The organism is Sphingomonas sp. S2M10 (assembly GCF_012650175.1).
Classification (GTDB): domain Bacteria; phylum Pseudomonadota; class Alphaproteobacteria; order Sphingomonadales; family Sphingomonadaceae; genus Sphingomonas.
Map to the genome: position 1 here is coordinate 1 of NZ_JAAILI010000014.1, position 106768 is coordinate 106768.

The 106768-nt window shown below is 67.0% G+C and carries 129 protein-coding genes, 1 tRNA gene and 2 riboswitches (1 of these 132 cut by a window edge); of the genes, 55 read left to right on the plus strand and 75 right to left on the minus strand.

The window, feature by feature from the left end:
- Positions 1-131: 131 nt before the first annotated feature.
- From gcvH to S2M10_RS04740, 3 genes are all read right to left on the minus strand, one after another.
- A complete protein-coding gene (gene gcvH / locus S2M10_RS04730; RefSeq protein WP_121074511.1) occupies positions 132-503 on the minus strand; it encodes a glycine cleavage system protein GcvH in 372 nt (123 codons plus the stop codon).
- Between the two features lies 1 nt (position 504).
- Positions 505-1665, minus strand: a complete 1161-nt coding sequence (gcvT, locus tag S2M10_RS04735; protein WP_168845129.1) for a glycine cleavage system aminomethyltransferase GcvT — start codon at positions 1663-1665, stop codon at positions 505-507.
- A 167-nt stretch (positions 1666-1832) separates the two neighbouring features.
- Positions 1833-1923, minus strand: a riboswitch (glycine riboswitch).
- A gap of 249 nt (positions 1924-2172) precedes the next feature.
- Positions 2173-2811, minus strand: coding sequence for a hypothetical protein (locus S2M10_RS04740; RefSeq protein WP_168845130.1), 639 nt, complete (start codon positions 2809-2811; stop codon positions 2173-2175).
- 122 nt (positions 2812-2933) lie between these two features.
- Between S2M10_RS04740 and ispH the strand changes: the two genes are divergently transcribed.
- Genes ispH through S2M10_RS04760 form a run of 4 tightly spaced genes read left to right on the plus strand, consistent with a single transcriptional unit; the run spans position 2934 to position 5783 of the window.
- On the plus strand, positions 2934-3887 hold the full coding sequence (ispH, locus tag S2M10_RS04745; protein WP_168845131.1) for a 4-hydroxy-3-methylbut-2-enyl diphosphate reductase: 954 nt from the start codon (positions 2934-2936) through the stop codon (positions 3885-3887).
- Positions 3888-4844, plus strand: coding sequence for a homoserine kinase (thrB, locus tag S2M10_RS04750; RefSeq protein ID WP_168845132.1), 957 nt, complete (start codon positions 3888-3890; stop codon positions 4842-4844).
- Positions 4841-5287 (plus strand): ribonuclease HI, encoded by a 447-nt coding sequence (gene rnhA / locus S2M10_RS04755; RefSeq protein WP_168845133.1) that lies wholly within the window; start codon positions 4841-4843, stop codon positions 5285-5287. The genes thrB and rnhA overlap by 4 nt, the downstream gene beginning before the upstream one ends.
- A 28-nt stretch (positions 5288-5315) precedes the next feature.
- Positions 5316-5783, plus strand: coding sequence for a VOC family protein (locus S2M10_RS04760; protein WP_168845134.1), 468 nt, complete (start codon positions 5316-5318; stop codon positions 5781-5783).
- Between the two features lie 160 nt (positions 5784-5943).
- On the opposite strand, the gene S2M10_RS04765 is transcribed toward S2M10_RS04760, so the two are convergent.
- Genes S2M10_RS04765 through S2M10_RS04775 form a run of 3 tightly spaced genes read right to left on the minus strand, consistent with a single transcriptional unit; the run spans position 5944 to position 8194 of the window.
- Positions 5944-6594, minus strand: coding sequence for a CoA transferase subunit B (locus S2M10_RS04765; RefSeq protein WP_168845135.1), 651 nt, complete (start codon positions 6592-6594; stop codon positions 5944-5946).
- Positions 6594-7490, minus strand: coding sequence for an HAD family acid phosphatase (locus tag S2M10_RS04770; RefSeq protein WP_168845136.1), 897 nt, complete (start codon positions 7488-7490; stop codon positions 6594-6596). The genes S2M10_RS04765 and S2M10_RS04770 overlap by 1 nt, the downstream gene beginning before the upstream one ends.
- Positions 7487-8194, minus strand: a complete 708-nt coding sequence (locus S2M10_RS04775) for a CoA transferase subunit A (protein ID WP_168845137.1) — start codon at positions 8192-8194, stop codon at positions 7487-7489. The genes S2M10_RS04770 and S2M10_RS04775 overlap by 4 nt, the downstream gene beginning before the upstream one ends.
- A 239-nt stretch (positions 8195-8433) precedes the next feature.
- On the opposite strand from S2M10_RS04775, the gene S2M10_RS04780 reads away from it, so the two are divergent.
- Complete coding sequence (locus S2M10_RS04780) at positions 8434-8964, plus strand: porin family protein (protein WP_168845138.1); 531 nt, start codon at positions 8434-8436, stop codon at positions 8962-8964.
- A 105-nt stretch (positions 8965-9069) separates the two neighbouring features.
- Here S2M10_RS04780 and S2M10_RS04785 read toward each other — a convergent pair whose 3' ends face one another.
- Positions 9070-9807, minus strand: coding sequence for a glutathione S-transferase family protein (locus S2M10_RS04785; protein ID WP_211090875.1), 738 nt, complete (start codon positions 9805-9807; stop codon positions 9070-9072).
- A gap of 46 nt (positions 9808-9853) precedes the next feature.
- Between S2M10_RS04785 and S2M10_RS04790 the strand changes: the two genes are divergently transcribed.
- Both S2M10_RS04790 and S2M10_RS04795 read left to right on the plus strand, forming a co-directional pair.
- Positions 9854-11509, plus strand: a complete 1656-nt coding sequence (locus S2M10_RS04790) for a thiamine pyrophosphate-binding protein (protein ID WP_168845139.1) — start codon at positions 9854-9856, stop codon at positions 11507-11509.
- A gap of 43 nt (positions 11510-11552) precedes the next feature.
- Positions 11553-11810, plus strand: a complete 258-nt coding sequence (locus tag S2M10_RS04795) for a hypothetical protein (RefSeq protein WP_168845140.1) — start codon at positions 11553-11555, stop codon at positions 11808-11810.
- A gap of 191 nt (positions 11811-12001) precedes the next feature.
- Here S2M10_RS04795 and S2M10_RS04800 read toward each other — a convergent pair whose 3' ends face one another.
- The 3 genes from S2M10_RS04800 to thiS all read right to left on the minus strand — a co-directional run bounded on the left by S2M10_RS04800 (position 12002) and on the right by thiS (position 14035).
- Positions 12002-12172 carry a CsbD family protein gene (locus S2M10_RS04800; protein ID WP_168845141.1) on the minus strand — a complete coding sequence of 57 codons (171 nt, stop codon included), beginning with the start codon at positions 12170-12172 and terminating at the stop codon, positions 12002-12004.
- A gap of 67 nt (positions 12173-12239) precedes the next feature.
- Positions 12240-13031, minus strand: a complete 792-nt coding sequence (locus S2M10_RS04805; protein ID WP_168845142.1) for an alpha/beta hydrolase — start codon at positions 13029-13031, stop codon at positions 12240-12242.
- Complete coding sequence (gene thiS / locus S2M10_RS04810) at positions 13031-14035, minus strand: sulfur carrier protein ThiS (protein ID WP_168845143.1); 1005 nt, start codon at positions 14033-14035, stop codon at positions 13031-13033. The genes S2M10_RS04805 and thiS overlap by 1 nt, the downstream gene beginning before the upstream one ends.
- A gap of 80 nt (positions 14036-14115) precedes the next feature.
- Between thiS and aroQ the strand changes: the two genes are divergently transcribed.
- From aroQ to arsC, 4 genes are read left to right on the plus strand one after another with little or no spacing between them, the layout of a single operon-like run.
- Entirely contained in the window at positions 14116-14550 is a 435-nt protein-coding gene (gene aroQ, locus S2M10_RS04815) for a type II 3-dehydroquinate dehydratase (protein WP_168845144.1), read from the plus strand.
- 44 nt (positions 14551-14594) lie between these two features.
- Positions 14595-15077: an acetyl-CoA carboxylase biotin carboxyl carrier protein gene (gene accB, locus S2M10_RS04820; protein WP_168845145.1), complete on the plus strand. Its 483-nt coding sequence runs from the start codon at positions 14595-14597 to the stop codon at positions 15075-15077.
- Positions 15078-15087: 10 nt separating this feature from the next.
- A complete protein-coding gene (gene accC, locus S2M10_RS04825) occupies positions 15088-16452 on the plus strand; it encodes an acetyl-CoA carboxylase biotin carboxylase subunit (RefSeq protein WP_168845146.1) in 1365 nt (454 codons plus the stop codon).
- Positions 16449-16790, plus strand: coding sequence for an arsenate reductase (glutaredoxin) (gene arsC / locus S2M10_RS04830; protein WP_168845147.1), 342 nt, complete (start codon positions 16449-16451; stop codon positions 16788-16790). The genes accC and arsC overlap by 4 nt, the downstream gene beginning before the upstream one ends.
- 142 nt (positions 16791-16932) lie before the next feature.
- Here arsC and S2M10_RS04835 read toward each other — a convergent pair whose 3' ends face one another.
- Positions 16933-17781: an NAD(P)H-binding protein gene (locus S2M10_RS04835; RefSeq protein WP_168845148.1), complete on the minus strand. Its 849-nt coding sequence runs from the start codon at positions 17779-17781 to the stop codon at positions 16933-16935.
- An 89-nt stretch (positions 17782-17870) separates the two neighbouring features.
- On the opposite strand from S2M10_RS04835, the gene S2M10_RS04840 reads away from it, so the two are divergent.
- From S2M10_RS04840 to S2M10_RS04850, 3 genes are all read left to right on the plus strand, one after another.
- Entirely contained in the window at positions 17871-18263 is a 393-nt protein-coding gene (locus S2M10_RS04840) for a helix-turn-helix domain-containing protein (RefSeq protein ID WP_168845149.1), read from the plus strand.
- Positions 18264-18489: 226 nt separating this feature from the next.
- Positions 18490-18840: a CidA/LrgA family protein gene (locus S2M10_RS04845; protein WP_168845150.1), complete on the plus strand. Its 351-nt coding sequence runs from the start codon at positions 18490-18492 to the stop codon at positions 18838-18840.
- Entirely contained in the window at positions 18837-19538 is a 702-nt protein-coding gene (locus S2M10_RS04850; RefSeq protein WP_168845151.1) for an LrgB family protein, read from the plus strand. The genes S2M10_RS04845 and S2M10_RS04850 overlap by 4 nt, the downstream gene beginning before the upstream one ends.
- Position 19539: 1 nt before the next feature.
- Here S2M10_RS04850 and S2M10_RS04855 read toward each other — a convergent pair whose 3' ends face one another.
- Positions 19540-19911: a PAS domain-containing protein gene (locus tag S2M10_RS04855; protein ID WP_168845152.1), complete on the minus strand. Its 372-nt coding sequence runs from the start codon at positions 19909-19911 to the stop codon at positions 19540-19542.
- 104 nt (positions 19912-20015) lie between these two features.
- Here S2M10_RS04855 and purL point away from each other — a divergent pair, with 104 nt between their 5' ends.
- Both purL and S2M10_RS04865 read left to right on the plus strand, forming a co-directional pair.
- Positions 20016-22250, plus strand: a complete 2235-nt coding sequence (gene purL, locus S2M10_RS04860; RefSeq protein ID WP_168845153.1) for a phosphoribosylformylglycinamidine synthase subunit PurL — start codon at positions 20016-20018, stop codon at positions 22248-22250.
- A 284-nt stretch (positions 22251-22534) separates the two neighbouring features.
- Positions 22535-24109 (plus strand): PAS domain-containing sensor histidine kinase, encoded by a 1575-nt coding sequence (locus S2M10_RS04865; RefSeq protein WP_168845154.1) that lies wholly within the window; start codon positions 22535-22537, stop codon positions 24107-24109.
- Between the two features lie 7 nt (positions 24110-24116).
- Here S2M10_RS04865 and S2M10_RS04870 read toward each other — a convergent pair whose 3' ends face one another.
- The 3 genes from S2M10_RS04870 to S2M10_RS04880 all read right to left on the minus strand — a co-directional run bounded on the left by S2M10_RS04870 (position 24117) and on the right by S2M10_RS04880 (position 26828).
- Complete coding sequence (locus S2M10_RS04870; protein WP_168845155.1) at positions 24117-24488, minus strand: response regulator; 372 nt, start codon at positions 24486-24488, stop codon at positions 24117-24119.
- A 90-nt stretch (positions 24489-24578) separates the two neighbouring features.
- A complete protein-coding gene (locus tag S2M10_RS04875) occupies positions 24579-25229 on the minus strand; it encodes a response regulator (RefSeq protein ID WP_168845156.1) in 651 nt (216 codons plus the stop codon).
- A gap of 192 nt (positions 25230-25421) precedes the next feature.
- The gene (locus tag S2M10_RS04880) at positions 25422-26828 is read right to left on the minus strand and encodes a hypothetical protein (protein ID WP_168845157.1); all 1407 of its coding nucleotides are present in this window, start codon (positions 26826-26828) and stop codon (positions 25422-25424) included.
- 227 nt (positions 26829-27055) lie between these two features.
- Here S2M10_RS04880 and S2M10_RS22380 point away from each other — a divergent pair, with 227 nt between their 5' ends.
- From S2M10_RS22380 to S2M10_RS23075, 4 genes are all read left to right on the plus strand, one after another.
- Positions 27056-27514: a hypothetical protein gene (locus tag S2M10_RS22380; protein ID WP_211090876.1), complete on the plus strand. Its 459-nt coding sequence runs from the start codon at positions 27056-27058 to the stop codon at positions 27512-27514.
- Between the two features lie 154 nt (positions 27515-27668).
- Positions 27669-29747 (plus strand): transferrin-binding protein-like solute binding protein, encoded by a 2079-nt coding sequence (locus S2M10_RS04885; protein ID WP_211090877.1) that lies wholly within the window; start codon positions 27669-27671, stop codon positions 29745-29747.
- A complete protein-coding gene (locus S2M10_RS04890) occupies positions 29744-31057 on the plus strand; it encodes a surface lipoprotein assembly modifier (protein WP_168845159.1) in 1314 nt (437 codons plus the stop codon). The genes S2M10_RS04885 and S2M10_RS04890 overlap by 4 nt, the downstream gene beginning before the upstream one ends.
- A 117-nt stretch (positions 31058-31174) precedes the next feature.
- Positions 31175-32566, plus strand: coding sequence for a globin-coupled sensor protein (locus S2M10_RS23075; protein WP_168845160.1), 1392 nt, complete (start codon positions 31175-31177; stop codon positions 32564-32566).
- Between the two features lie 112 nt (positions 32567-32678).
- Here the strand turns inward: S2M10_RS23075 and S2M10_RS04900 are convergent, their stop codons facing one another.
- Positions 32679-32909 (minus strand): hypothetical protein, encoded by a 231-nt coding sequence (locus S2M10_RS04900; protein ID WP_168845161.1) that lies wholly within the window; start codon positions 32907-32909, stop codon positions 32679-32681.
- A gap of 335 nt (positions 32910-33244) precedes the next feature.
- On the opposite strand from S2M10_RS04900, the gene uvrA reads away from it, so the two are divergent.
- The gene (gene uvrA, locus S2M10_RS04905) at positions 33245-36337 is read left to right on the plus strand and encodes an excinuclease ABC subunit UvrA (RefSeq protein WP_168845162.1); all 3093 of its coding nucleotides are present in this window, start codon (positions 33245-33247) and stop codon (positions 36335-36337) included.
- Between the two features lie 141 nt (positions 36338-36478).
- On the opposite strand, the gene S2M10_RS04910 is transcribed toward uvrA, so the two are convergent.
- Positions 36479-37906, minus strand: a complete 1428-nt coding sequence (locus tag S2M10_RS04910) for an AAA family ATPase (RefSeq protein WP_168845163.1) — start codon at positions 37904-37906, stop codon at positions 36479-36481.
- Positions 37907-38281: 375 nt separating this feature from the next.
- Between S2M10_RS04910 and S2M10_RS04915 the strand changes: the two genes are divergently transcribed.
- Positions 38282-38677, plus strand: a complete 396-nt coding sequence (locus tag S2M10_RS04915; protein WP_211090878.1) for a cupin domain-containing protein — start codon at positions 38282-38284, stop codon at positions 38675-38677.
- 39 nt (positions 38678-38716) lie between these two features.
- On the opposite strand, the gene S2M10_RS04920 is transcribed toward S2M10_RS04915, so the two are convergent.
- From S2M10_RS04920 to S2M10_RS04940, 5 genes are all read right to left on the minus strand, one after another.
- On the minus strand, positions 38717-38914 hold the full coding sequence (locus tag S2M10_RS04920) for a hypothetical protein (RefSeq protein WP_168845164.1): 198 nt from the start codon (positions 38912-38914) through the stop codon (positions 38717-38719).
- An 83-nt stretch (positions 38915-38997) separates the two neighbouring features.
- Positions 38998-39210, minus strand: a complete 213-nt coding sequence (locus S2M10_RS04925; protein ID WP_010544313.1) for a cold-shock protein — start codon at positions 39208-39210, stop codon at positions 38998-39000.
- Positions 39211-39441: 231 nt separating this feature from the next.
- Complete coding sequence (gene grpE / locus S2M10_RS04930) at positions 39442-39999, minus strand: nucleotide exchange factor GrpE (protein ID WP_168845165.1); 558 nt, start codon at positions 39997-39999, stop codon at positions 39442-39444.
- 15 nt (positions 40000-40014) lie between these two features.
- The gene (gene hrcA, locus S2M10_RS04935) at positions 40015-41058 is read right to left on the minus strand and encodes a heat-inducible transcriptional repressor HrcA (protein ID WP_168845166.1); all 1044 of its coding nucleotides are present in this window, start codon (positions 41056-41058) and stop codon (positions 40015-40017) included.
- A 35-nt stretch (positions 41059-41093) separates the two neighbouring features.
- Entirely contained in the window at positions 41094-41495 is a 402-nt protein-coding gene (locus S2M10_RS04940; protein ID WP_247650652.1) for a DUF6438 domain-containing protein, read from the minus strand.
- Positions 41496-41753: 258 nt separating this feature from the next.
- Here S2M10_RS04940 and rph point away from each other — a divergent pair, with 258 nt between their 5' ends.
- The 3 genes from rph (at position 41754) to S2M10_RS04955 (ending at position 43731) form a co-directional block, all read left to right on the plus strand.
- Positions 41754-42467, plus strand: coding sequence for a ribonuclease PH (gene rph, locus S2M10_RS04945; RefSeq protein ID WP_168845168.1), 714 nt, complete (start codon positions 41754-41756; stop codon positions 42465-42467).
- Entirely contained in the window at positions 42464-43135 is a 672-nt protein-coding gene (gene rdgB / locus S2M10_RS04950) for an RdgB/HAM1 family non-canonical purine NTP pyrophosphatase (protein ID WP_168845169.1), read from the plus strand. Before rph ends, rdgB begins: the two co-directional genes overlap by 4 nt.
- A gap of 110 nt (positions 43136-43245) precedes the next feature.
- Positions 43246-43731 (plus strand): transcriptional regulator, encoded by a 486-nt coding sequence (locus tag S2M10_RS04955; protein ID WP_168845170.1) that lies wholly within the window; start codon positions 43246-43248, stop codon positions 43729-43731.
- Here the strand turns inward: S2M10_RS04955 and S2M10_RS04960 are convergent.
- Positions 43694-43927, minus strand: a complete 234-nt coding sequence (locus tag S2M10_RS04960) for a hypothetical protein (RefSeq protein ID WP_168845171.1) — start codon at positions 43925-43927, stop codon at positions 43694-43696. The two genes, S2M10_RS04955 and S2M10_RS04960, sit on opposite strands and share 38 nt — an antisense overlap.
- A 123-nt stretch (positions 43928-44050) precedes the next feature.
- Between S2M10_RS04960 and S2M10_RS04965 the strand changes: the two genes are divergently transcribed.
- Positions 44051-44251 carry a hypothetical protein gene (locus S2M10_RS04965; RefSeq protein WP_168845172.1) on the plus strand — a complete coding sequence of 67 codons (201 nt, stop codon included), beginning with the start codon at positions 44051-44053 and terminating at the stop codon, positions 44249-44251.
- Positions 44252-44325: 74 nt separating this feature from the next.
- On the opposite strand, the gene S2M10_RS04970 is transcribed toward S2M10_RS04965, so the two are convergent.
- Positions 44326-44412, minus strand: a tRNA-Tyr gene (locus S2M10_RS04970).
- 123 nt (positions 44413-44535) lie between these two features.
- Between S2M10_RS04970 and S2M10_RS04975 the strand changes: the two genes are divergently transcribed.
- Positions 44536-46140 carry a M20/M25/M40 family metallo-hydrolase gene (locus S2M10_RS04975; RefSeq protein ID WP_168845173.1) on the plus strand — a complete coding sequence of 535 codons (1605 nt, stop codon included), beginning with the start codon at positions 44536-44538 and terminating at the stop codon, positions 46138-46140.
- On the plus strand, positions 46140-46886 hold the full coding sequence (rlmB, locus tag S2M10_RS04980) for a 23S rRNA (guanosine(2251)-2'-O)-methyltransferase RlmB (protein ID WP_168845174.1): 747 nt from the start codon (positions 46140-46142) through the stop codon (positions 46884-46886). Before S2M10_RS04975 ends, rlmB begins: the two co-directional genes overlap by 1 nt.
- A 71-nt stretch (positions 46887-46957) precedes the next feature.
- On the opposite strand, the gene S2M10_RS04985 is transcribed toward rlmB, so the two are convergent.
- The 4 genes from S2M10_RS04985 to S2M10_RS05000 all read right to left on the minus strand — a co-directional run bounded on the left by S2M10_RS04985 (position 46958) and on the right by S2M10_RS05000 (position 48955).
- Positions 46958-47383 (minus strand): OsmC family protein, encoded by a 426-nt coding sequence (locus S2M10_RS04985; protein ID WP_168845175.1) that lies wholly within the window; start codon positions 47381-47383, stop codon positions 46958-46960.
- Positions 47384-47435: 52 nt separating this feature from the next.
- Positions 47436-47846, minus strand: coding sequence for a glycine zipper 2TM domain-containing protein (locus tag S2M10_RS04990; RefSeq protein ID WP_168845176.1), 411 nt, complete (start codon positions 47844-47846; stop codon positions 47436-47438).
- Positions 47847-47933: 87 nt separating this feature from the next.
- Complete coding sequence (locus S2M10_RS04995) at positions 47934-48425, minus strand: hypothetical protein (RefSeq protein ID WP_168845177.1); 492 nt, start codon at positions 48423-48425, stop codon at positions 47934-47936.
- 68 nt (positions 48426-48493) lie between these two features.
- Positions 48494-48955, minus strand: coding sequence for a hypothetical protein (locus S2M10_RS05000; protein WP_168845178.1), 462 nt, complete (start codon positions 48953-48955; stop codon positions 48494-48496).
- 175 nt (positions 48956-49130) lie between these two features.
- Between S2M10_RS05000 and S2M10_RS05005 the strand changes: the two genes are divergently transcribed.
- Together S2M10_RS05005 and S2M10_RS05010 are read left to right on the plus strand one after the other, a co-directional pair.
- The gene (locus S2M10_RS05005) at positions 49131-51878 is read left to right on the plus strand and encodes a [protein-PII] uridylyltransferase (RefSeq protein WP_168845179.1); all 2748 of its coding nucleotides are present in this window, start codon (positions 49131-49133) and stop codon (positions 51876-51878) included.
- Between the two features lie 14 nt (positions 51879-51892).
- Complete coding sequence (locus S2M10_RS05010) at positions 51893-52276, plus strand: VOC family protein (RefSeq protein WP_168845180.1); 384 nt, start codon at positions 51893-51895, stop codon at positions 52274-52276.
- A 154-nt stretch (positions 52277-52430) separates the two neighbouring features.
- Here the strand turns inward: S2M10_RS05010 and S2M10_RS05015 are convergent, their stop codons facing one another.
- Entirely contained in the window at positions 52431-52952 is a 522-nt protein-coding gene (locus tag S2M10_RS05015) for a vgr related protein (RefSeq protein ID WP_247650653.1), read from the minus strand.
- 264 nt (positions 52953-53216) lie between these two features.
- Here S2M10_RS05015 and S2M10_RS05020 point away from each other — a divergent pair, with 264 nt between their 5' ends.
- Entirely contained in the window at positions 53217-53606 is a 390-nt protein-coding gene (locus tag S2M10_RS05020; protein WP_211090880.1) for a hypothetical protein, read from the plus strand.
- A gap of 60 nt (positions 53607-53666) precedes the next feature.
- Here S2M10_RS05020 and S2M10_RS05025 read toward each other — a convergent pair whose 3' ends face one another.
- The 34 genes from S2M10_RS05025 to rpsL form a co-directional block, all read right to left on the minus strand.
- A complete protein-coding gene (locus tag S2M10_RS05025; protein WP_168845182.1) occupies positions 53667-55823 on the minus strand; it encodes a prolyl oligopeptidase family serine peptidase in 2157 nt (718 codons plus the stop codon).
- Positions 55824-55873: 50 nt separating this feature from the next.
- A complete protein-coding gene (locus S2M10_RS22925; protein ID WP_282098026.1) occupies positions 55874-56002 on the minus strand; it encodes a hypothetical protein in 129 nt (42 codons plus the stop codon).
- 206 nt (positions 56003-56208) lie between these two features.
- Positions 56209-56631, minus strand: a complete 423-nt coding sequence (gene rplQ / locus S2M10_RS05030; RefSeq protein ID WP_019368405.1) for a 50S ribosomal protein L17 — start codon at positions 56629-56631, stop codon at positions 56209-56211.
- 221 nt (positions 56632-56852) lie between these two features.
- Positions 56853-57920 (minus strand): DNA-directed RNA polymerase subunit alpha, encoded by a 1068-nt coding sequence (locus tag S2M10_RS05035; protein ID WP_168845183.1) that lies wholly within the window; start codon positions 57918-57920, stop codon positions 56853-56855.
- A 99-nt stretch (positions 57921-58019) separates the two neighbouring features.
- The gene (rpsK, locus tag S2M10_RS05040; protein ID WP_019368402.1) at positions 58020-58409 is read right to left on the minus strand and encodes a 30S ribosomal protein S11; all 390 of its coding nucleotides are present in this window, start codon (positions 58407-58409) and stop codon (positions 58020-58022) included.
- Between the two features lie 79 nt (positions 58410-58488).
- Positions 58489-58857, minus strand: a complete 369-nt coding sequence (gene rpsM / locus S2M10_RS05045) for a 30S ribosomal protein S13 (protein WP_010545744.1) — start codon at positions 58855-58857, stop codon at positions 58489-58491.
- Between the two features lie 866 nt (positions 58858-59723).
- Positions 59724-60377 (minus strand): adenylate kinase, encoded by a 654-nt coding sequence (locus S2M10_RS05050; RefSeq protein WP_168845184.1) that lies wholly within the window; start codon positions 60375-60377, stop codon positions 59724-59726.
- Positions 60378-60407: 30 nt separating this feature from the next.
- Complete coding sequence (gene secY, locus S2M10_RS05055) at positions 60408-61772, minus strand: preprotein translocase subunit SecY (protein WP_168845185.1); 1365 nt, start codon at positions 61770-61772, stop codon at positions 60408-60410.
- A gap of 218 nt (positions 61773-61990) precedes the next feature.
- Positions 61991-62521 (minus strand): 50S ribosomal protein L15, encoded by a 531-nt coding sequence (gene rplO, locus S2M10_RS05060; RefSeq protein WP_168845186.1) that lies wholly within the window; start codon positions 62519-62521, stop codon positions 61991-61993.
- A 157-nt stretch (positions 62522-62678) separates the two neighbouring features.
- Positions 62679-63104, minus strand: a complete 426-nt coding sequence (locus S2M10_RS05065) for an ACT domain-containing protein (RefSeq protein WP_168845187.1) — start codon at positions 63102-63104, stop codon at positions 62679-62681.
- A 221-nt stretch (positions 63105-63325) separates the two neighbouring features.
- Entirely contained in the window at positions 63326-63505 is a 180-nt protein-coding gene (rpmD, locus tag S2M10_RS05070; RefSeq protein WP_019369689.1) for a 50S ribosomal protein L30, read from the minus strand.
- 6 nt (positions 63506-63511) lie between these two features.
- Positions 63512-64228 (minus strand): 30S ribosomal protein S5, encoded by a 717-nt coding sequence (rpsE, locus tag S2M10_RS05075; protein ID WP_168845188.1) that lies wholly within the window; start codon positions 64226-64228, stop codon positions 63512-63514.
- A 2-nt stretch (positions 64229-64230) separates the two neighbouring features.
- Positions 64231-64590 (minus strand): 50S ribosomal protein L18, encoded by a 360-nt coding sequence (gene rplR / locus S2M10_RS05080; RefSeq protein WP_026009165.1) that lies wholly within the window; start codon positions 64588-64590, stop codon positions 64231-64233.
- Positions 64590-65123 (minus strand): 50S ribosomal protein L6, encoded by a 534-nt coding sequence (gene rplF, locus S2M10_RS05085; protein WP_010545735.1) that lies wholly within the window; start codon positions 65121-65123, stop codon positions 64590-64592. Before rplF ends, rplR begins: the two co-directional genes overlap by 1 nt.
- Entirely contained in the window at positions 65123-65518 is a 396-nt protein-coding gene (gene rpsH / locus S2M10_RS05090; RefSeq protein ID WP_010545734.1) for a 30S ribosomal protein S8, read from the minus strand. Before rpsH ends, rplF begins: the two co-directional genes overlap by 1 nt.
- 12 nt (positions 65519-65530) lie before the next feature.
- Positions 65531-65836, minus strand: a complete 306-nt coding sequence (rpsN, locus tag S2M10_RS05095) for a 30S ribosomal protein S14 (protein ID WP_010545733.1) — start codon at positions 65834-65836, stop codon at positions 65531-65533.
- Between the two features lie 19 nt (positions 65837-65855).
- Entirely contained in the window at positions 65856-66437 is a 582-nt protein-coding gene (gene rplE, locus S2M10_RS05100; RefSeq protein ID WP_010545732.1) for a 50S ribosomal protein L5, read from the minus strand.
- Positions 66430-66747, minus strand: coding sequence for a 50S ribosomal protein L24 (rplX, locus tag S2M10_RS05105; protein ID WP_121074316.1), 318 nt, complete (start codon positions 66745-66747; stop codon positions 66430-66432). The genes rplE and rplX overlap by 8 nt, the downstream gene beginning before the upstream one ends.
- Entirely contained in the window at positions 66747-67115 is a 369-nt protein-coding gene (rplN, locus tag S2M10_RS05110; protein ID WP_010545730.1) for a 50S ribosomal protein L14, read from the minus strand. Before rplN ends, rplX begins: the two co-directional genes overlap by 1 nt.
- A 142-nt stretch (positions 67116-67257) precedes the next feature.
- Positions 67258-67524 carry a 30S ribosomal protein S17 gene (gene rpsQ / locus S2M10_RS05115; RefSeq protein WP_010545729.1) on the minus strand — a complete coding sequence of 89 codons (267 nt, stop codon included), beginning with the start codon at positions 67522-67524 and terminating at the stop codon, positions 67258-67260.
- 13 nt (positions 67525-67537) lie between these two features.
- Positions 67538-67741 (minus strand): 50S ribosomal protein L29, encoded by a 204-nt coding sequence (gene rpmC / locus S2M10_RS05120; RefSeq protein ID WP_010545728.1) that lies wholly within the window; start codon positions 67739-67741, stop codon positions 67538-67540.
- Between the two features lie 5 nt (positions 67742-67746).
- A complete protein-coding gene (gene rplP / locus S2M10_RS05125) occupies positions 67747-68178 on the minus strand; it encodes a 50S ribosomal protein L16 (protein ID WP_010545727.1) in 432 nt (143 codons plus the stop codon).
- Between the two features lie 16 nt (positions 68179-68194).
- Complete coding sequence (gene rpsC, locus S2M10_RS05130; RefSeq protein ID WP_010545726.1) at positions 68195-68905, minus strand: 30S ribosomal protein S3; 711 nt, start codon at positions 68903-68905, stop codon at positions 68195-68197.
- On the minus strand, positions 68905-69282 hold the full coding sequence (gene rplV / locus S2M10_RS05135; protein WP_010545725.1) for a 50S ribosomal protein L22: 378 nt from the start codon (positions 69280-69282) through the stop codon (positions 68905-68907). Before rplV ends, rpsC begins: the two co-directional genes overlap by 1 nt.
- Positions 69282-69560: a 30S ribosomal protein S19 gene (rpsS, locus tag S2M10_RS05140; RefSeq protein ID WP_010545724.1), complete on the minus strand. Its 279-nt coding sequence runs from the start codon at positions 69558-69560 to the stop codon at positions 69282-69284. The genes rplV and rpsS overlap by 1 nt, the downstream gene beginning before the upstream one ends.
- 3 nt (positions 69561-69563) lie before the next feature.
- Positions 69564-70415, minus strand: a complete 852-nt coding sequence (gene rplB / locus S2M10_RS05145) for a 50S ribosomal protein L2 (RefSeq protein ID WP_010545723.1) — start codon at positions 70413-70415, stop codon at positions 69564-69566.
- A gap of 4 nt (positions 70416-70419) precedes the next feature.
- Positions 70420-70731, minus strand: coding sequence for a 50S ribosomal protein L23 (locus S2M10_RS05150; protein WP_010545722.1), 312 nt, complete (start codon positions 70729-70731; stop codon positions 70420-70422).
- Positions 70724-71350: a 50S ribosomal protein L4 gene (gene rplD, locus S2M10_RS05155; RefSeq protein ID WP_168845189.1), complete on the minus strand. Its 627-nt coding sequence runs from the start codon at positions 71348-71350 to the stop codon at positions 70724-70726. Before rplD ends, S2M10_RS05150 begins: the two co-directional genes overlap by 8 nt.
- Positions 71351-72100 carry a 50S ribosomal protein L3 gene (gene rplC, locus S2M10_RS05160; protein ID WP_010545720.1) on the minus strand — a complete coding sequence of 250 codons (750 nt, stop codon included), beginning with the start codon at positions 72098-72100 and terminating at the stop codon, positions 71351-71353.
- Between the two features lie 365 nt (positions 72101-72465).
- Complete coding sequence (gene rpsJ / locus S2M10_RS05165) at positions 72466-72777, minus strand: 30S ribosomal protein S10 (protein ID WP_010545719.1); 312 nt, start codon at positions 72775-72777, stop codon at positions 72466-72468.
- Positions 72778-73046: 269 nt separating this feature from the next.
- The gene (tuf, locus tag S2M10_RS05170) at positions 73047-74240 is read right to left on the minus strand and encodes an elongation factor Tu (RefSeq protein ID WP_064313341.1); all 1194 of its coding nucleotides are present in this window, start codon (positions 74238-74240) and stop codon (positions 73047-73049) included.
- 80 nt (positions 74241-74320) lie between these two features.
- Positions 74321-76417, minus strand: coding sequence for an elongation factor G (gene fusA, locus S2M10_RS05175; RefSeq protein WP_168845190.1), 2097 nt, complete (start codon positions 76415-76417; stop codon positions 74321-74323).
- Positions 76418-76483: 66 nt separating this feature from the next.
- On the minus strand, positions 76484-76954 hold the full coding sequence (rpsG, locus tag S2M10_RS05180; RefSeq protein ID WP_168845191.1) for a 30S ribosomal protein S7: 471 nt from the start codon (positions 76952-76954) through the stop codon (positions 76484-76486).
- A gap of 62 nt (positions 76955-77016) precedes the next feature.
- Positions 77017-77388 (minus strand): 30S ribosomal protein S12, encoded by a 372-nt coding sequence (rpsL, locus tag S2M10_RS05185; protein WP_010545715.1) that lies wholly within the window; start codon positions 77386-77388, stop codon positions 77017-77019.
- A 298-nt stretch (positions 77389-77686) separates the two neighbouring features.
- Between rpsL and S2M10_RS05190 the strand changes: the two genes are divergently transcribed.
- Positions 77687-78127, plus strand: a complete 441-nt coding sequence (locus S2M10_RS05190) for a polymer-forming cytoskeletal protein (protein WP_168845192.1) — start codon at positions 77687-77689, stop codon at positions 78125-78127.
- A gap of 20 nt (positions 78128-78147) precedes the next feature.
- On the opposite strand, the gene S2M10_RS05195 is transcribed toward S2M10_RS05190, so the two are convergent.
- Positions 78148-78762 carry a DUF4142 domain-containing protein gene (locus tag S2M10_RS05195; protein ID WP_168845193.1) on the minus strand — a complete coding sequence of 205 codons (615 nt, stop codon included), beginning with the start codon at positions 78760-78762 and terminating at the stop codon, positions 78148-78150.
- A 263-nt stretch (positions 78763-79025) separates the two neighbouring features.
- On the opposite strand from S2M10_RS05195, the gene S2M10_RS05200 reads away from it, so the two are divergent.
- The 4 genes from S2M10_RS05200 to S2M10_RS05215 all read left to right on the plus strand — a co-directional run bounded on the left by S2M10_RS05200 (position 79026) and on the right by S2M10_RS05215 (position 83165).
- Positions 79026-79220, plus strand: a complete 195-nt coding sequence (locus tag S2M10_RS05200) for a hypothetical protein (protein ID WP_168845194.1) — start codon at positions 79026-79028, stop codon at positions 79218-79220.
- Between the two features lie 37 nt (positions 79221-79257).
- The gene (locus S2M10_RS05205) at positions 79258-80145 is read left to right on the plus strand and encodes a bestrophin family ion channel (RefSeq protein ID WP_168845195.1); all 888 of its coding nucleotides are present in this window, start codon (positions 79258-79260) and stop codon (positions 80143-80145) included.
- A gap of 46 nt (positions 80146-80191) precedes the next feature.
- Positions 80192-80390: riboswitch (cobalamin riboswitch) on the plus strand.
- Between the two features lie 100 nt (positions 80391-80490).
- A complete protein-coding gene (locus tag S2M10_RS05210; protein ID WP_168845196.1) occupies positions 80491-82341 on the plus strand; it encodes a TonB-dependent receptor in 1851 nt (616 codons plus the stop codon).
- Positions 82338-83165, plus strand: a complete 828-nt coding sequence (locus S2M10_RS05215) for an ABC transporter substrate-binding protein (RefSeq protein ID WP_168845197.1) — start codon at positions 82338-82340, stop codon at positions 83163-83165. The genes S2M10_RS05210 and S2M10_RS05215 overlap by 4 nt, the downstream gene beginning before the upstream one ends.
- Positions 83166-83171: 6 nt before the next feature.
- Here the strand turns inward: S2M10_RS05215 and S2M10_RS05220 are convergent, their stop codons facing one another.
- Together S2M10_RS05220 and S2M10_RS05225 are read right to left on the minus strand one after the other, a co-directional pair.
- Positions 83172-83573, minus strand: coding sequence for a low affinity iron permease family protein (locus tag S2M10_RS05220; RefSeq protein WP_168845198.1), 402 nt, complete (start codon positions 83571-83573; stop codon positions 83172-83174).
- A gap of 435 nt (positions 83574-84008) precedes the next feature.
- Positions 84009-84437, minus strand: a complete 429-nt coding sequence (locus tag S2M10_RS05225; protein WP_168845199.1) for a cupin domain-containing protein — start codon at positions 84435-84437, stop codon at positions 84009-84011.
- 100 nt (positions 84438-84537) lie between these two features.
- Between S2M10_RS05225 and S2M10_RS05230 the strand changes: the two genes are divergently transcribed.
- The 4 genes from S2M10_RS05230 to S2M10_RS05245 all read left to right on the plus strand — a co-directional run bounded on the left by S2M10_RS05230 (position 84538) and on the right by S2M10_RS05245 (position 86931).
- Positions 84538-84906, plus strand: coding sequence for a glycine zipper 2TM domain-containing protein (locus S2M10_RS05230; protein ID WP_168845200.1), 369 nt, complete (start codon positions 84538-84540; stop codon positions 84904-84906).
- Positions 84907-84948: 42 nt separating this feature from the next.
- Complete coding sequence (locus tag S2M10_RS05235; RefSeq protein ID WP_168845201.1) at positions 84949-86127, plus strand: glycosyltransferase; 1179 nt, start codon at positions 84949-84951, stop codon at positions 86125-86127.
- A 49-nt stretch (positions 86128-86176) separates the two neighbouring features.
- The gene (locus S2M10_RS05240) at positions 86177-86329 is read left to right on the plus strand and encodes a hypothetical protein (RefSeq protein ID WP_168845202.1); all 153 of its coding nucleotides are present in this window, start codon (positions 86177-86179) and stop codon (positions 86327-86329) included.
- 77 nt (positions 86330-86406) lie between these two features.
- Positions 86407-86931: a hypothetical protein gene (locus S2M10_RS05245; protein ID WP_168845203.1), complete on the plus strand. Its 525-nt coding sequence runs from the start codon at positions 86407-86409 to the stop codon at positions 86929-86931.
- A 219-nt stretch (positions 86932-87150) separates the two neighbouring features.
- On the opposite strand, the gene S2M10_RS05250 is transcribed toward S2M10_RS05245, so the two are convergent.
- From S2M10_RS05250 to S2M10_RS05260, 3 genes are all read right to left on the minus strand, one after another.
- The gene (locus S2M10_RS05250; protein WP_168845204.1) at positions 87151-87489 is read right to left on the minus strand and encodes a hypothetical protein; all 339 of its coding nucleotides are present in this window, start codon (positions 87487-87489) and stop codon (positions 87151-87153) included.
- Between the two features lie 132 nt (positions 87490-87621).
- On the minus strand, positions 87622-89283 hold the full coding sequence (recN, locus tag S2M10_RS05255) for a DNA repair protein RecN (protein ID WP_168845205.1): 1662 nt from the start codon (positions 89281-89283) through the stop codon (positions 87622-87624).
- Positions 89284-89326: 43 nt separating this feature from the next.
- A complete protein-coding gene (locus tag S2M10_RS05260) occupies positions 89327-90151 on the minus strand; it encodes an outer membrane protein assembly factor BamD (protein ID WP_168845206.1) in 825 nt (274 codons plus the stop codon).
- A gap of 124 nt (positions 90152-90275) precedes the next feature.
- On the opposite strand from S2M10_RS05260, the gene S2M10_RS05265 reads away from it, so the two are divergent.
- Together S2M10_RS05265 and S2M10_RS05270 are read left to right on the plus strand one after the other, a co-directional pair.
- Positions 90276-91118, plus strand: coding sequence for a class I mannose-6-phosphate isomerase (locus tag S2M10_RS05265; RefSeq protein WP_168845207.1), 843 nt, complete (start codon positions 90276-90278; stop codon positions 91116-91118).
- Positions 91119-91201: 83 nt separating this feature from the next.
- Positions 91202-91738, plus strand: a complete 537-nt coding sequence (locus tag S2M10_RS05270; protein ID WP_168845208.1) for a glycine zipper 2TM domain-containing protein — start codon at positions 91202-91204, stop codon at positions 91736-91738.
- Positions 91739-91793: 55 nt separating this feature from the next.
- On the opposite strand, the gene S2M10_RS05275 is transcribed toward S2M10_RS05270, so the two are convergent.
- On the minus strand, positions 91794-92021 hold the full coding sequence (locus tag S2M10_RS05275; protein WP_168845209.1) for a hypothetical protein: 228 nt from the start codon (positions 92019-92021) through the stop codon (positions 91794-91796).
- A 138-nt stretch (positions 92022-92159) separates the two neighbouring features.
- Between S2M10_RS05275 and S2M10_RS05280 the strand changes: the two genes are divergently transcribed.
- The 6 genes from S2M10_RS05280 to S2M10_RS05305 all read left to right on the plus strand — a co-directional run bounded on the left by S2M10_RS05280 (position 92160) and on the right by S2M10_RS05305 (position 95983).
- Entirely contained in the window at positions 92160-92741 is a 582-nt protein-coding gene (locus S2M10_RS05280) for a hypothetical protein (protein ID WP_168845210.1), read from the plus strand.
- A gap of 49 nt (positions 92742-92790) precedes the next feature.
- Positions 92791-93171 (plus strand): fluoride efflux transporter CrcB, encoded by a 381-nt coding sequence (gene crcB, locus S2M10_RS05285; RefSeq protein WP_168845211.1) that lies wholly within the window; start codon positions 92791-92793, stop codon positions 93169-93171.
- Entirely contained in the window at positions 93168-94271 is a 1104-nt protein-coding gene (locus S2M10_RS05290) for an RluA family pseudouridine synthase (protein ID WP_168845212.1), read from the plus strand. The genes crcB and S2M10_RS05290 overlap by 4 nt, the downstream gene beginning before the upstream one ends.
- A 160-nt stretch (positions 94272-94431) precedes the next feature.
- Positions 94432-95091: an HAD-IA family hydrolase gene (locus tag S2M10_RS05295; protein ID WP_168845213.1), complete on the plus strand. Its 660-nt coding sequence runs from the start codon at positions 94432-94434 to the stop codon at positions 95089-95091.
- A complete protein-coding gene (locus S2M10_RS05300; protein ID WP_168845214.1) occupies positions 95088-95309 on the plus strand; it encodes a hypothetical protein in 222 nt (73 codons plus the stop codon). The genes S2M10_RS05295 and S2M10_RS05300 overlap by 4 nt, the downstream gene beginning before the upstream one ends.
- Positions 95306-95983: an ATP12 family protein gene (locus S2M10_RS05305; protein WP_168845215.1), complete on the plus strand. Its 678-nt coding sequence runs from the start codon at positions 95306-95308 to the stop codon at positions 95981-95983. The genes S2M10_RS05300 and S2M10_RS05305 overlap by 4 nt, the downstream gene beginning before the upstream one ends.
- 6 nt (positions 95984-95989) lie before the next feature.
- On the opposite strand, the gene gmk is transcribed toward S2M10_RS05305, so the two are convergent.
- The 3 genes from gmk to fumC are packed head-to-tail and all read right to left on the minus strand — an operon-like array spanning position 95990 to position 98398.
- Positions 95990-96676: a guanylate kinase gene (gene gmk, locus S2M10_RS05310; protein WP_168845216.1), complete on the minus strand. Its 687-nt coding sequence runs from the start codon at positions 96674-96676 to the stop codon at positions 95990-95992.
- A 56-nt stretch (positions 96677-96732) separates the two neighbouring features.
- Complete coding sequence (locus S2M10_RS05315) at positions 96733-96951, minus strand: hypothetical protein (RefSeq protein ID WP_168845217.1); 219 nt, start codon at positions 96949-96951, stop codon at positions 96733-96735.
- Positions 96952-97006: 55 nt separating this feature from the next.
- Positions 97007-98398 (minus strand): class II fumarate hydratase, encoded by a 1392-nt coding sequence (gene fumC, locus S2M10_RS05320; RefSeq protein ID WP_168845218.1) that lies wholly within the window; start codon positions 98396-98398, stop codon positions 97007-97009.
- Positions 98399-98555: 157 nt separating this feature from the next.
- Here fumC and S2M10_RS05325 point away from each other — a divergent pair, with 157 nt between their 5' ends.
- The gene (locus S2M10_RS05325; RefSeq protein ID WP_168845219.1) at positions 98556-98981 is read left to right on the plus strand and encodes a hypothetical protein; all 426 of its coding nucleotides are present in this window, start codon (positions 98556-98558) and stop codon (positions 98979-98981) included.
- Positions 98981-99721 carry a TorF family putative porin gene (locus S2M10_RS05330; RefSeq protein ID WP_168845220.1) on the plus strand — a complete coding sequence of 247 codons (741 nt, stop codon included), beginning with the start codon at positions 98981-98983 and terminating at the stop codon, positions 99719-99721. The genes S2M10_RS05325 and S2M10_RS05330 overlap by 1 nt, the downstream gene beginning before the upstream one ends.
- 71 nt (positions 99722-99792) lie before the next feature.
- Here S2M10_RS05330 and S2M10_RS05335 read toward each other — a convergent pair whose 3' ends face one another.
- Complete coding sequence (locus S2M10_RS05335; RefSeq protein WP_168845221.1) at positions 99793-100230, minus strand: copper chaperone PCu(A)C; 438 nt, start codon at positions 100228-100230, stop codon at positions 99793-99795.
- Between the two features lie 177 nt (positions 100231-100407).
- Between S2M10_RS05335 and dnaK the strand changes: the two genes are divergently transcribed.
- The 5 genes from dnaK (at position 100408) to S2M10_RS05360 (ending at position 105862) form a co-directional block, all read left to right on the plus strand.
- Entirely contained in the window at positions 100408-102333 is a 1926-nt protein-coding gene (gene dnaK / locus S2M10_RS05340) for a molecular chaperone DnaK (protein WP_168845222.1), read from the plus strand.
- Positions 102334-102447: 114 nt separating this feature from the next.
- Positions 102448-103566, plus strand: a complete 1119-nt coding sequence (gene dnaJ, locus S2M10_RS05345) for a molecular chaperone DnaJ (protein ID WP_168845223.1) — start codon at positions 102448-102450, stop codon at positions 103564-103566.
- A gap of 166 nt (positions 103567-103732) precedes the next feature.
- Positions 103733-104401, plus strand: coding sequence for a spermidine synthase (locus S2M10_RS05350; protein WP_168845224.1), 669 nt, complete (start codon positions 103733-103735; stop codon positions 104399-104401).
- A 286-nt stretch (positions 104402-104687) separates the two neighbouring features.
- Positions 104688-105239 carry a PEPxxWA-CTERM sorting domain-containing protein gene (locus tag S2M10_RS05355; RefSeq protein WP_168845225.1) on the plus strand — a complete coding sequence of 184 codons (552 nt, stop codon included), beginning with the start codon at positions 104688-104690 and terminating at the stop codon, positions 105237-105239.
- Between the two features lie 245 nt (positions 105240-105484).
- A complete protein-coding gene (locus S2M10_RS05360) occupies positions 105485-105862 on the plus strand; it encodes a PRC-barrel domain-containing protein (protein ID WP_168845226.1) in 378 nt (125 codons plus the stop codon).
- A gap of 191 nt (positions 105863-106053) precedes the next feature.
- On the opposite strand, the gene S2M10_RS05365 is transcribed toward S2M10_RS05360, so the two are convergent.
- Positions 106054-106768, minus strand: the 3' portion of a protein-coding gene (locus S2M10_RS05365; protein WP_168845227.1) for a GNAT family N-acetyltransferase. The gene runs 170 nt beyond the window's last position; 715 of the gene's 885 nt are visible here — the last part of the coding sequence; the start codon falls outside the window, past its right edge — the gene reads right to left on this strand; it ends in the stop codon at positions 106054-106056.

Below are 106768 nucleotides of genomic sequence, written 5' to 3' on the forward strand. Positions count from 1 at the left end.
GGTTGGGGGTGGGGCAGGCGGCGGCGGGGGCTCGATGCTTCCGGCGGCGCCTTTACGCTTCGAGGTCGGGACGCTCGCTTCGCTCGCGCCCCACCCCAACCCCCCCCTGAAGGGGAGGGGCTAGTATGTGCTTACAGCTTCTCGACGAACGCCTGGTACTTGGCCTCGTTCATCAGGCCTTCCAGCTCGCTCTCGTCGCTGAGCGTCATCTTGAAGAACCAGCCTTCGCCTTCCGGATCCTCGTTCACCAGCGCGGGGTTCTCGGCGAGGTCGGCATTGCCCTCGACGACGGTGCCCGACACCGGCGCGTACACGTCCGACGCCGCCTTGACGCTCTCGACGACGGCGGCATCGTCGCCCTTGCTCAGTTCCTTGCCCTCGTCGGGCACTTCGACGAACACGATGTCGCCGAGCTGGCTCTGCGCATATTCGGTGATGCCGACCGTCGCGACGTCGCCGTCGACTTCGATCCATTCATGGTCTTCGGTAAAATAACGGCTCATGTCACGCTCCCTTTCGGACATAGCGGTGGGGGACGAAGGGCAGTGCCACAACCTCCGCGGAATGCTGCTTGCCCCGCTGGACAAGCGTAATCTTGGTGCCGGCCGCTGCAAGTGCGGCAGGTACGTACGCCATCGCGATCGGCTTCTGGACGCTCGGCGCGAACCCGCCCGAGGTGACCTTGCCCACTTCGGCACCCGATGCATCGACCACCGCCGCGCCCTCGCGCACCGGCTGGCGGCCCTCGACGATCAGGCCGACGCGCTTCGTAGCACTGCCCTGCTCGCGCTCGGCGAGGATGCGATCGGCACCGGCAAAGCCGCCTTCCTCGCGGCGGCGCTTCGAAAGCGCGAAGCCGAGATCGGCGGCAACCGGCGTGGTCTCGAGATCGAGGTCATGGCCGTAGAGCGGCAGGCCGGCTTCGAGGCGCAGCGAATCGCGCGCACCCAGGCCGATCGGCTTGACCTCGGGCTGCGCGGTCAGCGCATCGGCGAACGCCTCTGCCGCTTCGCCCGGCAGCGAAATCTCGAACCCGTCCTCGCCGGTATAGCCCGAGCGGCTCACCCAGAGCGGATTGCCGTTCCACTCGAACGCGGCGGCGGTCATGAACACAAGCTTCTCGACACCCGGCAGAACGCGGGCGAGCGCGGTGACCGCCTCGGGGCCCTGCAGCGCCAGCAGCGCCTGGTCCTCTAGGTGGTTAATCGTCACTTCGTCGGGCAGGAATTCGCGGAACACGCCGAGATCGTCCCATTTGGTCGCGCCGTTGACGACCATGTAGATCGTGCCGCCGTCGATCTCGAAGGCGTTGTCGGCGGGCAGGCGGGTCATCATCAGGTCGTCATGGATGCCGCCCTCTTCGCTGAGCAGCAGCGAATAGCGCATCCGGCCCTCGGCGAGACCCTTCACGTCGCCCGGCAGCAGCTTTTCAAGGCCCGCGTCGAAGTCGACGCCCGAGAAGAGCAGCTGGCCCATATGGCTGACGTCGAACAGCCCGGCATGCTCGCGCGTCCAGAGATGCTCGGCCATGATGCCTTCATACTGGACAGGCATCGCATAGCCCGCGAACGGCACCATCCGGCCGCCACGCGCGCGGTGCCAGGCGTCGAGCGGCAGCGTATCGATCGGCAGGTCGGTGGCGGTGTCGTCGGCGGCTTCGCTCATCGGGGCACTCCGGGCATCAGGGTTTCAACGGCGCGCGCTGGCCCAAGGCCACCGCAACACCATCGCCCCCTCTGTCACGGAACCTGAGAGCTTTCGCACGGGCTTGGGCCCGGCTTACCCCTTCGGTGGAGCCCAGCCTCGGCGGCCGGCTCGCTTTCCAGAGTGTCGTGGCCTGCGCGGTCCTCGGTGCCTGAGAGATTCCGGGGCGGTTGCTCCTTCGGCGATCCGGCGAACCGGATTCTCTCCCGCGCATGCCCATGCCGGTTGCCCGCCATCGACGCCGCGAGCCTTGGCGGGGGAGCTTGCCCGAGTCAATCGGGATAAAGGGTAAAATCAGGCCACGCGTGCTCCCCTCCCGCCTGCGGGAGGGGCTGGGGGTGGGCCCCCGCCATCCACGAGCACAGCCGCGGGAGGACACCGAACCCCGCCGTCTGCGCCACCACCGCCAGGAGGAAAGCGAGCGCCCACCCCCTGCCCCCTCCCGCACGCGGGAGGGGGTTCAAAAGGTTACCGCGTGGCGTTGTACTTGAGCTGGTCGTCGGTCAGCTGGAAGCCCACCAGCGCCTCGAACGTCGCCGACAGCACCGCGCGGCGCACCGAGGGATCGCTCAGCGGATCGGTCGCGGCCGATTCCTCGCCGGCCTTGCGCTTGGCAGTCAGGCGGCGGCGGACCTCATCGGGCAGCGTCGCAGCGGCGTGCGAGACGCTGCTGGTGGCGGTGCCCACCGCGCTGGCCCGGAGCTGGCCCGCCTCGAAGTGCAGCGTCACATTGGACACCCGCTTCGCCTCGACATTCGTCCCGCCGCGCACCACCGTCAGGAAATAGGGCAGCACCACGTCGCGCGCAGGGCCGGCATCGCGGCGGCGGGCGAGCACGTCGAACTTGATGTCGGTCACCACCTGTGCGCCGGCATCGTTGCAGTTTGCCTGAATGTTGGTGATCGTCGCCACCACGTCGATCGCGCTTGCCTCGCGGCTCGTCGCCGGGTCGAACAGCGTCACGTCGCCGGTGCCTGCGGGAATAGCCACCGTCGGGCAGGCGGTGCGCACCGCGCTGATGCCACCTTCGGTAATTTCGCCGGTACGGCTGCATCCGCCGGCGGCGAGCAGGATCAGGGCGGGAACGGTGAACTTCGCGACAGACAAGGGAGGGCAACCTTTCGAACCGAACAGCCGCCCCCCATCTGCGACGAGACGGGGACCGGAACGGCGGGCACCATAGGAACCGCCTTCCGCCCGCGCAAGCAATCGCGTAGAGGCTCCACCCGATGGCACACACCGAAAAGCGTCCCCTGGAGCTGCTGATCGCAGCCCCCCGCGGCTTCTGCGCCGGCGTCGACCGCGCGATCCGCATCGTCGAACTCGCGATCGAGAAATATGGCGCGCCGGTCTATGTCCGGCACGAGATCGTCCACAACAAGTTCGTGGTCGAAAATCTGCGCGCCAAGGGCGCCGTGTTCGTCGAGACGCTGGACCATGTGCCGGACGGCGTTCCGGTCGTCTTCTCCGCCCACGGCGTACCCAAGGCGGTGCCGCACAAGGCCGAGCAGCGCGGCCTCTCCTATCTCGACGCCACCTGCCCGCTGGTTTCCAAGGTCCATCGCCAGGCCGAGCGGCATGTTGCCGCGGGGCGCCACATCCTGTTCGTCGGCCATGCCGGCCACCCGGAGGTTGTCGGCACCTTCGGCCAGGTGCCGCCGGGTGCGATGACGCTGGTCGAGACCGAAGCCGATGCCGAATCGGTGGCCGTGCCCGATCCGGACAATCTCGCCTTCCTCACCCAGACGACGCTGTCGGTGGACGATACCGCGGCGGTGCTCGGCATCCTCAAGCGCCGCTTCCCGACGATGCTGGCGCCGGGCGCGGACGACATCTGCTACGCCACCTCGAACCGCCAGGGCGCGGTGAAGGCGATCGCCGAGCAGGCCGAGCTGGTGCTGGTGATCGGCGCGCCGAATTCGTCCAACTCGCTGCGGCTGGTGGAAGTCGCCAAGCGCGGCGGCGCCCGCGCGGTGCTGATCCAGCGCGCCGCCGAGATCGACTTCGCCTGGTTTGACGGCGTGGCGAAGGTCGGCATCAGCGCCGGCGCCTCGGCCCCCGAAATCCTGGTGCGCGAAGTGGTCGACCAGCTCGGCACCCGCTTCGCGATCACCGAACGCGAAGTCGAGACGGTGGAAGAGAGCGTGGTGTTCAAGCTGCCGCGCGGGCTCGAGGCGGCGTAAATGGCCGTCTACACGCAGGTTTCGGCCGAGGCGCTGTCCGCGTTTCTCGAGCGCTTCGACGTCGGCGAACTGGTTTCCGCCAAGGGCATCGCCGAGGGAGTGGAGAACAGCAACTATCTGGTCGACACGAGCAAGAGCCGCTTCATCCTGACGCTGTACGAAAAGCGCGTCGACCAGGGCGACCTGCCCTATTTCATGGCGCTGCTCGATCACTGCGCCGATCGCGGGCTGCCGGTGCCCCCGGCGGTGCCCGATCGCGACGGCACGCTGATCCACACGCTGGAGGGCCGCCCGGCCTGCCTGATCCAGTTCCTGTCGGGCGTCTCGGTCTCGCACCCGACGCCGGCGCAGGCGCGCGCGGCGGCGGAAGCGATGGGCCGAATGCACAAGGCGGTCGCCGATTTCCCGCAGGATCGCCCCAACTCGATGGGCGTCGACACCTGGCGCCCGCTGTTCGAGCGCTGCGGCACCAGCCTCAACGACATTGCGCCCGGGCTGTACGACGAGCTCGGCCAGGCGCTGGACCGCGTGACCAGGGCATGGCCGCGCGAAGGTTTCGATGCCTGCGCGATCCATGCCGATCTGTTCCCGGACAATGTGCTGATGCTCGGCAACCGGGTGACCGGGCTGATCGACTTCTACTTCGCCTGCACCGATCTGCGGCTCTACGATCTCGCGGTGATGCACACCGCCTGGGCGTTCGATGCGACGGGGGAGCGGTTCGATCCCTATGTCTCCGAGGCGCTGCTCGCCGGCTATGAGACGAGCTACACGCTGAGCGAGAAGGAGCGCGCGATCCTGCCGCTGCTCGCGACCGGCGCGTGCATCCGCTTCACCCTGTCGCGCGCCTGGGACTGGCTCAACACCCCCGCCGACGCGCTGGTGACGCGCAAGGATCCGATGGCCTTCTGGCGCCGCTCGCATGCCTATGCCTCGGCGCTGGCGGCGCGCGCATGACCGCCGAGCTCCAGCATGTCGAGATCGCCACCGACGGCGCGTGCAAGGGCAATCCGGGCCCGGGCGGCTGGGGCGCGCTGCTGCGGATGGGCGATGTCGAGAAGGAACTGTCCGGCGGCGAGGCGCACACCACCAACAACCGCATGGAGCTGATGGCGGCGATCGAGGGGCTGAAGGCGCTCAAGCGGCCCTGCCGGGTGACGCTCTCCACCGACAGCCGCTATGTGATGGACGGCCTGACCAAGTGGATCCATGGCTGGATGAAGAATGGCTGGCGCACGGCGGACAAGAAGCCGGTCAAGAATGCCGATCTCTGGCAGGAACTCCTCGCCGCCGCCAAGCCCCATCGGGTCGAGTGGAAATGGGTGAAGGGCCATGCCGGCCACCCGGACAACGAGCGCGCCGACAAGCTGGCCAGCGATGCGGCGGTGGCGGCGCGGTAGGAGCCGACCAACTTCTGGAGGGGTGACGATGCGCGCGTATGGATTTCTGCTGGCCCTTGTCGCCCCGCTGGCGGCCGCTCCGGCGACGGCCCAAACGACGCCCGTCGCGCCGGCGCAGGCCGAGCATGTCGCCATCCAGGCCGCGGACATCGATCGCAGCGCGGCCTTCTACCATGAAGCTTTCGGGCTGCGGATCATCCCGACCCCGCTCCAGAACCGGCGCTGGCTCGATCTCGGCCACGGCATGGCGCTGCACATCCTCGACGGCCGCACCGCGCCCAAGCCGTCCAACCGCGACGAGCATCTCGCGCTGCATGTCGACGATCTCGCGACAGTGACGGCATGGCTCGACGCGCACCACCTCGTCTGGACCAACTTCACCGGCGAGCCGCACCGGATGCAGTTGCGCTTCGACGGCGTACGCCAGATCTATGTGCAGGATCCCGACGGCTACTGGCTGGAGGTAGGGGACAGCCGGGGGCAGGCGGCGCGCTGATCGGTCTCGGGGGGATCGTCACCCAGCGGGATCACCCGCTCCGTCGCAGGATTCAATCGACAGTTCCAGCAGGCACGGCGAGGCGCCAAAACCGATCCTCCCCCTCCGACCCGCTGGCGCGGGCCACGCCCCCCTGGCGGGGGAGGCTATTCTCAGCCCCTCACGCCGTCGCCAGCGCGACCTCGTACTGCGCCGTGGTCTTCGCCGCGACTTCCTCCGCGGTCACCCCCGGCGCGAGTTCGACCAGCCGGAACGGCGCGCTGTGGTCCGCGCGCGAAAACACCGCGAGGTCGGTGATGATCATGTCGACCACATTCTTCCCCGTCAGCGGCAGCGTGCAGTCCGGGATGAACTTGGGGCTGCCGTCCTTGGCGGTGTGCTCCATTACCACGATGATCTTCTTGACGCCGGCGACCAGGTCCATCGCGCCGCCCATGCCCTTGATCATCTTGCCCGGGATCATCCAGTTGGCGATGTCGCCGCCCTGGCTGACTTCCATCGCGCCGAGCACGGTCAGGTCGATATGCCCGCCGCGGATCATCGCGAAGCTGTCCGCCGAGCTGAAATAGACCGAGCTGGGCAGCTCGCTGATCGTCTGCTTGCCGGCGTTGATCAGGTCGGGGTCCTCGTCGCCCTCCAGCGGGAACGGGCCGATGCCGAGCATGCCGTTCTCGGACTGGAGCGTCACCTCCACCCCCGCCGGGATATGGTTCGCCACCAGCGTCGGGATGCCGATGCCCAGATTGACGTAGAAGCCGTCGCGCAGTTCCTTCGCGGCACGCGCCGCCATGTCGTCGCGGGTCCAGGCCATCAGTGCTTCTCCTGCGGATCCGTCCAGCGCATCGCCGGCGGGAAGGTTTGGTCAACAGTGGAACCGAGCCCGGTTCCATAGACGGGGTTGGGCAGCACGAACCAGCCGCGCCCCCACATCGAACCGATCACGGGACTTGCCGCGCCCGCGCGCCGCTCCGGCGGGGTGAGGCCCGCGAACAGATCGGTGAAGTCGCCGAGCTGGTCGCCGCCCATCGCCACCACGCACCAGCGCTCGGCGATGACGTTGCGGCGGGCGTCCTTGCCCGACTCGCCGTCGACATCGCCCTTGAGGAACAGCGTCTCGCCGTGCTTCGCGGGGCCGAGCCCGGCAAAGGTCAGCGCGGCCTCGGTCTGCGCGGCGTTGGCGGCGGCGCGGTTGGTGTTGAAGATCACCGTCACGCCCATCGCGCGCAGCGCGCGCACCGCCTCGACCGCGCCGGGAACGGCCGCGACCTGCATCGCGCCGGTCTTTTCCCAGCGATCCCAGCGCGCGGCATCATAGGCACCGCCGCGCCGCGCATCATCGGCCTCATAGCCGAGGTTGAGCAGCATCGTCTCATCGACATCGAACACCGCCGCCGCCGGCTTGTCGCCGCAGGGCCGGAAGCGCGGGGTGGCAAGGGTCGAATCCGGCGTCAGCACCACCGCATTGCGCGGATGCGGCCCCCTGGGATCGTCCTTGGCCATGCGCGCGCGGACCTGGTCGACTAGCGCGTTGTACGCTTGCGCGCTCAGCGCCGCCGCCTCGCCCGAGCCATAGAGAAACTGCATCCCCGCCGGCACGTCGCCCGGGGCGGCGGCAGTCGGCGCGGGCGGCGCCTGCACGACGCGCGAGTTGGCAACGCAGCCTGAGAGCGCCAGCCCGACCGCCAGCAGCAGCCCGCGTCGGATCATGCCGCCTCGCGCGGACGGACGGTGCGGAACTCGATCTTCTTGTCGTAGGGCGCGCCGACGATCATCCGCTTCACATAGATGCCCGGCAGATGGATCTGGTCGGGGTCCAGCGCCCCTACCGGCACCACTTCCTCCACCTCGGCGATGCAGAGATGGCTCGCGGTCGCCATCGGCTGGTTGAAGTTGCGTGCGGTCTTGCGGAAGATCAGGTTGCCCGCCTCATCGGCCTTCCAGCCCTTGATGATCGAGATATCGGCACGGATGCCGCGTTCGAGGATATATTCCTCGCCGTCGAACATCTTCACTTCCTTGCCCTCGGCCACCTTCGTGCCGACGCCGGTCTTGGTGTAGAAGCCGGGAATGCCCGCGCCGCCGGCCCGGCAGCGCTCGGCCAGCGTGCCTTGCGGGCAGAATTCCACCTCCAGCTCGCCCGAGAGATATTGCCGCTCGAACTCCTTGTTCTCGCCGACGTAAGAAGAGATCATCTTCTTCACCTGACGGCTGCGCAGCAGCTTGCCCAGGCCCTCATTGTCGATGCCGGCATTGTTGGAGGCGATGGTGAGATCCTTGACCCCCGCGGCCTGGATCGCGTCGATCAGCCGCTCCGGAATGCCGCACAGGCCGAAACCGCCCGCGCAGATCATCATCCCGTCGAACAGCAGCCCTTCCAGCGCTGCACTCGCGTTGGGGTAGAGCTTGTCCATCGACGATTCCTCCAGATGTTTGCGGCGGCGGTACTACCGGCGGGGCGGCCCGGTCAAGCGAACCTGAACCGGCTTTCAACTTGGTCGACCTTCCCCTGCGGCGAGGCCGACTGTTGCACGATCGCAACACAAGACCATGTAATGCATTTGTCATATTGCACCTGCGAACCAAGTGCCTACCTAGACGGCCTGGATGGCCATCCGGATATAACAAGTAACAAGTCCAAAGGTATCGAATCATGCGTATTTTCGCAGCGACGGCGCTCGCCCTGATGGCCTCCGCAACCCCCGCCCTGGCGCAGGACGCCACCTTCCAGGGGCCGCGCATCGAAGCGGTCGGCGGCTGGGACAACATCAAGTCGGATGGCATCAGCGCGTCGGGCTTCGTCTATGGCGGCGCAGCCGGCTATGACCTTCAGCGCGGCAACCTGGTTGTCGGCGTTGACGGTGAGATCACCGGCACCACCACCAAGAAGACCTTCGACCTCGTCACCCTGAAGGGTGGTCGCGATCTCTATGCCGGCGCGCGCATCGGCTATGTCGTCGCCCCCGCCACTCTGCTGTACGGCAAGGTCGGCTATGACAACAGCCGCGTGATCGCCCGCTCGGGCAACCTGCGCGACGCCGAGAATCTGGACGGCATCCGTCTGGGCGCGGGCGTGGAGCGCAGCTTCGGTCACTATTACGGCAAGGTCGAGTATCGCTACACCAACGCCTCGCAGGACGTGGTGCGCCACCAGGTGCTGGCCGGCATCGGCTACCGCTTCTGAGCGAAGGACGGCGGCGAGGCGCAGTCCCGCGCCTCGCTTCCCCGCAGGCCCCGCATCGGCGACGATGCGGGGCTTTTGCGTGCCGCCCCGGCCGCGCCGCCGGCATCAGCCGCTGAGCACCCGCGCCTGGGGCACGCTGCCGCCATAGCTTTCCGCCGCGATCCGGAAGCCGGCGGCACGCAGCGCCTCGGCCCGGTCGCGCGTACTGGTGGTGAAGATGATCTGCTCCTGACGGATGGTGTCGGCGAACGCCGGCTCGGCCTCGACACGGGCGATCCAGGCGGCGGTGCGCGGCCAGCGGGCGGCATCCACCGTGAACCCGGCCAGCAGCGCATTGCGGAAGAAGGCGGCAATGGTGATGTCGGCAAGCATCATCGTGCCGAACAGAAAACCGTCTTCCGGCGCCTGCACCTCGATCCAGTTGAGCGCATCGGGCAGATCGGTTTCGCGCACGCGCGCGAGCGCCGCCGCATCGGGTTCGCGCTTGTACACGCGCGGCGCCATGATCGTCGCGAAGAACAATCGCCAGATCACCACGTCGCCGAGGCGACTATCGGCATATTCCTCGATCCAGCGCGCACGCGCGCGATCGGCTGGCCGCGCCGGCAGCAGCGCGGGGCCCGGATAGGCTTCATCCAGATATTCGCAGATCACGGTCGAGTCGTTGAGCACCAGATCCCCGTCGATCAGCACCGGGACGCGGCGCAGCGGGCTGATCCGGGTGAAGGCTTCATTGCCGTAGAACGGCACGATGGGATCCACTTCATGCTCCAGGCCCTTCATCGCCAACGCGACCAGGACCTTGCGGACATAAGGCGACACGGGGCTACCGACGACCAGCATGCCGGAGGGGATATCGCGATGCGTCCGCCCGGTCTAGGCTTGCCAGATGACCGCGAAACGTACCGGGGGCCGGATCCTCGTCGACAATCTGGTGGCACAGGGCTGCGACCGCATCTTCCACGTCCCGGGCGAGAGCTTCCTCGCCGTGCTCGACGCGCTGCATGACGAGCCGAGCATCGATCTCGTCACCTGCCGCCAGGAAGGCGGGGCGGCGTTCATGGCGTGCGCCGATGGCGCGATGACCGGGCGGCCGGGGGTGTGCTTCGTCACCCGCGGGCCGGGCGCGACCAATGCCAGCATCGGCGTGCATGTCGCGATGCAGGATTCGCAGCCGATGCTGCTGTTCATCGGCGACGTCGATCGCGGCATGCGCGACCGCGAGGGGTTCCAGGAAGTCGACCTGCCCGCGATGTTCGCACCGCTCGCCAAATGGGCGACGCGGATCGAGGACGCACGCCGCATCCCCGAATATGTCGCCCGCGCCTGGAACGTCGCCACTTCGGGCCGACCGGGCCCGGTGGTGATCGCGCTGCCCGAGGACATGCTGCTCGATGCGGTCGAGGCGGTCGACCGCCCGGCCATCGCCGAGCCTATCCAGGCCGCCGACGCCTTCGACCTCGACCAGCTCTACGATCTGCTCCGCGACGCCGAGCGCCCGATCGCGATCGTCGGCGGGGGCGGCTGGGATTCGGACACGGCGGAGGATTTCGCCCGCTTCGCCGAGTCGATCGACCTGCCGGTCGCCTGCGCCTTCCGCCGGCAGGACGCGATCGACAATGGCTCGCCGGTCTGGGCGGGCAATCTCGGATATGGGCCCAACCCCAAACTGGTCGCGCGGATCAAGGCGGCGGACCTGCTGCTGGTGGTCGGCGCGCGGCTCGGCGAGGCGACGACCGACGGCTACAGCCTGATCACCCCCGAGCATCCCGGGCAGACGCTGGTCCATGTCCATCCGGACCCGAACGAGTTCCACCGCGTCTACCGCGTCGATCTGCCGATCTGCGCGCGGCCGTTCGAGTTCGCGGTCGCCGCCTCGGCCACGGCGGAAGCGGCCAACCTGCCCCGCTTCGACGGCGCCGCCGCCCATGCCGAATGGCTCGAATGGTCGACGCCCAAGCCGCGCGCGGGCGTGGCGCTCGATCTCGGCCCCTGCGTCGCGGCAATGCGCGAGCAGCTGCCGGCGGACACCATCATCTGCAACGGCGCGGGCAATTTCTCGGGCTGGTGGCACCGCTACTGGCCCTACACCGCCCAGCCGAGCCAGCTCGCCCCCACGGCGGGCGCGATGGGCTATGGCGTGCCCGCCGCCGTCGCGGCGGCGCTGCGCTTCCCGGAACGCAAGGTGGTGGCGGTCGCCGGCGACGGCGACTTTCTGATGAACGGCCAGGAGCTCGCCACCGCGGTCCAGCACGGCGCCGACATGCTGGTCATCGTGGTCGACAACGGCGCCTATGGCACGATCCGCATGCACCAGGAGCGGGAGTTCCCCGCGCGTCTTTCCGGCACGACGCTCCGCAACCCCGACTTCGCGGCCCTCGCCCGCGCGTTCGGCGGCTGGGCGACGACCGTGGAGACGACCGAGGCCTTCGCCCCGGCGCTTGCCCTCGCCCTGGCCCAGCCGGGGCTCAAGCTGTTGCATTGCAAGACGGATGTCGAAGTGATCAGCGCCGCGACGACGATCAGCAACCTGCGGAATCGCTGAACGGATAGGAACCCGTTAACCGCTTTCGTCCTAAAATGGCCACATGGGACAGCAGACGGTAGTGCGGTGGAAGACGGCGCATCTCGGCAAGCGCGGGGATCGCGCGCGGATCGGCGGGCGGCCGGTGTGGCAGTGCGAATGGCGCTGGCTCAACAAGCAGACCGTCCGGCTGCCGCACCCGCTGCATACCAGCGACATTTTCTCGTTCATGATCTGTGAGATCGGCCCGGCGACCGCGCCGATCCGCTTCGCGGCGGCGCAGGTCGAACCGGAGATGTGGGCGTTCTACGTGCCGGATTGAGGGACACATTTCTTAGCCCCTCCCCTTCGGCGGAGGGGTTGGGATGGGGCCGTGTCTCACCGAGACCAACAGACGTTCTGGAATGCCTCCACCCCCAACCCCTCCTCCAAGGAGGAGGGGCTTGCGTTGCATAACGAAAACGGGCCGCACCTTTCGGTACAGCCCGCTTCATGTCCGGCTTCGTCAACGACTCAGATGTCGTCGCCGAGGGCGCCCTTGATCTTGCCGCCGAGCTGCTGGGCCTTGCCCTTGGCTTCCTGCGCCGCGCCTTCGTCGCGCGTCGCGGGGTTGTCGCTCTGCTGCTTCACCTTGCCGGCCAGCTCGTTGAGATTGCCTTTGATCTTGTCGGTCAGCTCGCCCATGATCTATACTCCTGGCTAAGGTCGGGTGCCACACGACACGACACCTGCGACTTGCCCGAAAGAACGACTATCGGGCGGGAGCGGTTCCCGATCCGCTGCGGGTGACCTCGTCCAGAAACGCCATCGTCGCACGCCATGCTTCCTGCGCGCCATCCGGGTTCTTGGTTCGCAGCAGCGTCGACGCGCCATGCGCCCCGCCCAGCCTGGGCACGAACTGCGTCTTCTGCGTCGCGGGTGAGGCCTTGAGGATCTTGCGCGCCGCATCCTCCTCCTGGCCGTCCCGCGCCGAGGTGACGAAGATCGGCACACGCACCTGGCTGGCCGCGCGCGCCACCGCGCCCTTGTCGTCGAGATATTCCCCCGGCGAGAAGGCGAGCAGCGCCCGCACCTGTCCCGGATGCGCGGCGGCGAGCGGGAAAATCAGCGCCGCCGAATAGCTGCTGCCCCACAGGAGGATCGGCAGCTTCTGCTGCCGGGCCCAGGCAAAGGCCGCATCCAGGTCCTGCTTCGCCTCGGCATAGCTTGCCGAATGGCCGAGCATCCTCACCGTCTCGTTCACCCCGAACAGCGTGCCCCCGGCGCGTTGGTCGATCCGCAACGACGAATAGCCGGCCTGCGCCAGCTGCGGCGCGAGCAGTGCGTACTCGTCCTTGCTCGATTCGGCCTGGTGAAACAGCAGGAGCAGCGCCTTGGGCTTGGCCGCGCGCGTATAGACCCCGGCGATCTTCACGCCGTCGGCGGCGGTGAGCGTCACCGGATCGGCCGAGATCGGCCCCCGATTCTCCGCCGGATCACCCTGCGGCCGGGGATGGCAGCCCGCCACCGCGAGCAGCGCCAGCGCCGCCAGCGCGCCCCGCATCAGATCAGCCCCGCCAGCGGGCTCGACGGATCGGCATAGCGGCGCTTGGCCATGCGCCCGGCGCGGTAGGACAGCCGCCCCGCCTCCACCGCCGCCTTCATCGCCGCCGCCATCAGGATCGGATCCTTGGCCTCGGCGATCGCGGTGTTCATCAGCACGCCGTCGCAGCCCAGCTCCATCGCCACCGCCGCGTCCGACGCCGAGCCGACGCCGGCATCGACCAGCACCGGCACCTTGGCGCCTTCGACGATCAGCCGGATCGTCACCTGGTTCTGGATGCCGAGCCCCGATCCGATCGGCGCACCCAGCGGCATGATCGCGACCGCACCGGCATCCTCCAGCCGCTTGGCGGCGATGGGATCGTCGACGCAATAGACCATCGGCTTGAAGCCTTCCTTGGCCAGCACCTCGGTCGCGCGCAGCGTCTCGACCATGTCCGGATAGAGCGTCCGCGCCTCGCCGAGCACTTCCAGCTTCACCAGCTCCCAGCCGCCCGCCTCGCGCGCGAGGCGCAGCGTGCGGATCGCGGATTCGGCATCGAAGCAGCCCGCGGTGTTGGGCAGATAGGTGATCTTCTTCGGGTCGATATAGTCGGTGAGCATCGGCGCCTTGGGGTCGCTCACGTTCACCCGGCGCACCGCCACGGTGACGATCTCGGCCCCCGAGGCGGCGACCGCGGCCGCGTTCTGCTCAAAATCCTTGTACTTGCCGGTGCCGACGATCAGCCGCGAGCGGAAGGTCTTGCCCGCCACCGTCCAGCTATCGTCGGCAAGCGGGCCGGCATGGTCACCGCCGCCCACGAAATGGACGATTTCCAACTCGTCGCCGTCCTCGACGATGATCTCGCCCAGCGTCGAGCGCGGCACCACTTCGAGGTTGCGTTCCACCGCCACCTTCTCGGGCATCAGCCCCAGTTCGCTCGCGAGCTGCGCGAGGGTGAGCCCGGCGGTGATGCGCTTGTGTTCGCCGTTGACGCGGATGGAGACGGTGCCGTCGCTGTGCATGAAGAGCCTTGGATTTGATCGGAGACGTCACCTCATATAGGGAGGGCGGCATCCTGCCCGCAACCGAAAGGCGCCTTGCATTGGCCGATACGATCTTCGTCTTGAATGGCCCCAACCTCAACCTGCTGGGCCTGCGCGAGCCGGAAATCTATGGATCGGACACGCTGGACGACATTGCCGGCATGCTGGAGGACCGCGCCCGCGAGCTGGGCCTCGAGATCGAGATGCGCCAGTCCAACCATGAGGGCCATCTGATCGACTGGCTGCACGAGGCGCAGGCCGATGGCGCCCGCGCCGTCCTACTAAATCCGGGAGGGTACACGCACACCTCGGTCGCGCTACACGATGCGGTCAAAAGCATCCGAACGCCGGTGATCGAAGTGCATCTCTCCAATCCGCACGCCCGCGAATCCTTCCGCCACACGAGCTTTGTCGGCCGTGCTGCGAAAGGCACAGTGGCCGGCTTTGGTGCACACTCCTATATTCTCGCGCTTGAAGCCGCCGCGCGTCTCTGACAGAGGGCGCCGTTTCATTTGAAGAATTCACAAAGAAGGGTCGTATGGCCGAAGAAACCAAGACGGGTGCAATGCAGGTCGATATCGAGCTGGTCCGCCAGCTCGCCACCGTGCTCGACGACACCCAGCTGACCGAGATCGAAGTGGAGGACGGCGAACGCCGCGTCCGCGTCGCCCGCACCATCACCGCCGCCCCCGCGGCACCGATGCAATATGCGCAGCCCGCGCCGATGCTCGCCGCCGCTCCTGCTGCGACTGCCCCGGCCGAAATCGTCGCCGCGCCGCAGCCGGCCGCCAATGCAGTCAAGTCGCCGATGGTCGGCACCGCCTATCTCAAGCCGAACCCCGAGGCGAAGACCTTCGTCACGGTCGGCCAGCAGGTCGCCGCGGGCGATACGCTGCTGATCATCGAGGCGATGAAGGTGATGAACCCGATCCATGCCCCCACCGCCGGCACGGTCAAGGCGATCCTGGTCGAGAACGGCCAGCCGGTCGAGTTCGACCAGCCGCTCGTCGTGGTCGAGTAACGGAACGGCCATGCCCGAGATCAAGAAGCTGCTGATCGCCAATCGCGGCGAGATCGCGCTGCGCATCCACCGCGCCTGCCATGAAATGGGCATCAAGACGGTGGCGGTGCACTCCACCGCCGATGCCGATGCGATGCATGTGCGCCTGGCGGACGAGGCGATCTGCATCGGCCCGCCGGCCGCATCGGAGAGCTATCTCAACGTGCCCAACATCATCTCGGCCGCCGAGATTTCGGGCGCGGATGCGATCCACCCGGGCTATGGCTTCCTTTCGGAGAACGCCCAGTTCGCCGAGATCGTCGAGGCACACGGGCTGATCTTCGTCGGGCCCAAGCCCGAGCATATCCGCACCATGGGCGACAAGATCGAGGCGAAGCGCACCGCCGGCGCGCTCGGCCTGCCGCTGGTGCCGGGCTCGGACGGCCCGATCGCGGATCTGGAAGAAGCCAAGGCGATCGCCGCCAAGGCCGGCTATCCGGTGATCATCAAGGCCGCCTCGGGCGGCGGTGGTCGCGGCATGAAGGTGTGCACCAGCGAGGACCAGCTCGAAACGCTGATGCAGCAGGCGGGTTCGGAAGCGAAGGCCGCGTTCGGCGACGCCACGGTGTACCTCGAAAAATATCTCGGCAATCCGCGCCACATCGAGTTCCAGGTATTCGGCGACGGCAACGGCAACGCGATCCATCTGGGCGAGCGCGACTGCTCGCTCCAGCGCCGCCACCAGAAGGTGCTCGAAGAGGCGCTCTCGCCGGTGATCACGCCCGAGGAGCGCGCGCATATGGGCGGCATCGTGGCCAAGGCGATGTCCGACATGGGCTATCGCGGCGCGGGCACGATCGAGTTCCTGTGGGAAAATGGCGAGTTCTACTTCATCGAGATGAACACCCGCCTTCAGGTCGAGCATCCGGTGACCGAGATGATCACCGGCATGGACCTGGTCCGCGAGCAGATCCGCGTCGCCGAAGGGCATGGCCTGTCGGTGCGCCAGGAGGAACTGGAGTTCCGCGGCCACGCGATCGAATGCCGCATCAACGCCGAGGATCCGCGGACCTTCGCGCCCTCGCCGGGCACGATCACGCATTTCCACGCGCCGGGCGGCATGCACGTCCGCGTCGATAGCGGCATCTATTCGGGCTACCGGATCCCGCCTTATTACGATTCGATGATCGCCAAGCTGATCGTCTATGGCCGCACCCGCGAGGGCTGCATCCTGCGACTGAAGCGCGCGCTGGAAGAGTTCGTGGTCGACGGAATCAAGACGACGATCCCGCTCCACCAGGCACTGCTCGACGACCCCGAGTTCCAGAAGGGCGAATACACGATCAAGTGGCTCGAGGAGTGGCTGGCCCGCCACGACGAAGCCGCCGGCGCGTGAAGGCGACGATCTACCACAACCCGCGCTGCTCCAAGTCGCGCGAGGCGCTGGCGATCCTCACGGACGCCGGCGCCGAGGTGGAGGTGGAGGTGATCGAGTATCTCAAGACGCCGCCGAGCCGCGAGGTTCTGGCGGCGCTGTACGAGCGCGCGGGGATGACCGCGCGTGAAGGCCTGCGCATCGCCGAGGACGCCGCCAAGCCGCTGAAAGGCGCGGACGACGACACCATCCTCGATGCGATGGCGGCCAACCCGATCCTGATCGAGCGCCCGCTGGTGGTCACCGAGCGCGGCGTCCGGCTGGGAAGGCCGCCCGAGAAGGTGCGGGAGATCCTGTAGGCGTTCGCTCCCCTCCCGCTTGCGGGAGGGGTCGGGGGAGGGACCGACGTGGCGGCTGCTGCCGCGACGGCATCGCGGGCGCCGACGTCATCCCCTCCCCTAGCCCCTCCCGCAAGCGGGAGGGGAACGCGTATCGAGAAGGTCAGCCCCGCACCCCCGCGACGATCGTCTCGCGCCACGGCGTGGTCGGGCGGCCGATCAGCCCGGACAGCGTCTTCGACTCATCGAACAACGCCCCATCGGCCACCCGCGCATCGCTGTCCGCGAGGATCGCCGCGAACGGCCCCGGCAGGCCTGCGCCTTCCAGCGCCTCGGCATAGTCCGCTTCCGGCAGGTCCTGATAGGCGACCGGCTTGCCCGAGGCCTCGGCCAGCGCCGCCGCCAGCTCGACATGGGTGAAGCCGGTATCGCCGGCCAGCTCGAACGTGCCGGCTTCGCCGCGCACCAGCACCACCGCCGCCGCCTCGGCATAGTCCGCCCGCGCCGCGCCGGAGACCAGCCCCTCGCCCGCGCTGCCGATCAGCACGCCATGCTCGATCGCGGGACCGGCGCTCATCAGATAGTTCTCGGTGTACCAGCCGTTGCGGAGCAGCGCGTGCTGCACGCCGCTTGCCGCCAGCAGGTCTTCGGTCGCCTTGTGCTCGACTGCCATCTGCATCGGCGAGCTCTGCGCGCGGAGCAGGCTGGTATAGGCGATCAGCTGCACGCCCGCCGCCTTGGCCGCGTCGATCACCGCCCGGTGCTGCGGCACCCGGCTGCCGATCGCGTTGCCCGAGACGAGCAGCAGGCGGGTGACGCCCGCGAGACCCGACGCCAGTGTCGCCGGCGCATCATAGTCGAACGCGCGCACGGTTACGCCCTTGGCGGCGAGGTCGGCGACGCGCTCCGGCGCGCGCGCCAGCGCGACGATCTGGTCGGGCGCGACCTTGCCCAGCAACGAGTCGATCACGAGGCGGCCCAGCTGGCCAGAAGCTCCGGTAACGGCGTACATGGCAGTTCCTTTCGGCGATGGATTGACGACAGCGATCTAGCGCCCCACTTACGAATCGTAAGTACGCACACAAAGGTAAGTATAAAAAAATGTCCGCGTCCCCGCCCCGCACCCTTGCCGCGATGATGGATCGCGGCGACGTGTTCGTCCCCGATTGCCCGTCGCGCGCGGTGCTCAAGCGGATCACCAGCAGCTGGGGACTGCTCGTGCTGGTCGCGCTGCAGGACGGCACCCGCCGCTTCAGCGAACTGCGCCGCCGGGTGAACGGGGTGAGCGAGCGCATGCTCGCCCAGACGCTCCAGCAGCTGGAGGCGCACCATCTGGTGACCCGCCGCAGCCTGCCGGTGGTGCCGCCGCATGTGGAATACAGCCTCACCCCGCTGGGCGCGGAAGCGGCGGCGAAGGTCGAGGATCTGGTCGAGTGGATCCAGGCCAATCTGGGCGGGCTGATGCCGGCGGCGCTGGACGAGGCAGCGGAGTAGCCCCATCCTGACCGTCATCCCCGCGAAGGCGGGGATCCATTGGCGCTGGTGGCGCGGCTCCATCCCCAACGTCCTGGCAAATGGATTCCCGCCTTCGCGGGAATGACGATCGGCGTGTGGTGGCTCCGTTCCCTTCCCTCGAACATCCCGGCGTACGCCGCCCGAAACCAGCCCTCCCTCCCCCGGCAGTGTACCTCCCCGCGCCCGCATGGCATGGCACCGACCCATGATCGCCGCCATCGCCACCCTGCTCCTCTGCCAGCTGCTCGGCGAGGGGATCCATCTGCTCTCCGGCCTGCCGCTGCCCGGCGCCGTGATCGGCATGTTCCTGCTGCTCGGCTGGCTGCTGCTCCGCCCGGGCGAGCGGCCCTCCCTGGTCCAGGTCTCCGGCTGGCTGACCGCGCATCTCTCGGTGATGTTCGTCCCCGCAGCGGTGGGGCTGATCGAGGAGGGCCCGGTGCTGGCGCGGAACGGCGTGGCGATCGTCGTCGCCACGCTTGCCTCGACGCTGCTCACCATCGCGGTGACCGCGCTGGTCTTCCGCTGGGCGCTCGCGCGGCAGGAGCGCGGTGCATGACCGCCCTGTGGACCATGCTGCAAACCACACCGCTGCTCTGGCTCGCCGTCACGCTGCTGGTGTTCGAGGGTGCGGATCGCCTGTCGGTGCGCAGCAAGCGTCATCCGCTCTGCCATCCGGTGCTCACCGCCACGCCGGTGCTGATCCTCGTACTGCTTGCGACGCGCACCCCGTACCCGGTCTATGCCCGGAACACCGCGATGCTCAGCTTCCTGCTCGGCCCGGCGACGGTGGGCCTCGCGGTGCCGTTGTGGCGCAACCGCGCGCTCGTCCGCAGCGCCGCGGCGCCGCTGCTGCTGGCGCTGTTTGCCGGTTCACTGACCGCGATCCTCAGCGTCACCGCGATCGTCTGGGCATTCGGCGGCAGCGCGGCGATCCTCGCGACCGTCGCCCCGCGCTCGGTGACCACCCCGGTGGCGATGGCGCTGGCGCAGCAGCTGGGCGGCATCCCGGCGCTGGCGGCGATCGTGGTGCTGATCGCCGGCGTGTTCGGCGCGATGATCGCGACGCCGGTGCTCAACGCGCTGCGGATCGAGGATTGCCGCGTGCGCGGCTTCGCCACCGGTGTCGCCGCGCACGGCATCGGCATGGCCCGCGCCTTTCAGGTCTCGGAACTGGGCGGCACCTTCGCCGGCATCGGCATGGCGCTCAACGCCGCGATGACCGCGTTGCTGCTGACGCTATGGGCGGTGCTGTAACCTATTCGTCGGTCACGTCCTGCTTGGTGCCGTAGAGCCGCACCGGGCGGCCGCCTTCGCACTCCACATCCGCGGTGAGCCGCATCCGGCGCAGCGCGCCGTCGCGGCGGCGGATGGTCACGTCGATGGTGAAGCTGCTGCCCTCCGCCACCGCGCGGCTGCGCACCTGTTCGAGCAGCGCCGCCGATTCCGGCGTGTACATCGCCACCGCCTCCGCGCGCGCGACCACCGATCCGCGCGGAAAGCCGAACAGATCGTACACCCCCGGCGACCAGCGCAGCGCTTCGGTCGCCAGGTCGCATTCCCATGCGGCGGGCAGAGGGGGCAGTACATCATCCGCAGGCGCGCGGGGCGTGAGGGGCTCGATCGTCATAACGTTTGCGCAATACCATGGATCTGCCGCGCGATCGACCTGCCCTTGGCGACTCGCAACTCCCGGGGTGACGCGCGCGCCGCGCCCCGCTAAGGGGTCCGGCCATGACCCAGATCACGCCCGAGATCGTGGCCGAGCACGGCCTTTCGCCCGAAGAATATGACCGCGTCCTCAAGGCGCTCGGTCGCGCGCCGAACCTGACCGAGCTCGGCATCTTCTCGGTGATGTGGTCCGAGCATTGCAGCTACAAGTCGAGCCGCATCCACCTGAAGAAGCTGCCGACCACCGGCCCGCAGGTCATCTGCGGCCCCGGCGAGAATGCCGGCGTCGTCGATATCGGCGACGGCCAGGCGGCGATTTTCAAGATGGAGAGCCACAACCACCCGTCGTACATCGAGCCCTATCAGGGCGCGGCGACCGGCGTGGGCGGCATCCTGCGCGACGTGTTCACCATGGGCGCGCGGCCCATCGCCAACATGAACGCGCTGCGCTTCGGCCGGCCCGACCATCCCAAGATGAAGCATCTGATCGCCGGCGTCGTCCATGGCATCGGCGGCTATGGCAATTGCGTCGGCGTGCCGACGGTGGGCGGCGAGGTGAACTTCCACCCGGCCTATGACGGCAACATCCTGGTCAATGCGATGACCGTCGGCATCGCCGATACCGACAAGATCTTCTATTCGGCGGCGAGCGGCGTCGGCAATCCGATCGTCTATGTCGGCTCCAAGACCGGCCGCGACGGCATCCACGGCGCGACCATGGCCTCGGCCGATTTCGGCGAGGATTCGGAAGAGAAGCGCCCCACCGTCCAGGTCGGCGATCCGTTCACCGAGAAGCTGCTGATCGAGGCCTGTCTCGAGCTGATGGCCTCGGACGCGATCGTCGCGATCCAGGACATGGGCGCCGCCGGCCTCACCTCCTCGAGCGTCGAGATGGCGTCCAAGGGCGGCGTCGGCATCGAACTCATCATGGACGATGTGCCCCAGCGCGAAACCGGCATGACGCCCTATGAGATGATGCTCTCCGAGTCCCAGGAGCGCATGCTGATGGTGCTCAAGCCGGGCCGCGAGGATTTCGCCGAGGCGATCTTCCGCAAGTGGGAGCTCGATTTCGCGGTGATCGGCCATGTCACCGACACCGGCCGCATGGTGCTCAAGTGGAAGGGCGATGTCGTGTGCGACATCCCGCTAGCCCCGCTGGCCGACGACGCGCCCCTCTACGATCGCCCGCACGTGCCGACGCCCAAGCAGCCCGAGCTGCAGAACGTGCCGGAATGCACCGATCCCGCCGCCGATCTCGTCAAGCTGATGGGTTCGCCGGACATCGCCAGCCGCCGCTGGATCTGGGAACAATATGACCACATGGTCGGCGGCGACACCGTGCAGCGTCCGGGCGGCGACGCCGCGGTCGTGCGCGTCCACGGTACCGACAAGGGCCTGGCGATCACCACCGACTGCACCCCGCGCTACTGCTTCGCGGACCCGGTCGAGGGCGGCAAGCAGGCGATCGCCGAAGCATGGCGCAACCTCTCCGCGGTGGGCGCGACCCCGCTGGCGGTGACCAACTGCCTCAACTTCGCCAACCCGCAGCGCCCGGAGATCATGGGCCAGATCGTCGGCTGCCTCGAGGGCATGAGCGACGCCTGTCGCGCGCTCGACTTCCCGATCGTCTCGGGCAATGTCAGCCTCTACAACGAGAGCAAGGCCACCGGCGGCGGCTCGGCGATCCTGCCGACCCCGGCGATCGGCGCGATCGGCCTGCTCAAGGACTGGCAGAAGAACTGCACCATCGCCTTCAAGGGCACCGGCGACGTGATCATCGCGGTCGGCGAGCGCGGCGGCCATCTCGGCCAGTCGATCTGGCTGCGCGAGATCTGCGGCCGCGAGGAAGGCCCGCCCCCGCCCGTCGACCTGATGATGGAGCGTCGCACCGGCGCGTTCATCCGCTCGGCGATCTGCGGCGGCGCGATCACCGCCTGCCATGACGTGTCGGACGGCGGCCTGGCGGTTGCCGTGGCCGAGATGGCGCTGGCCACGAACATCGGCGCGATCCTCGACCAGCCCCAGCCCTTCGGCGTCGCCGGCAGCTGGTTCGGCGAGGACCAGGGCCTGTACGTGGTGACCGTCAAGGACGAGGCACTGGCCGACTTCCTGGTCGCCGCCGACAAGGCCGGCCTCGCCGCCGATCCGATCGGCCGCACCATCGCCAACCGCATCATCTTCGAGATGGAGGAAGGCGATTTCTGCGTGAGTCTCGACGATCTGCGCAAGGCGCATGAGGGCTTCTTCCCGGCGCTGATGGGCGCGGCGGAAGCGGTGCGCGAGGAAAACGCGATCTGATCGATGCTAAAAGCCCCTCCCCTTCAGGCGCATCAGGTCGGCGCTGCCCCCGGCAGCGCCTGAACAGCGCGGGGCGCTGTTCACCTGATGCGGGTTTGGGGTGGGGCGGTGTCTCACCGGGACCAACAGGCGTTCTGGAATCCCTCCACCCCCAACCCCTCCTCCAAGGAGGAGGGGCTAAAGAAGAGCCGTCCCCCTAAACCGCACCACAACCCCCAAATGGGGGGTACCGCGTCGCTCGCCTTGGGCTGGTGACAGCGCAGTCATCGCGCCATCCTCTTGCCATGTCGGATTTCGGGGAACGAGCCAGGGGCGGCGGTAGCGTCGCCTTGCCGGGCGGAAGGTGGCCGGGCGCGGCGCTGGACGGCGCCCGCCTCCGCGCCCTCGCCGCATCGTTGCTCGCCCTCGGCATCTTCTGGGTCGACAGCTTCACCAGCTTCCACAGCGCGATCGCCACGCTCTACGTGCTCGTCCTGCTGCTGGCGGGCGCGGGTCTGGAGCGGCGCCCGCTGATCGGCTGGGCGCTTGCCTGCGCCGCGCTCACCCTGACCAGCTTCCTCGTCGTCCATCGCGCCGCGCCCGCGACCGAGGCGGCGCTGCGCCTGCTGGTAAGCCTCGCCGCCAACGCTGTCACCACGGCGCTGCTGCTCCACCGTGCCGCGCTCGACGCCCGCATGGCGCGTGAGGAGCGCCGCTATGCGACGATGACCGACACGCTGGCGATCGCGATCTGGGAACATGATTTCCGCCCCGTCGCGGAGGCGGTCGCCGCGCTGCGCGCCCAGGGTGTGACCGATCTCGCCGCCCATCTGCGCGCGCATCCTGCCCTGGTGGCCGAGTTGCGCCGCCAGGTGCGCATCACCGACGTCAACCGTACCGCGCTCGACATGATGGGCGTGCCAAGCAAGGCAGCCTTCTTCCGCAGGCTCGGCGACTTTCTGCCCGAGACCGATGCAAGCTTCGCCGATTGCATCCTCGCGATCGACGAGCGACGTCCGATGTTCCAGGCGGAGACCCAGGTGCTCGCCGCCGACGGATCGCCGATCGACATCATCGTCGCATTCGGCCTCGCGCCCGATACCTGTCTGGCGCACGTTCCCGGCAGCATCCTCGACATTCGCGAGCGCAAGCGGCTGGAGACAACGGTTGAGCGCACCCGTATCGAGCTGGAGCGGGTCCAGCGCACCGCCGCGATCGGCGCGATGTCCGCCTCTATCGCCCACGAGATCAACCAGCCGATCTCGGCGGTGCAGAGCTATGCGGATTCCGCCGCGCGCTGGCTCGCCCGCCCCGAACCCGATCTCGACGAGGTACGGCTGTCGCTCGCCGGGCTGAACCTGGCGGTGGCCAATATTCATGCGGTGATTCGGCGCGTCCGTTCGCTGGTCGGCGGCGCGCAGGGCGAGATGCAGCCGCTGGCGCTTGGCACGCTGGTGACGGACACGCTCGCCATCGCCGCACGCGATCTCGACGCCCACGGTGCCCGGATCCAGGTCGCACCGCTTGGCGCACCGCAGGTGATCGGCGACCCGATCCTGCTCAAGCACCTGCTGCTCAACCTGATCACCAACGCGTTGCAGGCGATGGAGGCGGCGGGCGTACCGGACAAGCGGATGGAACTGGCGCTGGAGACACGCGCGGACCGCGTCCGGCTGCTGCTGCGTGATCACGGGCCCGGGCTCGATCCGGCCATGGCCCGGCCGTTCGAGACCTTCGCGACGACCAAGCCCGGCGGCATGGGCCTCGGGCTGGCGATTTGCCGCTCGATCGTGGAACTGCACGACGGCCGCATCGCGATTGCCAACCACCCCGATGGCGGCGCGCTGGCGACGATCGAGCTGCCGCTCGCCGCCGCGTGACCCGACCCTAGCCGCCCAGCGCCCGCGCCAGCGCCCGCGACAGCAGATCGGGATCGACCGGCTTGTCGAGCAGCGCGACCAGGTCCAGCGCCGCCGTGCGGGCGCGCAGTTCCTCGGTCGGGAAGGCGGTCATCAGGATCACCGGCACCGCCGATCCCCGCGCCCGCAGGCACTCGCGAAGCTCCAGCCCCGATCGGCCCGGCATCTGCAGATCGGTGAGCACGCAGGCGACGGCATCGGCTGCAGCGTCCAGATAGGCATCCGCCGAGGGATAGATCGCGGTGCGGTAGCCGAAGGAGCGGACCAGGCTGGCCGTCGCGTCGCGCACCAGCGCATCGTCATCCACCACGGCAACCAGACTGTCCCGCACACGCACCATTCCCTTCGCCGCCGGGCCATCCGGGACTGTATCTGCAACGGTAGAGAGGTGGTCCGTCGCTGTAAGCTATACGGGTGTTTATGCGGGGATTTACGGATTCCCGTCGCGCGGCGGCAGTGCGCCGGCCGCGCGGACCAGATCGGGCACGGTGCGCACGCCCATCTTGCGCATCAGGCTGGCGCGGTGGAGCTTCACCGTGATCTCGGCGATGCCCAGTTCGCCGGCGATCTGCTTGTTGAGCAGGCCGCGCACCACCCCCTCCATCACCTGCCGCTCGCGCGCGGTAAGCGTGGCGAAGCGCCGACGAACCCCTTCGTTCTCCTGCGCCGCGCTGCGCCGCGCGGCGGCGCGAGCCAGCCCGGCATTGACCGCATCGAGCATGTCCTGGTCGCGGAACGGCTTGGTGAGGAAATCCACCGCCCCGCCCTTCATCGCCTTCACCGACATGGGAATGTCGCCATGTCCGGTAAGGAAGATCACCGGCAGGTCGATGCCGCGCTCGACCAGCCGTTCGCGGCATTCGAACCCGCCGATGTGCGGCATGCGCACGTCCACCACCAGGCAGCAGGGCGTCTCGGGCAGCGCCGCGTCGAGCAGTTCCTGCGCCGAGCCATAGTTGCGCACGACGAAATCGACCGAACGAAACAGCGAGTCGAGCGAGCCGCGCACCAACGGGTCGTCGTCGACCACCAGCACCACGGGCTGCGCCTCGAGCGCGGGAGCGGGAGCGGGGCGGGTCATGGCGGCGATCCTTTCGCTCCTTGGGTGACCCAAGCGGCGCCGGCGGGCAATCCCGGATGGGGCATCCCGACACCCCCCGAACGGGCGCCTCCAAAGGCCCAAGGGCCATTCACACGGCGCCCCGGCCGGGCAGGGGCTCGCATCATGCACCGCCGAACGATCTGGAGCGACGTTTCCCGGAACAAGTCTACGCTAGTCGACCCGGGCCTCCTCCCGCGTCCGAGGCGCCGGCGGCGCGCGGCGCATTTCGACGGCGGGCGCAGGCGGCCGGGCGGCGGGGGGCGGTGCAGGCCGCGCCACCGGCGGGGGCGGTGGCGGGCTCGGACGGTTCTGCACCGCGTCGGGGCGTGCCGCCGGGGGGCGGAACGCCGGACGCGGGGCCGTTGCGCCAGACCCATCCGGCCGCGCCTGCCGCATCCAGCCCGGCGACATCCACCCGCCGCGCCGCGGCGTCCCATCGCCGGGCGGGGCCGGCGGGGGTGCCGCGGCCGGCGGCGAGGCGGGTGGCGAGGCAGGGTTCGAGGCACCGGCTCCAGGCCGCGGTCCCTGCCAGCCCGGGCGTGAGCCTTGCCAGCCCGGACGGGACCCCTGCCAGCCCGGACGCGAACCCTGCCAGCCGGGGCGGCCCTCGCCCTCCCCGCGCGGCGGACGAGCGCCCCCGCCGTCCGGACGCGGGCGAACGGCGCCCCCGGCCTCCCATTCATGGCGCCCCGGCGTCCCGCTGGTTGGCGGCGGCGGCGGCGTCGGGCGAGTGGCTTGCGGACGATCGGGACGCTGCCCGGGCACGCCGTTCCACATCCAGGGACGTCCGGGCTGGCCCGGCTTCGGCGGCGTCCCGATGTTCGGCGGCCGGCCGGGGCGTGAGGGACGGTGCTGCCAGCGCTGGCCCAGGCCCGGTGGCGGCGGCCCCTGGAAACCGCCGTTGCGCCACCGCGCAAAAGCCGCGGCCATCGCCGCGCGGCGCGCGCGTTCCTCGGCCCAGCGGCGCTGCTCGGCGATGGCGAAACCGTCGTTACGATAGCGCCAGCCGGCATCCCAGCCCGGATCGATGCCGATGAAGAACAGGTTCAGATTGCCCCAGGCGGTGGTGTCGACGGGTGCCCAGTGCCGATCGAGCAGCGCACTGCGCAGCCGCCGCCCGCGATCGTACAGCCGCTCGCCCGACTCGATGTCCCGCACGCCCTGGTCGCGCGGCACCAGCCGGCCGCCGCCGTCATACACCGCGGCGACATTGCCCTCCTGAAAGGCGAAACTGCGATCGGCCTCGCGCACCAGAAAGGGGCCACGGTCGCCGGGGGCGAAAAAATAGGTGCGCGCGCCCTCGGCCTCGTCCTCCACCACCACCCAATAGCCGTCGCGCAATTCCCAGGCGACGGGCGTGCCGCCATCGAACCCGAAGCTGTAGTCCGGCGGCGCGTCGCCCACCGTGTCCCACAGCGCGCGGGCGCGATCGATCCAGCGATAGTCGCTGTCGCCCTCGGCATCGACGTTCGCCGATCCGGCCGAGACGACACGCGCGTCCTGCGCGAAGCCGGCGGTGCAGCCGCACAGCAGCGCGGCCCCGGCCGCACCGAAGAACAGGGAGTGGAACCGGGCCATCGCGTCACCTCGTCGATCGTGTCGATGTCAGCATCGGCCCGCCCCGGTGAACAAAGCATGACAAACCCGAAACCCACTGCAACAAAATGAAAAATAACGGATTAACCAATATTTAGAGCCGGCCCGTGCATAGCCCCCGCCATGGTTAATGCGGCTTTCAGGGGATTCGGCATGCGGCGCGCGATCATGCTCCCGACGATGGTTTCGGCTTTGGCACTGGTTGCGGCGTGCAGCGGCGGCGGTGGCGGCGGCGGCGTGTCCACGACGCCCGCGGCGCCCAGCCCGGTGCCCGACACGACGCCGTCGCCGAGCCCCACACCGGCGCCGACGCCCGCACCCACCCCGACGCCAACGCCCTCGCCAACCCCGGCTCCGACGCCCACGCCAACGCCGTCGCCGACCCCGACGCCAACTCCGGCCCCGACCCCAACTCCGACTCCGGCCCCGACGCCAACGCCGACGCCGACCCCAACTCCGGCCCCGACGCCTACGCCGACGCCGACGCCGACGCCGGCTCCGACGCCGACACCGACTCCGACTCCGACGCCAACGCCGACCCCCACCCCGACGCCTACGCCTACGCCTACGCCGACACCCACACCTACGCCGACCCCCACGCCAACGCCGTCGAGCCCGCAGGTCAACGCGTCGCTGCTATCGCTCACCAGCACGGAGAGCTTCGATAACGACGCGACCGGCTTCACCGGCACCTTCTATCCCGATGCACGCGCCTGCGGCTGCCTCGCGGCGACGCGCACGCTGACGATCCGCTTCGATGCCGCGACCAGCGGCTATACCGTCAGCGACGGGGTCAACAGCGAAACCTTCCTGCCCGGTGACATGGACACCGCGCAGTCCAATTCGGTGCTCCGCGTCTATCGCCATGCTAGCGGGACCAGCGACTATACGCTGTCGCTCACGCTGCCCGGCAGCAGCGGCGCGCTCACCTACGCCTATGTCGGCGGCGGTTTCTGGCAGCGCGCAGACATTGCCTCAGGAGGCGAAAGCGCTTTCCGCTTCAACGCCTTTACCTATGGCGTCGAGACGCCCGACGCCGCAGTGCCGCGCGCCGGCAGCGGCGCCTATGCGATCGACCTGGTCGGCTCGCTCGGCTATGGCGTGCTCGAGAGCCTGGTCGGCGGCGGCACGCTCCAGGTCGATTTCCTCACCGGACAGATCGTCACCAGCGGCGAGGTGCGCGAAGTCTCGACCAGCACCGGCGCGACGATCACCAGCTCCACCTTTGTCGGCCTCGCCCAGCTTGCCGCCGGCGGCAACGCCTTTTCGGGCGCCTTCGCCTTTTCCGGCGGCGACCTTGTCGGCACGCTGGACGGCCGCTTCTACGGCCCGGCCGCCGAGGAAGTCGGCGCGTCGTGGAGCGCCGCCAATGCCGACGGCCGCGCCGCCGCCGGCGTGCTGATCGGCCGCCAGTCGGGCGCGCAGGCGGGCAATGCCAGCCTCGCCAGCCTCACCGCCAGCCAGATCTTCACCGGCGAGGCGGCCACGCTGGGCGCCAGCTATGACGACGCCAGCGGCGCGCTGACCGCCACCGGCACCACCGCCCAGCCGGTAACCGTCAGCTACGACGCTGCCTCGGGCAACTATATCGTGATCTCGGGCGCGCGCACCGGCGTGTTCCCGGCATCGGCGAGCAGCAGCGGCGGCGACCAGCTGACGCTGGATGCGCTGGGCGGGCTGCGCTATGTCCGCGCCGGCCGCTGGTCGAGCAGCGCCAGCAGCAACGGCATCACCACCGCCGTGATCGACTCCTTCGCCTTCGGCATGGCCACCGCCGCCTCGGCGCTGCCGCGCACCGGATCGGCAAGCTATGCCGTGACGCTCGCCGGCGCGCTGGCCGATGCCAGCCAGCCCGGGCCGCTTGCGCTCACCGGCAACGGCACGCTCAGAGCCGATTTCGCCAGCGGCGCGATCGCCACCAGCGGTGCCGTGACCGCCAGCTTCACCGACGCGACCAACGCCGTCACCAGCAGCACCGGCAGCTTCAGCGGATCGGCGACGCTGTCGAGCAGCGCCAACAGCTTTACCGGCGCGCTCAACCTCGCGGTGCTGTCGGGGTACAACGGGGCATTGACGGGTCGTTTCTACGGCCCGGGGGCCGAGGAAGTCGGCGCCAGCGCGGCGCTTACCGCCACCAACGGCGCGGTCGGCGCGGTCAGCCTGGTCGGCGGCACGTCGAGCGGCAGCCTCGCTGCGGGCAGCAGCCTCGCCCCGCCGGAGGTGTCCGGCACCGCCGCCGACGGCTACGGCGTGACCGGCCTGCCCGGCCTCTCCGAGACCCTCGTCCTGCTCACCGCAGCCGATCGCGAGGCAATCACCAGCGACGTGGGCTTCGACCTTTATCGCAAGGCGATCGCCGCCGGCACCGTGCAGGCGCGCATCTACGATGCCGGCAAGGGCCCGCTCGCGCTCAGCTATGCCAGCTTCGCCGAGCTCGCTTATCTGGCGAACGATGCCGCCGCCGGCAGCGATCCGCAGCGCTGGTACCTGCCCTTCGGCCAGCGCACCACCGCCGACCAGATGCCGCGCACCGGCACCGCCGGCTATGCGGGCCAGGTGTTCGGCACCGGCACCGTCGGCGGCGCCGACTACGCGCTGGGCGGCACCAGCAGCTTTACCGTGGATTTCGCCCGGGCCAGCGCCGCCGGCAGCCTCGCAATCACCGGCAGCGGCGCGGCCGGCAGCCAGGATTTCGGCAGCTTCGCCTTCCAGGGCGCGGGCATCTCGGCCAACGGCTTCACCGGCGCACTCAGCGCAGCGGGCGGCGCGGGCAGCCTCACCGGCTGGTTCTTCGGACCGCAGGCGCAGGAGATCGGCGCGCGCTTCGACGCCACCCGCACGCTGGCGAACGGCGACAAGGCGGTTCTCAGCGGCGCGACGCTCGCTAAGAAGGCGCCGTGACCCGCACGACGCTGCTCCCCTTGGCGCTGGCCCTGCTCGCGCCGCTGCCCGCGCGCGCGCAGGCGACCGAGCAGCACCAGGTCTCGGCGGTCGAGCTGTTCGCCCTCGCCGCCCGGGCCGAGGCGGACGGCCGCCCGGACGAGGCCGAGACGATGTACCGCGCGCTGGCCCGGGATCCCGACGCCGAGATCCGCGCCGAATCACGCTTCCGCCTCGGCCAGCTGCTCGAGCGGCTGGGCCGCAAGCGCGAGGCGGCGACCATTTACCGCGCGCTGCTCGACGAGAAGCCCGGCGCCGCGCGCGTCCGGCTCGAGCTCGCCCGGTTGCTCACCCAGCTCGGCGACGAAGGCGCGGCGCGGCGCGAGCTGCGCCAGGCACAGGCCGGCGGGCTGCCGCCACAGGTCGCGCAGATCGTTGACCAGTTCGCCGCCGCCTTGCGCTCGCGCAAGCCGTGGGGCGCCAGCCTCGAAGTGGCGCTCGTGCCCGACAGCAACGTCAACCGCGCGACCGATGCGGCGACGCTCGACACCGTGCTTGCGCCGCTCCAGCTGTCGCGCGACGCGCGCGAGCAATCGGGCGTCGGCGCCCGCGCGGCGGGCCAGCTCTACGCCCGCGTGCCGGTGGCGGCCAATCTCGCGCTCGTCCCCCGCGTTTCCGGCCAGGGCGATTTCTATCGCCAGGGCCGCTTCAACGACGTCTCGGCCTCGGCGCTGGTCGGCCTGGAATGGAGTCTCGGCCGCGACCGGTTGCGCCCCTCGATCGGCGGTACCCAGCGCTGGTATGGCGGCAGCCCCTATGCCCGCACCGCCACCGCGGCGATCGATTGGCAACATCCGCTGGGCACCCGCGCGCAACTCACCACCAGCGCCACCATCGCCGACACCACCTATCGCGGCAACGCGCTGCAGAACGGCCTGCTGCTCAACGGGGCGATTGCCTATGAGCGCGCCTTCAGCCCGCGCGCCGGCGGCAGCATCACCCTGTCCGCCACCCGCCAGACCGCCAGGGATCCCGGCTACGCCACCGCCTCGGGAGCGATAAGCCTGCTCGGCTGGCGAGACTTCGGCCGCACCACCGTCTACGCCACCGCCGGGCTACGCCGGCTGGAAGGCGATGCGCGGCTGTTCCTGTTCCCCGAGCGGCGCAAGGACTGGAATTTCAGCCTGGGCGCGGGCGCGACCTTCCGCCGCCTCCAGATACGCGGCTTCGCCCCCGTCATCCGGCTCGATTGGGAGCGCAACCAGTCCAGCGTCGGCATCTACGATTTCACCCGCAAGGCGGCGACGATCGGGCTCACGCGCGCCTTCTGAGGGGATCTCCGCGCGCGCCCTGAATGTCCCAAGGTACACGGCCTGCCAGCACGCCCGGCAGGCGGCGCCGCTCTATACAAGAGGAGAAGGCCATCGGCCCGGTCTAGGAGCAGGATCTTGCACCCCGAACTCACGACCCGCCTCGATTTCGTCGGTTATACCGCAGACAAGCGCACCCTCCTTGCCGAGGCGCGCGACACCATCCAAGCGGCCCTCGCGCCGGCGCTGGACCGGCTTTACACGCAGATCGCTGCGCATCCGGAAACCGCGAAGATGTTTTCCGGCCCGCCGCACATCGCCAAGGCCAAGCAACTCCAGGCCGACCATTGGGCGCATCTCTCCGGCGCCGCCTTCGATGCCGATTATGTCGAGCGGGTGAAGCGCATCGGCGCGCGCCACGCCAAGATCGGCCTCACCCCGCAATGGTATATCGGCAGCTACGCGATCATCCTCGACTCGATGATCGAAAGCTTCGCCGCGATGGAGCGCGGCCCCCGCCTCCCCTTCGGCCGCCGCAAGCCGGACCCCCGCTTCGACCAGCTTCGCGCGATCGTCACCGCCGCGCTGATCGACCTGGAAATGTCGGTCTCGATCTATTTCGAGCAGGAACAGGCCGGCCGCGCCAGCGCGATGGCGGCGCTGCAGGAGCGCGAGAAGGCGCTCGCCGCGCTGCTCGGCGCGATCAACGAGACGGTCGACGCGATCAAGACGGGATCGCAGGAAATCGCCCAGGCCTCGGGCGACCTCGCCCGTCGCACCGAAGCCAATGCCGCCAGCCTCGCCGAGACCGCCGCCTCGGTGCAGGAAATGGACCAGCGCCTCAAGGCCACTGCCGACAGCGCCCGCCGCACCGTGGAACGGGCGGATGGCGCGAAGGCAACCGTGGACACGGGCCGCACCATCACCGAACAGGCCGTCTCCGCAATGGAACGCGTGTCGGACAGCGCCAAGGGCATCGACAGCGTCATCGAGGGCCTCGACAAGATCGCGTTCCAGACCCGCGTGCTCGCCATGAACGCCGCCGTGGAGGCGGGCCGCGCCGGCGAGGCGGGGCGCGGGTTCGCGGTGGTCGCCGATCTCGTTTCCGCGCTGGCGATGCGCGCCGAGGAAGAGGCCGGCCGCGCCCGCGACCAGCTGACCGCCACCCAGGCCGATATCGTGACCGCGGTGGACATGGTCGAGAAGGTGGACGGCGCGCTTGCCAACATCTCGGGCGACGTGGCGACGGTGAACGAGCTGCTGACCGAGATGGCGCGCGACAACCAGGCCCAGGCCGGCGCGATCACCGACGTGTCCGCGACGATCGGCGAGATGGACCGCGCCACCCAGCAGAATGCGGCGATGGTGGAGCAGACCTCCGCCGCCGCCCAGAACCTCGCGCGCGAAGTGGACCGGCTGGCCCGCCAGGCGAACAGCTTCCAGGAGGCGGGCGCGACGCCCGCCGCTCCCGTCGAGCCCAGCGCGGCGGCAAGAGCAACCGTGCAGGCCCTTGGCGCGATGGCCTTCTGATCCTCCCCGCCGTCGGGCTCCCACCCCCGGGCCAGGGGGGCGGAGCCGGCAGCACCTGGCGGAGGGGGCGCGCAATCCCTGGCGCGCGCGCCCTCCGCCTCCTTTGCCGATGTCAGACCTTTGCAACGATATCGGACTGCAGCCGCAAGCGCTCGATGTCCACCGGTTCCACCGCCACGCCCAGGCCGCATTCGTTCAGCAGCTGGCACCGTGCCCCGCCGGCGCGGGGGGCTTGGCGACGGGCATCGGCGGTGCAGCGGCCGATGGTGAGGATCAGCACGCCTAGGCGGATCGGGTTCGCTCGCTGCACGCCGGTGCCGCCGTCGCCCGTCCGCCCGGCCACCTCACATCAAAGCGCTTTCGCGCATCGGCTGTTGTCCGAACGAGCAGCGGGCGGGGATGTCCAGCCCCCCGGCCTGAATATCCCCGCCCGCATGGGCGCCGCGCTTCCCCCGAAATGCGGCACCCTGGGAGACCTGGTGCGCCGAGGACCATCTGCATGGCTCCGGCGCTGACGTCGCTGTACCCCCGCACCCGCCGGGCGGTGCGTGACCGCCGTCACGGCGGCACAAACCTTCCTCCCGCCCGCCCTTCCCCATCGGCCCCCTCGCACCGGCGGCATGGCGTTCCTATCTGGGCTCTGGAAAACCATTCAGAACAAAGCTAGAACCCTCCTTTATGGCACTCACCACGATCTCCGTCCGCGGCGCGCGCGAGCACAACCTCAAGGGCGTCGACATCGACATTCCCCGCGACACGCTGACGGTGATCACCGGGCTGTCCGGCTCGGGCAAGTCGAGCCTCGCCTTCGACACCATCTATGCCGAGGGGCAGCGCCGCTATGTCGAGTCGCTCTCGGCCTATGCACGCCAGTTCCTCGAGCTGATGCAGAAGCCCAATGTCGAGCATATCGAGGGCCTCAGCCCCGCCATCTCGATCGAGCAGAAGACGACGAGCCGCAACCCGCGCTCGACGGTGGCGACAGTCACCGAGATCTATGATTACATGCGGCTCCTGTGGGCCCGCGTGGGCGTGCCCTATTCGCCCGCCACCGGCCTGCCGATCAGCGCGCAGACGGTGAGCCAGATGGTCGACCGCGTGCTGGCGCTGCCCGAAGGCACCCGGCTGCTGCTGCTCGCCCCCGTGGTGCGCGGGCGCAAGGGCGAGTATCGCAAGGAGCTCGCCGAGTGGCAGAAGGCCGGCTTCAGCCGCGTCCGCATCGATGGCGAGATGTACCTGATCGAGGAAGCCCCGGCGCTCGACAAGAAGTTCAAGCACGACATCGAGGTGGTGGTCGATCGCCTGGTGGTCGGCGGCGACATCGCGACGCGCCTGGCGGAGAGCTTCGAGACCGCGCTCAAGCTGGCCGAAGGGCTGGCCTATGTCGACCTGGTGGATACCACCGTCGAGGCGCTTGCAAGCCCCTCCCCTTCAGGAGCATCAGGTCGGTCAGGCTCCCAGCCTGACCTAGATCGCGCGGGGCGCGATCTACCTGATGCTGGGTTGGGGGTGGGGGCTGTCCGGGAAGCACCCCAGACGTTCGCGGCAGAAGGACACGACAGTCCCCACCCCAACCCCTCCCCTGAAGGGGAGGGGCTTAAGAAGAAGATGAAGGGCACCGGCCTGCCGCCGAACCGCATCGTCTTCTCCGAGAAGTTCGCCTGCCCGGTCTCCGGCTTCACCATCCCCGAGATCGAGCCGCGGCTGTTCTCGTTCAACGCCCCCCAGGGCGCCTGCCCGGCATGCGACGGCCTCGGCGAGAAGCTCGAGTTCGACGAGGACCTCGTCGTCCCAAACCACGACCTGTCGATCAAGAAGGGCGCGGTGGTGCCCTGGGCCAAGTCCAACCCGCCCTCGCCCTATTACATGCAGGTGCTGGGCAGCCTCGCCCGCGCGTTCGCGTTCAGCCTCGATACGCCGTGGAAGGACCTGCCCGGCGAGGTGCAGCGCATCATCCTCCACGGCACCGGCGGCAAGCCGGTCACCCTCACCTTCGTCGACGGCCGCAAGAGCTACGACGTCAAGAAGCCGTTCGAGGGCGTGATCGGCAACCTCAACCGCCGCATGCTGCAGACCGAAAGCGCCTGGATGCGCGAGGAGCTGGGCAAGTACCAGGCCAGCCACCCCTGCGAGGTGTGCGGCGGCGCCCGCCTCAAGCCCGAGGCGCTGGCGGTGAAGGTCGCGGGCCAGGACATTTCCTACGCCACCCATCTCTCGGTGGTCGACGCGCTCGGCTTCTTCCAGACCCTGCCCGAGACCTTCACGCCGCAGCAGCGCGAGATCGCCCGCGCGATCCTCAAGGAAATCGACGAGCGGCTCGGCTTCCTCAACAATGTCGGGCTCGACTATCTCAACCTCGATCGGACCTCGGGCACGCTGTCGGGCGGCGAGAGCCAGCGCATCCGCCTCGCCAGCCAGATCGGCAGCGGGCTGTCGGGCGTGCTCTACGTGCTCGACGAGCCCTCGATCGGCCTGCACCAGCGCGACAACGACATGCTGCTCGCCACCCTGAAGCGCCTGCGCGACCTCGGCAACACCGTGCTCGTCGTCGAGCATGACGAGGATGCGATCCGCACCGCCGATTATGTGATCGACATGGGGCCGGGCGCCGGCGTCCATGGCGGCGAGATCGTCGCCAAGGGCACGCTCGACGAGGTGCTCGCAACGCAAGGCAGCGTCACCGCCGATTACCTCAACGGCACCCGCGAGGTCCCCCTGCCGGCCAAGCGCCGCAAGGGCAACGGCAAGAAGATCACGGTGCACAACGCCGTCGCCAACAACCTCAAGGGCGTGACGGCGAGCATCCCGCTCGGCACCTTCACCTGCATCACCGGCGTCTCCGGCTCGGGCAAGTCCAGCTTCACGCTCGACACGCTCTATGCCTCGGCCGCGCGCCAGCTCAACGGCGCGCGCGTGCTCGCCGGCAAGCACGACAAGATCACCGGCCTCGAAAACTGCGACAAGGTGATCGACATCGACCAGTCGCCGATCGGCCGCACCCCGCGCTCGAACCCGGCGACCTATACCGGCGCCTTCACCAACATCCGCGACTGGTTCGCCGGCCTCCCCGAGGCGCAGGCGCGCGGCTACAAGCCCGGCCGGTTCAGCTTCAACGTCAAGGGCGGGCGGTGCGAGGCGTGCCAGGGCGACGGCGTGCTCAAGATCGAGATGCACTTCCTCCCCGACGTCTATGTCACCTGCGACGTGTGCCACGGCGCGCGCTACAATCGCGAGACGCTGGAGGTGAAGTTCAAGGGCAAGTCGATCGCCGACGTGCTCGACATGACGGTGGAAGACGCGGTCGAGTTCTTCAAGGCCGTGCCGCCCATCCGCGACCGCATGGCGATGCTCGCCGAAGTGGGCCTGGGCTATGTGAAGGTCGGCCAGCAGGCGACGACGCTGTCGGGCGGCGAGGCGCAGCGGGTGAAGCTCGCCAAGGAACTGGCGCGCCGCGCCACGGGGCAGACGCTGTACATCCTCGACGAGCCGACGACGGGCCTGCATTTCGAGGACGTCCGCAAGCTGCTGGAAGTGCTCCACGCGCTGGTGGAACAGGGCAACACGGTGGTGGTGATCGAGCATAATCTCGACGTCATCAAGACCGCCGACTGGATCCTCGACCTGGGGCCGGAAGGCGGCGTGAAGGGCGGCGAGATCGTCGCCGAAGGCACGCCGGAGCAGGTGGCGAAGGTGGCGGGGAGTTACACCGGGCGGTATCTGGCGCCGTTGCTCAAGCCGCGGGGGAAGGCGGCGAAGGTGGCGGCGGAGTGATCCGCCGCTAGCCCCTCCCCTTCAGGGGAGGGGTTGGGGTGGGGCCTGACGGAACAGCCAGGCACGCGGCCCGAGCGACGCGGCATAAATTTGAAAGCTTGATCAGTACCGGGTGGACCCCACACGTTCCACTCGAGGGCGTCATGTGAATGCTCGCCCAATTTTATTCATGAGCGCCTTGAACCCTGCCAATTCCTTGATGTCGAATGAGCCTCTTTTGAATTCCGTTAGGAACTCTGATTTTATCTTACTTTTTGCCGACCTTCTGATGTTCGCATCTTGAGAGCCCAGCAGAGCCACCGTCTCATAGTGGTCTGAAAACACCTTCTTTTTAATTGAAGATGGTACAAGGCCCTCAATGCAGTCCGACCCGGGCGTTTGGACTCCAACACCACAAAAATCACTTTCCGACGACAAACCAATCCTCTCAAGCGCTCTTGTAACTTCGTTAGCAGCATCTAGATCAAATGTGATGAACACCCTGATGAACTTATTTATCATGAACTGAAGAATAGAAGTGTTCTTTAGAGAGTCCTTACCCCCATAAGGCACAATTTCCACATCGGAAGGTATAGAATATATCCCTGGATATTTTTTTGCGATGTGATCAAAATATTCCTTATCTATTTCCCCCTCTACAAGGACAACTCTCCCCGCGTGAGTTCCAAACAACTTACTCCAGCTTGCAAATTCCTTCGGAACTATCCCAAGATTTTCCGCAAAAGGAAGCATCCAATCCGAGCCCCCAGTAGGTACTATTGTAGTTTCTTTTGGACTTCCACGAAATTGCTTTCGCTCTAAAAGATAATTGGCACTAGGGTCATTTTGGTTCAACATGTATGGACTATGAGTAGTGGCGATTATCTGCAAATCCAGCTCTTTGGCGATATCATTGAGTATCTGACCAAACTCCGCTTGAGCGGAAGGGTGGAGAAAACTCTCCGGCTCTTCAACGATAAACACGGGAGTTGTACGATGCTCCGCACTGACTGCCGACCGCATGCGGATTGCTTCCAGAACGGATATCAAAATCCTCGTCCTGTTTTGAGTTCCAGCACCCCAGCTTTTTAGGGAAACATCAACTCTTTTGTCAGTTAGTTTTACTTCCAATGGAAATTTGGAAGAGGGGCCATCACCTATTGAACTTAGCTCCACTTGCAGCTTTTCATTTAGACGCCCAAGAAGTTTATCGAGCTCCTCTTTATGCTGCTTCGCCGCACGCTTAACAGTGTTTTGAAACCTTGTCTGCGCTTCATTAATTTTCCGCCGATCATCTAACGAAAAATTTGTTTCCAGCACCTCAGGGAACGCCCCACCTGAATAGAATATTTCCCGTTGACTCTGCGTCGAATTGTGAACGATAAGATTTCCAGAGTTTCTCAGCTTTTTCAGTATCTCACTTGCAGTTTGCCCATCAATATCAATAGAATTGATCGAGCCAGTAAGATTAGAGTGACCTTCTTTGTTATATATTTGTGTTAGTTTTACAATAGCATCATTTTCTGTGATTTTAACGGGGCTGAATTTATCCACAAAGAAGTACAACTCTGAGTCTTCATCTTTATTCAAGTCTATTTCAATGCAAACACTTAGCTCTTCTTCCGAACACCACTGAGTTAGATCCCCGGCGAAAGAAATTCTACTCCGGAAGGGCGAGAATCTAAATGCTTCGTCGCTCTCTAAAAAAACTGGATAATTGATACCACTGCAGACTTTCCGGCATTATTACGCCTGGATATAGCGCAGTAGGTTGGCTTGAACTCCATGTGAAAATCTTCAAGTGTCCTGAAATTACTAGCTCTTATCGCGGTTATCTTCACGACGCTCCCCCTCCCTTTCAACATCCCCAATCTGTCGAAAATCGGCTCGCTATAAAAGGTCTATTATGCGATCGAGCAGCCGTATGGGTGTAATCCGCGCCGCAGCTCTCGGGTCAATATCTTCATGCCCCACCTCCCCACCAACCCCGCCCATCTCGGCCGCGCCGCCAGCGCCAGCGTCGAGCCCGATTTCACCGGCCCCGACTGGTTCGAGGCCTATGCCGCCCGCCACGAAGCGGACGGGCTGGAGGGCCGGCTGGTCTCGCAGTTCGCCTTCTCGACAAGCTGGGACTCGTGGGAGATGCACCCGCACGGCGCGGAGCTGGTGATCTGCACCCAGGGCGCCTGCACGCTCCACCAGGAACATGCCGACGGCAACACCGAGAGCGTGACGCTCGCGCCGGGCGATTATGCGATCAACCCGGCCGGCACGTGGCACACCGCCGATGTCGCGCCGGGCGGGAGCTGCACCGCGATCTTCATCACCCCCGGCATCGGCACCACCCATCGGCCGCGGTGACGTCGCCGCGCGGGGGCGGCGGCTATGGCAGGCGGCCGGTCAGAAGGCGGCGACGCGCGCCTCTTTTTCGGCCTCGTTGAGCGCGCGCTGGGTGGCGACCCGCTCGGCGCGGACGGCCATGGCTTCCCAGGCGGCCTGGGAACGGAGGTGCCGCTCGCGGACATTGTCGAGATCGCAGTTGGCGGCGGCGGTGCCGGCTTCGTCGGCGCGGGCGCGGAACAGTTCGATTTCGGTCATCGGCGGGGGTGTCCTCGCTGGGGAAAGAGGGAGGGACATGCGAAAACGGCGGCCCCGGATGGGACCGCCGCTTCGGGTTCAGGTCAGTCGGCCGCCTGGAGGTTGACCGCCGCCATCTTGCCGCGGCGGTCCTGCTCCAGTTCGTAGGTCACGCGCTGGTTCTGCTGCAGCGTGATCATGCCGGCGCGCTCCACCGCCGTGATGTGGACGAAGGCGTCGTTGCCGCCGGTATCCGGCGCGATGAAGCCATAGCCCTTGTCGGCGTTGAAGAACTTGACGGTGCCAGTGATGCTCATGTGTTTTCCTTGCATTGTCGGCGCGCCCCGTGTGGGCGGACCTCGCGCTTCAGGGGCAGGGATGGAAGGAAAACGGAGCCGCAAAGCACCAGAGACCAACGATTTGCGACTTCAGCAGCCCCTATGTGGGCTTTCATCGGCCGGAATGCAATGGCGGCGCCGGGAATTGCGCCGGGTTGCCGGGCCGGTGCGGCAAGGCCCCGCCCCGGTTCGGAGCGGGGCGAAGGCCGGTCAGTCGGGCTTCTTGGCGACGGCGACGAGCGCCGGGCGGAGCAGCCGGTCCTTGATCATGTAGCCGGACTGGATCTCCTGCACCACGGTGCCGGGTTCCTTGTCGGCGACGGGCATTTCCATCATCGCCTGGTGCTTGTTGGGGTCGAGCGTCTCGCCCAGCGCCACCACCTTGGAGATGCCGTGGCGGCCGAAGATCGCCTCCAGCTCGCGGCCGGTGGCCTCCAGGCCGGTGACGAGGCCCTTCATCTTCTCGTCCTCGCGCAGCTCGGCGGGGATCGCCTGCAGCGCCCGGCCGAGATTGTCGGCGACGGAGAGGATGTCGCGGGCGAAGCTGGTCGCCGCATAGGCACGCGCGTCCGCCACTTCCTTCTCGGTGCGGCGGCGGAGATTCTGCATGTCGGCCTGAACGTACAGATGCGCCTGCTTGGCCTCGGCCAGCTGCGCCTCCAGTTCGGCGACACGATCGTGCTCCGCCACTTCGGGTGCTGCCTGCGCGGTCTCGTCGCGCAGCGTTTCGCCCTGGGTCGGTTCGGTATGTTCGGTGTTCTCGGACATGGTTCCCTGTTTTCTTCAGGCCAGCAAACGGGCCAGTGTGGCCGCCGTAAAATCCACCATGGGCACGACGCGCGCATAGTTCAACCGGGTCGGGCCGATCACGCCGACGACGCCGACCACCCGACCGTCGAGCGAGCGCACCGGCTTGGCGATCACCGACGAGCCGGACAGCGCGAACAGCTTGTTCTCGGCACCGATGAAGATCCGCGCCGCCTCGCCTTCGCGGGCGCTGTCGAGCAGCCGCGCGATCTCCTCCTTGCCCTCCAGCTCGTCGAGCAGCTGGCGGACGCGGTCGAGATCCTCGGCGGCGTGCGTGTCAATCAGCCGGGCCTGGCCGCGCACGATCAGCACCGGGCGGCGGCCGCTGTCCTCGCTCCATACGGCGAGGCCGCGTTCGACCAGATCGGCGGCGGCGGCGTCGAGCGCGGCCTGTTGCTGGCGGAGCTCGCGCTCGATCCGGCCGCGCGCCTCGGCGAGCGTCAGCCCGGCGAGCGTCGCGCTCATGTAATTGGCGGCGCGCTGCAGCGACATCGGATCGACGCCGCCGGGCAGCTCGACCACGCGGTTCTCCACCGAGCCGTCCTCGCCGACCAGCACCGCGAGCGCGCGGTCCTGGCTCAAGGGCACGAAGCCGAACTGGCGCAGCACCGTCTCGGCCTTGGGCACGAGGACGAGGCCGGCGCAGGCGGATAGCCCGGACAGTGCCGCGGTGGTGCCGGCGATGGCGTCTTCCACCGGGCCGCCCGCGCCTGCCCGCGCCTCGATCGCCGCGCGCTCCTCGACCGAGGGCTCGCTGGCCTGCATCATCCCGTCGACGAACAGCCGGAGGCCGCTTTCGGTGGGCATGCGGCCGGCGCTGGTATGCGGTGCCGCGAGCAGGCCCAGCTCCTCCAGATCCTGCATCACGTTGCGGATCGACGCCGGCGACAGGTTGAGCGCCGAGATGCGCGAGATGGTGCGCGATCCCACCGGCGCGCCATTGTCGAGATAGGATTCCACCACGATGCGGAACACGTCGCGCGCGCGGTCGGTCAGCTCGTGGATCGGCGGCGTGATCATGGTGGCTGTTATCTAGGCGGTGCGACGGGTCGGCTTCAAGGCCGCGCGCCGATCAGACTTGCGATCGGCAGCAGGTCGGGCGCGGATCCCAGCGCGTCGGCAATGCCGGGGTTCCGCGTGCGGTCGCAGCCGAAATAATAGGCGAAGGCGCGGTGCCCCGCCTTCCCGTCCCACTGGACCTCGACGCTCGGCATGTCGGTGGCATGCGGGCCGCACGCCGGCGTGCCCGGTGCGGTGCGGATGCTGCCGGTACGCGGTCGGTAGGGCGCGAGGCGGGTGAGGAACGCCTCATATTGCGCAGGCGACACCCGGAAGTCGCGCGCGCCGCTCACCGCCGTGAAGCGCTGCCCCTCAAAGGTGCCGGTGCCGTCGTGCCGCACGGTGACGGTGTAGACCGGGCATGCCCCGCCACACGGGCTGGTGGCGTACCGGATCATCTCGCCGCGCACGATAGGCCCCGCCGGCATCCCATTGCCGACCGATGGCGGTAGCGGGCGGGAAGGCCTGACAGGCGCCGGACGCGCAAGCCGTTCGGGCGGTGCCCCCTGCGGAATGCAGCCGCCGAGCATCGCCCCGCCGAAAACCAGTGCAACCAACGGGCGCATAGGTGTCTTTCTCCCCTGATCGTGCAAGACTGGCGGAACGCGCCGCCACGGTCTAGGTGCCCGGCTCGATCTTTAGGGAGACTGAATCGCATGCGCCCATCCGGCCGCGCCCCCGACGAAATGCGGGAAATCACCATCACGCCGAACTTCACGCGCCATGCCGAAGGCTCGGTGCTGATCGGCTTCGGCGACACGCGCGTGCTGGTCACCGCCAGCGTCGAAGAGCGCGTGCCGCCGTTCCTGCGCGGCAAGGGCGAAGGCTGGGTGACGGCCGAATATGGCATGCTCCCCCGCGCCACCCACACCCGTGGCCAGCGCGAGGCCGCCAAGGGCAAGCAATCGGGCCGCACCCAGGAAATCCAGCGGCTGATCGGGCGCTCTCTCCGCGCCGTCACCGACCTCAAGCTGCTCGGCGAACGCCAGATCACGCTCGACTGCGACGTGCTCCAGGCCGATGGCGGCACCCGTACCGCAGCGATCTCGGGCGCCTGGGTGGCGCTGCGCCTCGCGGTCAACAAGCTGATCGCGGAAGGCGCGATCACAACCGATCCGATCACCACCCAGGTGGCGGCGGTGAGCTGCGGCATCTACCAGGGCACGCCGGTGCTCGACCTCGATTACCCCGAGGATTCGGCCGCCGATGCCGACGCCAATTTCGTGCTGCTCGCCAACGGCAACATCGCCGAGGCACAGGCCACCGCCGAGGGCGCGACCTATGACGAGGAAGGCCTGCTGCGCCTGCTCCGCCTCGCCCGTATCGGCTGCGCGCGCATCTTCGACGCCCAGCTGAAGGCCATCGGATGAGCGGCGAAGGCGACGCCCCCCAGGCGATCCGCAAGCTGGCACCCGGCAAGCTGGTGATCGCCAGCCACAATGAAGGCAAGGTGCGCGAGATCCGCGAACTGCTCGGTCCCTATGGGATCGAGCCGGTCTCTGCCGCCGAGCTCGACCTGCCCGAGCCCGAGGAGACCGGCACCAGCTTCGTCGCCAACGCCGAGCTCAAGGCGCTGCAGGCGGCGGACCTGTCCGGCCTGCCTGCCCTGGCCGACGATTCAGGGCTGTGCGTCGAGGCGCTGGGGCTCGCCCCGGGCATCTATTCCGCCCGCTGGGGCATGGCGGCGCCCGGCCTGGACGGCCTCGCGCCCGCCGCTCCGTTCGAAGGACGCGACTTCGGTCTGGCGATGCGACGGGTACAGGAAAAGCTCGACGCGCTGCCGCCCGAGACCAGTCGCGCCGCGCACTTCGTCTGTGCACTGGCACTTGCCTGGCCCGACGGCCATGTCGAATGGTTCGAAGGTCGTGTCCATGGCACGCTTGCCTGGCCACCACGCGGCGAAAACGGCTTCGGCTATGATCCGATGTTCGTGCCCATGGACCATGTGGAAACGTTCGGCGAAATGGATCCAGTGGCAAAACACGCGATGAGTCACCGCGCTGATGCGTTTCGGCAATTGGTGGCCGCAGTCTTTTGACGTCTCCCAGATCCGGTGGCATCAACTATTCACGGCTTCAAAGGTTTAAGCCGTCCTAAGGACGTCCATATGTTGATCAGGTAACGAACGATGCCTAAGCACGGGCAACGATGGAGGACAAATTGGGGGTGCGCGGCACCGAACTATTCGATGAAGTCGATGCGCGGCTGAGCGAAATCAAGAGGCTTTTCACACAGTTCGCTGGTGACGCCCCGTCGCCCGGCGATTCGCGGAAAACTCCGTTCGGCCGGCTCGACCTGGCGCGCATCATCCTTTGGGGCAGAGCCCTGCTGGAGCGGGAAGTCGCCCAGGATCTGTTCGCGGATCCGGCGTTCAACATCCTGCTGACGCTGTATGTCAGCCGCGCGGACGGCAAGGATGTCTCGACCTCCGCGGCCTGCACCGCATCGGGGGTGCCGACCACCACGGCATTGCGCTGGATCAACGCGCTTGCCCGACGCGGCATGATCCACAAGCGCAGCCTGGCCACCGACCGGCGGTTCACCTATCTGGAATTGAGCGAGAAGACCGGCGCCGCGCTGGACCGCTACTTCGATCTCATCTTGGATCGCGCAGCGCACCCGACGGCACCATGATGCCGTGCTTCGTCGTCAATCGTTCGAGCGAAAGCGAGATATTGGCTGCTTCGGCGTCTTCGCCCAGCCGGTCGAGCAGCGCAATCGCATGCACAAGATGCGTGCACACCGTCTCGATCCCTGCGCCCCGTTCATCCATTATCAAAAACTCGCGTATCTTTATATCCACATTGGATTTTTGAGTACGCAGGAACAAGTCAGGAGTTATCCCGACGCGGGACACACCTAGAGCACGGTTGAACGCAATCGCAAGCCATTGCGCATTGCTTCACTAGGTTCATTTTGAATATAATCCAGACTTCGCTTGCAAGGAAGCCCCGTGACGCCGCTTTCCACGTTACTCGAGCGCGCAGAAGCCGTTTATCTGACGCACGGGTCCGGGAGTGCGGCCTATCTTCTCGAGCAGATCGAAACCGCCATCCGCGAAGGCGCGCCGGTGCAGCGCATCTGCGAACTGGATCACCTGCTGCAACTGATCGAATATCGCGATCGCACGCTGGCGCTCTACGACACTCGCTGAGCGCGCGATCTCCGCGCAGCGCCTGGTCGTCGTGCCTTCCGATGCGATCGAGGTAGGATCGCTCGCAGCGGCGGTGGTGGATAGGGATGGATTCGAACCACCGTAGGGCGAAGCCCGGCAGATTTACAGTCTGCTGCCTTTAACCACTCGGCCACCTATCCATGGAGACCGCCGCTTGCGAGCGAGGTGGGCCCAATGCCGAAGCGGATCGAACCTGTCAACGCCTTGCGTGCACTCTTTTGCGCGCATAGCGTCCCGCCTTCACTTTTTTGGGGGGATAACCAATGCGTCGCACCTTGCTTGCTCTCACCGCCGCGCTGCTCGCCAGCGCGCCGATCGCCGCCCAGACGATCCAGACCACCCCCACCGACCGCGTGATCGATCAGGGCACCAACCACAGCGAGGTGATGCGAATCGCGCAGTATCTGACGGACGTGATCGGCGCCCGCCTCACCAACTCGCCGGGCATCCGCAAGGCCGAGGATTGGACCCAGGCCAAGTTCCGCGAATGGGGCTTGGTGGACGTCCACAAGGAAGGCTTCGCGTTCGGCCGCGGCTGGTCGAACGAGAAGCTGGCGGTGCGCATGGTCGCCCCCCGCCCGCTCCAGCTGATCGCCGCCCCCCTGCCCTGGACCCCCGGCACGAATGGTGCGGTCACCGGGGAGGTCGTGCTCGCCCCGCTCGCGGACGAGGCCGCCTTCGCGCAGTACAGGGGCAAGCTGAAGGGCAAGGTGGTGCTGATCACCGAACCCAAGGACATCGAGGACCCCACCGAGCCCGCGTTCAAGCGCTGGAGCGTCGAGGAACTGGCCAAGCGCGACTTCTACGACCTGCCCAACGGTGATGGCGAGCGCCCGTTCAACCCGGCCCGCTACACCTTCGCCGGCAAGCGCGACGCCTTCCTCAAGGAAGAGGGCGCGATCGGCTATGCGATCATGTCCAGCCGCAACGGCAAGCTGGTCCACGGCCAGAACAGCCAGTTCCAGGTCGGCCAGTCGGGTACCCTGCCGGGCATCGAGATCGCGGCCGAGGATTATCGCCGCCTCGCCCGCCTCGCCAAGATGGGCGCCAGGCCGACGCTGGAGATCGACTCGGTCAATCGCTTCGATGACAGCGACACCAAGGCCTACAACATCCTGGCGGACATCCCCGGCACCGATCCCAAGGCGGGCTATGTGATGGCCGGCGCGCATCTCGACAGCTGGGCGATGGGCGACGGCGCGGCGGACAACGCCGCGGGCAGCGCAATGGTGATGGAAGCGGCACGCATCATCCGCGCCTCCGGCATCAGGACCAAGCGCGCGATCCGCTTCGCGCTGTGGGCAGGCGAGGAACAGGGCCTGCTCGGTTCGATGGCCTATGTCGAAGCGCACGTCGCCAAGCGCCCGGTCGACCCCAGCGCGGGCGGCATCGTCCGCTACATGACCTGGAGCCGCGCCTTCCCGATCACGCCGGGGCCGGACCACGGCAAGCTCGCCGCCTATTTCAATCTGGACAATGGATCGGGCAAGATCCGCGGCATCTATGCACAGGGCAACACTGCGGTGATGCCGATCTTCGAGCAGTGGTTCACGCCGTTCCACGCCATGGGCGCAACGATGGTCTCCGCGCGGCGTACCGGCAGCACCGACCATGTCTTCTTCGACGCGGTCGGCATTCCCGCGTTCCAGTTCATCCAGGACCCCCTCGACTATGGCTCCATGGTGCACCATACGGACGTCGACACGTTCGATCATCTGAAGGCCGACGATATGCGCCAGGGCGCAACCATCCTCGCCGCATTCCTGATCAACGCCGCCAACAGCGATCAGCCGCTGCCGCGCGCGCCGCTTGCGACCGCGCCGACCCCGGCCGATCGTTTCTATCCCTTCCCGGAGTCCGCACACTGATGAAACGTCGAGGCCATCGTCCCAGCCAAGCCCCTGCATCGCGGCCGCGCTTCTACGGCCGCCACGCGGTGCTCGCGGCACTCGCGAACCCGGAGCGGACGGTGCGCAAGATCTGGGGCACGCGCGAGGCGCTGTCGGCGCTGGACCTGCCCCCGGTCATCCCGATCACCTATGCCGACGTCGCCGATCTCGGCCGCCTCGTGCCGTCGGACGCGCCGCACCAGGGCCTGGTGGCCGAAGTCGACCCGCTCGAGGAGATCTGGCTCGGCGATCTGCTCGAACAGGGCGCCGAGGACAAGCGCCCGCTGCTGGTGCTCGACCAGGTAACCGATCCGCACAATGTCGGCGCGATCCTGCGCTCGGCGGCGGCGTTCGACGCGCTCGGCATCGTCACGCAGGACCGCCACGCGCCGCCCGAGACCGGCACCCTCGCCCGCTCGGCGGCAGGGACGCTGGAGGTGGTGCCCTGGGTGCGCGTGGTGAACCTGTCGCGCGCGCTGGACGAGATCGCCGAGGCGGGCTTCTGGCGCGTCGGCCTCACCGGCCATGCCAAGGCGACGCTGGGCGAAGTGATGGGCGAGGGCCGCGTCGCGCTGGTGCTCGGCGCCGAAGGCGAAGGGATGCGCCAGAATACCGAGGCGCATTGCGACGAACTGGCCCGCCTGCCGATCTCGCCCAAGGTGGAAAGCCTGAACGTGTCGAACGCCGCCGCCGTGGCGCTCTATGCGGTGAACACGCGCGGCTGACCCACGATACGAGAACGGACGGGTGCGATCCGCACCCGCCCGCCCTCTCCACACCCCTTTGGGGATAGGGTTCAGCCCAGTTCCCACTCCAGGGCGATCTGGGCCTTGAGCAGCTTGGACACCGGGCAGTTCGCCTCGGCACCCTTGGCGAGCGCCTCGAACTGCTCCTCGCTGATGCCGGGCACTTCGGCGTGCAACTTCAGATCCGAACGGGTGATGGTGAAGCCGTCGCCGTCCTGCTCCAGCTTCACCGCCGCGGTGGTCTCGAGCGTGCCGTCGGTGAAGTCCGCCTGGGCGAGCGCGAAGCTCAGCGCCATGGTGAAGCAGCCGGCATGCGCCGCCGCGATCAGCTCTTCCGGATTGGTGCCCTTCTCGTCCCCGAAGCGCGTGTTGAAGCTGTAGGGAGTCGCCTCCAGTACGCCCGAAGGGCTGGTCAGCTGGCCTTTGCCCTCCTTGCCGAAGCCGGTGTACCGGGCGGTGGCGGTGCGCGTGGTCATGGCAGGCTCCTGGAAAAGAACGGGCCGGGGAATGGACCCCGGCCCGTTGCTATCACTTGCACGTGACGTTGTTGCGATCGATCGAGCGACCCGCCGCCGCGCCCGCCGCTGCGCCGAGCAGCGTGCCCAGCGTCTGCGATCCACCGGGCGCGATGATGTTGCCGAGCAGGCCGCCGGCGACGCCGCCGACGATCAGGCCGGTCGTGCCGTCGTTGCGGCGGCAATAATAGCGCCCGTCCTGGCCGCGATAGACGCGATCATTCTGCGACAGGCGACGCGCGTGGGCGCGCGGATTGTCGCGATAATAGCGATCGGCATAATAGCCGTTATAGGCCGGATCCGGGCGGTTATAGTCGTACTGGCGGTAGCCGCGATCGCCGGCGCTGCCGAGGCCGTAGCCGCCTTCGGTGCAACCGGAAACCAGCGTCGCTGCAGCGACCATGCTCAAAGCGAAGATGCGCATCGGGTCTCTCTCCTGATCCCTGTTGGAAGTGCGTGGGCAATGCGCGGCCGCGCGGAAGGTTGCGCGGCCGTGCCGATCCGGGGAGGATCAGGACGGCGCCGCGTCGTTGCGGCGAAGCTCGTCGGCCTGGCCGGCGACCAGCGTCGGAGCCGACCCGCCCGCCAGTGCCGGCGCGAAGGCCTCGCGCTCATTGGCCGGGATCGACGCGGTGGGATCGGGACGAAACTGCTCGATCGCGCGCTGGCTTCCATCCGGATGGCTGTCGCCCATCAGGTCGGTCGGCACGGTGCCCGGTTCGGCGGCGGCGCGACGGTTGCGCAGGATGCCGAAGGCGATCGCGCCGATGGCGCCCAGCCCGGTTGCGGCGATCGCTGCGATTCCCGTCCGACCCAGCGTCGAGCGCTTCTGGACCTTGGCCGCAGCAGCCGCTGCCTTGGGCGTGCGCTTGGGGCGCGGCTTGGGCGCGGGCTTTGCCGCCGCCGGCTCGGCCTTGGCGTCGGCCGCCGATGTGGTGGTGGCAGCCTTGGGCGTGCGCTTGCGGGGCGTGGTGGACTTCGGCGTCTTGCTGGCAGTGGCCATCGAGATCTCCTTTCGGTTACGGCACGGTCAACGGGCCGAGGCGCCGGCCTGTTCCGCGCCGCGCACGATCACTGCGCACAGATCCGGGTTCGGCCGTTCACCCAGCAGCCGTTCTGCAGCGTGACCACGCCGAGCGGGTCCATCGCCTTGTCGTCGTCGGGATCCTGGTTCCAGGTCGCATCCGCCTTGCCGTCGGCGCGGGTGGTGACGACGGCGAAGTGCGACTGGGCGGGCTTGCCCGCGCTCCAGGTGTTCAGCGTGTAGCCGCCGTCGCCCATCGGATAGACCTGGCAGCGACCGTCGAGCAGCGTCTTGCCATCGACCTCGAAGCGGCAGTGCCTGGCGGCGGAATGGGGCACGGTTCCGTCCTCTGCCACCAACATGGTGCTGGGGGACGGCGTCGGGCTGGGGCGCGCGACGACGGGCCCGTTGGCGATCGCCGTCGCGTTGGTGTCGGCGGCCTGCGGGCTGTTGCAGGCTGCGAGCGGAGCGAGGAGCAGCAGCGTCGCCGCGATGGAGCGGGTCTTCACGGGCAAATGGCGTCTCCGCAAGGGGTTGCGCGCCCTACCCGCGTGACTGCGTTTTGGTTCCCGCGCAGACGGTGAGGCCAGCAATAGACCCGCCCCCGAAGGGGAGGGGCTTAAATCGTCTTCCCCCCTCCCTTCCCGCGTGAACTTCCCCCCAATTCCTCCTATCTGACTCCCCATGCCGACCCGCTTCGCTTCCGTTCCCCATCGTCGCGCCCTGATCGACCGCCGCGCCGTCGCCGAGCGCCTCGCCGCGCTGGAGGCGCGCGACACCGCTGCGCTGCGCCAGGCAGGCGCCACCGAACTCAAGGCGGCGCTCGACGCCGGCCACGCCGAGATCGCGCGCCGCCTCGCCGAGCATCCCTCGCGCGGACTCGAGGCAGCAGCGGCCGGCGCCTTCCTCACCGACCAGATCCTTCGCCTGCTCTGGGACTTTACCGTCGAGCGGCTCCACCCCAATGCCAACCCCACCGCCGCCGAGCGGATGACGCTGATCGCGGTGGGCGGCTATGGCCGCGGCGAAATGGCGCCGCATTCGGATATCGATATCGGCTTCCTTACCCCCTGGAAGGTCACCGGCTGGAGCGAGCAGGTGATCGAATCCATGCTCTATTCGCTGTGGGACATGCGGCTGAAGGTGGGGCATTCGTCCCGCTCGCTGGACGAGATGGTGCGACAGGCCAAGGCCGACGTCACCGTCTGCACCGCGCTGCTCGAGGCGCGCTACGTTTGGGGCGATACCGAGCTGTATGACGAGGCGGCGAAGCGCTTCAAGGCCGAGATCCAGGCCGACAGCGCGCGCGGCTTCATCACTGCCAAGCTGGAAGAGCGCAACGCCCGGCACAAGAAGATGGGCGACAGCCGCTATGTCGTCGAACCCAATGTGAAGGAAGGCAAGGGCGGCCTGCGCGACCTCCACACGCTCTTCTGGATCGGCAAGTTCGCCTATAATGTCCGCGAGCCCGCCGAGCTGGTCGAGGCCGGGCTGCTGACACCCGCGGAGTATCGCCAGTTCCGCCGTGCCGAGAATTTCCTCTGGGCGGTGCGCTGCCAGCTCCACCTGATCACCAACCGCCCCGAGGACCGCCTCACCTTCGACGTGCAGCGCGAGATCGCCGATCGAATGCGCTTCGCCGATCGGCCGGGCATGTCCAAGGTGGAGCGGTTCATGCGCTATTACTTCCTCCAGGCGAAGGTGGTGGGCGACCTCACCGGCGTCTTCCTCGCGCATCTCGACGAGAAGTTCGCCGCGCGCGGCCGCCGCTTCGGTTTCCCGGCGCTGTGGCGCGGACGGCGCAAGCTCAAGGGCTTCGTGCTCGAGCGCGGCCGGCTGGCGCTGCCCCGCGATACCTTCTTCCGCGAGGATCCGGTCCGCCTGATCGAACTGTTCGCGCTCGCCGACCAGCATGAGGTGGAGATCCACCCGCTCGCGATGCGCGCCGCCGCCCGCGACGCCAAGCTGGTCGACGACGTCCGCAACGATCCCCGCGCCAACGCGCTGTTCCTCGACGTGCTCACCTCGAAGCGCGACCCCGAAACGGTGCTGCGCTGGATGAACGAGGCGGGCGTGTTCGGCCGCTTCGTGCCGGACTTCGGCCGCGTCGTCGCGCAGATGCAGTTCGACATGTACCACCATTATACGGTGGACGAGCATTCGATCCGCGCGATCGGGCTGCTCAGCAGGATCGAGAAGGGCCAGCTCAAGGAAGACCATCCGCTGGCCAGCGGCATTCTCCACCAGCTCGCCTCGCGGCGTGCGCTCTACGTCGCGGTGCTGCTGCACGACATCGCCAAGGGCCGCAGCGGCGACCATTCGATCCTAGGCGCCGAAGTCGCCGAGCGGCTGTGCCCGCGGCTGGGCCTCACCCCCGGCGAGACCGAGATGGTCGCCTGGCTGGTGCGCTGGCACCTGCTGATGTCCGCCACCGCATTCAAGCGCGACCTGGCCGACTTCAAGACGATCCTCGACTTCACCGCCCAGGTGCAGAGCGCCGAGCGGCTGCGCATGCTGCTGGCGCTGACCGTGGTCGATATCCGCGCGGTCGGTCCCGGCGTGTGGAACGGCTGGAAGCGCCAGCTGCTCGGCGGGCTCTATGAAGCCGCCGAGGAAGTGCTGCGGCTCGGCCACAAGCAGCGCGGCCGCACCGAACGGATCGCCGCCAAGCAGGACGAGCTGGGCGCGGCACTCGGGTGGGAACCGGCAAGGTTCGAGGCGTTCAGGAAGCGCTTCACCGAAAGCTACTGGATTGCCGAGCCGGTCGACGTGCTGGCGCGCAACGCTGCGATGGTGGCCGAGGCCGGCAACGCGACGCTGCATGTAGAGGCACAGGTCTATCCCGATCGCGGCGCGACGCTGGTAACGGTCTATGCCGCCGACCATCCCGGCCTGTTCTATCGCATCGCCGGCGCTATCCATGTCGCCGGCGGCAACATCATCGACGCGCGCATCCACACCACGCGCGACGGCATGGCGCTCGACAATTTCCTGGTGCAGGACCCGTTCGGCCAGCCGTTCGACGAAGAGGCGCGGCTGAATCGGCTCAAGACCGGCATCGCCGATGCGCTGGCCAACCGGGCACGACTTTCCGAGCGGCTCAAGACCAAGGCGCCGGTACGGCCGCGCGCAGATGCCTTTTCGATCGAACCCAATGTGTTCATCGACAACAAGGCATCGAACCGCTTCACCGTCATCGAAGTGAATGCCCGCGATCGGCCGGCACTGCTCTACAGCCTCGCCAATGCGCTGTTCCAGTCGAAGGTGACGATCCATTCGGCGCATGTCGCCACCTATGGCGAGCGCGCGGTCGATACCTTCTACCTGACCGACCTGATCGGCGATAAGATCAGCTCGACGTCGCGACTCAAGACGATCGAGCGGCGCCTGCTGGAAGCCGCGGCCGGCGAGGAGATCGCCCAGGCCGCCTGATCGGGGGGAAGGACATGCCGGTAGTGGGACTTGGCGGCTTTTTCTTTCGGGCGGAGGATCCGGAGGGGCTGAAAAGCTGGTACCAGGAAATGCTGGGCGTCGGCGGCGGGTGCGGCACCGATGCCAGCGGTCAGGCAAGCCCGTGGTTCTGGTATCCCGAACCCGGCGGCGTCATCTTCCAGCCGTTCCAGCCGGACAGCACCTATTACGCCGCGGACAAGCAGGTGATGCTGAACCTGCGGGTGGTCGATCTCGACGGGTTGCTGGAGCAGCTCAACGCCGCGGGCGTGGCGATCGAAACGCGCGCCGAGTGGGACACGCCGGAAACCGGCCGCTTCGCCCGCATCCACGATCCGGAGGGCAATCCGATCGAGCTGTGGGAACCGCCGGCGGAGTAGGGTCTAGGGTGGGCGCACCTCCGCCCCACTACCCTCGTCATTCCCGCGAAGGCGGGAATCCATTTGCCAGGACGCCCGGGGGAGAGAACCGCCGCACCAGCGCCAATGGATCCCCGCCTTCGCGGGGATGACGGCTAAGGACGGTGCGCTACGCCTACCCTGTCCCGAACGGCAGGATCGTCTCCAGCGTCGCCAGCGGCGGCGCTCCCGGCACCGTTGCACCTTGGCGCAACAGGAAGACGTGGCGAACGATCTCCGCCTGCTGCTCGATGCCGTAGCGCGCCAGCGTCCAGCCCGGCTTGATGCTGTAGTGGTAGCGGCAAAAGGGGTGCCGCCGCAGCACCAGGTTGAGCCCCTGCTGGTGCTGCCAGACGTGCACGAGTTCGTGGATCAGGTGCCCCTGCAGCCCCAGCCCGGCGGTGGCGAAGCACTCCCGGTAGGCATCGCCCGCCGGATGGAAGTGGAGATGGCCGCGTGGCGCCATCGTCACATTGCGCGGCTGGAAGGGAAACCATTTCCGCCGGAAGATCCGCACCGGATCGAGGTCGATCGCGCTGCCGAACACACTCGTCGCGAGCCCTTTTTCCGCAACGGTCAGCGCACGCCCGCCCGACGCACGCAGCGCAGGCGCGGCACCTGCATCGGTTCGATCGCGCGAAGGGATGGGCGTCGTCATTGAGTCTAGGTGGGCTGCCACGTGCCCAGTGTCAAAGCAGTCGCGCCACTGCGCCAACGATCATCGGCCCCTCGCCTTCGCCCATAATGGTGACCGACACAATTCTTCAAAATCTTCAATAGAGTGACAATGGAGACATTTGCCTCACCGTTACGGACCAAACATCGCTTACCCAATTTGGTATGAATAACCGATAAGACAACGTCGGACTTAGCCGACTCCAAATGATTTTGAGAGGATCATACCGTGGCAACCATCAATATCATGATTCCAATCGACGTCGAGACCGCGCAATCCACCGCCAGTGGCAATACAATAACGCAGGGCCTGTATATGATCGACACTACAGGCTATCAGGGAACTTCGGAGGGCGGCAGCGAGCTGACCACGCCATGCCATACCGGCGATGTGCTGGTGTGGACCACCTATCCGATCAATCCCGACGACAATGTCGCGATTTCGGGCTTCACCGGCCAGTGCATCGACGATGGCGTGTTCCAGAAGCTGAGCCAGCAGCAGACCCCGGCCGGCGTTCCCTATTGGACCTGCGTGATCAACAACGGCACGGCAGCAGGCACCTACCAGTATAGCCTCAACATCAACATGTCGAACAAGACCTATAGCTACGATCCTTTCGTGAATGTCCTCAGCTGACCTTTCTACCGATCCGGGCACGGCCGGCGCGCGGATGTCCGCTGCCGGCCGTGCCTGGCGTCACCGCGCCCCGCCGTCTCGGATCGCGAGCCCGGTCCACTTGGCGGCGAACGCCCAGAGGTCGGCGGTTTCCTCGATCACCTTGTCGGTGGGCTTGCCCGAGCCATGGCCGGCGCGAGTCTCGATGCGGATCAGATGCGGGCGGTCGCCGATCTGCGCATGCTGGAGCGCCGCCGTGTATTTGAAGCTGTGGCCGGGCACCACGCGGTCGTCGGTATCCGCCGTGCTCACCAGAATCGCGGGATATTCCACGCCGCTCTTGATGTTGTGATAGGGCGAATAGGCGTAGAGCCGCTTGAAGTCCGCTTCCTTCGACGGATAGCCATAGTCATCCACCCAGTAGCGCCCGGCGGTGAACCGGTCGAAGCGGGTCATGTCCATCACGCCCACCGCGGGCAGCGCCGCAGCGAACAGGTCGGGACGCTGGTTGGTGACCGCACCGACCAGCAGGCCGCCGTTCGATCCGCCCTGGATCGCCAGCTGGCCCTTGCCGGTGATGCCTTCCCGGATCAGATACTCGCCCGCGCCGATGAAATCGTCGAACACGTTCTGCTTGTTGGCGAGGCGGCCGCCATCGTGCCACGCCTTGCCATATTCGCCGCCGCCGCGGATGTTGGCCACGACGAACACGCCGCCCTGCTCCAGCCACGCCAGCCGCCCCGCCGAGAAGCCCGGGGTGATCGGAATGTTGAACCCGCCATAGCCGTAGAGGATCGTCGGCGCGGGGCCGGTGACGCTCTTCTTCTTGACGATGAACATCGGCACCCTGGTGCCGTCCTTCGATGCGTAGAAGCGCTGTTCGACCGCATAGTCCTGCGGGTTGAAGGCGACCTTGGGCTGCGCCCAGGGCTCGGCCTTGCCGGTCTTGACGTCGTAGCGGAAGATCGTCGTCGGATAGTTGAAGCTGGTGAAGGCGAAGAAGGTTTCGCCGTCATGCGGATGCCCGCCAAAGCCGCTCGCGGTGCCGATCCCCGGCAGCGCCACCTTGCCGTCGGCCTTGCCGTCCAGCGTGTAGCGGCGCACCTCGGTGGCGGCATCGACCATGTAGCTGAGGATCAACCGGTCGCCGACGATCGACTGGCCGGCCAGCGTCTCCTTCTGCTCGGGCACCACCTCGTGCGGGGTCAGCGCCGGATCGGCGAGATCGATGGTGACAATCCGCTGGCGCGGGGCGCCGTCGTCGGTCGCGAACCAGAACTTCGTTCCGACATTGCCGATCGCCGACCAGTCATGCTCGAGCTTGCCGATGACGGTCTTCGCCTTCCAGGCGCGATCCTTGAGATCGACGATGTGGACGAGATTCTTGTTGTCGGTCCCTTCGCTGGTGCTGATCACCAGATAGCGGCCATCGTCGGTGATGCCGGCATAATGGCTCTGCTTGGGCGTCGTAGGCGTCTCATAGACCAGCCGATCGGCGCTCCGCTGGGTGCCGAGCTTGTGGAAATAGACGCGGTGGTTCTCATTGAGCGCCTGGAACTTGGCGTCCGCCGGCGGCTCGGGATAGCGCGAATAGAAGAAGCCGCTGCCGTCCTTCGCCCACGCCACGCCCATGGTGAACTTGGCCCAGCTCACCGTGTCGCCGGTCTCCTTGCCGGTGGCAACGTCGAGTATCTTGATCGTCCGCCAGTCGGTGCCGCCGTCCTGGATCGAATAGGCGAGCAGCTTGCCGTCCTCGCTCGGCAGCCATTCGGCAAGCGCGGTGGCGCCGTCCTTCGACCAGCCATTGGGGTCGATCAGCACGCGGCCTTGGCCGTTCAGGCCGTCGCGGACGAACAACACCGCCTGGTTCTGCAGGCCGCTGTTGTGCGCATAGAAATAGTGGCCGCCCTTCTGCTCGGGCAGGCCGAATCGCTCATAATCGAACAGCTGCTTGATCCGGCCTTTCAGCGCCGCGCGCCCCGGCAGCGTCGCCAGATAGGCGTCGGTCACCTTGTTCTCGGCCTCAACCCAGGCGGCCACTTGCGTGTCGTTGCGGACGTCGTTTTCCAGCCAGCGATACGGATCGGCGACCTTCACCCCGAACTGTTCGTCCACCACATCGACGCGGCGGGTTTCGGGATAGGCGAAGTTGGACATCGGCGCGGTCGTCTCCGGCTTGGGGGTCTGGGCAAAGGCGGGGCTGGCAAAGAGTAACGGCAGGATCAATGCACGGCGCATTCAAGGGCTCCCTGAGAATGCGCCCACCCTAGGCAGGCCGGCGCCCCGGCTCAAGCAAAGCCGGTAAGCTCGATCGCCCAGGCAAAGGCCGCGAGCGGCGACAGCGCCAGCAGCGCGGCGATCCACGCGCCGACATCGATGGGCGCGGACCGCCGCGCCCGTTTGGACTTGCGAGACATGTTGTTCCTCCAGCACCGCCTGCCGAGGCGATGCACCCTGTTCGGCGGCGGAAATGGGGAGCGCCGGCGGGTTTGCAAGCGAAACGAAACTTGGGTGGGTGGAAGGGCTTCTAGTCCGCCTCCGCTTGCGGGAGGGGGCGAAGAAAAGAAAAGGGCGGCCGCACCAGCGACCGCCCTTCCCTTGTTCATTCCGAACGAAATGCCGATCAGGCGGCTTCGTCGAAATCCTCGTCCGACATCACCGGACCCGAATCCTGGCCCTTGGCCGAGACATCGCGGTCGACGAACTCGATGATCGCCATCGGCGACGCGTCCGAGGCGCGGATGCCGGCCTTGATGATGCGGGTATAGCCACCGTTGCGATCGGCATAGCGCGCGGCCAGCACGTCGAACAGCTTCACCAGCTGGGCGTCGTCCATCAGGCGCGCATGGGCCAGACGACGGTTGGACAGGCCACCCTTCTTGGCGAGGGTGATCAGCTTCTCGACGTACGGGCGCAGTTCCTTCGCCTTGGCGACGGTGGTGGTGATCTGCTCGTGCTTGATGAGCGCGGCGCTCATGTTGCGGAACAGGGCAATACGGTGAGCCGAGGTACGCTGCAGCTTACGACCGCCTACACGATGGCGCATGGTGTCTTCCTTCGTTCGTTAAGGGGCCGTTCGACGGAACCCCAGACCAGGCGGTGCGATCAGGGCCACCGCCCAAAACCCTAAGTTTAGAAAGTTTAGGCTCGCGCAAAACTTCCCTTGCCGGTCCGACGCGGCGAAGCCGCGTCGTCGGTCGAGCCGTTGCCGGCTCGCCGGCCGGGCTATCGCCGTCTCGCGGGTAGCTCGCGCTACCCGCGTGCGGCTCAGCCCATGATCTCCTGCTCGAGCTTCTTGGCCATTTCCTCGATGTTCTCGGGCGGCCAGCCCGGGATTTCCATGCCCAGGCGCAGGCCCATGCTGGACAGGACTTCCTTGATCTCGTTGAGCGACTTGCGGCCGAAGTTCGGCGTGCGCAGCATCTCGGCTTCGGTCTTCTGGACCAGATCGCCGATATAGATGATGTTGTCGTTCTTGAGGCAGTTGGCCGAGCGGACCGAAAGCTCCAGCTCGTCGACCTTCTTGAGCAGATAGCGGTTGATCTGCGCGGCATCGCCCGCAGCACCTTCCGCCGGAGCCGCTGCCGGCGCCATGCCGACCGGGGCTGCCCGGGTGATCGACGAATCGTCGAAGTGGACGAACAGCGCCAGCTGGTCCTGGAGAATACGCGCGGCATAGGCCAGCGAGTCCTCCGGGGTCACCGTGCCGTCGGTTTCGACGGTCAGCGTGAGCTTGTCGTAATCGAGCTCCTGGCCCACGCGGGTGTTCTCGACCTTGTAGGACACCTGACGGACCGGGCTGAACAGCGCATCGACCGGGATCAGGCCGATCGGCGCATCGGCCGGGCGGTTCGCGGTAGCGGGCACATAGCCCTTACCCACGTCCGCGGTCAGTTCCATGTTCAGGGTCGCGCCGTCGTCGAGGTGGCAGATCACCAGCTCGGGGTTCATCACTTCGATGTCGCCCGAAACCGCGATGTCGCCCGCCTTCACTTCCGCCGGGCCGGTGGCCGACAGCTGGAGACGCTTGGGGCCTTCGCCCTGCATCTTGAGCGCGATCTGCTTCACGTTGAGGACGATGTCGGTCACGTCCTCGCGCACGCCGGCGAGCGACGAGAATTCGTGCAGCACATTCTCGATCTTGATCGAGGTCACTGCCGCACCCTGCAGCGACGACAGCAGCACGCGACGCAGCGCGTTGCCGAGCGTGAGGCCGAAGCCCCGCTCCAGCGGCTCGGCGACGAAGGTCGACTTCCGCTTGGGATCGCCACCGGGCTTCTTCTCGAGGCCGTTGGGCTTCTTGAGTTCCTGCCAGTTCTTAGCGTTGACCGACACGGGCTTTCCTCATGTTGGGCGGGGAGGAGGCATTCCCCGCCAGGTACCTACTGCAAGACCGCGAGACCCGCCTCAGGGCCCGCGGTGCAAGCAGGACGTTTAGACGCGGCGACGCTTCGACGGCCGCACGCCGTTATGGGGGATCGCCGTCACGTCGCGGATCGAGGTGATCTGGAAGCCGACCGCCTGCAGCGCGCGGAGCGCCGACTCACGGCCCGAACCCGGACCCTTCACTTCGACCTCGAGGGTGCGAACGCCGTGCTCGGCAGCCTTGCGGCCGGCGTCTTCGGCGGCGACCTGGGCGGCGTACGGGGTCGACTTGCGCGAGCCCTTGAAGCCCATCATGCCGGCCGACGACCAGCTGATCGCGTTGCCCTGCGCATCGGTGATGGTGATCATGGTGTTGTTGAAGCTGGCGTTCACATGCGCGACGCCGGCGGTGATGTTCTTGCGTTCGCGACGGCGAATACGCTGCGGTTCACGTGCCATTTGGAATTTCCTGACCTAGAAGCTTGGTGCCTGGAGGCGCGGGGCCTCGGGGGAAGAAGTGCGCGCTGGAGAGCGCTGCTTACTTCTTCTTGCCGGCGATCGGCTTGGCCTTGCCCTTGCGGGTGCGCGCATTGGTGTGCGTGCGCTGGCCGCGGACCGGCAGGCCCTTGCGGTGACGCAGGCCGCGATAGCAGGCCAGGTCCATCAGGCGCTTGATGTTCATCGCCACCTGGCGACGGAGATCACCTTCCACGGTGTAGCCGGCGTCGATCGCTTCGCGGATCTGCAACACTTCCTGGTCGCTCAGGTCCTGCACGCGGCGCTCCGGCGCGATGCCGAGCTGCGTGGTGAGTTCCTTGGCCTTTGCGGGGCCGATGCCGTGGATATACTGCAGCGCGATGACGACGCGCTTGTTGGTCGGGATGTTAACACCCGCAATACGTGCCATGAAATATATTCTCCCAGCTCCACGAGGCACTGCATGGCAGCGGCGCCCCATCTCGTAGCGTTGCCTTCCGAAATGCAGCGGCACGACGCACGCAATGGAGCGCCGCCGTAATCTACTGTTCCGGAAGTTGGGCGAGATACGGGGCCGCAGGCGAACTGTCAAGCGCCGCGGAGCCGCAAAATGCTCAACCCTCCTTATATAGCAAGGTTCCCGGCACGCCAAGCGCGGTGAGGGGTGCGGCGGTGAGGCGCGTCCCGTTTCGGATAGGGGGATCGGCTTAATTCCCGCTCCCGCCTGCGGGAGGGGTTAGGGGAAGGTACGACGTGGAGGTTCTAGCTCGCACATTGCCACGGCATACACGCCCTGCACCTCCAGATTGCGCGAGCAAACTGCCGCCTGACACCCCACCGTCATTCCCGCGAAGGCGGGAATCCATCCGCCTGTGCGCTGGGGGCAAGAACCGGGATACCAGCGCCAATGGATCCCCGCCTTCGCGGGGATGACGGTGGTTTGTGGGAAGCTAGCGGGCCTTCCGGCGCACGTCCCCTGCTCGGTTGATTCGCTTCATATTTCGTTGAAGATCGAGAGCCACAATCCACCGCGAAACAGCTCCGGCGCCTAAGAGAAAGCCAGAAAGCAAGGCGGCGCGGTTCCAAGGCGAAATGATGCCTTTCAGCAGCTCATTTGCGTAACCAACGTAGAAACAGGCAGCAACGAACACCCCGCCCGCAAGGCCCACCATGAGTTTAGTTCGCGAGATCATCAGTCACACAATGCCCGGTCACGCCAATGTTCGCTAGTGGGGCCGGAACGAACAAAGCAATCACCCAGAATCAAAAAAGGCGGGGTTTCCCCCGCCCTTCCCGTTATCCCTGCCCGTCGAGCACCGCGGCGATCTGCCGCGTCACTTCGTCGATATCGGCCATGCCGTCGACTCGCCGGACCAGCCCCTTCGCCTCGTAGAAGGGCAGGATCGGCGCGGTCTTGGCGCGGTACTCCGCCATGCGGGTGCGCACCGTCTCGGCATTGTCGTCGGGGCGGCGCTTGAACTCGGTAGAGCCGCACACGTCGCACACGCCCTCCACCTTGGGCAGCTTGTACTTGTCGTGATAGCCCTCGCCGCACTTGGCGCAGGTGAAGCGACCCTCGACGCGATCGACCAGCGCCTCTTCGTTGACCAGCAGCTCGATCACATAGTCGAGCTTGCGGCCGCGCTCGCTGAGCAGCCCGTCGAGCGACTCGGCCTGCGCATAGGTGCGCGGATAGCCGTCGAAGATCGCGCCCTTCTCGGTATCGGCCATGTCGAGCCGCTCGCCGATGATGCCCGAGACGATGTCGTCGGAGACGAGCTGGCCCGCCTCCATCACTGCCTTGGCCTTCAGGCCCGTGGGCGTCCCCGCCTTCACCGCGGCGCGCAGCATGTCGCCCGTCGACAGCTGCACCATGCCGCGCTCGGTCTCGAGACGCTTTGCCTGGGTGCCCTTACCGGCCCCCGGCGGACCCAACAGGATGATGTTCAACAGGTACCTCCCCTAGTGCCGCCGCGCCGATCAGCGCGCACGGCCGCCCTTCAGCTTCGCCTTCTTGATCAGGTCGCCATACTGGTGGGCCAGCAGGTGCGACTGGATCTGCGTCACCGTATCCATGGTTACGTTGACGACGATGAGAAGGCTAGTGCCGCCCATCAGGAACGGGATGCTCATCGCGGAGAACGCCCATTCCGGGACCAGGCAGATGATGGTCAGATAGGCTGCACCGATCACGGTGATGCGGGTCAGCACATAGTCGAAATACAGCTCGGTGTTCTTGCCCGGACGGATGCCGGGGACGAAGCCGCCATAGCGCTTCAGATTGTCCGCCGTCTCCTCGGGGTTGAAGACCACCGCGGTGTAGAAGAACGAGAAGAAGATGATGCCGGCCGCGTAGAGCGACATGTAGATCGGCGAACCGTGGCGCAGCCAGATGTTCAGGTTCGAGATCAGGTCGCCGATCCAGCTCTCGCCCGACACGCTCTGGCCGGCGAACTGGGTGATCGTCAGCGGCAGCAGCAGCAGCGACGAGGCGAAGATCGGGGGGATCACGCCGGCGGTGTTGAGCTTGAGCGGCAGGTGGCTGCGCTCGGCCTGCACCCCGCGCGCGGTCTGGCGCTTGGGATACTGGATCAGGATGCGGCGCTGCGCGCGCTCCATGAAGCAGATGAACAGCACCAGCAGCGCGACGCCGACGATCACGAAGATCAGCCGCAGCGGATCGATCGAGCCCGAACGGCCGCTCTCGAACAGCTGGACGATCGTGACCGGCAGGCGGGCGACGATGCCGGCCATGATGATCAGCGAGATGCCGTTGCCGATGCCGCGGCTGGTGATCTGCTCGCCGATCCACATCAGGAACATGGTGCCGCCGATCAGGCTGACCACGGCGGTGAGGGTGAAGGCCAGGCCCGGCTCGACCACGGGGCTCAGCCCCTTGGCGGCGCCAGCGGCCTCCAGACCCTGCACCAGGAAGAAGCCCTGCACCGCGGTGAGCAGCACCGTGCCGTAGCGGGTGTACTGGTTCAGCCGCTTGCGGCCGCTCTCGCCTTCCTTCTTGATCGCGTTGAGCTGCGGCGACAGCGAGGTCGCCAGCTGCACGACGATCGACGCGGTGATATAGGGCATCACGCCCATCGCCACGATCGACATGCGCGACAGCGCGCCGCCGGTGAAGTTGTTGAAGAAGTCGAGCACGCCGCCTTGGGTCTGCTGCGCGAGCAGGCCGAGCGCGGTCGGGTCGATGCCCGGCAGCGGCACATAGCTCAGCATGCGGAAGACGATCAGCGCGCCGAGGGTGAACCACAGGCGCTTCTTGAGGTCGGTGGCCTTGCTGAACTTCGCCAGATTGATGCTGGAGGCCAGCTGGTCGGCTGCGGATGCCATTTCGTATCTTCGTCCCGGATAAGTGACGGGCGCTCCCCCGCCCTGCGGGGAAGCATATAGGGCCTGCGCGCGGCTTGTCTAAGCCCTGCTGCGCAATTCCCGATCGCCCTGAGCTTGTCGAAGGGCCGTTTTTCTGTGGACGAGGAAGAAAGAACGGCCTTTGGGCAAGCCCAGCACGAAGGAAGGCGGAGCCTTGGGAGCCCCGCCTTCGCCTTTCGTCAGCCCTGCTTGGCAGCCTTGGCAGCGGCTTGGGCCGTGCGGTGCTTCGCCTTGTGCTTCTCGGCGGCCGGAACGATCTCCGGCACGGTGACCGAGCCACCGGCCTTCTCGACCGCTTCGCGCGCACCGGCGGAAACGCCGGCGACGGTGAAGTTCAGCTTCGCGGTCAGTTCGCCCTTGCCGAGCAGACGCACGCCGTCCTTGCCGCCACGGGCCAGGCCGGCGGCCTTCAGCGCGGCGTGATCGATGTCGGTGCCGGTCAGCTTGCCGGCGTCAACAGCCTTCTGGATCTCGCCCAGGTTCACCTCGGCATAGTCCTTGGCGAAGATGTTGTTGAAGCCGCGCTTCGGCAGACGCATGTGGAGCGGCATCTGGCCGCCCTCGAAGCCCTTGATCGAGACGCCTTCGCGGCTCTTCTGACCCTTGACGCCGCGGCCGCCGGTCTTGCCCTTGCCCGAGCCGATACCACGGCCGATGCGCATGCGGCGATGACGGGCGCCCTGGTTGTCGTTGAGTTCGTTCAGCTTCATGATGTGTGCACTCGCTTTCGCTTTTGTCGCGCGTTGTAAGGAAGCGCGGGCTCATAGCGGTGAGCGAGGGGAATGTCGACTCTTGTTTACTAGGCGGCATCGGCAAAGCGCATGGCAAGGCCAACGCCGATTAGCAGCAGCCGCTCTCGACCAAGTCTCAACTCCGCGTCGCGCAAGCCTCACGTTGCACCAGCGAGAGGATCTCGATGGCCCTTTGCGCCATCCCCTCCGGAACGAATACATTGTCGTGATAATATGCAGCAATCATATTGCAGGGTATGCCGTGGTCGGCGAGCGCCGTAGCCACCCCAGCAGTGAGCCCGACGCCATCCAGGGCAGAAAATACCTCCAGCACAATCCGGGCCATAGGCATCGCCAGTGAAAAACCATGCCGTTTCGCATCCGACTCCTCAAGAACCAGGGCAACCCCCTCGTTTTCCCGAAACGTTGCGAGACTCCGACTCGAAAGGGAGGTAACGACGTCCACGTCATTTGTTGTGCAGAAATAATACCTGCCCTCTTTAAGAGTAGGCTTCATGCCCGCCAGCATAGCCAGGCGGTCGCGCACAAGTTCGTTTTCCATTTCTAATCCCAAAACATCTGAATTGGCCGATATGGACCCAGCCTGACGGATCACACTGGGCGGCTAATTCGATGACTGTCGCGACGAAAGTGGATCACGCACGGACTATATCTGCATCGCGATCCTTTGCCTAGCGCGGGCGATGGGCAACCAAAAACGAAAAAGGGCGGTGGTTGCCCACCGCCCTTTTCCAATGTCGCTTGGGTCAGCGAACCGAAGCCTCAGCCCTCGATCACTTCCACCATGTGCGGCAGCTTGCGGATCATGCCGCGGACCTCGGGGCTGTCTTCCAGCTCCGAAACCTTGTGCATCTTGTTGAGGCCAAGGCCGATCAGCGTGGCGCGCTGATCCTTGGTGCGGCGGATCGGCGAGCCGATCTGCTTGATCTTGATCTTCGCCATGATCGATTACTCCGTAACGGCCGCAGCGTCCGCCTCGGCGGTCTGCGAACCACCGCGGCCGAGCAGGTCGGCGATCTTCTTGCCACGGCGCTGCGCGACCGACTTCGGCGAAGTCTGCTCACCCAGGGCCTCGAACGTGGCGCGGATCATGTTGTACGGGTTCGAGGTGCCGACCGACTTGGTCACCACATCGGCCACGCCCAGCGATTCGAAGATCGCGCGCATCGGGCCGCCGGCGATGATGCCGGTACCCTGGGGCGCCGAACGGACGGTCACGCGGCCTGCGCCGAAATGGCCGTTGCCGTCGTGGTGCAGCGTGCGGCCTTCCTTCAGCGGAACGCGGATCATAGCCTTCTTCGCCGAAGCGGTCGCCTTCGAGATGGCTTCCGGCACTTCGCGCGCCTTGCCATGACCGAAGCCGACACGGCCCTTGCCGTCGCCGACGACGACGAGCGCTGCGAAGCCGAAGCGCTTGCCGCCCTTCACCGTCTTCGAGACGCGGTTGATGTGGACGAGCTTCTCGATGAGCTCCTCGCCTTGTTCTTCGTTGTTGCGACGGTCGTCGCGACGGCCACGGTTGCCGTCACGGCCCCGGCCACCGCGATCCCCGCGCTCGCCACCGCCGCGGCCGCCACGGCCACCGCGATTGCCGCGGTTGCCCTGGTCCTGGCCGGCGTCCTGCGCCTCGACCGGCGCTTCGGTCGTGTTGATTTCATCGGCCATCGTTAGAACTCCAATCCGCTCTCACGCGCGGCATCCGCCAGCGCCTTGACGCGACCATGGTAGAGGAAGCCACCGCGGTCGAAGACGACCTGGGTGATGCCGGCGGCCTTGGCGGCCTCGGCAACGCGCTTGCCCACTTCCTGCGCCGCGGCGATCGTGGCGCCGGTCTGGCCACGCACGTCCTTCTCGAGCGTGGAGGCCGAGGCGACGGTGCGACCCTGGGTATCGTCGATCACCTGGGCATAGATGTGCTTGCCCGAGCGATGGATCGACAGACGAGGACGGCCACCGGCCCGCGCACGCAGCGCGGTACGGTTGCGGCGACGACGCTTTTCGAAAAGCGAAAGACCCTTGGTGCTGATCACTTCTTCTTCCCTTCCTTGCGGAAGATGAATTCGCCATCGTACTTGATGCCCTTGCCCTTATAGGGCTCCGGCTTGCGCCAACGGCGGATTTCCGCGGCCACCTGGCCGACCTTCTGCTTGTCGATGCCCGAGATCTCGACCGTGGTCTGATCCGGCGTCTTGATCTCGATCCCCTCGGGGATGTCGAAGTTGACGTCGTGCGAATAGCCGAGCTGCAGCTTCAGGACCTTGCCCTGCGAGGCAGCGCGGTAGCCCACGCCGGTGATCAGCAGCTTCTTGGTGAAGCCGGTGGTCACGCCGGTGACGAGGTTCTGCACCAGGGTACGCTGCATGCCCCAGAAGGCACGGGCGCGCTTGGTCTCGTTCGCCGGCTGCACCGAGATGCCGCCGTCGGTGAGCTCGTACTTGATGTCGTCCGCGAGCGGCATGGTGAGGGTCCCCTTGGGACCCTTCACCGAGATCTGCCCGCCGTCGATGTTCGCGGTCACGCCCGCGGGGACGGGAACCGGCTTCTTACCGATGCGGCTCATCAGAACACCTCCGCGAGCACTTCGCCGCCGACATTCTGTTCGCGCGCTTCGGCGTCGGACAGAACGCCGCGAGGCGTCGAGACGATCGTGATGCCGAGGCCGTTACGGACGCGCGGAAGCTCCTGCGAACCCGAATAGACACGGCGGCCCGGCTTCGAGATGCGCGCGACGTGCTTGATCGCCGGCTGACCCTCGAAATACTTCAGCTCGATGCGGATGCCGGCCGCGGGGCCCATCTGCTCTTCGCTGTAGCCACGGATATAGCCCTCGCGCTGAAGCACGTCGAGGACACGGACACGCAACTTCGACGCCGGCGTGAGGACGGAGTCCTTGCGCGCGCGCTGGCCGTTGCGGATGCGGGTGAGCATGTCACCCAGGGGATCGGTCACTGCCATCTTGCGTGTCCTTTACCAGCTCGACTTCGTGACACCCGGGATCAGGCCCTTGTTGGCCAGATCGCGCAGCATGACACGTGCGAGACGGAACTTGCGGTAATAAGCGCGGGGACGACCCGTCAGCTCACACCGGTTGCGAATGCGGGTCGGGTTCCCGTTGCGGGGAATCTCGGCCATCTTGAGCCGTGCGATGAGACGCTCGGTCTCATCCAGGCTTTCGTCGTTCGCAATCGCCTTGAGCTTCGCGTACTTGCCGGCGTACTTCTTCACCAGCTGCTTGCGACGCTCGTTCTTGTTGATCGAACTCAGTTTCGCCATGACTTAAGTTCTTCCTTCCTTACGCCGCCTGCTTCGTTTCGCCGTCCGCCTGCGGGAACGGGAAACCGAAGAGACGGAGAAGCTCGCGAGCCTCGTCATCCGTCTTGGCAGTGGTGGTAACGATCACGTCCATGCCGCGCACCTTGTCGATGCGGTCATAGTTGATTTCGGGGAACACGAGCTGTTCCTTCAGGCCGCAGGCATAGTTGCCACGACCGTCGAACGACTTCGGGTTCAGGCCGCGGAAGTCGCGGACGCGCGGGAGCGCGATCGTGATGAAACGATCGAGGAACTCGTACATGCGCTCACGACGAAGGGTAACCTTCGCACCGATTGGCATGCCTTCACGCAGCTTGAACTGCGCGATCGACTTCTTCGCCTTGGTCACGACCGGCTTCTGGCCGGCGATCAGTTCCATTTCAGAAGCGGCCTGCTCGACCTTCTTCTTGTCCTGGGTGGCTTCGCCAACGCCCATGTTCAGCACGATCTTCTCGATGCGCGGAATTTCCATGACGTTCTTGTAGCCGAACTTCTCGGTCATCGCCTTGACGATCTGCTCGTCATAGAGCTTGCGCAGGCGAGGCGTGTACTTGTCAGCCATTGATGACCTCCCCGGTCTTGACGGCGACGCGAACCTTCTTGCCGTCGCGTTCTTCGAAGCGGACGCGGGTCGGCTTGCCGTCGGCGGTCACGTGCGCGACCTTCGAGACATGCAGCGGCGCTTCGATGCGCACCAGGCCACCCTGGGGCTCGCCCTGGGTCGGCTTCTTGTGGCGCACGGCGATGTTCACGCCGGAAACGACGACCTTGTCGTCCTTCGGCAGCGACTTGACGACTTCACCGGTCTTGCCCTTGTCCTTGCCGGACAGGATTACGACCTTGTCGCCCTTCTTGATCTTGGCAGCAGCCATCACAGCACCTCGGGGGCGAGCGAAATGATCTTCATGAAGCCCTTCGAGCGGAGCTCGCGGACCACCGGGCCAAAGATACGGGTGCCGATCGGCTCCTCGTTCTTGTTGACCAGCACGGCGGCGTTACCGTCGAAACGGATCACCGAGCCGTCGGTGCGGCGGATGTCCTTCGCCGTGCGGACGATAACCGCGCGGTGGACGTCGCCCTTCTTAACCTTGCCGCGGGGGGCGGCTTCCTTGATGCTGACGACGATGACGTCGCCCACGCCGGCGAAGCGACGCTTCGACCCGCCCAGCACCTTGATGCACTGCACCCGCTTCGCGCCGCTGTTGTCAGCGACGTCGAGATTGGACTGCATCTGGATCATCGATCCGGTTCCTTCTCGTTTGGCCTGCCGGGACGCGCCCGGTGGTTCCGTTTCTAATGCGTCACCCCGGCCTCACGGCCGGGGCACCAAAGCGGCGGCGTATGACCGCAACTCGAGTTCTCCGCAAGAGCGGAGATGACGATTATGCGTCGACCGTGTTCGGCGTCGCGTGGGTATCGACCCGCCCGATCACCTTCCAGGTCTTCAGCTTGGAGATCGGCGCAGTCTCTTCGATGCGCACGGTCTCGCCGGCCTTGTACTCATTCGCCTCGTCATGGGCGTGGTACTTCTTCGAGCGGCGGATGATCTTCCCGTAGAGCGGGTGCTTCACCTTACGCTCCACGAGAACCACCACGGTCTTGTCGCCCTTGTCCGAGACGATGTTCCCGGTCAGCACGCGCTTCGGCATGGTCTCGGTCCTCTTACTTGGCAGTCGAGCGCGAGCGCTCGTTCTGCAGCGTCTTGATACGGGCGATGTCGCGACGCACTTCCCGCACGCGGGTCGGCTTCTCGAGCTGGCTGGTGGCGGCCTGGAAGCGCAGGTTGAACTGCTCGCGCTTCAGGTTGCCCAGCTGCTCGGCGAGCTGGTCGTCGGTGTTGGCCCGAAAGTCGGTTGCCTTGGTCATTTCTATCAGCCCTCCAGGTGCGTCGTGTCGCCGAGGCGAGCGACGACCTTGGTCTTGATCGGCAGCTTCATCGCGGCGCGCTCGAACGCTTCCGCGGCGAGCGGGCCGGGAACGCCGTCCAGCTCGAACAGGATGCGGCCCGGCTTGACGCGGGCGACCCAGAATTCCGGCGAACCCTTGCCCGAGCCCATGCGGACTTCGGCGGGCTTCGACGAAACGGGAACATCCGGGAAGATGCGGATCCAGAGACGACCCTGACGCTTGATGTGACGCGTGATCGCGCGGCGAGCCGCCTCGATCTGGCGCGCGGTGATCCGCTCGGGCTCCATCGCCTTCAGGCCATAGGAGCCGAAGTTGAGCGCCGTGCCACCCTTGGCTTCGCCATGGATGCGGCCCTTGAAGGCCTTGCGGAACTTGGTGCGCTTCGGTTGCAGCATTGTTCTGTCCTAGTCCTTAGCGGCGATGATCGTCGCGCGACGGGCGCACGCCCGAGGTCTGTGCCTCGAGGTTCAGCCGGTCCTGCGCCATCGGATCGTGGCCGAGGATTTCGCCCTTGAAGATCCAGACCTTCACGCCGCACACGCCATAGGCGGTGTGGGCTTCGGCCTCGGCATAGTCGACGTTCGCGCGCAGCGTGTGCAGCGGAACGCGGCCTTCGCGGTACCATTCGGTGCGGGCGATTTCCGCGCCGCCCAGACGGCCGGCGCAGGTGATACGAATGCCTTCGGCGCCGAGACGGAGCGCCGACTGCACCGCGCGCTTCATCGCACGACGGAACGCGATACGGCGCTCCAGCTGGTCCGCCACGCCCTGCGCGACGAGCTTCGCATCGACTTCCGGCTTGCGGATCTCGACGATGTTGAGCGAGACGTCGGACGAGGTCATCGCGCCGAGCGTCTTGCGCAGCTTCTCGATGTCCGCGCCCTTCTTGCCGATGATCACGCCGGGACGCGCCGCGAAGATCGAGATGCGGCACAGCTTGGCCGGACGCTCGATGACCACCTTCGAGATCGCGGCCTGCGGCAGCGTCTTGAGGATGAACTTGCGGATCTTGAGGTCCTCCAGCAGCAGACGGCCATAGTCATGGCCTTCCGCGAACCAGCGGCTGTCCCAGGTGCGGTTGATCTGCAGGCGCAGACCGATGGGATTGCTCTTCTGACCCATTATGCTTCTTCCTGCTCGCGCACGACGATGCGCAGACGGCTGAACGGCTTCAGGATGCGGGTGGACTTGCCACGGCCGCGCGTCGCAAAGCGCTTCATCGTGATCGACTTGCCGACCGAGGCCTCGGCGACGACGAGGGCGTCGACGTCGAGGTTGTGGTTGTTCTCGGCGTTGGCGATGGCCGAAGCCAGCACCTTGCGCGCGTCGACCGCCATCGCCTTCTTCGAGAAGGCGAGGATGTTCATCGCTTCAGCCGCAGTACGACCACGGATCAGACCGGCAACCAGGTTCAGCTTCTGGGCCGAACCACGGATCTGGGTGGCGACGGCAAGGGCTTCCTTGTCGCCGACCTTACGGGGGGCTGCCTGCTTGCTCATTAGCGCTTACCCTTCTTGTCGGCGGCGTGGCCGGGGAAGAAGCGAGTCGGCGCGAACTCGCCGAGCTTCATGCCGACCATTTCCTCGTTGACCGACACCGGCACGAACTTGCGGCCGTTGTAGACGTTGAACGTCAGACCAACGAACTGCGGGAGGATCGTCGAGCGACGCGACCAGGTCTTGATCGGACCAGCGCGCGTGCCCTGATCCTGGGCGGCTTCTGCCTTCTTGAGAAGGTGCAGGTCCACGAACGGACCCTTCCATACGGAGCGAGCCATCTATCAGCCCTTCTTCTTCGCGTGACGCGAACGGATGATCATCTTGTCCGTCGCCTTGTTGTGGCGGGTGCGCGCACCCTTGGTCGGCTTGCCCCACGGGGTAACCGGATGACGGCCGCCCGAGGTACGGCCTTCACCACCGCCGTGCGGGTGGTCGACCGGGTTCTTCGCGACACCGCGGGTGAGCGGACGCGCACCCTGCCAGCGGCTACGACCGGCCTTGCCGAAGTTCTGGTTCTGGTTGTCGGGGTTCGACACCGCACCCACCGTCGCCATGCAGGCGGCGTGGATGTAGCGCTGCTCGCCCGAGCCCAGACGCACGATCACCATGCCGCGGTCACGACCGACGACCTGGACGTACGCACCGGCCGAACGGGCGATCTGACCGCCCTTGCCCGGCTTCATCTCCACATTGTGGACGATGGTGCCGACCGGCATCTGGCCCAGCTCCATGGCGTTGCCCGGCTTCACGTCGGTCTTCTTGCCCGCGATCACCTTGTCGCCGACAGCGAGACGCTGCGGCGCGATGATGTAGGCCAGACGATCCTTGCCGGCTTCGTCGGCGCCGTAGTTGATCAGCGCGATGAAGGCGGTGCGGTTCGGGTCATACTCGATCCGCTCGACAGTGCCTTCGACGTCCCACAGGCGGCGCTTGAAATCGACGATGCGATAGCGCTGCTTGTGACCGCCGCCGATGCCGCGCGAGGTGACATGGCCCTTGTTGTTACGGCCGCCGGTCTTCGTCTTGCCTTCGGTCAGCGCCTTGACGGGGCGACCCTTGAAGAGCTGCGAGCGGTCGATCAGGATCAGCCCGCGGACGCCAGGCGACGTCGGATTATAGTTCTTGAGCGCCATGGTCTCAGATCCCCGTGGTCACGTCGATCTGTTCGCCCTGGGCGAGCGTCACGACCGCTTTCTTAAAGTCCGAACGGCGGTAGGGCGCGCCCTTCCACTTCTTGGTCTTGCCCTTCTGGACGAGGGTGTTCACGCCGGTGACCTTGACGTTGAACAGCGCCTCGACGGCAGCCTTGATCTCCGGCTTGGTCGCGTCGTTGGCGACCTTGAAGACCACGGCGTTCGCCTCGGAGACGAGCGTCGACTTTTCGGTGATGTGCGGGGCGAGCACCACGTCGTAGTGACGGATGTCGACCGGCTTGGACTGCTTAGCCATTGAAGCGCGCCTCCAGCTTCTCGACGGCAGCGCGGGTCAGGACCAGCGTGTCGCTCTTCAGGATGTCGTAGACGTTGGCGCCGATCGCCGGCAGCACGTCCACCTGGTGCAGGTTGCCTGCCGCCAGCGCGAAGCTGTTCTCGATGGTGTCGCCATCGATCACCAGGGCCTTCTTGCCGAAGCCCAGCTTCTCCAGGTTGCCGGCCAGGACCTTGGTCTTGCCGTTCTCGACGACCAGGCTGTCCATGACGATCAGCGAACCCGCCTTGGCGTGGCTCGACAGCGCCATCTTCAGGCCCAGCGCGCGGATCTTCTTGTTCAGCGACGGATTGAAGTCGCGAACACGGGCACCGTGCGCCTTACCACCGCCGATGAACACCGGCGCGCGGCGATCGCCGTGACGGGCGGTACCGCCGCCCTTCTGGCGACCCCACTTCTTGCCCGTACGCGCAACGTCGGCGCGCTCGCGGGTGCCGCGGGCGGTGCCGCGACGCTTCTCGAGCTGCCAGGTGACGACGCGGTGCAGGATGTCGGCGCGCGGATCGAGACCGAAGATCTCGTCGTTGAGCTCGATATCGCCCTTCTCGGCGGCGTCGAGGGTTTGAACCTTGACCTTCACTTAGCCCTCCTGGCCTTCGGTGGCTTCCGGAGCGGCCACGGCGGGCGCTTCGGCGGGAGCCTCGTTGCTGTTCGCGACGGTCTTCAGACCGGCGGGGTACGGCGCTTCGGCGTGACGGGCGACCTTGACGGCGTCCTTCACGATCAGCCAGCCGCCCTTCGAGCCCGGAACCGAACCCTTGACGAAGATCAGGCCGCGCTCGGCATCGGTGCCGACCACTTCCAGATTCTGCTGGGTGCGATTGCGGTCGCCCATGTGACCGGCCATCTTCTTGTTCTTGAAGACGCGACCCGGATCCTGGCGGTTACCGGTCGAACCGTGCGAACGGTGCGAGACGGAAACGCCGTGGGTGGCGCGCAGACCGCCGAAGCCCCAACGCTTCATGGCGCCGGCGAAACCCTTACCCTGGGTACGGCCCGACACGTCGACCAGCTGGCCTGCGACGAAATGGTCGGCCGAGATCTCGGCGCCCACGTCCAGCAGACCATCTTCCTCGACGCGGAATTCGCAGAGGATCGCCTTCGGCTCGACTTCGGCCTTGCCGAAGTGGCCGCGCTGCGGCTTGGCGACGTTCTTGGCCTTCGCCGTGCCGGCGCCGACCTGAACGGCCACATAGCCATCCTTTTCGGTGGTGCGCTGTGCCACCACCTGGACGCCTTCCAGTGCCAGAACGGTCACCGGCACGTGCCGGCCGTCGTCCTGGAACAGGCGGGTCATCCCCATCTTCTTCGCGATAACGCCAGTGCGCATCGGCCTGTTGCTCCTATCACAGAGGCACCCCCGGGACCATTCCCGCGGGTGCGTGTTCAACCCTGCATGTTTTACTGCGAAGCCCCCGTCCGGGCTGAACCTCCACCTTGCGGTGGAAGAGACGGGGGACGCAGGCCCGGCCACTCGAAAGCCGCCGGCGGTATCCCTTGTCGCTGCGAGCCTTAAGTGGCTCGCCACTCCTTGCGTTGGATCGGGAAACGATCCGGTCGAGGAGGATGGCGACTCCACCAAGGGAGTCGCGAATCTCGAGGAAGCGGCACCTTTACGTCAGCTAGGCTTCCATGTCCACCGCATTAAAGGGTGAACGCCAAAAGCCCCCGCGAAGCGCGGGGGCCAAAGCCGGCTCAGGCCAGCTTGATCTCGACGTCGACGCCGGCAGCCAGGTCGAGCTTCATGAGCGCGTCCACGGTCTGCGGGGTCGGCTGAACGATGTCGAGCATGCGCTTGTAGGTGCGCGTCTCGAACTGCTCGCGCGACTTCTTATCGATGTGCGGGCCACGGTTGACCGTGAACTTGTCGATGTGAGTCGGGAGCGGGATGGGGCCACGGATGAGGGCGCCGGTACGGCGGGCGGTGTCGGCAATGTCGCCGGCAGCCTGATCGAGCACGCGGTGATCGAACGCCTTGAGGCGAATGCGGATATTCTGCGTTTCCATGGTCCTACCGATGCGAAAGAGCGGGGCAACGCACCCAATTGCCATCCCGGCGAAGCCCCGGCCCCTGCCCCTTCCGCTGCTGGAGCGATTCGGGCGGCGCCGGTTGAACCGGAACGGCGGCTGGATGGCCGCCTCTTGCTGTTGAACTCAAAACTCGAAGGGCGCGCCTTTAACGGCCCTTCTATAAAAAGGCAACCGCCCGACACTCATTTTCTGAGTGCCGGGCGGAACCTTTTTGCAGTCACCTGCGGGCATGCGCCCGCAAATGCTTACTTGTCGATCGAGGCAACCACGCCCGCGCCGACGGTACGACCGCCCTCACGGATGGTGAAGCGCTGGCCGACGTCCATAGCGATCGGCGCGATCAGCTTGACGCCGAGAGCGATGTTGTCGCCCGGCATCACCATCTCGGTGCCCTCGGGCAGCTCGACGGTGCCGGTCACGTCCGTGGTACGGAAGTAGAACTGCGGACGATAGTTCGCGAAGAACGGCGTGTGACGGCCACCCTCGTCCTTCGACAGGACGTACACTTCCGACTTGAACTCGGTGTGCGGCTTGATCGAGCCCGGCTTAGCCAGAACCTGACCACGCTCCACTTCGTCGCGAGCGACGCCGCGCAGCAGCGCACCGACGTTGTCGCCGGCCTGGCCCTGGTCGAGCAGCTTGCGGAACATTTCGACGCCCGTGACGGTGGTCTTGCGGGTGTCGTGGATGCCGACGATCTCGACTTCTTCACCAACCTTGATGATGCCTGTTTCGACACGGCCGGTCACCACGGTGCCGCGACCCGAGATCGAGAACACGTCTTCGATCGGCATCATGAACGGCTTGTCGAGCGGACGCTCCGGCTCCGGGATCGACTCGTCGACAGCGGCCATGAGGGCCAGGATGGCGTCCTTGCCGAGCTTGTCGTCGGTCGCGTTCAGAGCGGCGGTCGCCGAACCACGGATGATCGGAATGTTGTCGCCGTCGAACTCACGCTTGGAGAGCTCTTCACGGATTTCCATCTCGACCAGCTCGAGGATTTCCTCGTCGTCGACCAGGTCGCACTTGTTGAGGAACACGACCATGGTCGGCACGCCGACCTGACGGGCGAGCAGGATGTGCTCCTTGGTCTGCGGCATCGGACCGTCGGTCGCCGCCACCACCAGGATCGCGCCGTCCATCTGCGCCGCGCCGGTGATCATGTTCTTCACATAGTCGGCGTGACCCGGGCAGTCGACGTGCGCATAGTGGCGGCTGTTGGTCTCATACTCGACGTGCGCGGTCGAGATGGTGATGCCGCGCTCGCGCTCTTCCGGCGCCTTGTCGATGTTCGCGAAATCGACCGCAGCGTTACCCGCAACGTTCTCCGCGAGGATCTTCGTGATCGCAGCCGTCAGCGACGTCTTGCCATGGTCGACGTGACCGATGGTGCCGATGTTGAGGTGCGGTTTGCTCCGATCGAACTTTGCCTTCGCCATTGTCTTCCTACCTTCTGATTCAATTTCCCGTGCCGCATGGGGACTCGCGAGAACGCGGCCCCATAGCGGCTGTTTTCCGATTACGCCAGCTTTGCCTTCACTTCGTCGGCGACGTTGGCGGGCACTTCGTCATAGTGCGAGAACTGCATCGTGTACTGCGCGCGGCCCTGGGTGAACGAGCGGAGCGCGTTCACGTAACCGAACATGTTCGCCAGCGGCACCATGGCAGTGACAGCCTGCGCGTTGCCGCGGGTGTCCGTGCCCTGGATCTGGCCACGACGGCTGTTCATGTCGCCGATGACGTCGCCCAGATAGTCTTCCGGGGTGACGACTTCGACCTTCATGATCGGCTCGAGCAGCTTGATGCCGGACTTCTGCGCCGCTTCGCGCATCGCTGCACGGGCGGTGATTTCGAACGCCAGCGCCGACGAGTCGACGTCGTGGTACGCACCGTCATACAGCAGGACTTCGAAGTCGATGATCGGGAAGCCGACCAGCGAGCCCGTAGCTGCCGTCTCGCGGAAGCCCTTTTCGATCGCGGGGATATATTCCTTCGGAATGTTACCGCCCTTGATCTCGTCCTTGAAGACGATGCCCGAACCACGCTCGCCCGGCGTCAGCTTGACCTTGACGCGACCGAACTGGCCGGTGCCGCCCGACTGCTTCTTGTGCGTGTAGTCGATGTCGACCGGCTTCGCGAGATATTCGCGATACGCCACCTGCGGCGCGCCGACATTGGCCTCGACCTTGAACTCGCGCTTCATGCGATCGACCAGGATCTCGAGATGGAGCTCGCCCATGCCCTTGATGATGGTCTGGCCGCTCTCCGAGTCGGACGAGACGCGGAACGACGGGTCCTCGCGGGCAAGGCGATTGAGCGCGACGCCCATCTTTTCCTGGTCCGCCTTGGTCTTCGGCTCCACCGACAGCTCGATCACGGGCTCGGGGAATTCCATCCGCTCGAGGATGATCGGTGCGTTCTGCGCGCAGAGCGTGTCACCGGTCGTGGTATCCTTGAGGCCGGCGAGCGCGACGATGTCGCCCGCATAGGCTTCCTGGATGTCCTCGCGGCTGTTCGCATGCATCAGCAGCATGCGGCCGACCTTTTCCTTCTTGTCCTTCACCGAGTTCATCACGGTGGTGGCCGCTTCGAGCTTGCCCGAATAGATGCGCGCGAAGGTCAGCGTGCCGACGAACGGGTCGTTCATGATCTTGAACGCCAGCGCCGCGAACGGTTCGGTGTCCGAGGACGGACGCTCGTCCGGCGTCTCGCCGTCGAGCTTGACGCCCTTGATCGCCGGAACGTCGAGCGGGCTCGGCAGATAGTCGATCACGGCGTCGAGCAGGGGCTGCACGCCCTTGTTCTTGAACGCCGAGCCGCAGATGACCGGCACGAACGCCATCTCGAGCGTGCCCTTGCGGATCAGACGCTTGAGGTCGGCGACGCTCGGCTCGTTGCCTTCGAGATACGCTTCCATCAGCGTGTCGTCGAGCTCGACGGCCATCTCGATCAGGTCGCTGCGATACTTCGCGGCCTTCTCGGCGAGATCCGCCGGGATGTCCTGATATTCGAACTTCGCGCCCAGGCTCTCTTCGAGCCAGATGATCGCGCGGTTCTCGACCAGGTCGACCAGGCCCTTGAAGCCGCCCTCGATGCCGATCGGGAGATACAGCACCGCCGGACGCGCGCCGAGGCGGTCGATGATCGAGTTCACGCAGAAATAGAAGTCTGCACCGGTGCGATCGAGCTTGTTGACGAAGCACATGCGCGGCACGCCGTACTTGTCGGCCTGGCGCCACACGGTTTCCGACTGCGGCTCAACGCCGGCAACGCCGTCGAAGCACGCAACCGCACCGTCGAGCACGCGCAGCGAACGCTCGACTTCGATGGTGAAGTCGACGTGGCCGGGGGTGTCGATGATGTTGATCCGGTGCTCTTCGCCTTTGCCGTCCTGGGCGCGCCAGAAGCAGGTGGTGGCGGCGGACGTGATCGTGATCCCGCGCTCCTGCTCCTGCTCCATCCAGTCCATCGTCGCGGTGCCTTCGTGCACTTCGCCGATCTTGTAGGACTTGCCGGTGTAATAAAGGATACGCTCGGTCGTGGTCGTCTTACCGGCGTCGATATGGGCCATGATGCCGATGTTGCGGTAACGCTCGAGCGGATGGCTGCGGGCCATGATCGTGGTTTCCTTGAAAATTTGGGGAGCCGGACCGTCCAGCTCCCCAATATGTAGGGTCGAAAGTTACCAGCGGTAGTGGCTGAAGGCGCGGTTCGCTTCCGCCATGCGGTGCGTGTCTTCGCGCTTCTTCACCGCGTTGCCGCGGTTGTTCGCCGCATCCATCAGCTCGCCCGAGAGACGGGCGGCCATGGTGTGCTCGCTGCGATTGCGGGCCGAGGCGATCAGCCAGCGGATCGCGAGCGCCTGCGCACGCTCCGGACGAACCTCGACCGGAACCTGGTAGGTCGCACCGCCGACGCGGCGGCTGCGGACTTCGATGCCGGGCTTCACGTTATTCAGCGCGTCATGGAACACGCCGATCGGCTCGCGCTTGGCGCGCTGCTCGACGGTTTCCAGGGCGCCATAGACGATCGCTTCTGCAACGGCCTTCTTGCCGTCCAGCATGACCGAATTCATGAACTTCGACAGTACCTGATCACCATAGACGGGATCGGGCAGGATTTCCCGCTTTTCGGGACGACGACGACGTGCCATCTCAATATTTCCTTCTGATCTTCAGCCGATCCGGAACACGTCCGGGGCTTACTATGGCCTGATTACTTCGGACGCTTCGCGCCGTACTTCGAACGGCTCTGCTTACGATCCTTGACGCCCTGCGTATCGAGCACGCCGCGAAGGACGTGGTAGCGGACGCCGGGAAGATCGCGCACACGGCCACCGCGGATGAGCACCACCGAGTGCTCCTGCAGGTTGTGGCCTTCGCCCGGGATGTAGCTGATGACTTCGCGGCTGTTGGTCAGACGGACCTTGGCCACCTTGCGAAGTGCCGAGTTCGGCTTCTTCGGGGTCGTCGTGTACACGCGGGTGCAGACACCGCGCTTCTGCGGGTTCTGTTCCATCGCAGGGACCTTGGACTTGGCCTTCTGCGGTTCGCGGCCCTTGCGGACCAGCTGGTTAATCGTCGGCATGAAGCCCTTCACCTTTCAGATGGTTACTTTGCTGGAGCCCTGTTGGACAGAATACGAAAAAGCCCCGAAGGCCTCAGCCCCCCGGGCGATTGCGTCTCCAGCAACGTTCAGCTCTTTGTACCCAAGGCAGGAATCGCCCTACCCGGAACCGGGCGGCCTATACCGATGCGGGGCGATCCGGTCAACAGCACCGCCCCGCAGTCCGCACGCGCCGGACGTTAACCTTGTCCGGGGGCTGCCCCCTGCCGCCGCCTGTGCTAGCGCTCCGTCACGGAATCGGCCTCGATGGGGTATGCGAATGTTCAACGGCAGTCGTAATCGGGAAGAGCGGACAACTTCCGGCGGCAGCGCGGGCCCGGCAGGCGCGCGGCGCGGGCAATTCTCGGTCCTCGGCGCCGACATCGTCATCACCGGCAACCTCACCGCCACCTCTGACCTGCATATCGACGGCAGGATTGAAGGCGATGTCCGCTGCGCCAGCCTGGTGCAGGGGGCCGAGAGCCAGATCTTCGGCCGAGTCGAAGCCGAGGATGCGCGACTTGCCGGATCGGTCGAAGGATCGGTCCGCGCCCGCCAGCTCACCATCGAGCGCACCGCGCGGATCACCGGCGACGTGGAATATGAGACGATCATGGTCGAACAAGGCGGCCATATCGACGGTCGCCTGAAGCACATGGGCGGCGCCACGGGTCCCGCTGCCGCCCCGGTATTGCTCGAGGCGAGCGGGGAAGCGGCCTGAGGCCACTCCCCCGGGGGCGATCACATGCCCCTGATCGTGTCGTAATGCTTCGAGATCATGCCTTCCGCTTCCTGCGCGAACGCACGCAGCGAGGGAACGTCGCCGCTGCCGGCATAGCCGCGTACCGCCGCCAGCGCCTTTTCGTGCGCAACGACCTGCTGGCTCTTGTACGCCGTGTCGAACGCGGTGCCGGTGGCGGACTGCAGCGTCTTGAGGTTCGCCTGCTGCTCGTCGGTCATCGCCGGGGCGGGCGTGATCGCGGGCCCTGCCTTGCCGGCGGCCGTCTTCAGCTTGTCGGTGGACGTGGTGTGATCGTCCACCATCTGCTTGCCGAAGCCCTTCAGCGCATCGGTCGTCGCCTTTTGCTGGGCAAGCTTGCCCGCGGCGATTTCATAGGCGTCGCTGGCCGCGACCGTGTTGGCGAAATCCTGGCCGGTCATCGGCGCGGCCGCCATGGCGTTGCCGTCCATGCCGTTCATGCCGCCCATATTGTTGCCCATGGTCTCGTCGGCAGGAACATTGGTCACGGTGTCGCCGCTGTTCATGGCGTCGGTGCCGCCATTGCTGGTACCGCCGCAGGCGGCGAGCGCGAAGATCGGCGCGGCGCCCAGGATCAACAGGTGCTTCTTCATCATACAGGCCTCCTAAGTTCCGGAAGCGAACGCCTCGTCTTCGAGCACGTTCCGAAAAAGCCAACTATCTGTTTGACATATAATCATAAGTTAGAACATTACGCCCGCCGGGCTCGGGCCGCGCCTCACGGGCAGAGGCGTTCGTCGCCAGAATGGTGCGTCGCAACGCGAATGGTGCGACGCGCAAACAAACGTTACTTTGCGTCCATGTCCCGGCTAAAATCGATGCTTAGCTGTGCATCCTCACCGCAAAGGAGGATGTTACGATGCACCAGGATGAACGAGCCCGCCGCATGGAGCGTCTGCGAAGCTCGATCGCGCTGCTGCTGTTCGGGCTGGGTACCCTTGCCTTCCTGATCGCGATCGATCGCCCCGAATGGTTCCACCTGCGTCCGGCGAGCGCGACCGCCGCCGCCATGTCCCACGCCGCAGCGCCCGCGCCCGACAGGAACGACGGCTGAACGGACCTGGAACGACTTTCGCGCGTATAGTCCGGCCATGATCGTCACCACCGCCCCCCGCGCCAAACAGGTCCTTCGTGAAGTCTGGCAGCCGCTCGCGCTGCTCTTCATCTGGGACGTGATCGTCACCGTCGTCTACTACGTGCTGCCGTTCCGCGCGCCTTCGCTCCCGCTGACGCTGTTCGGATCGGTTCTGGCGCTGTTCCTCGGCTTCCGCTCCAACTCGGCCTATCAGCGCTGGTGGGAAGGGCGCGGGCTGTGGGGGCTGATGATCAACGCCAGCCGCAACCTGGCGCGGATGGCGCGCAACTATCTGCCCGACGGCGAGGCCGTCGATCTCAAGCGCACCATCGTATTGCGCCAGATTGCCTATGTGAACGCGCTGCGCTGCCAGCTGCGCCGCCAGCCGGCCGACAGGGAAGTGCTGCGGTTCCTCTCCCGGGGCGAGGCGGACTATGCGCTGGCGCGCACCAACATCGCCAACGGCATCGTCGACGGCACCGGCCGACGGATCGAGATCGCGCGCTCCAAGGGCTGGATCACCCCAATGCAGCAGCATTCGATGGAAAGCGTGCTGATCGACATCGCCAATGCCCAGGGCGGCATGGAGCGGCTGAAGAACACGCCGCTCCCGATGCAATTCCGCCTCGTGCCCACCGCCTTCACGCACATCTTCTGCGTGCTGCTGCCGATCGGGCTGGTCGAGACGCTGGGCGTCGCGACGCCGCTCGGTTCGACCATTGCCGGCCTCATGTTCCTGGCTGCCCTGGCGATCGGCGACGATCTGGTCGATCCGTTCGCGAACACGGTGCACGACCTGCCGCTCAATGCGATGTGCCGCACGATCGAGATCGACCTGCTGCAGGCGATCGGCGATGCGGCGCCCGAACCGGCGACGCCCGACAAGACCGGCGTGCTCTGGTGAGATGGAGGGGCAGAGGGTGGCTTGCCGCCCTGCCCCGCTTGCCGCTAAAGGCCGCCGGGTAACGGGTGCCTTCCCCCGACGGGAGGGTGAAAAGGGAAGCCGGTCCGAAGTCCGGCGCTGCCCCCGCAACTGTAGCCGGTGAGCCGGCATGCCAATCTGCCACTGGAGCCATCGCGCTTCCGGGAAGGCGGCATGCCTGCAATGACCCGGGAGCCAGGAGACCTGCCCGCTACGGTCGATTCCTTCACACGGGCGGGGTGCACCGGGTGATCGGGGCTGAAATCCCCGTGTGAGCGACACCAAACCATGCGGGAGCAGCCTGCTCCCCCATCTCGGGTGTCTGAAATGCAGTTCTTCACGCTTTCCCTGTTCGCCGCTGCCGCGCTCGCGCCGCTGGCCGCCCATGCCGACCCTGACGATGACCGGATCGTCGTCGTCGCCAGCGGCGTCGCCCAGCGCGCCGATACGGTCGGGCGGTCGATCACCACGATCGATCGCGAGGAGATCGAGCAGCGCCAGACCGTCGCGCTGTCGGACCTGCTCGCCACCACGGCGGGCGTCACCGTCGTCCGCAACGGCGGGCTGGGCACCGCGACCGCACTCAGCATCCGCGGCGCGCAGAGCGACCAGACGCTGGTGCTGATCGACGGCATCCGCGTGGCGGACCCTTCCTCCACCGGCGGCGCCTACAACTTCGCCAGCCTTCTCGCCGGTTCGGTCGAGCGGGTCGAGGTGCTGCGCGGGCCCAATTCGGTGATCTGGGGCAGCCAGGCGATCGGCGGCGTGGTCAACGTCACCACGCTGCAGGGCGCGCAGGGCCTCCATGTCCGCGGCAATGCCGAGGGCGGATCGTTCGGCACGTTCAACGGCAACGCCGCGATCGCCGGCGGCAACGATCGTGTCACCGCCGGGCTGACCGCGGGCTATCTGACCACCGACGGCATCTCGGCGGCGGCAGACGGCAGGGAGGCGGACGGCTATCGCCAGTTCGGCGCGACCGGCAATGTCCAGCTGCGGCTCGCCCCCGGGCTCGCGCTCGACCTCCGCGGCTATTTCGCCGACAGCAAGGTCGATCTCGACGGCTATGCCCCGCCGACCTACGATTTCGGCGACACCGGCGACTATGCCAAGGCGCAGGAAGTCTATGGCTATGCCGGCGTCACGCACGAGACGTTCGGCGGCAAGCTGCGCAACCGGCTGGGCTTCACCCTCTCCGACATCCACCGCGACGGCTACAACGCCGATTCGTCGATCGCGTACCGCTACCGGGGACGCGCCGAGCGCTACACCTATCAGGGCGATGCGACGCTGGCCGAACAGCTGCGCCTGGTGTTCGGCGCCGAGCATGAGCAGAGCCGCATCCGCTATGACGAGGGCTTCGGCAGCGCGGGGCGCACCTCGGTCGGCATCACCAGCGTCTACGGCCAGGCGATCGTGACGCCGATCGCCCCGGTGACGCTGACCGGCGGGGTCCGCCACGACGACCACGACACGTTCGGCGGCCACTGGACCTGGAACGCCGATCTCGCCGTGCGCGCGGCCGCGGACACCGTGCTGCACGCCAGCTTCGGCGAGGGCTTCAAGGCACCGACGCTCTACCAGCTCTACAGCGCCTATGGCGATCGCAGCCTCCGCCCCGAGACCGCCAGGAGCTACGAGGCGGGCGTGCGGCAGACGCTGGCCGGCGGCCAGCTCGCGCTGGGCGCCACCTGGTTCCACCGCGATTCGGACAACCAGATCGACTATAATTTCGATACCTCGACCTATTACAACCTCAACAAGACCCGCGCCGAGGGAGTCGAGCTTGAGGCGCTGCTCCAGCCGGTCCAGGCGCTGACGGTGCGCGCGAACGTCACCCATGTCTTTTCGGAGAACCGCAGCACCGGCTATCCGGGCAACGATCTGCCCCGCCGTCCGCGCGACACCGCCAATGTCTCGGCCGACTATCGCTTCCCCTTCGGGCTCGCGATCGGCGGCACGGTGACGATGGTGGGCGACAGCTTCAACGATGTCGGCAACCTCACCCCGATCGACGGCTATGCGCTGGCCGGCGTGCGGGCGGAAATGCCGGTGACCAAGCTGCTTTCGGTCTATGGCCGCGTCGATAATATCGGCGACGTGCGCTACCAGCAGATCACCGGCTACGGCACCTATGGCCGCGCTGCCTTCGGCGGCATGCGGGTGCGCTTCCAGTGAGGTTCGGCGCCGCACTGCTCGCCTGCCTGGGGCTCGCGGGCTGCGCGGCGCCGCCTTCCGCCGGCGGCGGGGGAATCGTCTCGATGAACCCCTGCGCCGACGCGACGCTGCTGGAGCTGGTGCCGCCGTCGCGGATCGCCGCGATCAGCCATTATTCGAAGCGCGCCGATTCCACCTCGATCCCGCTCGAGATCGCGCGGCGTTTCCGCGGCAACAACGGCACCGCGGAGGAAGTGATCGGGATGCGGCCCGATCTGGTGATCGCCAGCAGCTTCACGCCGCCCTCGACCCGCGAGGCCTTTGCTCGTGCCCGGCTCAGGGTGCTCTACCTCGACATCCCGCCCTCGATCGCCGACAGCAAGGCGCAGGTAACCGAGCTTGCCGAGGCGGTTGGTGCACCGGCCAAGGGCGCCGCGCTCAACGCCCGGATCGATGCCGCCGTCGCCGCCGCCCGGTGGCGCGGCCCCAAGGCGCCTGCCCTGCTCTGGATCGGCGGCAACCTCGTCACCGGCGGCAAGACGCTGCTCGACGATCTGATGACCAGCGCCGGCTTCTCCAACCAGGCCGCGCACTATGGCCTTGCCCATACCGGCCATCTGCCGATGGAGCGGGTGATCGCCGAGCCCCCGAAAGTGATGCTCGCTCCCGACGAACCCGGTCACGACAGCGATTCGCGCGCCGCCAGCTTGCGCGCGCGCGCGATCGCCGAAACGGGCCTGCCGGTTACCCAGGCACAATTTTCGCGTACGCTGGTCAATTGCGGCGGGCCGGTCATCCCCGCCGCCCTCGCCCGCCTCGCTGCGATCCGCCGGCAGATCCCCTGACCCGCCTCAGCGGCGCCCGATCACCGTCTCGATGGCCTCATGCCGCGCGGGATCACGTTCGCCGCACTCGCGCTCCAGCCGATCGCGGATGTCGAGCAGTTGCCTTTCGCTCAGATGCTCGATGCCGATGAACTCGTTGCGGGCCGTGTCGATCGCGCGGATCACTTCGTCCAGCTTGGCCTGCAGCGCGGCGGCATCGCGATTCTGGGCATTCTGGATCAGGAACACCATCAGGAAGGTGACGATGGTGGTGCCCGTATTGATCACCAGCTGCCAAGTGTCCGACCAGTGAAACACCGGTCCGCTCAGCGCCCATATGATGATGACCAGAAAGGCGAGGCCGAAGGCAGGCGGACGCCCGGCCCAACCCGCCACGCGCTGCGCGAGCCGTTCGAAAATGCTTCCCAAGCCGATCCTCCCGATCGCGATCGGCACCGCTATGCGCTCCGCACAAGCGCCTGCCAATCGGGGAGTCCCTGGAATCGGAAGGGGGGCCGGCGTCGCCGCCTGCCCCCCATGTCGCCGGCCGATCGAACCGCCGCGCCGAAACGCGTGGTCCTCGCCGCCGGCGGCCTGCGACGACCGCCCCGGCAGGGGGGACGGTCGCCGGGTCGACGCGCGAACCGCCACCGGGAGGGGCGATCGTCGCGCATCTGCCGGGTTGCGTGGTTCCATAAGGCACCAGCGCCGACGCCAGCCTGCAAGATACTGATACCGAACCGGTTGCCCGTCCCGTCACCAGCCTTCTCACGAAGATGATGGTCTCACCGGCAGCGAGTCGGACCAAGGGACAACCGCCCACCACGCCCTGTTGATACTGTGGATAACGGGGATAAAGCCGCTTCAGATACCCGGCGGCGACCAACCGGGTTCGGCCAGTTCGAACCCGGCAAAGTCGAAGCCCGGCACCACCACGCAGGTTACGAGACCCCAGCCCTTCGGCGCGTCGGTCGCCTGCCAGCGGCCGGCGGGTACCCGGGCCTGGGGCGCCTGCCCCGCCAGCACATCGCCGCCGAGCGCAATCCGCGACACGCGCCCATCCGCATCCTCGATCTGCAGATCCAGCGGGGATCCGGCGTGCCAAAGCCACAGCTCGTCGGCATCCACGCGGTGCCAGTGGGAGCGCTGCCCGGCCTCCAGCAGGAACAGGATCGCAGTGCCCGGCGCGCGCACCGATCTCACCGCATCGGCTCGCCACGTCTCGCGATACCAGCCCCCTTCGGGATGGGGTGCCAGCCCCAGCTGCGCGATCATCGCCTGCGCTTCTTCCATCCGCCTGCCTTCCGCCTGAACGGCACGTAGTATTGGGTTCATGCAACCGCGGCTACGGTCGACACGTTCGTTTCATGTACAACAAATCGGGGAGTATCCCATGCGCACCCTACTGCTTTCACTCAGCGCAGCCGCGCTCGCCATTCCCGCCGCCGTCGTGCTGCCCTCCACCCAGGCAGAGGCCAAGGCCGTGGTTGGACAGGACCGCCATTATCGCGACCGTGACGATCGCCGCTACCGCGACGACAACCGCCGTTATGCCTATCGCGAATGGCGCGGCCGTGACGGCCGCCGCTATTGCCGCAAGCCCGACGGCACCACCGGTACCGTGATCGGCGCCGTCGGCGGCGCCCTGCTCGGCCGCACCGTCGACACCAGCGGCGATCGCACCACGGGCACGTTGCTCGGCGGTGTTGCCGGTGCGGTGGCCGGTCGCGCCATCGAGAAGGGTGGCAACAGCTGCCGCTGATGCGCTGAAGCATTAACCCCGGGGTGCTATGCACCCTGGGGCATGCTGCGCATCCTCGTTCTTTCCACCCTGTTCCCGGACGCGTCGCGGCCCAATTTCGGCATCTTCGTCGAACGTCAGACCCGCGCGCTCGCCGCTCGGGACGGCGTGGAGGTGCAGGTCGTCGCTCCGCGCGGCGTACCGCCCTTCCCGCTCGACCGACACCCCCGCTATGCCGCCCTGGCCGCGTTGCCGCTGCGCGAAGACTGGCATGGCCTGCCCGTCCACCGTCCGCGATTCCTGAATTTGCCGGGCACCGGCGGCCGCCTCCATGCCGGGATGCTTTCCCGGGCGCTGCGGCCGATGCTGGCGGATCTGCGCCGCAGCTTCCCCTTCGACGTGATCAGCGCCGAGTTCTTCTTCCCCGACGGGCCCGCGGCCGTTGCGCTCGGCGGAACGTTCGACGTGCCCGTCTCGATCAAGGCGCGCGGATCGGACATTCATCAATGGACCCGCCGCCCCGCCATCGCCCGCCAGATCGTCCGCGCCGGGCGGCAAGCGGACGGCTTGCTCTCGGTATCGCTGGCACTCCGCGACGACATGATCGCGCTGGGCATGCCGGGCGACCGCACCCGGTGCATCGTCACCGGCGTCGACCTCACGCGCTTCGCCCCCCGCGACCGTGCCGCCGCCAAGCAGCGGTTCGGCGTCGATGCGCCGCTGGTCGCATCGGTCGGCGCGCTGATCCCGCTCAAGGGGCACGACCTGCTGATTGACGCCGTGGCGCGCCTGCCCGGCGTCCACCTCGCCATCGCCGGACACGGCCCGGAGGCGGCACGCCTGGCAGCGCGCATCGAGGCCCAGGGCTGCTCCGACCGCATTCGGCTGTTGGGCGCACTGCCCCCCGAGCAGGTCGCCGACCTCCTCGCCGCTGCCGACGTGATGGCGCTGGCCTCCGCATCCGAAGGGCTCGCCAATGTCTGGCTGGAGGCACTCGCCAGCGGCACGCCCGTCGTCATCCCCGATGTGGGCGGCGCAAGGCAGGTGGTGACCAGCCCCGCCGCCGGACGGATCGTTGATCGCACGCCGGAAACAATTGCCGCCGGTATCGCCGATCTGCTCGCCGCGCCGCCCGCCTCGGCAGCGGTGCGCCGCCTCGCCGAACCCTTCACCTGGGCAGCCAATAGCGAGCGACTGCACCGCCACCTCGCCCGGCTGGTCACCGCCCGCCACGGAACCTGAGCGTATCTGCAGGGTTCGACATATGCCGGAACCGGCAAGGAGGCCCGTGATGCAGAAGCCCAAGCCCTATCGTTCGCCGCGCCGACGCGCCTCGCCGAATGCGCTGCCGCCGCGCCATCTGCGCCGTGCCGCCGCTCGGCCGACGGAAGCCGATCTGGATATCGTGTTCGAGTGGGAGGGAGACAGCCTCACCCATCACTGAACGCGTGCCGCCGCCACGTTGACAGCGCGAATCGCTTGGCAGAAGCTGGTCGCTTCACCCAGAGAGGGAGGTGCGGCATGGCCGGCAAGAAAGAGAAGAAGGCAAAGAAGGACGACAAGAAAACGTCGTTCCTGCCCAAGGTGATCGACGGCATCAAACTGCCCAAGGATGCCCGCCGCCAGCTCACCAGCCTCGCCAGACATCCGGTGATCGCCGATCTGCTCGCCTCGGGGCTCGTGGCGCTCGCCCAGCGGATCAAGCGCGATGGCGGGAAGCCCGAAGCCGCGCCGCCGCAACCCGCGCCCGCGCCCGCGCCCGAAGCTGCCCCGGCACTAGTTGCCGAGACGACGCCTGCGCCCGCCAAAGCCGCGGTAAAGCGGATCCGCAAGCCCGCGACGGCCGCCGTGCCGACGGAGGCAAAGCCAGCACGTGTCCGCAAGGCCGCGGCAACGCCAGCCGAAAAGGCGGCACCGAGCAGCGACGCGGACCCTGCGCCGACCAAGGCTGCCAAGGCACCCCCGCCGCGCCGCACGCGCAAGAAAGCGCCGGACGCCGCTGCCAAGCCGCGTACCCGCCGCACACCGCCCAAGACGGACGGCTGATCGCCCCCAGCCGGGGAACGCAACGACGCGGTCCAGCGCGTGATCCCATCCCAGGATGACGCGCGACAAGGGTGTCCGCGGTGGCGCCGGTGGCGCCTCTCGGCACGGGCCCAGCGATGCGCGGCTTGCGGTCGGCAACTGCAAGGCGCTCTCTTCTGCTGGTACGAAAAAGGGCTCCACCGTGCGGCGAAGCCCTTTTCTCTCTACCGGTCGCCGGGATCAGCGGCGGCGGTTGTTGCGATCCTGCTTTTCATAGCGGACCTTGGCCGAAAGCGCATCATAGCGACGATCGAGGTCGCGGCGCTCCTGAACGGTCAGGCCGGGACGCGAGGCGCGGTAACGAGCCTCCAGGCGCACCAGGCCGCGATACTCGTTCCGGATCTGGGTCGCCTCGCGGCGGCTGAGCGCGCCCGAGCGGATGCCCTGGTTGATCCGCTGTTCGATACGATCCTGGCGGGCGTTGATGGTCTGCCAGCCCGGCTGATAGGCGGCGGCCGATGCGGGAACGGCGGCGGTGGCGACACCCAGGCCGGCGATCAGCAGCATGAACTTCTTCATCGGATACTCCTCACTTCGACTAGACCGCCCCTGCGGTCGAGAGCCGTTGTGGAACGCCGATGTCGCCACTTTGTCCCAAGCAGCCGCCTTTTCCGTCACGAATTGTCGCAACGCCGAAAGCTTCGTTCAGATTCAGGCCGCCAGCAGCCGATCGGCCTGGGCACGTGCCTCCGGGGTGATCTCGGCGCCGGAAAGCATCCGCGCGATTTCCTCGCGACGCTGCTCGGGGGTAAGCGGGGTCACGCCGGTGCGGGTGACGATGCCGTCGTGGCTCTTGGCGATCAGCAGGTGCCGCGCCCCGCGCGCCGCGACCTGCGGGCTATGGGTCACCACCAGCAGCTGCGATCCCTGGGCAAGCCGCGCCAGCCGCTCGCCGATTGCATCCGCAACCGCGCCGCCGACGCCGCGATCGATCTCGTCGAAGATCAGCGTGCGCGCGCCGCCTTCCTCGGCCAGCGCGACCTTCATCGCGAGGATGAAGCGCGAAAGCTCGCCGCCGCTGGCGATCTTCATCAGCGGGGCGAAGGGCGCGCCGGGATTGGTCGAGACCTCGAACTCCACCCGGTCCATGCCGGCGGCGCTCCACTGCTGTTCGTCCAGCGGCTCGACCACGGTGCGGAAGCGCGCGGCATCCAGCTTGAGCGGCTTGAGCTCGGTCGCCACCGCCGCATCCAGCCGCGCCGCCGCCATGGTGCGCATGGCGGAAAGCGTCTGCGCCGCGTCGCGATAGGCGGCATGGGCTTCCGTCGCCGCCTTTTCGAGCTTGGCGATTCCCGCTCCGCCGCTGGTCAGCCGCTCCATCCGGCCGGAAAGCTCGGCGAGCAGCGCGGGCAGTTCGTCGGGCTGCACCCGGTGCTTGCGAGCGACGGCGCGCAGTTCGAACAGCCGCGCCTCGTCGGCCTCCAGCGCGGCAGGATCGAAGGCCAGTGCCTCGGCGGCGGCATCGACCTGCGCCTGCGCCTCGCTGCCCTCGGTGATCGCCCGGTCGATCGCGGCCAGCGCCTCGGCCAGCGCTGCGTGATCGTCGGACACGCGTTCCAGGATCCGCGCCGCCTGCCGCAGCCGGGCGAGCCCGCCGTCCGAGCCTTCGAGCAGATCGGCGATGCCCTGCAGGTCGCTAGCGATCTTCTCGCCGCGCTGCATCGCGGCACGGCGTTCGGCGAGCCGCTCCTCCTCGCCCTCCTCGGGCGCAAGCGCGGCGAGCTCGGTGACGGCGTGCTCCAGCCACTCGCGGTCGCGTTCAGCGCTGTCCTGCTCGGCGCGTGCCACCGCCAGCGCATCCTCGGCCGCGCGCCAGGCGCGGTGCGCGATCGCCACCGGCCCCACCTCGCAGCGCCCGAAGGAATCGAGCAGCAGCCGGTGCCCGCGCGGATTGAGCAGCCCGCGATCGTCATGCTGGCCGTGAATCTCAACGAGGTACGGCGCCAGTTCGCGGAGGAACCCGGCGGACGCGGGCTGATCGTTGACGAACGCCCGGCTGCCGCCATCGGCCTTGACCAGTCGGCGCACCAGCAGTGGCTCGCCCGGCTCCAGTTCCATGCCGTTCTGCGCGAAGAGATTGGCGATCTCGCCATCGGCGGCGGGCGGCACGAAGCTCGCCACCACCACCGCTTGGCTCGCGCCGCTGCGGACCAGCCCGCTATCGGCACGCGCGCCCAGCGCCAGCCCCAGCGCATCGAGCAGAATCGACTTGCCCGCCCCGGTCTCGCCGGTCAGCACGCCGAGCCCTTCGCCGAACTCCAGGTCCAGCGCCTCGATCAGCACCACGTCGCGAATGGATAGCGCGGTCAGCATCGCGGCCCCCTATCGCAGGAACAGGAGAAGAACGAAAGTGCTTTTAGCTCGCGGGCTTGGGCGGCGGACCGGCCTTGGCTGCGGCGGCGACCTTGTCCTGATTGTCCTGCATCAGATCATAGGCATGCTTGTACCAGTCGGTGCCCGGATAGTTGGCGCCCAGCACCGCGGCGGCCTTGTTGGCTTCCTCCGGCACGCCCATCGCCAGATAGCTCTCGGTCAGGCGCATCAGCGCCTCGGACACATGCGTGGTCATCTGGTAATTGTCGACCACCGCGCGGAAGCGCAGCGCCGCCGCCAGCCACTGGCCGCGCTTCTCGTAGAAACGGCCGACTTCCATTTCCTTGCCGGCGAGGTGATCGCGCACCAGGTCCAGCTTCAGCCGGGCGTCGGCGGCGTATTTGGAGTTCGGATAGCGGCGAATCAGCTCGCCGAGCGAATCGAGCGCCTGCTGGGTGATCTTCTGGTCGCGGGTGACGTCGCTGATCTGCTCGTAATAGGAAATGCCGATCAGATAATAGGCATAGGGCGCATCGCGGTTGCCCGGGTGGACCGCCAGGAAGCGCTGCGCCGAGGCGATCGCTTCCGCATAGTCGCGGTTCAGATAATAGCTGAACGCGCCCATCAGCTGCGCGCGGCGCGCCCACACCGAATAGGGGTGCTGGCGCTCGACTTCGTCGAACAGCGCGGCGGCGAGCTTGTACTGGTGCTGGTCCAGCTTCTGCTTGGCAGTGCTGTACAAGGTGCCGACGTCGCGCGCGACATAGGGCAGATCCTTCACCCCGCCGCGCTTGGCGCAGCCGGCGACGGAAAGGGCGAACACCGGAAGAAGCGCGAACGCAAGCGCGCGAGGCAGAGGACTACGCATATGCCGGGGTTCTTAGACCGGGGCCGTGGCTGCAAACAATCCTTTTCGGGGCGGGATTGCGGCGGAACCCGCATCGCGCCACATGCGCTGGCGTTTCCGTGACCATCTTCGAAGGGGATCTTCCGTGCCCGCCACGCTTCTCGCCACCCACCGCGTCGAAAAACCCTGGGGCCGCCACACCCTGTATCCGGGCTTCGCCGATCCCGCCAAGGACGGCGAGCCGGTCGGCGAAGTCTGGTTCCAGACGCCGGGCGACAGCACCCCGGACCTGCTGATCAAGTATCTGTTCACCAGCGAGAAATTGTCGGTCCAGGTCCACCCGAACGACGAGCAGGCGCACGCCGCCGGGCTGCCCCGCGGCAAGGACGAATGCTGGGTGATCCTCGACGCGCAGCCCGATTCGACGATCGCGCTCGGCACCAAGCAGCCCACCACCCGCGAGGAACTGCGCGCCGGCGCGCTCGACGGTTCGATCGAGGACATGCTCGATTGGAAGCCGGTCAAGGCCGGCGATTTCTTCTACTCGGCCTCGGGCACCGTCCACGCGATCGGCGCGGGCATCACGCTGATCGAGGTCCAGCAGAACAGCGAGACCACCTACCGCCTCTATGATTACGGCCGCCCGCGCGAGCTGCATCTCGACCAGGGCATCGCCGTCGCCGAGCCCGTGCCCTTCGTGCCGCACCCGATGCCGGGCGCGGTGGCACCGAACCGCACCATCCTCGTCGAGGGCCCCAAATTCGTGCTCGAGCGCTGGGAAGGCGGGCATCGCCGCTTCGATCTGCCCGAAGGCACCACCGGCTGGCTGATCCCGGTACGGGGCGAAGGCGTGGCCGACGGTATCGCGTTCAAGGCGGGCGAATGCCTGACGCTCGAAGGCCATGTCGAGCTGGAGGCGGCGGTCGGCAGCGATCTGCTGTTCGCCTATCCGGGCGACGCGCGTGTCCCGTCGATGGACGCCGAATGAACCGAAGGTAGTTTCCTGTTCACGCAACCTGCCGCCGCGGTGGCACGTTCGGCACGCATCGACAACGACAAGGAAATGTCACGATGCGCATGTTGTTCGTAGCCGCCGCGGCGGCGCTGACGGTCACCGCCGTGCCCGCAATGGCCCAGGGGCCGCGCGAGCGCGATGCGCGCCAGGATTGCCGCCACGATCTCCGCAATTCGGACAGCCGGGGCGAATTCCGTCGGGAGGCACGCGACTGCCGCCAGGACATTCGCCAGGCCGCGCGCGCCGACAATCGCCAGTGGCAGCGTGATTGGCGCCGCTATCGCAACTACGACTATAACCGCCTGCCCGCTGGCGAGCGCCGCTATTATGCCGACCGCTATTATCGCGACGGCCGCTATTATCAGGAGCGCCGCCTGGGCCGTAACGACCGCATCTATCGCGGCAATGACGGCCGCTATTATTGCCGCCGCAACGACGGCACGACCGGCCTGATCGTGGGCGGCGTCGCCGGTGGCCTGTTCGGCAACGCGCTGTCCTCGGGCGGCAATGCGACGCTCGGCACGCTGCTTGGTGCGGCGGCGGGCGCGGCGCTCGGCCAGTCGGTGGATCGCGGCAACGTCCGCTGCCGCTAAGGCCTGACGGCCTGTACGAAGAGGGGTCCGGTTTGCCGGGCCCCTTTTTCGTTGCCTAGATGAACCCGCCGGTCAGCATCAGCCGCACGCCGCTGAGGATCAGGATCAGCAGGTTGAGGTTCCGCCCCGCCGTCCCACGCGAGAACATCCCCACCACCGTGCCGGTGAGCGCGATCGGGAAGGCGATCCAGTTGACCAGCGGCACGAAGGGGAACGGGATGATCCCCACCAGCGCAAAGGGCAGCGCCACCAGCCCGATCAGCAGCGAGAGTGCGTTGAACATGGGCGGGATATGGGACCCTCACGCTGTATTATCAAGACAGCACACTCGAAATCTGGGACAAGCGAGAGGCGCTAGCGACGATCGAGCCTGGCGTGATATGCCGCGAGCCAAGCTGCCCGTCGCATCAGGAGGTCTGCCATGCCGCACCTGTTCACTGCGCTGCCGCTCGCATTGCTGCTCGCAGGCACACCGCAGATGGAACGAAAGCTCAACGTGCAGTATACGGTGACCAATGTCGGCGGCGGTCTTGGCGTCTACGTTGAAGAGAAGGTGCTCTTCGGCATGGTCCCGGGCGGCAGCGGCGCGCCCCGCTGGGTGGCCGAGCGGGTTCGCCGCGATCGAAACTGGTGCGGGAAGCACGGCGCGGACGGCAAGTGCGTCGCTACCGACACGACCCTGCACGACTGGCTTGATGGCACCAGCTGCACAGCGATCGCACCGGCCTTCACCGCCCTGCAGGCCATCCGCCCCGCTAGGTTTGCGCCCGTGCGCGACTTCGTGATCGTGTCCGATTCCTCGACCGTCACGATCAAGGGGACGACGACGCAGGCCGGCTTTTTCACCGAGATCAGCGTCAGTCAGGCGGCTGGGGATTTCGCGACCTGGTGGCACGATTCCAGCAACCGCTGGAAATCGTGCTGGCAGCAGGGCGCGCCGATCGTCGAAGGACAGGCGCTTGCCCCCAGCCTTCCCGCATCCGCACCCGCGACCTCGCAGTAGCCAAAGCGCGAAACTTCCCCTTTCGCGCGATTCGCGCTAGGGGCGCGCAATGCCCAATCTTTTTCTCGTGATGCTCGGCGGGGCCATCGGCTCCGCGGCCCGCTACGGCGTTGGCCGCGCCGGCGTCGCCCTGCTCGGCCCGGCCTTCCCCTGGGGAACCCTCGCCGTCAATGTCGTTGGCGGTTTGCTGATGGGGCTGCTCGGCGCCAGCCTGCTGCGCTTCGGCCCCAATGCCGAACAGGCGCGGTTGCTGCTCGGCGTCGGCCTGCTCGGCGGTTTCACTACCTTCTCCTCCTTCTCGCTGGAAACCTTCGCGATGATCGAGCGCGGCGAGGTGCTGACCGCCCTCGCCTATGTGCTGGCCTCGGTGATCGGCGCGATTGGCGCGGTCGCGATCGGCATGCATCTGGCCCGGGCGGTGACGGCATGAGCGGCGAGACCGACGTCCGCCAGTTCACCGTCGGCATCGACGATGACGGCATCCGGCTCGACCGCTGGTTCAAGCGCCATTTGCCCGACGTGAGCTTCAACATCGTCTCGCGCTGGGCGCGGACCGGCCAGCTCCGCGTCGACGGCGCGCGGGCCCAGCCCGGCGACCGCATCGCCGAGGGCCAGACGATCCGCGTCCCCCCGGCCGAGCCGGCCAAGCCCGCCGCCGCGGCGCGGCCCAAGTCGAACCGCCCGCCGCTCAGCGCCGAGCAGACCGAGCTGGCCCAGTCCCTGGTCATCCACCGCGATGCCTCGGCGATCGTGCTCAACAAGCCGCCGGGTCTCGCCACCCAGGGCGGCACCAAGACCTTCGAGCATGTCGACGGCCTGCTCGACGCGCTGCAGTTCGAGGCGGAGGGCCGGCCCAAGCTGGTCCACCGGCTCGACAAGGATACCTCGGGTGCGCTGCTCATCGCCCGCTCGGCGCGCGCCGCGGCCTATTTCGCCAAGAGCTTCTCCGGCCGCACGGCGCGGAAGATCTACTGGGCGCTGGTGATGGGCGTGCCGGACATCGAGGACGGCTTCATCGAGCTGCCGATCGGCAAGCAGCCGGGCACCGGCGGCGAGAAGATGCAGGTCGACATGGAAGAGGGCTCGCCCGCCCGCACCCGCTACCGGGTGATCGAGCAGGCCGGCAATCGCTGCGCCTGGGTGGAGCTCCAGCCGTTCACCGGCCGCACCCACCAGCTGCGCGTCCACATGGCGGCGATCGGCCACCCGATCGTCGGCGATGGGAAGTACGGGCTGCAGGAGGCGTTCCTCACCGGGGGCATCAGCCGCAAGATGCACCTCCACGCCCGCCGCATCCGCATCGACCATCCCGATGGCGGCCGGATCGACGTACGCGCCGAGCTGCCGCATCATTTCGCCGAGTCGATGCACACGCTCGGCTTCGATCTGGCGGTGGGCAATGCGCTGGAGATCGACGATGGGCCGCCGCCGATGAGCAAGGAACTGCTCAAGCAGAAGGCCAAGGCGCACGCCAAGACCTACCGCAAGGAACGCCGCGGCGAACGCCGGGGCCGCGGGCAGGCGAAGTGATGGGGCGAAATCCTCCCCTGCAAGGGGAGGTGGCAGCCCGCAGGGCTGACGGAGGGATGTCGACGCTGATGGTGCGGGCGTGCGCAGTGGCCGGGGACACCCCTCCACCACCGCCTTCGGCGGCGGTCCCCCTCCCCCTCCGGGGGAGGATCGAGGGCGCATGAACCGGCTCGCGCTCTTCGATTGCGACGGCACGCTGGTCGACAGCCAGGCGAGCATCTGTCTCGCGATGGAGCATTGCTTCGCCTCGCAGCGACTGGCGCCGCCGGCTCGGGACGCGATCCGCCGGATCGTCGGCCTGAGCCTGGTCGAGGCGATCGCCCAGCTGCTGCCGCAAGCGGAGGACGATCTCCACCGGCACCTCGCCGAGGAGTACAAAAGCGCCTATTTTGCGCTGCGCACCGCGGGCCAGATCGAGGACGAGCCGCTCTACGACGGCATTGTGGAGGCGATCGAGACTCTCGACGCGAATGGCTGGCTGCTCGGCGTCGCGACCGGCAAGTCCGATCGCGGGCTGATCCGCGTGCTGGAAGCCCATGGCCTGCGCGGGCGCTTCGTCACGCTGCAGACCGCCGACCGCCACCCCTCCAAGCCGCACCCCTCGATGATCGAGACCGCGATCGCCGAGGCCGGCGCGAGCCCCGAAACCACGGTGATGATCGGCGACACCAGTTTCGACATGGCGATGGCCGTTGCCGCCAATGCGCACCCCTTGGGTGTTGCATGGGGCTACCACACCCCCCATGATCTGCACGCGGCCGGCGCGGTGCGGGTCGTCACGCATGCGTCGGCGATCCCGGCGTATCTGGAGGCCCTGTGACCGACGCCGACCGCATTGCACGCAACCGCTATTTTCTGATGATGGGCGCCAACTGCGTCGGGGTCGCAGGCGCGGTGTTGGCGCTGCTCATCCTGGGCCGCGCCAACACCACCGAGCTGACCATGCTGGGCATCGCGCTGATGCTCGCCTCGTTCTGGTTCATGGCGGCGGTGCCCCGGATGCTCGCCCGCCGCTGGAGGACACCCCCCGAAGCATGAAACGTTTCTGGAAGACCGTAACCATCGTCGACGGCGCGATCGAACTGGACGGCCGTCCCGTCCGCACCCCGGCGCGCGCCGCCCTGACGCTGCCGACACCGCAGCTTGCCGAGGCGGTGGCGGAGGAGTGGCGCAGCGTCGGCGAGGAACTCGATCCCCGCGCGATGCCGCTGACCGGCCTCGCCAACGCCGCGATCGACCAGATCGCGCCGGACCCTGCCCCCTTCGCGGCAGACCTCGCCCGCTACGGCGAGAGCGACCTGCTCTGCTACCGCGCCGAGCTGCCCGAGCCGCTGGTCCAGCGTCAGGCCGCGCAATGGGATCCACTGCTGGATTGGGCGCGTGCCCGCTACGACGTGCATTTCGAGACGACCACGGGCATCATGCATCGCCCCCAGCCGCCCGCGACGATCGCGCGGCTGCAGGAGGTGGTGGCGGCACTCGACCCGTTCCGCCTCGCAGCGTTGAGCCCGTTAGTGACGATCAGCGGCTCGCTGGTCGCGGCGCTCGCGCTGCTCGACGGCGCTGCCGATCGTGAAACCATATGGCGCGCCGCCCAGCTCGACGAGGACTGGCAAGCCGAGCAATGGGGCGAGGACGAACTCGCCACCCGCGCTCGCGATGTCCGCCGTGCGGATTTCGATGCGGCGGTGCGGTTCCTCAGCCTTCTCTGAGAAGCATCAGAGAACGTCGGCGGATTCCCCCGTCGGGTCGCCGCGCTTCATCAGCCCGCGGATGAAGCCGATCAGGCCGGTCTGGCGCGAGCGCTTGAGCCGCTCGGCCTTGAGGATGGTGTGGACCGCCTCGAAGCATTTGTCCGCATCGTCATTGACCAGGACATAGTCATAGCCGTCCCAGTGGCTCACCTCGTTCGAGGCCCGCGCCATGCGATGGGCGATCACTTCGGGCGAATCGGTCTGGCGCCCTTCGAGCCGGCGGTGCAGCTCGGCCATCGACGGCGGCAGGATGAACACACGCACCACGTCGCCGCCCATCGTCTGGTGCAACTGCTGCGCGCCCTGCCAGTCGATGTCGAACAGCATGTCGCGGCCAGTGGCGAGGACCGCGTCGACCGGGCCCTTGGGCGTACCATAGCGATGCTTGAAGACGTGCGCCCATTCGATGAAATGGTGCTGCGAAACCATCTCGCGGAACCGGTCGACGTCGACGAAGGTATAGTCGACCCCGTTCACTTCGCCGGGGCGCGGCTCGCGCGTGGTTACCGAAACGGAGACGGCGAGATCGGGTTCGGCCGCCAGCAGCTTGCGGGCGATGGTCGACTTGCCGGCGCCCGAGGGCGAGGAAAGGACAAACAAAACCCCGCGGCGATGGAATCCATGCGGGTCGTTCTGGTGCGTATGGGCCATGCGGGCCTTTGGCGTAGCGGCACCCGGGCCGTCAAGCCCGGGTGCCGCTATGCGCCTTAGGCGCCGAGGCCCGTATCGGGACCATGCTCGGTGCTGAGCTTGCGCCTGAGATAGGCTGCGCCCACTGCACCTGCGCCGAGCACGAATGCCGCGGGCACGACGCGCTTGGCGACTTCCCAGGTGGCGACGCCGACGATCGCACCCATGGTGCCGCCCTCGCCATCGCGCTTGTCGATCCGGCTGCCGATCCAGCCTGCAATTGCCTTGCCGATCATCGTCTTCTCCTTCGGCAGATAAACGGCGGTGCCGCTACGGCGTTCCCGTAGTGGCTCAACGGCCGAGCATCGTTTCCGGGCGGACGAACTTGTCGAAGGTCGCTTCGTCGACCAGCCCCAGCGCCAGCCCCGATTCCTTGAGCGTCAGGCCCTTCTCGTGCGCGTTCTTGGCGATCTTGGCAGCATTGTCATAGCCGATCGCAGGCGCCAGCGCGGTGACCAGCATCAGCGAGCGATCGACCAGCTCCTTGATCCGCGCCTCGTTCGCGACTGCGCCGTCCACCGCGCGCTCGGCGAAGTTGGTCATGCCGATCGCCATCAGGGTGATCGAGCGAAGCACATTCGCGCCGATCAGCGGCTTGAACACGTTGAGCTCGAAATGGCCCTGCATGCCGCCCACGGTGACCGCGGCATGGTTGCCGATCACCTGGGCCGCCACCATCGTCAGCGACTCGCTCTGGGTGGGATTGACCTTGCCTGGCATGATCGAGCTGCCCGGCTCGTTCGCCGGCAGCTCCAGTTCGCCGAGGCCCGAGCGCGGGCCGGAGCCGAGCAGGCGGATGTCGTTGGCGATCTTGGTGAGCGAGACGGCCAGCGTGTTGCAGACCCCCGACAAGTTCACCAGCTGGTCCTTGGTCGCCAGCATCTCGAACTTGTTGGGCGCCGAAACGAAGGGCAGCCCGGTGATCTTCGCGATTTCCGCGGCCACGTCCTCGGCATAATTGGGCGGCGAGTTGAGGCCGGTGCCCACCGCCGTGCCGCCCAGCGCCAGCTTGAAGATGTCGAGCTCCAGCACGCTCTGAAACCGCGCCCGCGCCGAGGCGAGCATCGCCGCATAGCCCGAAAATTCCTGGCCGAGCGTCAGCGGCGTCGCGTCCTGCAGATGGGTGCGGCCGATCTTGACGATGTGATCCCAGTCCTGCGCCTTGCGGTCGAGCGAGGTGTGCAGCCGCTCCAGCGCCGGGAACAGGTCGAGCGTCACCGCGCGCGCCGCGGCGATGTGCAGCGCGGTCGGGAAGCTGTCGTTCGACGACTGCGCCATGTTGACGTGATCATTGGGGTGGATCGGGCTCTTGCCGCCACGCTTGCCGGTGAGGATCTCGTTGGCGCGGCCGGCGATCACCTCGTTGACGTTCATGTTGGTCTGGGTGCCGCTGCCGGTCTGCCAGATCACCAGCGGGAACTGGTCGTCGAGCTTGCCGTCGATCACTTCCTGCGCGACCTGGTCGATCACTGCGGCGATCTTCGGATCGAGCCCATGCTTCACGTTCACCCGCGCCGCCGCCTGCTTCACGATCGCCTGGGCATGGACGATGCCGATCGGCATCCGCTCCTCGGGCCCGAACGGGAAATTCTGGATCGATCGCTGGGTCTGGGCGCCCCAATAGGCGTCGGCGGGAACTTCGATCGCGCCGATCGAATCGGTTTCGGTGCGCGTGGCCGTCACTGTTTTCCTCCGCTTGTGTGGCCCGCGATGTAGGCACCCGATCGCGCGAACCCAAGCTGGCGCAGCAACACTAGTTAACTTGCATTCACCGCAACTCGGCGCGCAAAGCTCCCGTCGCTACCGGCGAAACAGCCGGAGCAACCGCAGGAGAAGAGCCATGATCCCGTTGATTCTGGGGCTGCTGCTCGCCGCCCCCTTTTCCGAGATCGCGCACCGCGTGCGCATCGATCATGAAACCGGCCCGGTCCATGCCGATTATCGCATGCGCATCGACGTTCGCCACCAGCAGCTCGGCACCGCCGGCCCCGGCGGGCGCGCCTCCACGCTGCGCTGCCGCTGGGAGGCCGATATGGTGGTTGATCGCCAGGCACGGCACCCCGCCGGCACGCTCCAGCGCGCGCTGCGCCAGGAACGCGTCGCCGCGGGAAGCCGTCCCGGCTGGTGCACCGCCAATCGCGCCGTCATCGCAAAGGACGTTGCCAGCGCGACGAAGGACATGCGAGGCGCGGTCGAAGCGCTGGCGCGGCAGGATGCCGAGACGCTGCGCGCCGAACTCGATCGAATAGGACCTGGTAACAGCTGATGCGTATCCCGCTTACCGCCGCCGCCCTCGCGGCGCTCGCTTTCCCGCTTGCGGCCGAGGCCCAGATACTGCCGAAGGTTTCGGGAGGCGTCGAACTCTCCACCGACGAGAGCCGTCGCGGCCTCAGCTGGAGCGAGAACCAGCTCTCGGCCTCGGGCGACGTATCTGCGGGCATTCTCGGCTTCGACGCCTCGGCACGAGTGGCGATGGTACGCGAGTCCAGCCGGCATGCCGGTGCGGATACGGTGTTCGACCTGGAAGCCGGCCGGGGCTTCGGCATCGGTGCGTTCAACCTGCGCGGGTTCGTCACCGGCCATGTCTTCACCGGCGCGGCGCGCGCGATGGACTATGTCGAGGTCGGCGCCGATGGCAATTTCTCATTCGGCCCGCTGCGACTGAACGGCGGCGCCATCTATGCGCCCGATCAGGGACCGATCGGCGGCGACAATCTCTATCTGCATGCCGGTGCGTCGGTCGGCATTCCCTCCACGCCCTTCACGGTCTCGGGCGCGGTCGGGCGCACCACCGGCAGCACCGACGATGCCCGGGCCGCCCGGCTGCGCCCGACCGGCGACTATACCGATTGGCGGATCGGCGTGGAGCATGTCAGCGGGCCGCTGACGCTCGGCGTCGACTATGTCGGGACAGACATCGACACGAACCGCGCCGTGGCGTCTCCCTATGCGGATCTGCGCCATAGCGGCGATCGCGTGCTCGGGCGGGCGCGGCTGTCGTTCTGAGGCGGCGCTAGCCGTTGCGCCAGGTTCCCCTCCCGTACGTGGAGGGGGGACCTGGAAGACCGTCTGGCAATCTAGCGCGCCTCCGCCCCCGGCACCGCGACATCGGCCACCGCGGTCGCGGTATGGCCGCTGGCGAACCGCAGCGTCAGCGGCACCTTCTCGCCGCCATGCACGTTGGGCACCATCCCGAACAGCATGACGTGCTTGCCGCCGGGCGCGAATTGCACCTCGCTGCCCACCGGCAGGTCCAGGCTGGCGATCTGCGTCATCTTGGTGACGCCGCTGGCATCCTTTATGCTGTCATGCATCTCCGCGCGATCCGCCGCGCGGGTAGAGACCGAGACCAGCGTCTCCGCCTCGCGCCCACCATGCAGCGTGAAATAGGCCGCCCCCGGCTGGCCTGCCACCGCCGGCAGGCGGATCCAGGCGCCGTCCACCTTCACGCCATCCGCCTGGGGCGAACAGGCCCCCAGCACCAGAACCGTCAAAAGCCCCGCCAGCGTGCGCATTCGCCATCCTCCCTCTTTGATTTGGGAAATCTTGTAGAAACCCTGCCGTCTTGCGGCAAGGCACGACGCACCTATATCCCCCCTCGGACATCTGGACGGCGGTCGCCTCTTCTGGGGCCGGAATCCGGATAACGCTTTTAAACCCTTTTGTTTCGATTGTGGGGGCCAACGAGGACCATGGCTAAAGTTATCGGTATCGACCTGGGCACGACCAACAGCTGCGTCGCCGTGATGGAAGGCGGCAAGCCCAAGGTCATCGAGAATGTGGAAGGCGCACGCACCACGCCGTCGATCGTCGCCTTCGCCAAGGATGGCGAGCGGCTGATCGGCCAGCCGGCCAAGCGCCAGGCGGTGACCAACCCGGACAACACCATCTTCGCAGTGAAGCGCCTGATCGGCCGCCGCTTCGACGACCCCGTGACCAAGAAGGACACCGAGCTGGTGCCCTACACGATCGCGCGCGGCTCGAACGGCGACGCCTGGGTCAAGGCCGGCGGCGAAGAGTATAGCCCGTCGCAGATCTCGGCCTTCATCCTGCAGAAGATGAAGGAGACCGCTGAGTCGTATCTCGGCGAGAGCGTGACGCAGGCGGTGATCACGGTTCCGGCCTATTTCAACGACGCCCAGCGCCAGGCGACCAAGGACGCCGGCAAGATCGCGGGCCTGGAAGTGCTGCGCATCATCAACGAGCCGACGGCGGCCGCGCTCGCCTATGGCCTCGACAAGGACAACAACAAGACCATCGTGGTCTATGACCTTGGCGGCGGCACCTTCGACATCTCCGTGCTGGAAATCGGCGACGGCGTGTTCGAAGTGAAGGCGACGAATGGCGACACCTTCCTCGGCGGCGAGGATTTCGACAACAAGATCGTCGATTACCTGGCCGACCAGTTCAAGAAGAAGGAAGGCCTCGACCTCCGCACCGACAAGCTGGCGCTGCAGCGGCTGAAGGAATCGGCCGAGAAGGCGAAGATCGAGCTGTCGTCGGCCGCGACGACCGAGATCAACCTGCCCTTCATCACCGCCCGCATGGAAGGTGGCGCGACCACCCCGCTGCACCTGGTGGAGACGATCACCCGCGCCGATCTCGAGCGTCTGGTCGACGACCTGATCAAGCGCACCCTCGAGCCGTGCCGCAAGGCGCTGGCCGATGCGGGCGTCAAGGCCGAGGCGATCGACGAAGTCGTGCTCGTCGGCGGCATGACCCGCATGCCCAAGGTCCGTCAGGTCGTGAAGGACTTCTTCGGCAAGGAGCCGCACACCGGCGTGAACCCGGACGAAGTCGTCGCCATCGGCGCGGCGATCCAGGCCGGCGTGCTCCAGGGCGACGTCAAGGACGTGCTGCTGCTCGACGTGACCCCGCTGAGCCTCGGCATCGAGACGCTGGGCGGCGTGTTCACCCGCATGATCGACCGCAACACCACGATCCCGACCAAGAAGTCGCAGGTCTACTCCACCGCTGACGACAATCAGCAGGCGGTGACGATCCGCGTCTTCCAGGGCGAGCGCGAGATGGCGGCCGACAACAAGATGCTCGGCCAGTTCGACCTGGTCGGCATCCCGCCGGCGCCGCGCGGCGTGCCGCAGATCGAAGTCACCTTCGACATCGACGCCAACGGCATCGTCAACGTCTCGGCGAAGGACAAGGGCACCGGCAAGGAGCAGCAGATCCGCATCCAGGCCTCGGGTGGTCTGAACGACTCCGACATCGAGCAGATGGTGCGCGATGCCGAGAAGTTCGCCGAAGAGGACAAGAAGCGTCGTGCCGCGGCCGAAGCCAAGAACAACGCCGAGAGCCTCGTCCACACCACGGAGCGTCAGCTCCAGGAGAATGGCGACAAGGTCGACGCGTCGCTGAAGGGCGAGATCGAAGCGGCGATCGCCGAGACCAAGTCGGCGATCGAGAGCGGCGATGCCGATGCGATGACCGCCAAGGCGCAGGAACTCGCCCAGGTGGCGATGAAGCTCGGCCAGGCGATCTACGAGAAGCAGGCCGCCGAAAACGCCTCGCCGAACGCGGGCGGCACCGCCCCCGGCGGTGAAGCCGGGGCCGAAGACGTGGTCGACGCCGAGTTCTCGGAAGTGGACGACAACAAGGCGTAACAACCCCCCTCCCTCTCCCCGGTGGGGAGAGGGGGAGTGGGGCAAGACGATGCGAACCGTATCGATCAGGCCCCGCTCCCACCCCTCTCCCTTGATGGGGAGAGGGCTTTCTTGATGACCACCGAAGTCGATTATTACGAACTGCTCGAAGTCGAGCGCAGCGCGGACGATGCGACGATCAAATCGTCCTACCGCAAGCTCGCGATGAAATATCACCCGGACAAGAATGCCGGGTGCAAGGATTCCGAGGCGAAGTTCAAGGCGATCAGCGAAGCCTATGACTGCCTGAAGGATCCCCAGAAACGCGCGGCGTACGACCGCTTCGGCCATGCCGCGTTCCAGAACGGCGGCGGCGGCCATCATGGCGGCCAAGGCGATTTCGGCGCGTTCAGCGACATTTTCGAAAGCGTGTTCGGCGAGTTCATGGGCGGCGGGCGCGGCGGTGGCCGGCCCCAGCGGCGCGGCGCGGACCTGCGCTACGACATGGAGATCTCGCTCGAGCAGGCCTTCCACGGCCATTCGACCGACATCACCATCGACGTCTCGGGCCCCTGCGACAGCTGCCACGGCTCGGGCGCGACGCCCGGCACCCAGGCCAAGACCTGCACCACCTGCGCCGGGCACGGCAAGGTGCGCGCGCAGCAGGGCTTCTTCATGGTCGAGCGCACCTGCCCGGCCTGCCACGGCGCGGGCGAGGTGATCGCCGAGCCCTGCCGCAGCTGCCGCGGCGAGGGCCGGACCGACAAGACCAAGACGCTCAAGATCGAGATTCCGCCCGGCGTCGACGAAGGCACCCGCATTCGCCTGACCGGCGAGGGCGAGGCCGGCGCGCGCGGGGCGCCCGCGGGCGATCTTTACATCTTCCTCCATGTGACGCGCCATTCGCTCTACGAGCGGCAGGGCACGACGCTGTACGCCAATGCGCCGATCAGCTTCACCACGGCGGCGCTGGGCGGCGAGATCCGCATCCCGGGGCTCGACGGCGTGGAGCATGTGATCAAGATCCATGCCGGCACCCAGTCCGGCCGCGAGATGCGCCATCGCGGCGCGGGCATGCCGGTGCTGCAGGGCCGCGGCCGCGGCGACCTGGTGGTGCGGCTGGAGGTCGAGACGCCGACCAAGCTCAGCGGCCGCCAGCGCGAACTGCTCGAGGAATTCCGCAAGACCGAGACGGGCGAGGAATGCCCGCAGTCGAGCGGCTTTTTCGCCAAGCTGAAGGCGGCGCTGGGTTGATGCAGCTAACGGCGGGCATACTGCATTCGAACGACAGTCTCCCTCACCCTTCCCACCGCCTGCGGCGGGGGGCCCCTTCCCTCTCCCATTGGGAGAGGGAGGGAGCGGCGACGCCGCGGAAGGGTGAGGGCGGCACGATTTTCAGCTCGCCTCTCCGGACAAACCAATGACCCCGCGCGAACTGCTCGACACCGCCGAGGTGCCCGGCGGCGAACCGCTGCGGCTGTTCCGCCGTGGCGACGATCACATGATCGTGCTCGAACGCAACGAGCTGATGAACAGCCGGATGAGCGGTTCGGAAGAAGCGCTGGCGGTGATGACGCTCGAACGGCTCGGCAAGCGCGAGGCGCGGGTGCTGATCGGCGGCTATGGCATGGGCTTCACACTCCGCGCCGCGCTGGCGGTGCTGGGCGGCAACGCCAGGGTGACGGTGGCCGAGCTCGTCCCCAAGATCGTCGACTGGGCGCGCGGCCCGATGGCGGCGCTGACCAACGGCTGTCTGGACGATCCGCGGGTGAAGATCGTGTTCGACGATGTCGGCCGGGTGATCGCCGACGGCCAGAACGCCTATGACGCGATCCTGCTCGACGTCGACAACGGACCCGACGGACTGACCCGGGTGGGCAACGACAGCCTCTATTCGATGCGCGGCCTCGATTCCGCGCGCCAGGCGCTCCGCCCGGGCGGCATCCTCGCAGTATGGTCGGCAGCGCCCGATCCCGCCTTTGCCCGCCGGATGCGCGACAGCGGGTTCCAGGTGGAGGAAGTCGCCGTCCGCGCCCGACAGAACGGCAAGGGCCCGCGGCACGTCATCTGGTTCGGCCAGCGGCGATAAACATACCGGGGCGCGGATCGCAACGTGCACGCACCTTTGCTGGCGCACCGGGCGAACGCCACGCCGTCCTCTGCAGCCTAAAGTTCGATCGCGGGTGACCTTCTAGCGGTCAGTGGACAGGATTGCTTGGCGCAGCGCGCCTCAGAGATCGCCGATCCCGCAGTAATCACTGCGACAACGTGAATATATCGCTCAACATCAATCCGATGCCATCGACATCTCTTACGCTTTCGGTTAACCAGCCATTAATAATCGTCGAACCGACCGAAAGTGGAGGAGCATCGTAATGAAAAAGCGCCTTGTGACATTGGCCGCCGCGGCAACGTTATTCTCCGCCGCTCCGTCGATCGCACGCGATTACACGTTTGTAGGTACGTCCTACGGCTATTACGGATCCAGCGGATCCTATGTGGACATTAACCTCTCGCTGGTTGGCGGCCCCCATGCCTGGACGTTGACCGGATTCGGCTGGACGACGCACTATTATAACGAAGCCACCAAGACGTTCATCGATCACGCCTACACAATTGACGACATTATTTTCGAAAACGGGCTCGATAGCACGATCAACATCTACGGCAAGGCCGGCGGCAAGCTGGACGACCGGAACGCCGACGACATCTACCTGAACTATACGCCCGGGTTATATGTCGATAACGGCGTCGGCGTGTGGTCGTCCTCGGCCAATCCCGGAGAGCTTTTCGTATTCAACCCGCATCTCACCAGCCCGCTGCCGGAACCCGGCAGCTGGGGGCTGATGATCACGGGCTTCGGCCTGGCGGGTGCACTCATCCGGCGGCGGCCGGCGCACAATCTGCGCGTGCGGTACGAGGCCTGAGCCGATCCAGCCAGACGGGCGAAGCGGTAGTGGCTTACACCGCTTCGCCCGGTTGCGGTCGCCTGTCGTCGGAGTGTTGGAGCCCGCACAGGGCCCGTCCAGCAAGTCGAGACGGACCCGGGTCGCCGATTGTGGGCGGAGCTGCGGCATTTTCCGGCAAACACCCGCCCGTTCATCCCGTCTGCGGAACGACATCCCCGCCTCGTGCATTCCGAAGGGCGCAAGTTCCAGAAGGAAGCACGACGATGTCCGATACGCCCGAAACCACCAGCCTGCTCGTCACCGCCCGCGTCGAGGGGCTCAAAGTCCGCAGCCGCGACGGGGATTCGCTGGGGCAGGTCCAGGCGTTCATGGTCGAGAAGGGCAGCGGGCGCACGCTCTATGCGGTGCTCAGCCTCGGCGGGTTCCTGGGCATGGGCAAAAGCTACTATCCCCTGCCCTTCGAGCTGATCTCCTACGACGTTACCGGTGACGATTATGTCGTCACGATCGACCGCCGCGTGCTCGAAGGCGGCCCGAGCTGGGCGAGCAACGCGCCCGAATTCACCCAGGCCTATGCCGATCGGGTCTCCAATTACTACGGCCTCTCCGCCGCGCGCGTGGACCGCGTGCCGCTGGATTGATCGCCTGACGCCCGCAGATGGAGAGAGCGTTTCCTCCCCCGCCAGGGGGAGGTGGCGCGCGAAGCGTGACGGAGGGGGAGGATGCCAGAACCTTTCGGACCGGCGTGCTTCCTCCCCCTCCGTCAGGCCTTTGGCCTGCCACCTCCCCCTGGCGGGTGAGGAAACACTAGAAAACTACCCAGAGTGCGGTCTCAGCCGCGCCGTACGCGCCGGGCAATCCCCTCCGCCCCCAACCGCCGAACCACACGCTTGGCCAGCGCCACGCTGCCGTCGAACCCCGCCAATGCCGCGATCAGCGCCCGGTTGGCCAGCGTCGGGCGCAGCAGCATCAGGTCGACGCACGCCACCCCGCCGCTCGCCATCTGGCGCTTGTGCTGGCCCTCGCCCTCGGTGAAGTCGAACCAGGCGAAGCGGCCTTCGGCGAACAGGTCGCGCAGCGCTTCCAGCTGCAGCACTGCCCCCGGCGAGTGTGCGGCGAAGGCGGGATCATGCCCGACATGGGCGTAGAGCAGGGTGTCGCCGTCCGCCGGACAGCAGAGATAGGCGATCGCGCGACCGTCCCGCACCAGCAGCCATGCCCGCACCGCATCGGCCGCGGCGAGCCGCTGCAGCCCGGCCAAGTCGTCGGGCAGGCCACCCCCGAGCAGGCGCTCCTGATAGGTCCGTGCCGAAAGCGCGCGGGCGAGCGGGTGGAAGATGGCCAGTTCTTCGGCTGTGCGAAAGCGATGCACCTCCGCGTCGATCCGCCGCGCCTTCCGCTTCAGCCCCTGCCGGCTGTTCGCCGACAGCCCGGCGAACCAGGCATCGAAGCCCAGCGACAGGTCGATGTGAAAGCGCGTGTAGCGCTGCCGCACCGCTCCCAGCATGCCCGCCCTGCCCAGCGCGGTGTGCTGGGTTTCGGGCAAC

What these genes read in the sequence shown, in the direction of transcription:
- S2M10_RS05325 (WP_168845219.1), top strand. Translation starts at nt 98,556, where the DNA reads ATGATCCCGTTGATTCTGGGGCTGCTGCTCGCCGCCCCCTTTTCCGAG.
- S2M10_RS04915 (WP_211090878.1), top strand. Translation starts at nt 38,282, where the DNA reads ATGCCCCACCTCCCCACCAACCCCGCCCATCTCGGCCGCGCCGCCAGC.
- rpsM (WP_010545744.1), bottom strand. Translation starts at nt 58,857, where the DNA reads ATGGCACGTATTGCGGGTGTTAACATCCCGACCAACAAGCGCGTCGTC.
- S2M10_RS05195 (WP_168845193.1), bottom strand. Translation starts at nt 78,762, where the DNA reads ATGATGAAGAAGCACCTGTTGATCCTGGGCGCCGCGCCGATCTTCGCG.
- thrB (WP_168845132.1), top strand. Translation starts at nt 3,888, where the DNA reads ATGGCCGTCTACACGCAGGTTTCGGCCGAGGCGCTGTCCGCGTTTCTC.
- S2M10_RS04760 (WP_168845134.1), top strand. Translation starts at nt 5,316, where the DNA reads ATGCGCGCGTATGGATTTCTGCTGGCCCTTGTCGCCCCGCTGGCGGCC.
- gcvT (WP_168845129.1), bottom strand. Translation starts at nt 1,665, where the DNA reads ATGAGCGAAGCCGCCGACGACACCGCCACCGACCTGCCGATCGATACG.
- S2M10_RS05360 (WP_168845226.1), top strand. Translation starts at nt 105,485, where the DNA reads ATGTCCGATACGCCCGAAACCACCAGCCTGCTCGTCACCGCCCGCGTC.
- S2M10_RS04880 (WP_168845157.1), bottom strand. Translation starts at nt 26,828, where the DNA reads ATGGCCCGGTTCCACTCCCTGTTCTTCGGTGCGGCCGGGGCCGCGCTG.
- hrcA (WP_168845166.1), bottom strand. Translation starts at nt 41,058, where the DNA reads ATGATCACGCCGCCGATCCACGAGCTGACCGACCGCGCGCGCGACGTG.
- S2M10_RS04995 (WP_168845177.1), bottom strand. Translation starts at nt 48,425, where the DNA reads ATGGCCACTGCCAGCAAGACGCCGAAGTCCACCACGCCCCGCAAGCGC.
- secY (WP_168845185.1), bottom strand. Translation starts at nt 61,772, where the DNA reads ATGGCATCCGCAGCCGACCAGCTGGCCTCCAGCATCAATCTGGCGAAG.
- S2M10_RS05305 (WP_168845215.1), top strand. Translation starts at nt 95,306, where the DNA reads ATGAAACGTTTCTGGAAGACCGTAACCATCGTCGACGGCGCGATCGAA.
- rplF (WP_010545735.1), bottom strand. Translation starts at nt 65,123, where the DNA reads ATGAGCCGCATCGGTAAGAAGCCGGTTCCCGTCCCCGCGGGCGTGACC.
- S2M10_RS04940 (WP_247650652.1), bottom strand. Translation starts at nt 41,495, where the DNA reads ATGATCCGGTACGCCACCAGCCCGTGTGGCGGGGCATGCCCGGTCTAC.
- S2M10_RS05025 (WP_168845182.1), bottom strand. Translation starts at nt 55,823, where the DNA reads ATGCGCCGTGCATTGATCCTGCCGTTACTCTTTGCCAGCCCCGCCTTT.
- S2M10_RS05245 (WP_168845203.1), top strand. Translation starts at nt 86,407, where the DNA reads ATGGCCGGCAAGAAAGAGAAGAAGGCAAAGAAGGACGACAAGAAAACG.
- S2M10_RS05015 (WP_247650653.1), bottom strand. Translation starts at nt 52,952, where the DNA reads ATGACGACGCCCATCCCTTCGCGCGATCGAACCGATGCAGGTGCCGCG.
- fusA (WP_168845190.1), bottom strand. Translation starts at nt 76,417, where the DNA reads ATGGCCCGCAGCCATCCGCTCGAGCGTTACCGCAACATCGGCATCATG.
- rdgB (WP_168845169.1), top strand. Translation starts at nt 42,464, where the DNA reads ATGAGCGGCGAAGGCGACGCCCCCCAGGCGATCCGCAAGCTGGCACCC.
- tuf (WP_064313341.1), bottom strand. Translation starts at nt 74,240, where the DNA reads ATGGCGAAGGCAAAGTTCGATCGGAGCAAACCGCACCTCAACATCGGC.
- crcB (WP_168845211.1), top strand. Translation starts at nt 92,791, where the DNA reads ATGCCCAATCTTTTTCTCGTGATGCTCGGCGGGGCCATCGGCTCCGCG.
- S2M10_RS05210 (WP_168845196.1), top strand. Translation starts at nt 80,491, where the DNA reads ATGCAGTTCTTCACGCTTTCCCTGTTCGCCGCTGCCGCGCTCGCGCCG.
- S2M10_RS05270 (WP_168845208.1), top strand. Translation starts at nt 91,202, where the DNA reads ATGCGCATGTTGTTCGTAGCCGCCGCGGCGGCGCTGACGGTCACCGCC.
- S2M10_RS05350 (WP_168845224.1), top strand. Translation starts at nt 103,733, where the DNA reads ATGACCCCGCGCGAACTGCTCGACACCGCCGAGGTGCCCGGCGGCGAA.
- S2M10_RS05065 (WP_168845187.1), bottom strand. Translation starts at nt 63,104, where the DNA reads ATGGAAAACGAACTTGTGCGCGACCGCCTGGCTATGCTGGCGGGCATG.
- rpmD (WP_019369689.1), bottom strand. Translation starts at nt 63,505, where the DNA reads ATGGCGAAGATCAAGATCAAGCAGATCGGCTCGCCGATCCGCCGCACC.
- S2M10_RS04875 (WP_168845156.1), bottom strand. Translation starts at nt 25,229, where the DNA reads ATGACCCGCCCCGCTCCCGCTCCCGCGCTCGAGGCGCAGCCCGTGGTG.
- S2M10_RS04855 (WP_168845152.1), bottom strand. Translation starts at nt 19,911, where the DNA reads ATGACGATCGAGCCCCTCACGCCCCGCGCGCCTGCGGATGATGTACTG.
- rpsL (WP_010545715.1), bottom strand. Translation starts at nt 77,388, where the DNA reads ATGCCGACGATTAACCAGCTGGTCCGCAAGGGCCGCGAACCGCAGAAG.
- S2M10_RS04795 (WP_168845140.1), top strand. Translation starts at nt 11,553, where the DNA reads ATGGGACAGCAGACGGTAGTGCGGTGGAAGACGGCGCATCTCGGCAAG.
- S2M10_RS05225 (WP_168845199.1), bottom strand. Translation starts at nt 84,437, where the DNA reads ATGGAAGAAGCGCAGGCGATGATCGCGCAGCTGGGGCTGGCACCCCAT.
- S2M10_RS05295 (WP_168845213.1), top strand. Translation starts at nt 94,432, where the DNA reads ATGAACCGGCTCGCGCTCTTCGATTGCGACGGCACGCTGGTCGACAGC.
- S2M10_RS04920 (WP_168845164.1), bottom strand. Translation starts at nt 38,914, where the DNA reads ATGACCGAAATCGAACTGTTCCGCGCCCGCGCCGACGAAGCCGGCACC.
- rpsH (WP_010545734.1), bottom strand. Translation starts at nt 65,518, where the DNA reads ATGGCAGTGACCGATCCCCTGGGTGACATGCTCACCCGCATCCGCAAC.
- S2M10_RS05280 (WP_168845210.1), top strand. Translation starts at nt 92,160, where the DNA reads ATGCCGCACCTGTTCACTGCGCTGCCGCTCGCATTGCTGCTCGCAGGC.
- S2M10_RS05005 (WP_168845179.1), top strand. Translation starts at nt 49,131, where the DNA reads ATGCCGACCCGCTTCGCTTCCGTTCCCCATCGTCGCGCCCTGATCGAC.
- S2M10_RS05260 (WP_168845206.1), bottom strand. Translation starts at nt 90,151, where the DNA reads ATGCGTAGTCCTCTGCCTCGCGCGCTTGCGTTCGCGCTTCTTCCGGTG.
- recN (WP_168845205.1), bottom strand. Translation starts at nt 89,283, where the DNA reads ATGCTGACCGCGCTATCCATTCGCGACGTGGTGCTGATCGAGGCGCTG.
- grpE (WP_168845165.1), bottom strand. Translation starts at nt 39,999, where the DNA reads ATGTCCGAGAACACCGAACATACCGAACCGACCCAGGGCGAAACGCTG.
- rplB (WP_010545723.1), bottom strand. Translation starts at nt 70,415, where the DNA reads ATGGCGCTCAAGAACTATAATCCGACGTCGCCTGGCGTCCGCGGGCTG.
- rpsG (WP_168845191.1), bottom strand. Translation starts at nt 76,954, where the DNA reads ATGGCACGTCGTCGTCGTCCCGAAAAGCGGGAAATCCTGCCCGATCCC.
- S2M10_RS04800 (WP_168845141.1), bottom strand. Translation starts at nt 12,172, where the DNA reads ATGGGCGAGCTGACCGACAAGATCAAAGGCAATCTCAACGAGCTGGCC.
- S2M10_RS05010 (WP_168845180.1), top strand. Translation starts at nt 51,893, where the DNA reads ATGCCGGTAGTGGGACTTGGCGGCTTTTTCTTTCGGGCGGAGGATCCG.
- rpsN (WP_010545733.1), bottom strand. Translation starts at nt 65,836, where the DNA reads ATGGCGAAACTGAGTTCGATCAACAAGAACGAGCGTCGCAAGCAGCTG.
- S2M10_RS05315 (WP_168845217.1), bottom strand. Translation starts at nt 96,951, where the DNA reads ATGATCGGCAAGGCAATTGCAGGCTGGATCGGCAGCCGGATCGACAAG.
- S2M10_RS04835 (WP_168845148.1), bottom strand. Translation starts at nt 17,781, where the DNA reads ATGTACGCCGTTACCGGAGCTTCTGGCCAGCTGGGCCGCCTCGTGATC.
- S2M10_RS04865 (WP_168845154.1), top strand. Translation starts at nt 22,535, where the DNA reads ATGTCGGATTTCGGGGAACGAGCCAGGGGCGGCGGTAGCGTCGCCTTG.
- S2M10_RS04870 (WP_168845155.1), bottom strand. Translation starts at nt 24,488, where the DNA reads ATGGTGCGTGTGCGGGACAGTCTGGTTGCCGTGGTGGATGACGATGCG.
- S2M10_RS05250 (WP_168845204.1), bottom strand. Translation starts at nt 87,489, where the DNA reads ATGAAGAAGTTCATGCTGCTGATCGCCGGCCTGGGTGTCGCCACCGCC.
- S2M10_RS04785 (WP_211090875.1), bottom strand. Translation starts at nt 9,807, where the DNA reads ATGCTGGTCGTCGGTAGCCCCGTGTCGCCTTATGTCCGCAAGGTCCTG.
- S2M10_RS04990 (WP_168845176.1), bottom strand. Translation starts at nt 47,846, where the DNA reads ATGCGCATCTTCGCTTTGAGCATGGTCGCTGCAGCGACGCTGGTTTCC.
- rplO (WP_168845186.1), bottom strand. Translation starts at nt 62,521, where the DNA reads ATGAAGCTGAACGAACTCAACGACAACCAGGGCGCCCGTCATCGCCGC.
- rpmC (WP_010545728.1), bottom strand. Translation starts at nt 67,741, where the DNA reads ATGACCAAGGCAACCGACTTTCGGGCCAACACCGACGACCAGCTCGCC.
- S2M10_RS04885 (WP_211090877.1), top strand. Translation starts at nt 27,669, where the DNA reads ATGGACACCGCGCAGTCCAATTCGGTGCTCCGCGTCTATCGCCATGCT.
- S2M10_RS05290 (WP_168845212.1), top strand. Translation starts at nt 93,168, where the DNA reads ATGAGCGGCGAGACCGACGTCCGCCAGTTCACCGTCGGCATCGACGAT.
- S2M10_RS05235 (WP_168845201.1), top strand. Translation starts at nt 84,949, where the DNA reads ATGCTGCGCATCCTCGTTCTTTCCACCCTGTTCCCGGACGCGTCGCGG.
- rplQ (WP_019368405.1), bottom strand. Translation starts at nt 56,631, where the DNA reads ATGCGCCATCGTGTAGGCGGTCGTAAGCTGCAGCGTACCTCGGCTCAC.
- gmk (WP_168845216.1), bottom strand. Translation starts at nt 96,676, where the DNA reads ATGGCCCATACGCACCAGAACGACCCGCATGGATTCCATCGCCGCGGG.
- rpsK (WP_019368402.1), bottom strand. Translation starts at nt 58,409, where the DNA reads ATGGCACGTGAACCGCAGCGTATTCGCCGTCGCGAACGCAAGAACATC.
- S2M10_RS04790 (WP_168845139.1), top strand. Translation starts at nt 9,854, where the DNA reads ATGACCGCGAAACGTACCGGGGGCCGGATCCTCGTCGACAATCTGGTG.
- S2M10_RS05205 (WP_168845195.1), top strand. Translation starts at nt 79,258, where the DNA reads ATGATCGTCACCACCGCCCCCCGCGCCAAACAGGTCCTTCGTGAAGTC.
- S2M10_RS04765 (WP_168845135.1), bottom strand. Translation starts at nt 6,594, where the DNA reads ATGGCCTGGACCCGCGACGACATGGCGGCGCGTGCCGCGAAGGAACTG.
- accC (WP_168845146.1), top strand. Translation starts at nt 15,088, where the DNA reads ATGCCCGAGATCAAGAAGCTGCTGATCGCCAATCGCGGCGAGATCGCG.
- S2M10_RS05200 (WP_168845194.1), top strand. Translation starts at nt 79,026, where the DNA reads ATGCACCAGGATGAACGAGCCCGCCGCATGGAGCGTCTGCGAAGCTCG.
- dnaK (WP_168845222.1), top strand. Translation starts at nt 100,408, where the DNA reads ATGGCTAAAGTTATCGGTATCGACCTGGGCACGACCAACAGCTGCGTC.
- S2M10_RS04850 (WP_168845151.1), top strand. Translation starts at nt 18,837, where the DNA reads ATGACCGCCCTGTGGACCATGCTGCAAACCACACCGCTGCTCTGGCTC.
- rplN (WP_010545730.1), bottom strand. Translation starts at nt 67,115, where the DNA reads ATGATCCAGATGCAGTCCAATCTCGACGTCGCTGACAACAGCGGCGCG.
- rplE (WP_010545732.1), bottom strand. Translation starts at nt 66,437, where the DNA reads ATGGCTGACAAGTACACGCCTCGCCTGCGCAAGCTCTATGACGAGCAG.
- S2M10_RS04770 (WP_168845136.1), bottom strand. Translation starts at nt 7,490, where the DNA reads ATGATCCGACGCGGGCTGCTGCTGGCGGTCGGGCTGGCGCTCTCAGGC.
- rplC (WP_010545720.1), bottom strand. Translation starts at nt 72,100, where the DNA reads ATGCGCACTGGCGTTATCGCGAAGAAGATGGGGATGACCCGCCTGTTC.
- rnhA (WP_168845133.1), top strand. Translation starts at nt 4,841, where the DNA reads ATGACCGCCGAGCTCCAGCATGTCGAGATCGCCACCGACGGCGCGTGC.
- gcvH (WP_121074511.1), bottom strand. Translation starts at nt 503, where the DNA reads ATGAGCCGTTATTTTACCGAAGACCATGAATGGATCGAAGTCGACGGC.
- S2M10_RS04780 (WP_168845138.1), top strand. Translation starts at nt 8,434, where the DNA reads ATGCGTATTTTCGCAGCGACGGCGCTCGCCCTGATGGCCTCCGCAACC.
- S2M10_RS04805 (WP_168845142.1), bottom strand. Translation starts at nt 13,031, where the DNA reads ATGCGGGGCGCGCTGGCGGCGCTGGCGCTGCTCGCGGTGGCGGGCTGC.
- rpsE (WP_168845188.1), bottom strand. Translation starts at nt 64,228, where the DNA reads ATGGCCGATGAAATCAACACGACCGAAGCGCCGGTCGAGGCGCAGGAC.
- S2M10_RS05330 (WP_168845220.1), top strand. Translation starts at nt 98,981, where the DNA reads ATGCGTATCCCGCTTACCGCCGCCGCCCTCGCGGCGCTCGCTTTCCCG.
- rlmB (WP_168845174.1), top strand. Translation starts at nt 46,140, where the DNA reads ATGAAACGTCGAGGCCATCGTCCCAGCCAAGCCCCTGCATCGCGGCCG.
- S2M10_RS04985 (WP_168845175.1), bottom strand. Translation starts at nt 47,383, where the DNA reads ATGACCACGCGCACCGCCACCGCCCGGTACACCGGCTTCGGCAAGGAG.
- accB (WP_168845145.1), top strand. Translation starts at nt 14,595, where the DNA reads ATGGCCGAAGAAACCAAGACGGGTGCAATGCAGGTCGATATCGAGCTG.
- rph (WP_168845168.1), top strand. Translation starts at nt 41,754, where the DNA reads ATGCGCCCATCCGGCCGCGCCCCCGACGAAATGCGGGAAATCACCATC.
- S2M10_RS04975 (WP_168845173.1), top strand. Translation starts at nt 44,536, where the DNA reads ATGCGTCGCACCTTGCTTGCTCTCACCGCCGCGCTGCTCGCCAGCGCG.
- S2M10_RS04775 (WP_168845137.1), bottom strand. Translation starts at nt 8,194, where the DNA reads ATGGACAAGCTCTACCCCAACGCGAGTGCAGCGCTGGAAGGGCTGCTG.
- S2M10_RS05230 (WP_168845200.1), top strand. Translation starts at nt 84,538, where the DNA reads ATGCGCACCCTACTGCTTTCACTCAGCGCAGCCGCGCTCGCCATTCCC.
- ispH (WP_168845131.1), top strand. Translation starts at nt 2,934, where the DNA reads ATGGCACACACCGAAAAGCGTCCCCTGGAGCTGCTGATCGCAGCCCCC.
- S2M10_RS05355 (WP_168845225.1), top strand. Translation starts at nt 104,688, where the DNA reads ATGAAAAAGCGCCTTGTGACATTGGCCGCCGCGGCAACGTTATTCTCC.
- rplP (WP_010545727.1), bottom strand. Translation starts at nt 68,178, where the DNA reads ATGCTGCAACCGAAGCGCACCAAGTTCCGCAAGGCCTTCAAGGGCCGC.
- S2M10_RS05020 (WP_211090880.1), top strand. Translation starts at nt 53,217, where the DNA reads ATGATTCCAATCGACGTCGAGACCGCGCAATCCACCGCCAGTGGCAAT.
- S2M10_RS05190 (WP_168845192.1), top strand. Translation starts at nt 77,687, where the DNA reads ATGTTCAACGGCAGTCGTAATCGGGAAGAGCGGACAACTTCCGGCGGC.
- S2M10_RS04840 (WP_168845149.1), top strand. Translation starts at nt 17,871, where the DNA reads ATGTCCGCGTCCCCGCCCCGCACCCTTGCCGCGATGATGGATCGCGGC.
- S2M10_RS05150 (WP_010545722.1), bottom strand. Translation starts at nt 70,731, where the DNA reads ATGGCTAAGCAGTCCAAGCCGGTCGACATCCGTCACTACGACGTGGTG.
- S2M10_RS05275 (WP_168845209.1), bottom strand. Translation starts at nt 92,021, where the DNA reads ATGTTCAACGCACTCTCGCTGCTGATCGGGCTGGTGGCGCTGCCCTTT.
- rpsC (WP_010545726.1), bottom strand. Translation starts at nt 68,905, where the DNA reads ATGGGTCAGAAGAGCAATCCCATCGGTCTGCGCCTGCAGATCAACCGC.
- rpsQ (WP_010545729.1), bottom strand. Translation starts at nt 67,524, where the DNA reads ATGCCGAAGCGCGTGCTGACCGGGAACATCGTCTCGGACAAGGGCGAC.
- rplX (WP_121074316.1), bottom strand. Translation starts at nt 66,747, where the DNA reads ATGGCTGCTGCCAAGATCAAGAAGGGCGACAAGGTCGTAATCCTGTCC.
- S2M10_RS04845 (WP_168845150.1), top strand. Translation starts at nt 18,490, where the DNA reads ATGATCGCCGCCATCGCCACCCTGCTCCTCTGCCAGCTGCTCGGCGAG.
- uvrA (WP_168845162.1), top strand. Translation starts at nt 33,245, where the DNA reads ATGGCACTCACCACGATCTCCGTCCGCGGCGCGCGCGAGCACAACCTC.
- S2M10_RS04955 (WP_168845170.1), top strand. Translation starts at nt 43,246, where the DNA reads ATGGAGGACAAATTGGGGGTGCGCGGCACCGAACTATTCGATGAAGTC.
- S2M10_RS04925 (WP_010544313.1), bottom strand. Translation starts at nt 39,210, where the DNA reads ATGAGCATCACTGGCACCGTCAAGTTCTTCAACGCCGACAAGGGCTAT.
- S2M10_RS05240 (WP_168845202.1), top strand. Translation starts at nt 86,177, where the DNA reads ATGCAGAAGCCCAAGCCCTATCGTTCGCCGCGCCGACGCGCCTCGCCG.
- purL (WP_168845153.1), top strand. Translation starts at nt 20,016, where the DNA reads ATGACCCAGATCACGCCCGAGATCGTGGCCGAGCACGGCCTTTCGCCC.
- S2M10_RS22925 (WP_282098026.1), bottom strand. Translation starts at nt 56,002, where the DNA reads ATGTCTCGCAAGTCCAAACGGGCGCGGCGGTCCGCGCCCATCGATGTC.
- S2M10_RS05335 (WP_168845221.1), bottom strand. Translation starts at nt 100,230, where the DNA reads ATGCGCACGCTGGCGGGGCTTTTGACGGTTCTGGTGCTGGGGGCCTGT.
- rpsS (WP_010545724.1), bottom strand. Translation starts at nt 69,560, where the DNA reads ATGGCTCGCTCCGTATGGAAGGGTCCGTTCGTGGACCTGCACCTTCTC.
- thiS (WP_168845143.1), bottom strand. Translation starts at nt 14,035, where the DNA reads ATGCACAGCGACGGCACCGTCTCCATCCGCGTCAACGGCGAACACAAG.
- rpsJ (WP_010545719.1), bottom strand. Translation starts at nt 72,777, where the DNA reads ATGGAAACGCAGAATATCCGCATTCGCCTCAAGGCGTTCGATCACCGC.
- rplV (WP_010545725.1), bottom strand. Translation starts at nt 69,282, where the DNA reads ATGAGCAAGCAGGCAGCCCCCCGTAAGGTCGGCGACAAGGAAGCCCTT.
- dnaJ (WP_168845223.1), top strand. Translation starts at nt 102,448, where the DNA reads ATGACCACCGAAGTCGATTATTACGAACTGCTCGAAGTCGAGCGCAGC.